This window comes from Qipengyuania citrea, assembly GCF_024171405.1.
In the GTDB taxonomy this organism is placed as follows: domain Bacteria; phylum Pseudomonadota; class Alphaproteobacteria; order Sphingomonadales; family Sphingomonadaceae; genus Qipengyuania; species Qipengyuania profunda.
In genome coordinates, this window is the sequence record NZ_JALJZT010000002.1 from 284,463 (window position 1) to 397,440 (window position 112,978).

A 112,978-nucleotide genomic window follows, 5' to 3' on the forward strand; every position below is an offset into this window, starting at 1 on the left:
TGGCCGGAATCGCTGGTCGGGCCGAGTTTCCAGATGAGCTTTGCGGCGGTCATCGCGATCGTCTCGCTGCATAATGTCCAGGCGGTGCGCGATTTTCTGGCGCCACGCCAGGAGAACGGGCTGCTCCGGTTCCTGCGGCGAACTTCGATCCTGTTCCTGACCGGACTGGTCATCGAGCTCGCGCTGATGCCGATTGTGCTGTTCCACTTCCACCGTGCGGGCGTTTACGGCGCTGCCGCCAATCTGGTTGCTATTCCCTTGGTCACCTTCATCTCGATGCCGCTGGTGGCACTGGCGTTGGCGCTCGACGTCGTCGGCGCGGGCGCGCCCGTGTGGTGGCTGGTCGGGCAGTCGCTCGACCTGTTGCTGGGTATTGCGCATCTGTTTGCCGAGCAGCCGGGGTCGGTAAAGCTGGCCCCGCGGATCGGGATGGGCGCCATCACGCTGTATCTGGTTGGTGCGCTGTGGCTGGCGCTATGGCAGGGCCGGGCGCGTCTGTGGGGGCTTGGGCCGGTCGTGGTCGCTGCGGTGTTCATGCTGCAGGCGCCGGTGCCCGATATCCTGATCACGCGCGACGGGCGCGATATCGGCGTTGCGAACGAGGCCGAACGGCTGCTGGTGCTACGCGATAGCGAGGGTGGATATGCGCAGGAGAACCTGCTCGAACTCGCCGGCACCGATCGGCAACCGCTGGCTATCGCGGAGTGGCCGCGCAGCCGGTGCAGCGCCGAATTCTGTTCGCTGACCGTCACGCGCGAGGGCCGTGCCTGGTCGCTCCTGATCGCGCGTAGCCGGGACCTGGTGGAGGAGCGCGCGCTGGCCGCAGCCTGCCGGAACGCCGACATCGTCATCGCCGATCGCTTCCTGCCCCGCAGTTGCCGCCCGCGATGGCTCAAGGCCGACCGGCGTTTCCTCGAGCGAGAGGGCGGGGTCGCGCTCTATCTGGGCGCACGGCGTATCGACACCGTGGCGCAGGACCAGGGAGAGCATGGCTGGTGGCGCGCGCCGGAGGACAGACGCGCGCCTCGGAATTAGTGATACCGGCGCAGCAGACCGGCCAGCTTGCCTTGCACCTGGACACGGTGCGAATCGTAAACCTGTGGCTCGTAAGAGCCGTTGGCGGGGTCGAGGATGACGCGCCCGGCGTCCTTGCGCAGATATTTGAGCGTCGCTTCCTCATTGTCGACCAGCGCGACCACGATTTCGCCATCGCGGGCGCTGTCGGTGCGCTTCACCAAGGCAAAGTCGCCATCGAAAATGCCCGCTTCGATCATCGAATCGCCCGACACCTCGAGTGCGTAATGTTCACCCGGGCCGAGCAGCGCGGCGGGGACCGGCATGCTCGACTGGCCTTCGATCGCTTCGATCGGCGCGCCTGCGGCAATACGGCCGTGCAGCGGCACATCGATAATGTCATTGGCGGGTGCGGGCGCGACCGGCTTGGGCGTGATCGCCGATACCACGGAGTCGTTCGCAGGGGCGGGCTGTGCCGCGCCCATCACTGCGTTCTCGGGCAGCTTGACCACTTCGAGCGCGCGTGCGCGGTTGGGCAGGCGGCGGATGAAGCCGCGCTCTTCAAGCGCCGAGATCAGGCGATGCACGCCCGACTTGCTCTTGAGGTCGAGCGCTTCCTTCATCTCCTCGAAACTCGGCGAAATGCCGGTCTCTTCCAGGCGCTGCTGGATAAAGCGGATCAATTCGTGCTGCTTGGCGGTCAGCATGGTGCGAACTCCCGTATCGCCTGTTCACAAAGCTGTGAACGAATACGGAACAATTAAGCAACCTGATTCGCCAAGTCAAGCAATCCCGCCATTTTCGAGTGATTTACGCAGGAACACCTGTTCCCGCTTTGCCCCAAAGGTGCTGCGTCAGCGCCCGAGCAAGGCGCGGGTCGCCGCGGTCACATCCGCCTGACGCATCAGGCTTTCACCGACAAGGAAGGTGCGGACGCCCGAACGCGCGAGCCGCACACAATCACCGTGCGTCGTGATGCCGCTTTCGCCGACCAGCAGCGCGCCTTCGGGTGCGAGCGGGGCCAGCATCTCGGTGGTAGCGAGGTCAGTGGTGAAGCTGCGCAGATCGCGGTTGTTCACGCCGATAAGGCGCGATTTAAGGCGTGCGGCGCGCTCCATCTCGGCGCGGTCATGCACTTCGACCAGCACGTCCATTCCGAGGTCCAAGGCGGCCGCTTCGATCTCGGCCATGACGCCGTTTTCGAGCGCCGCGACAATGATCAGGATCGCATCGGCCCCGATCGCCCGTGCTTCGGCAACCTGCCACGGATCAACCATGAAATCCTTGCGCAGTGCGGGCAGATCGCAGGCCGCACGTGCGGCGACGAGGTAATCTTCATGACCTTGGAAATAGGGCGCATCGGTGAGCACCGAAAGGCAGGCAGCTCCGCCCGCAGCATAGGCGCGGGCATGCTCTGCGGGTTGGAAATCTTCGCGAATCAAACCCTTTGAGGGAGAAGCTTTCTTGATTTCCGCAATCAGGCCGAAGCCGTCCTGCTGTGCCCGAGCGAGGGCAGACTGGAACCCACGGGGCGCCGACTGCTCCTTCGCGCGCGCTTCGAGATCGGCGAGCGTGTGATCGCGCTTGCGCGCGGCCACCTCGTCGCGCTTGGTCGCGCAGATTTCTTCCAGCTTGTTCATGTCAGGCGGTCATTGCGATCCAGTTTTCGAGCAGCGCCTTGGCCTTGCCCGAGTCCAGCGCTTCGGCAGCGATCTCCGCGCCCTCGGTCCAGTCGGCGGTACGACCGGCGATAATCAGCGTCGCTGCGGCGTTGAACAGCACAGCATCGCGGTAGGCGCCCGGGCTCCCGCCGAGCAGTGCCTCGAGCGCGCGGGCGTTATACGCCGGATCGCCGCCGCGGATCGCCTCGACCGGGGAATGCGGCAGGTTGGCTTCTACCGCGACCACGCGGCGCATTTCGAAATCATTGCCCTGCACATCGGCCAGTTCATTGCCGCCAGCGAGGCTCAGTTCGTCGAGCCCTTCGTCACCCGAGGCAATGAAGGTGCGCTCGGTTCCCAGCTTGGCCGTGGCTGCGGCATAGATGGGCACATAGGCGGGCCGGGCGATGCCGATCAACTGGCGTCTGACACCGGCGGGGTTCGACAAAGGCCCCATCAGATTGAAGATGGTACGCACGCCGAGCTTTTGCCGGATCGGCTGAATGCGCCCCATTGCAGGATGGTGGTTCTTGGCGAAGAGGAAGCAAATTCCCAATTCGGCCAGAGTCTTCTCCGCGCTTCTTCCCGCGGCTTCCATGTCGAGACCGAGCGCTTCGAGCGTGTCGGCGGCGCCCGCCTTGCTGCTGGCCGCGCGGTTGCCATGCTTGGCCACGGGCACACCGCAGGCGGCGACCACCAGGCTCACTGCAGTGGAGACATTGAGCGTGTGATGGCCATCGCCGCCCGTGCCGCAGCAATCGACCGTCCCCTCGGGGGCAGTGATCGGGATCAACCGTGCCCGCAGCGCGCGCGCCGCGCCGGCGATCTCGTCGGAGGTTTCGCTGCGCGCCGACATGTCGACCAGGAAGCGCGCGATATCCTCGTCGCCGGTCTCACCATCGAGGATCCAGCCGAAGACCTCTTCGGCCTCGGCCTCTCCAAGGTGTTGCCTGGCGTCGGGAAGCGTCTTCATGCGGGGACCTTGGCGGGGATACCGCAGAGGGCGAGGAAATTGGCCAGCAAGGCATGGCCATGTTCGGTCGCGATGCTTTCGGGATGGAACTGTACGCCGTGGATCGGCAGGTCGCGGTGGCGGAAGCCCATCACGCTGGTGCCGTCGAGGCCGGGGGTTTCGCTGGTGGCGTTGATCGCGAGGCAGTCCGGATTGTCCTCGACCACCAGCGAGTGATAGCGGGTCGCGGTGAAGGGCGAGGGCAGCTCGGCAAACACGCCGCTGGAATCGTGAGTGACCGGCGAGGTCTTGCCATGCATGAGCCCGCCGCGCACCACGCGGCCACCGAAATGCTGGCCGATCGCCTGGTGACCGAGGCAGACGCCGAGCAGCGGAGCGCGCGCATCGGCACAGGCTGCCACCAGGTCGAGGCTGACGCCTGCCTCGTTGGGCGTGCACGGACCGGGCGATATGAGATAGCCCGCATGGCCCGCCGCCAGCGCCTCGCGTGCCGAGATGGCGTCGTTGCGCACCACCTCCACGCCTGCACCCAGTTCCATCAGGTAATGGACCAGGTTGAAGGTGAAGCTGTCGTAATTGTCGATTACGAGGATGGAACTGCTGTCGGTCATTCGTGGCGTCAATGGCGGGGTAGCGCGGTGCTTTCAAGCAAGGAAAGCTGCGAGACGCGAAACGTCAACGTGACGTCACGCCGCTTTGCCCGCGAGCTTGTCGGTCGCGCGGACGAGTCCGTCGACGATCCCCGGTTCACTGGCGCTGTGACCGGCATCGTGGACGATCCATAGCTCGGCCTCGGGCCAGGCCTTCTTGAGCGCCCATGCCGCGCCCGGCGGGGTGCAGATGTCGTGACGGCCCTGGACGATGATCCCGGGAATGCCCGCCAGCTTGTCGACATTGGCCAGCAACTCGTTCTCGTCGAGGAAGAAGTCCTCGAGAAAGAACTTGGCGCAGATCCGCGCGAAGGGCACCGCCTTGGCCGGATCGCCGAAGCTTTCGAGCAGGTCCTCGTTCGGCAGCAGCGTGGCGACATGGCCTTCCCACAGCGACCATTCGCGCGCCGCGGCGAGCCGCGTGGCTTCGTCGTCGCTGGTCAGCCGTTCGTAATAGGCGCGAACGAGATCGCCCCGTTCGGCTTGGGGAATAAGGCCGGTGAACTGGTCCCATTGCTCGGCCATGATCTCGCTGGCTCCATAGCCGTAGAGCCACGACTTTTCCTGTTGCCGCGCGAGGAAGACGCCGCGCAGCACCAGTTCGCTCACCCGGTCGGGATACTTCTGCGCGTAGGCCAGCGCGAGAGTCGAACCCCAGCTGCCGCCGAAGGCCTGCCATTTCTCGTGGCCGCACATTTGGCGCAGCCGCTCGATATCCTCGACGATGCGCCAGGTGTCGTTGTGCTCGATCTCGGCGAAGGGCAGCGACCTGCCGCACCCGCGCTGGTCGAACAGCAGCACGTCATAGGCTTCGGGATCCCACTGGCGCCGGTGGTCGGGCGCGATGCCCCCGCCTGGTCCGCCATGGAGGAAAACTGCGGGCTTGGCGCCCGGAGTCCCGACGCGTTCCCAATAGAGCGAATGGCCTTCGCCGACATCGAGCATGCCGGTCTCATAGGGTTCGATCTCGGGATAAAGCTGGCGGCGGGTTTCGGTCATTCGGAGGCTTTCTTGCTGACGACGACAATCGGGCCGATCGGCGCGCCGGTATCGAGCCGCTCGGTCACCGGGTTCCACAGCAGCGAAACGGTATCGTCGAGGAACAGTGCGTTCTTCACTTCGAGCTCGTCCTTGTAGAAGCGGGCGAGTTTGCCGAAGGATATCGGTGCATTGGAAATCACGAAATGCGCGCGGCCTTCGTCATCGACACCCACCGCATTGCGGATCAAGCGCGAGGGGCCGTCCTGCGTGATCTGCGGATGGATACGGCCATCGCTCACCAGCATCGGGCCCGATTGCGTGCCGAATTGCGGCCGTTCGGAGACATTGGCGAGGAACCAGGCGCTGTCGCGGACCATCCATTCGCCCCCGCTGCCGTAGAACACGCCGTTGGGCTTCATGTAGAAATTGCCCGAGCCCGTCCCGGTGTCGAGTTCCTGCAATCGCTGCGAACGCTGGACGAAATAGCCGACCGGCGTGCCGTCACCGTCGAAGATGCCGGCGTTCATCGCGAAAGCGATGGACTCGCTATCGCTGGCGGCGGCGAAATCCTTGAGGCTGCGATACCGTTTGTCACCGTCACCCAGCGCCATCGCAATCGTGTGGCGTGCGGGCACTGCGAGGCAATGGGTCAGCGGGGTGTCTTCGAAAATGATCGAGCGGCACGCGCTTTCGACCTGGCTGGCCAGTGTTTCGCTCGGGCTGGGCGTCGACGTGGGGGCGGCCTGCGCCTTGCCGTCGATCCGTGCGCGGGCGACGGGCTCTCCTTCGGGCTGGGCTTCGCAGGCAGTCAGCGCGAGCAAGGCCAGCGCGGCAAGTATATGTCTCATTGACCGAACCCGGGCTCCTTAGCGAGGCGCACGGCTTCCCTGGCCGCAGCGAGCAGCGCGCTCGCCTTCGCTTCGCATTCTCTCTGTTCATAAGCGGGATCGCTGTCCGCGACTATCCCTGCGCCTGCCTGGACGTGCATGGTGCCGTCCTTCACCACTGCAGTGCGCAGGACGATACAGCTGTCGACCGACCCGTCGGGCGCGAAATAGCCCACACCGCCGGCATAGGGACCACGCGTGGCAGGCTCGAGCTCGGCGATGATTTCGCAGGCCCGCACCTTGGGTGCGCCGCTGACCGTCCCGGCGGGGAAGCCCGCAAACAGCGCATCGATCGCGTCCTTCGAGCTATCGAGCTGGCCGGTAACGTTGCTGACGATGTGCATGACGTGGCTGTAGCGCTCGACGGTGAAACTCTCGGTCACGGTGACGCTGCCCGATTGCGCGACCCGGCCGACATCGTTGCGCCCGAGGTCGAGCAGCATCAGATGTTCGGCGCGTTCCTTGGGATCGGCGAGCAGGGTCTGTTCGGCAAGCCGGTCCTCTGCCGCAGTTGCGCCGCGCGGCCGGGTTCCCGCGATGGGCCGGATCGTCACCTCGCCATCGCGCACCCGGACGAGGATCTCGGGGCTCGATCCGACGATGGCAAAACCGGGCATGTCGAGGAAATAGAGGAAGGGCGAGGGGTTTACCCGCCGCAGCGCGCGATAAAGCGCCATCGGGGGCAGAGTGAAGGGCGAGGTAAAACGCTGCGACAGCACCACCTGGAAGATGTCGCCGGCCTCGATATATTCCTTGGCGCGCAGCACCATGGCTTCGTAATCGGCGGCGGGCATGGTCGGTGCCAGCGCGGGCTCGGGGTGCTGGTCGGCCGAATAGCGTGCGCTGCCTGCCGAATGCGACAGCTTGCGGAGAACTTCGTCGATCCGTTCTTCGGCCTGTGCGATGGATCCGTCCTGCCAGACCGGCGCGATGCAGAACAGGGCATCGCTGAGCCGATCGAGCACCAGCAGCACGGTGGGCCGCACGAAAAGCATGTCGGGGAGGCCGAGTTCGCCCTCGGGCGGGCGGGGGAGTTTTTCGACCAGGCCGATCGTCTCATAGCCGAAATGACCGACCAGACAGGCGAGGGCGGGCGGCAGTTCGGCGGGTACGTCGCAGCGGCAGGATTCGACCAGCGCGCGCAGGCTGGCGAGCGTGCCGTCCTCGCTGGGTTCGAAGGCGCTGTGCGAATGCTGCCATTGCGCGTTGATCTCTGCGCGGTCGCCTGTTGCGCGGAACACCAGGTCGGGGTCCAGCCCGATCAGGCTGTAGCGTCCGCGAACCTCGCCGCCTTCGACCGATTCGAGCAGGAAGTCGCCGCGGCCTTCCTCGAACAGCTTGATGGCGGCGCCAACCGGCGTTTCAGTATCGGCGACCACTTCGCGCCACACCAGCGCGGGCCGTCCCTGCGCCAGCGCCGTGCGTGCCCGGTCGGTACCCTTCAGCGCGGTGCCCAACTGCGCCTCAGCTACCGGTAAGCTGCGTGCGCACGGCCTCGATCGCCGAAGGATTGCGCGATACGCCCAGTTCTTCGCGCATCGCACGGCGGAACTGGTCGGCATATTCCTCGCCCAGCAGCGGGCCCATCTGGCGCTGTGCCTGCGCGATCAGCGGATCGTCGGCAGCGATATCGTCCATCGCGATATCGTTGACCCGGACCACGAAGAAACCGGCATTGCCGCCCGCTTCGAGCTTCTTGGCCGTGCCTTCGGCCATGCTGAAGAGCAGCGCCAAAGGCGGCGGGATGCGGCGCTCGCGCTGGCGGGCGAGGTCTTCGCGGGTCATATCGACCGACTGGGCCGGGGGCACGCGGCGGTCCTCGGCAGCGAGTGCCTCGGCGATCGACTGGCCCTCGCGCAGACGCGCCATGACGCGGTCGGCAGCCGCCTGCGCGGCTTTCATGCCTTCGGTCGCGCGCCAGCGGGCTTCGACCATGTCCTCGATCTCGGCAAAGGGCGCAGCGGCGGCGGTGATGATATCGCCGACTTCGTAGACGAGGTAGGTCTGCCCGCTTTCGACCGGTGCGATCTCGGGCTCTTCCTCATCCATCTGGAAGGCGGTGGCGAGCGCGGGACGCAGGACATCGGGCAGCGTACGCTGCGGCGTATCGTAAAGGCGGCCATCGGCAAGCGCGGGGCCGACCGTGCTGAGGTCGAGGCCGAGGTCTTCGGCGACTTCGGCCAGCGTTGCGCCATCCTCGAGCTGTTCCTCGATCTCGCTGGCGAGGTCGGCCATGCCGCGCACGCGTTTTTCCTCCCGCAGCGTATCGGTCAGTTCACTGCGGACCTGTGCGAGCGTGCGCGCGGGGGTGGTGTCGATCGCATCGATACGCGCGACGTGCCAGCCGAGCGGGCTCCGCGCAGGCGTAGTCATCGCTCCGCGCGCTGCGGCGAAATAGGCCGAGGCTACCGCGGGCGATGCTTGCGCGGACAAGCCTTCGCGCAGGACATCGACGACCGGGGCGGCGCGCAGGCCGGCTTCGCGGGCAACCGTTTCGAACGAGGCACCGCCGGCGACGCGGTCGCGGATCGACTTTGCTGCGGCTTCGGTGGGCACGATCAGCTGCGTGACATCGCGCGTTTCGCTGGCGGCATATTGCGCGGCGTCGCGTTCATAGCGCGCGGCGATTTCGGCATCGGTCGGCTCGATACGGTCGCCGAGCGCGCTCGAATCGAAAGTCGCATACCGGATCGTCCGGCGTTCGGGGCGGACGAAGACATCGCGGTTGTTGTCGTAATAGGCGCGCAGCACCTTGGGGTCGGCCTTGCCGCTGGGGGCATAGGTTGCCGCGGGCAGGAGAGCGATCGAACCGCGACGACGTTCCTTGAACAATTGCGCATAGCGATAGGCGAGCTTGTCGGGCACGCTTGCGCCGAAGCCGGCCGGGATAAGCAATTGCTGCGACAGCAGGCCGGTCCCGAGGTCTTCGCGGACCTGTGCATCGGTCACCCGCTGCTGGGCCAGCGCCTGGCGATAAGTGTCCTCGCTGAAATTGCCATCGGGCCCGCGGAAGGCGGGGATCATGCGGATCTCGCTGTTGATGAGATTGTCGCCCGCGCGGATGCCGTGCTTCTGCGCAAAGCCCATGATAGCCGCGCGATTGATCAGCGCTTCGAGCGATCCGTCCAGCCCGCCTTCGCGCAGGAATGCCTGCATCGTCGCCGTCGGCTGGTCCTGGCGGAACGAGTCGAGCCCGTTATTGGTGGCGCGAACGAGATCGGATGTGGAAATTTTCTCGTCGCCGACCACTGCCACGCGGTCCCCGCCCGCTATTCCCCCGAAAGTTCCGGTGCTCGAAACATCCGCGCTGGCGAAGGCGAGAGCGATCAGGCCGAGGAACGCCAGCGAGATGGCCAGACCGAGCTTGGTCTTGAAGAAGTTACGAAAAAACTGGAACATGGCGTGCGGGCAATCCCGTTAATGGCTGCGATCTTCCGGGGTCACCCGGATGGGTTGGGGCGCTTTATCCCCCATGCGACCGCGCGGCAACAGGTTGCAAAGGGTTTTGACGCGCGAAGAAACCTTCTCTAGCGGAGCGCATCCCAAGCCCCATATAGCGGGCCACCCATTCAGACAATTCGCAGGACCTACCCATGGCCGAACGGCCCTACATCGTCGGAAACTGGAAAATGAACGGCACGCGCGCAATGCTTTCCGAAGCACGCGCCATCGACCGTGCCGCGCAGCGTTACATGAAGGTCGAGGTCGCCGTGGCGCCTCCCTATACGCTGATCCATGCGGTCCATAAGGAAGCCGAGCAGATCGGGGTCGGCGCGCAGGATTGCCACCCGGGTGCCGAAGGCGCGCACACGGGTGACATCAACGCCTCGATGATTGCCGATGCGGGGGCGAAGTTCGTGATCCTCGGCCATAGCGAGCGGCGCCAGGACCATAGCGAGACCAAGGACCTCATCAATGCCAAGATCGAATCGGCGCTCGAAGCCGGGCTGCGAGTGATCCTGTGCTGCGGCGAACCGCTCGAGACGCGCGATGCCGGGAAGGCGGAACGCTATGTCCTCGACCAGCTCAAGGCCGCGCTGCCATTGTTCGAGGATCCCGCCGAGCGCCTGACCATCGCCTATGAGCCGATCTGGGCGATCGGAACCGGACGCACTGCGACCAGCGAGGACATCGCGGCAATGCACGCCGCGATCCGCGCGCTGCTCAACGAGACCTACGGCGAAGAGGCATCGTCGCTGGTGCGCATTCTCTATGGCGGTTCGGTCAAGCCCGACAATGCCCGCGACATCCTCGCCACGCCCGAAGTGGGCGGGGCACTGGTTGGCGGAGCCAGCCTGTCGGCCGAAAGCTTCCTCGGCATCGTGGTCGGCGCGTCGGAGGCCGAAGACGCCTGATCCCGGCACGCTTGCCGTTTGCCCTGCGCGCGCCTAGATGCGCGTGAGCCCAGCAATACCAGTTCCAAGAGTATCCGCATGTTCCTGTTTCTCACTGTCGTCCAGGCGATCGTCGCAGCCGCGCTTGTCGGCGTCATCCTGATGCAGCGCTCCGAAGGGGGCGGCCTCGGCATCGGCGGCAGCCCGTCGGGCATGCTGAGCGCGCGCGGGGCAGCGGACTTCCTCACCCGGTCGACCAAATGGCTGGCGGTCTTGTTCGTCGTCCTGTCGATCGCGCTGGCCGCGGTCGCGGTCGAGACGACCGGCAGCGATGCCATCGAATCGACGCTCGACCGCTCGGTTACCCCGGCCGCGCCCGCCGATCCTCTCGGTCCGGCAACCACCGGCGAAGCCGCGCCAGCCAGCACCGATCCGCTCGGCGACGCGACCGAATAACGAACGATACATCGCAGGACTGTGGATTGCGCCGTGCCAGCGGCGCGATTTGCACGTGTTTGCGCTTGCCCCGACTCACCCCCTCAGCTTAAGGCCCGACACCCATGGCGCGGTATATATTTATCACCGGCGGCGTGGTCTCCTCGCTTGGCAAAGGTCTCATGGCAGCATCGCTTGCCGGCCTGCTCCAGGCGCGTGGCTACAAGGTCCGTATCCGGAAATTCGACCCCTATCTCAACGTCGATCCGGGGACGATGTCCCCTTATCAGCACGGCGAGGTCTATGTGACCGATGACGGGGCCGAAACCGACCTCGACCTCGGCCATTATGAACGCTTCACCGGCGTGTCGGCGCACCAGGGCGACAACATCACCTCGGGCCGGATCTATCAGGACATCATCGCCAAGGAGCGCCGCGGCGACTACCTCGGCGCTACGGTGCAGGTGGTCCCCCACGTCACCGACGAGATCAAGGACTTCGCACTCGCGGGGCAGGACGATCACGATTTCATCCTGTGCGAGATCGGCGGGACGGTCGGCGATATCGAGGGCCTGCCGTTCATGGAGGCGATCCGCCAGCTGCGGAACGAGCTCGAGCCGTGGCAGACGCTCAGCGTCCATGTGACGCTGGTGCCCTATATCGCCGCTGCCGGCGAGCTGAAGACCAAGCCGACCCAGCACTCGGTGCGCGAACTTGCCAGTCTCGGGATCAAGCCCGACGTGCTGCTGTGCCGCGCCGAGCATCCGATCCCCGAATCCGACCGGCGCAAAATCGCCCAGTTCTGTAACGTCCGCGCTGAAGCGGTCATTCCCGCGCTCGATGCGCCGTCGATCTATTCGGTGCCGCTGCAATATCATGGCGAGGGGCTCGATACCGAAGTCCTGCGCGCCTTCGGTATCACCGATGCACCCGATCCCGACCTGTCGCGCTGGTATGATGTGGTCGACCGCCATTCGAACCCCGATGGCGAAGTCACCATCGGCGTGATCGGCAAGTATGTCGGCCTGCAGGACGCTTATAAGTCGCTCAACGAAGCGCTGGTGCACGGGGGCATGGCGCACCGGGTCAAGGTCAACATCAAGTGGATCGATGCCGAAGTGTTCGAGGGCGACGATGCGGATATCGCCGCGCGGCTCGAGCCGATGCATGCGATCCTCGTCCCCGGCGGTTTCGGCGAACGCGGAAGCGAGGGCAAGATCGCCGCGGTGCGCTTTGCGCGCGAACGCAAGGTGCCTTTCTTCGGGATTTGCCTCGGTATGCAGATGGCCTGCATCGAAGCGGCCCGCACGGCAGGACACAGCGCTGCATCATCGACCGAATTCGGGGAAACCGACGAACCGGTGGTGGGGATCATCACCGAATGGATGACCGAAGAGGGCCTGCAGACGCGCGAAGCGGGCGGGGACCTTGGCGGGACCATGCGGCTTGGTGCCTATGAGGCCAAGCTGGCGGCCAACAGCCATGTGTCGAAAATCTATGGCGGTGCGACCAGCATCTCAGAGCGGCATCGTCACCGCTACGAGGTCAATGGCGCCTATATCGAGCCGCTGGAGAAGCAGGGTCTGATCTTCTCGGGCATGTCGCCCGATGGCCTGCTGCCCGAAATCGTCGAACGGCCCGATCATCCGTGGTTCGTCGGGGTCCAGTTCCACCCGGAATTGAAGTCCCGGCCATTCGATCCGCACCCGCTGTTTGCCGGTTTCGTCGGGGCAGCACTCGAGCAGGCCCGCCTCGTCTGAATTACCCAAAACGGAGGTTTCGGGGCAAGTCTCTGAATTCCTTGAACTATGATTTTCAAGCGCTTGTAAAAACGCGACAAAATCATTTCGCCTCCGCGAGGCGGGTTTATCTTTTGATATATTTGCTGCAGAATAACGGTCTTCCGCGCCCTCGGGTGCGGCTCTTCGAGATATGCGCTTCGCTAGCAGGCGATGGGGCTTGCCTCGATGACGGCTGTCTTCTGCGACCCGGACGGTCGATTTCGAGGTAGGGCGGCGTTTACGTCGCGGGGGCGGAACCCAAGTTCCGCCCCCTATACCTTCGTTATGCTAATTGTCGGATCGGGATCAGGCAGCCTTGGTGTCGCCGTCCTCGTCATCCTTGACCACTTCGAGCGGCTTCTGCGCGCCGATCGCGATCTTCTTGGGCTTCATCGCATCGGGCACTTCACGCACGAGGTCGATTACCAGCAGACCATCGGCCAGGTCGGCATTGTCGACACGCACGTAGTCCGCCAGTTCGAAACGCCGTTCGAAGCCGCGGTTGGCAATGCCCAGATGCAGCATCTCGCCCTCGTTCAGCTCGTCGCGCTTCTTTCCGGTCACGACCAGCAGGTTCTGCTGTGCGACGATGTCGAGATCGCCCGAGCGAAAGCCGGCCACGGCCAGCGTGATGCGGTATTCATCGTCGCCGCGGCGCTCGATGTTGAAGGGGGGGTAATTGTCGCCGCCGGCATTGCGTGCCTGGCGTTCCATCAGGTCGAACACGCGGTCGAAGCCGACGGTGGAGCGACGGAAGGGAGTAAGGTCCATACGGTTCATCGAAACAAATCCTCTGTTGAGCGATTCTATGATGGCGGGGCCCGCATTCGGCACCCCGTCGCCGCCCCGGACATCGTGGCGGCCCATTCGAGATAGGCACGCCGATTTGGCTTTCAAGTCTCTCCGGCGCGCGCTAGCTTCGACGCTGAAAACAAGAGGATTTCCATGAGCCAGCCCCAAGTCGACATCTATACCAAATTCGGGTGCGGATATTGCTACCGGGCCAAGCGCCTGCTTGATGAAAAGGGCGTGGATTATGCCGAATTCGACATCACCATGGGCGGACCCAAGCGCGACGAAATGCGCGAGCGCGCGCCCGGCGCGATGACCGTGCCGCAGATTTTCGTCGGCGATACGCATGTCGGCGGCTCCGACGAGCTCGCCGCGCTCGAACGCGAGGGCAAGCTCGACGCTTTGCTAAACGGCTGATGCCGAAGATCGCCCTGTTGCAGATGACCTCGGGGGTGGATCCCGAAGCCAATGCAGCCACGCTCGAGCACGCCGTGACGAAGGCGGCGGCCGAGGGCGCGGAAATGCTGTTCACTCCCGAGATGTCGGGCCTGCTCGATCGCGACCGGAAACGGGCCGCTGAGAGTATCGTAGCGGAACAAGAAACGGCGGCGCTGGCGCGAGTTCGCGATGCAGCAAGCCGCGCGGGCATCTGGGCCTCGCTGGGCTCGCTGGCCGTGGATGTTGGTGGCGGCCGCTGGGCCAATCGCGCTTTCGTGATCGATCCGCAGGGTCAGATCGCAGCGCGCTATGACAAGATCCACATGTTCGATGTCGACCTCGCCAGCGGCGAAAGCTGGCGGGAATCGAACGCGTATCAGGCAGGGAATGGCGTGACGACCATCGGGGACACGCCGGTCGGCCGGCTTGGCCTGACGGTTTGCTACGACATCCGCTTTCCCGCGCTGTTCGATGCATTGGGCCAAGCGCAATGCGACTGCATCGCCATCCCCGCCGCATTCACCGTTCCCACCGGCACCGCGCATTGGCACGTCCTCCAGCGTGCCCGCGCGATCGAAGCGAGCGCCTTCGTGGTCGCCGCGGCACAGGTCGGCGAGCATGCGGACGGGCGGCGGACCTATGGCCACAGCCTGGTGGTCGACCCCTGGGGCGAAGTGCTGCTCGATATGGGCGGCGAGGAGCCGGGACTGGGCTTTGCCGACATCGATCTTGCCCGGATCGCCGAGGTCCGTGCGCAGGTGCCCAGCCTTGCCAACCGCCGTGAAATCGCCAATTAGGCCGCCATCATGATCGTTTTCGACCTTTCCTGCGGCGAAGGCCACCGGTTCGAAGGCTGGTTCGGCTCATCGGACGACTATGCCGCGCAGCAGGCCGAGGGTCTGCTCACCTGCCCGCAATGCGGAAGCGAGGAGATCGGCAAGGCCCCGATGGCCCCCTCGGTTCCGGCAAAGTCCAGCACGCGCGAAGCGGGCGGGGACACCGGCACGCAACTGGCCAAGGGCAACATGCCGGTGGAGGTCAAGAAAGCCTTCGAAACGCTCGCCCGGGCGCAGAGCAAGGCGCTCGAAAGCAGCACCTGGGTGGGCGACCAATTCGCCGAGAAGGCCCGCGAGATGCACTATGGCGAGGCCGACGAGGCGCCGATCCACGGCCGCGCCACGCGCGACGAGGCCGAAGACATGGTCGCCGAGGGCATTTCGGTGGCACCGCTGCTGGTGCCGGTCGCGCCGCCCGACGAACTCAACTGATTGCACCGCGAGTCCGAGCCGCTATACGGGGCCTGGCCGCGCCCGTAGCTCAGTCGGATAGAGCATCAGATTCCTAATCTGGGGGCCACAGGTTCGAATCCTGTCGGGCGCACCACATGAGGCGGTCCGGTGACGGGCCGCCTCATGTGGTTCGGCGCATCGGGAGCGAGCCTCGTTTGGAGTCGGAGCGCAGCGGAGACGGCGCCGCAGGCGCCTATCCTGTCGGGCGCACCAATTTCCCATGGAAGCAAGCTGAGCAGCGACAAACAGATGCCCACGGAGGGCCGACAAATATGGCGAACCCTGTTGGTGACACGGAAAATGCCAGGAACGAAATTGGTAGCTGCCGAGGTAGTCGCGTCGGTAACTCTGGCGCCAATAGTATCTGTTGAACGAGGGTTGAAAAGGTTACCTAATGAGCCCTAAGCGTAGCGACATTTATGAATTTCAACTGGCAAATGGTTATTTTGGCTATTGCCAAGTGATATTTCCCGGGACTGTATTTTATATCGCTGTATTTGATAAAATATTTCAAGACCCTATTGTGTCTATTGAAGGTCTTTCGGGGGTGGGGCCGCTGTTGTGTGGCTGGACCTTGGATGGTCGAATACATCACGGGATGTGGAAGCTACGAGGTAGCAAAGACATTGCGAGTGAAATTCCGAAGCCATGTTACATAATGCCGCGAGATGGCGTTGAAATGGTCACATCTTTCGAGGGTGCGGACCTCCGTCGCGCTACGCGGGAGGATTCCTTAAAGCTCCCACGAAAGACGACAGTCGCACCCATTCGATTCGAGAAGGCTTTGGCTGCGAAATTTGGTCTCGAGCTTTGGGCCTCTCATTATGAAGGCCTGCTCATATCGTCGGCAAGGGCATGGGAAGAATATTGTAACTCAAAGTCGTCCGTCCTGTGATTGAAGGTCAGAATGGGCCGGCGATGGAGATTTCCCAATGATCTGACTGCCTATCTTTATCATGTAGGGCGCACCACTACCTGCCGTAGCGGCGGGTCAGCATTGTCAAACCGGTCAACGCGACCGAGCACAGCCCGAGCAAGGCACAAGTTCCAGCCCAGCCATAGGCGTCATAGGCAACGGTGCCGGCATAGCTGCCCAATCCGCCGCCGATAAACATGATGACGACATAAATCGTGGTCAGCCGCGTGCGGATTGCCGGGTCGAGCGCGAGGAAGGTCATCCTCCCCGTCACATCGATCCCGGGGCCGACGAGATTGGTGACGAACAGCGGCACGAGCAGGCCCCACAAGGTTCCGCCAAGCGGCCACAGCAGCGCGATCCCGCCAAGCTGGATGATGGCGAAGATCATGCGCGCCTTGCGCGGGCCGACCGCGTCCGACCAGCGCCCCAGCCGCGGGGTTGAAAATATGCTCACCGCGGCAAGTCCGGCAAGATAGCCGACCGTATCGGTACCATAGCCCATCGCGGGCGAGGTCAGGTACAGCGCAAGGCCCAGCCAGAGCGCGATGAACTGCGCGAAATTGAGCCCCTGGATCGCGCCGGCGAGCAGGATTTCACGGTGTTTGCCGATCAGCGGGAAAACCGAAAAGAGCAGGCTGGGGTAGGATTGGCGGGAACTGGCGGAGCGTTCGCCGCCCTCCATCAGGCGCGGCAGAGCGACCGTGATGGCCAGCATCAACCCGGTGGCGATCCAGTAGACCGCTCGCCAGCCGAAATGTTCGGCGATCACTCCCGCACCGACCCGCGCCACGAGAATGCCGAGGATGACCCCCGCGGTCAGCTTGGCGGTTACCTGTCCGAGCCGCTCGGGCGCAACCCGCTTGGAGGCGTAAGCGGGCAGCAAATAGGGCGCGATGGTGAAATAGCCGAGCAGGGTTGAGCCGATGACGAACAGGGTGAAATCCTGCGCCAGCGTCATGATTGCCAGACACACCGTCTGGCCTGTCGCGAAGGCGATCGTCAGCCGGCGGTTGGAGATCCGGTCGCCCAGCGGCAGCAGCATGAAGATGCCCACCGCGAGTGCCAGCTGGTTGAGCGCGGGCACGAGCCCGATCCGCGCATGGCTGACACCGAAATGATCGGCGACCAGCGCAATGATCGGATGGATGTAATAGGCGTTCGCCGTCACCACCGCCGCCACAATGGCGAGCGAGGTTTCCTGGGCGCCGGTCAGTCGCGCGGTTTGGTTCAAGCGAGGTGACCCGCTTTGCGCGCCATGTCGATGATCCCTTGTGCCAGTAACTCGGGCTGGTCTTCCTGACAGAAATGGCCGCAGGTCGAAAGCGTGCGGTGGGGCTGGTCCTGCGCGCCCGCGATCCGCTCGATCAGGAACTGCTCGCTGCCCCTGGTGATCGGATCGTCTTCGCCGAACAGGGTCTGGAACGGCTTGTCGTAAGCGGCAAGGGCGGGCCAGGCGCGCTTGTTGTCCTCGACCCCGGGCATGCCGTCCGCGACCGGGACCAGCGCGGGAAAGGCGCGTGCCCCTGCTTTCGAAGGTTCGTCGGGGAAGGGCGCGTCATAGGCGGCAATTTCGGCTTCGCTGCGCGTGGTCGCCGTGGCCCGGTCGAGTAGGGCGCCGATGCGGAAATCGGGTGAGCTGCGGGCAAATTCGCGCCATGCGAGGAAGGCCTCGCTGGCTGTACCGCCCGCGGGAAGGAAAGTGTTGCTGGCGACGACGCAGGCGAACAGGTCGGGGTCGTGCGCAACCATGCGCAGGCCCAGCAGACCACCCCAGTCCTGACAGAACAGCGCCGCCGGGCGCGGTTCGACTGCAGCGCGCCACTGTTTCAGCCAATCGACATGGCGCGCATAGGTGTAGAAGTCGATATCGTCGGGCTTGTCGCTCTTGCCGAAGCCGATGAGGTCGGGCGCGAGCACGCGAAATCCCGCATCCACCAGGATCGGGATCATCTTGCGATAGAGGAACGACCAGCTCGGCTCGCCATGGAACAGCAGCACCGGCGGGGCATCGCGCGGCCCCTCGTCGACATAATGCTGGCGCGCGCTCAGCCCGTCGCCGAGATCGACCTCGAACCAATGCTCGGCGAAGGGATAATCGGGAATGTCGGCAAAGCGTTCGGCGGGCGTGCGCAGGATCTGCATCGGTCTCTCCTCCAGAGGCGACCGATAACCCGGTCTTGATTCGAAACCTTAAGGCGTCTTGCGGCGGGTGTCACCCAAGTGGCTGACCGGCACGGTTTCCTTGAAGGTATGCGTGACATAGGGGAAGGGGATCTCGATCCCCGCCTCATCCAGCGCAGCCTTGATGGCGCGCACGACCTTGTCCTTGCTTTCCCAGCCATCGCGCGGGGTCGAACCCGCCCACCAGCGCACGAGGAAATCGACCGAGCTGGAATTGAATTCCTGCGCGAAGATGTCGACGCCCTTGCTCGCCAGCACGTCCTCGAGCCCCTCGACCGCGCGGCGGATTACGTTTGCGGCATGGTCGAGCTGCGTATCGTAGGAAACGCCGACCACGACCTCGTGCCGACGCTCGTCGCGGTCGGTTATGATTTCCACCGGGTTCTTGAACAGGATCGAGTTGGGAACGACGGTCAGTTCGCCGGACAGCTTGCGGATATGCGTTTCGCGCAGGGTGATATGCTCGACCTTGCCGGTGATGTCCTCGCATTCGATGACATCGCCGATGCGCATTTTCTCGCGCACCATGATGAGCACGCCGGCAAGGAAATTCTCGAAGATGTCCTGGAAGGCGAAGCCGATCGCCACCGCGCCGATCCCCAGCCCGGCGAGCAGGCTGGCGAAGGTCAGGTCGGGCATCACTACGATCGCGGCGATGAACAGGCCAATGATCCAGATGGCCAGCTTGACCAGCGTGTCGATCAGCGTCTTGAGGCTGGTGCGCAGTTCGGTGCGCCCCACGATCACATCGGAAATGCGCGCAGCGAAGCGCGCGATGATCCAGGTGAGAAAGACGATGAAAACCGCGATCGCGAGGGTGGGGAGGGCTTCGACGAAACCCTGACCCATTTCCTGCAGCTGTTCGCGCAGCGTAGCGATGTAATTCACGAAAGCGGAACTCCCTTTGCGCTGCAACGCAATACAAAGGGCGAGGTTCCGGTCTGGCAGGGGTCATCAGCCGACCCCGTGTTCCTTGCGGGCAAGTTCGTGCAGCCAGTCGGCGTGGCGCGGTGCTTTCTTGGTTTGGCTCCACTCGTCGAGCATCATCGGCGCAACGCGCTTGAGCTCGGCATATTGCTCGTCCGTACCGATATCTGTGGCGAGCTCGACGCGGTGCCCGTTCGGGTCGAAGAAATAGATCGACTTGAAGATCCCGTGATGCGTCGGCCCGAGCACTTCGATACCGAGGCTCTCGACATGGGCCTTGGCGGCGAGCAGTTCGGCTTCGCTCCCTACCTTGAACGCAAGGTGCTGGACCCAGGCGGGGGTGTTCTCGTCGCGGCCCATGTCCTGCTGGTTGGGCAGTTCGAAGAAGGCGAGGATGTTGCCGTTGCCCGCGTCGAGGAACACATGCATGTAGGGGTCGTATTCGCCGGTCGAGGGGACGTGGTCTTCGGCAAAGGCGGTGGTGTAGTCCATGCCGAGGACCTTGCCGTACCATTCGACGGTCTCTTTGGCGTCCTTGCAGCGATAGGCGGCGTGATGGACGCCGCCCAGCTTTACGGGGTGTTCGGTGACTTCGCTCATTCGGCCGGCTCCGTCTCGGCGGTCTGCGCCTCGTCCACGCTCAGCACGCCGCGCTTGATCTGGTCACGCTCCATGCTTTCGAAGAGCGCCTTGAAATTGCCTTCGCCAAAGCCTTCGTCACCCTTGCGCTGGATGAATTCGAAGAACACCGGCCCGACCTGGGCCTCGGCAAAGATCTGCAGCAGCAGGCGCGGCTGGCCGCCCTCGGTGGTGCCGTCGAGCAGGATGCCGCGCATCTTGAGCGCATCGACGTCCTCGCCATGATCGGGCAGGCGCTCGGCGAGCATGTCGTAATAGGTTTCGGGCGGCGCGGTCATGAAGGGTACGCCGAGGTCTTTCAGATTGTCCCAGCAGGCGAGCAGATTGTCGCAGATCAGCGCGATATGTTGGATGCCTTCGCCGTTGAACTCGCGCAGGAACTCCTCGATCTGGCCCTTGCCGCCTTCGCCTTCCTCGTTGAGCGGAATGCGGATCTTGCCATCGGGCGCGGTCAGCGCCTTGGAGGTCAGGCCGGTATATTCGCCCTTGATGTCGAAGAAGCGGATCTCGCGGAAATTGAACAGCGTTTCGTAATAGTCCGCCCAATATTTCATGCGGCCGTTGTAGACGTTGTGCGTCAGGTGATCGATCACGTTGAAGCCGGCCCCGACCGGGTGGCGATCGACGCCCTCGAGATAGTCGAAGTCGATGTCGTAGATCGACAGCCCCTCGCCATGCTCGTCTTCGTAGCGGTCGATCAGATAGACGATCGCGCCGCCGATCCCGCGGATCGCAGGGATGCGCAGTTCCATCGCGCCGGTTTCGACCGCAACGGGCTCCGCGCCGCGCGCCAGCAATTCGTCATAGGCCTTCTTCGCATCGCGGACGCGGAAGCCCATTCCGCAGGCGGAGGGGCCGTGCTCGCGGGCAAAGAACCATGCCGCGCTACGAGGTTCGTAATTGAGGATCAGATTGATCCGGCCCTGGCGCCACAAGTGCACATCCTTGGCGCGGTGCGTGGCAATGTGGGTAAAGCCCATCGCTTTGAAAACCGGTTCCACCACACCCTTTTCAGGGGCGCAGAATTCGACGAATTCGAAGCCGTCGAGGCCGATGGGGTTTTCGAAGAGATCGGGCATTGCAATCCTCTGCATTTGCGTTTGGTTTCAATGGAAACTAGTTACGCCTCGATGCAGGTTGAGTCAAGGAACGAACCCACCTGTGCCACGCGCAGTTTCGTAGGTGCGACGAGCGGTTTGCACCCATGCGAATTGCCTTGCGCGCGGCGGTTAACTGTGATTCTGTGAAATTATGCGACGTATGAGTTCCATGGCAGCGATTCAGAAGGCGAAGGTCACGCAGCATGCTGCGCTGGCGGCGCTGCTGGTCATGGGCGGCCTCGCAATCGCCGGTCCGTCGGGCCTGCTGGCGTGGAGCGAAAACCTGCGCCTGCTCGACAAGCGGGAAGCCCAGCTGGCGACCCTGCAGGCAGAGCGGACAGCACTCGAGAATCGTGTTGCGCTGCTGCATCCCGATCATGCCGATCCGGACATGGTCGGCGAATTGCTGCGCAGCCAGCTCAACGTCGTCCACCCCGATGAAGTGGTGATCAAGCTCGACGACTAAGCGAGCGGAAACGCTTGCATTCCGTAAGGGCTACGTATGCATACGCGCTGCCCCGTTGCGCGGGTCGCGTGCCTGTGCCTATAGGCGCAACGATATTCCTCCCCGGAAGAACAAGGATCCGAAGTCTTGGCAAAAGCCCCCCGGAGCAAGAAGAGCGCTACGAAGTCACCCGCAGAGGATGACGAGTTCATTCTCCATTCGCTGCAGGAAGCGCTTGAGGAGAACAAGCATTTCGCGGCGAGCAAGGAGCAGATGCTCCACTTCTACGAGCAGATGCTGCTGATCCGCCGTTTCGAGGAGCGCGCGGGGCAGCTCTATGGCCTCGGCCTCATCGGCGGGTTCTGCCATCTCTACATCGGCCAGGAAGCGGTCGCGATCGGCCTCCAGTCGGCGCTCGACGGCGACAAGGACAGCGTCATCACCGGCTACCGCGACCATGGGCACATGCTCGCCTACGGCCTCGACCCCAAGGTGATCATGGCCGAACTGACCGGCCGCGAAGCGGGCATTTCCAAGGGCAAGGGCGGGTCGATGCACATGTTCTCGACCGAGCATAAATTCTACGGCGGCCACGGCATCGTCGGCGCCCAGGTGGCGCTCGGCGGCGGGTTGGCGCTTGCGCATCAGTACAATGCCGATGGCGGCCTGTGTCTCGCCTATTTCGGCGACGGCGCGGCCAACCAGGGCCAGGTCTACGAGACCATGAACATGGCAGCGCTGTGGAAACTGCCGATCGTGTTCGTGGTCGAGAACAACCAATACGCGATGGGTACGGCTGTCGGGCGCAGCTCGGCCGAGACCGAGTTCCACCGCCGCGGTACCGCCTTCCGCATTCCCGGCATGGAAGTGAACGGCATGGACGTGCTCGAAGTGCGCCAGGCAGCCGAGATCGCCTTCCAGCATGTACGCGAGGGCAAGGGTCCGGTGCTGATGGAATGCAACACCTATCGCTATCGCGGGCATTCGATGTCCGACCCGGCGAAATACCGCACGCGCGAGGAAGTGCAGGACGTGCGCGAGCACAAGGACCCGATCGAGGGGATCAAGAAGCTGCTGCTCGAAAACGGTTCGACCGAGGATGAACTCAAGGCGATCGACAAGGATATCCGCAAAACCGTGACCCAGGCCGCCGATTTTGCCGAAAGCTCGCCCGAACCCGAAGCCGGCGAACTCTACACCGATGTTCTGGTGGGGGAGTATTAAGCCATGGCCATCGAACTCAAAATGCCCGCGCTGTCGCCGACGATGGAAGAAGGAACGCTGGCCAAATGGCTCAAGGCCGAAGGTGACGAAATCGTCGCCGGCGACATCATCGCCGAGATCGAAACCGACAAGGCGACGATGGAATTCGAAGCGGTCGATGAAGGCACGCTCGGCAAGATCCTGATCGAAGAAGGCACCGAAGGCGTGAAGGTCGGCGCGGTTATCGCGATGCTGGCCGTCGAGGGTGAGGACGCAGCCGATGTCGAAGCGCCCGCCGCCAGCGCACCGGTCAACGATACGCCGGGTGAAGGCAAGGACGTCGGCCGCGAGCCGAGCGAGGCGGAGATCACCAAGCCCGTCCGCAAGACCGATGTGAAGGATCCGGAGGTTCCCGAGGGTACCGGCTTTACCTCGACCACCGTGCGCGAAGCGCTGCGCGATGGCATGGCCGAGGAAATGCGTGCCGACGAGCGCGTCTTCGTGATGGGCGAGGAAGTTGCCGAGTACCAGGGGGCCTACAAGGTCACCCAGGGCCTGCTCGACGAATTCGGCCCCAAGCGCGTGATCGACACGCCGATCACCGAATATGGTTTCGCCGGCATCGGCACCGGCGCGGCGATGGGCGGCCTGCGCCCCATCGTCGAGTTCATGACTTTCAACTTCGCCATGCAGGCGATCGACCACATCATCAATTCGGCGGCCAAGACCAATTACATGTCGGGCGGACAGATGCGCTGCCCGGTGGTCTTCCGCGGCCCCAATGGCGCGGCCAGCCGCGTCGGCGCGCAGCACAGCCAGAACTTCGGCCCGTGGTACGCCAGTGTTCCCGGCCTGATCGTGATCGCGCCCTATGATGCCGCCGATGCCAAGGGGCTGATGAAGGCGGCGATCCGCTGCGAAGACCCGGTTGTCTTCCTCGAGAACGAGCTGGTCTACGGCCGCAGCTTCGAGGTGCCCGATCTCGACGATTACGTCCTGCCGATCGGCAAGGCACGGATCATGCGCGAAGGCGCGGATGTCACCATCGTCGCCTATTCGATCGCGGTCGGGCTCGCGCTCGAAGCGGCCGAGCAGCTCGCCGGGGAGGGTATCGACGCCGAGGTCATCGACCTGCGCACGCTGCGCCCGCTCGACAAGGAGGCGGTGCTCGCCTCGCTGGCCAAGACCAATCGCCTGGTCATCGCCGAGGAAGGCTGGCCCACCTGTTCGATCGCATCCGAAGTGATCGCGATCTGCATGGACGAGGGCTTCGACCATCTCGATGCCCCCGTCACCCGTGTGTGCAATGAAGACGTTCCGCTGCCCTATGCGGCCAATCTCGAGAAGCTGGCGCTGATCGATACGCCGCGGATCGTGCAGGCGGTAAAGAAGGTCTGCTATCGCGACTGACGTGAGCAGGCGCTCCACCGGGATGGACGATCTGCAGGAAGAACTGCCGGAGGTGTCGCGGATCGCTTTTGCCAGCACCGGCAGGAACCGCGATCCGTGGCTTGCCGCGCTGGCTCTCGACGGGCGGATCGGGCGCATGGTGCTCGGCGCGAGCGAACCGATGCTCGGGCAGGTCCGGCTCGCGTGGTGGCGTGACCAATTGGGCACGCCAATCGACGATCGGCCACGGGGCGACCCGCTGCTCGACCTGATCGGGCAGCGCTGGCATGGCCGCGAAGCGGCGTTGCTGGCGCTAGTCGATGGCTGGGAAGCACTGCTCGGCGACCGGCCACTTGCCGAAGCGGATATGATGCGCTTCGTCGCGGGGCGGGGGGATCTGGCGAGGGGGCTCGTCGATCAGCTCTCGCACCCGGATCACGCGCTGGAAGCTGCAAGAGCAGGCGAGCTCTGGGCTCTGGCAGACCTTGCGATCCATGCGCAGAGAGAGGAGGAGCGTTCCTATGCGCTCGAGCAGAGCGCCCACCGCGCTAACAAACCTCTCTCTCTACCCCGAAACATGCGACCGCTCGCGGTTATCGGCGGGCTAGCGCGGCGGTCGCTGCGTGCCGATGGCGCCGCGATGCTGGGCGATCGCTTCAGCCCCTTGGTAGCCTTGCGGTTGGGCATGGTTGGACGCTAGGCAGAGGCCAGCGGTCGAAGGAGGTGCGTTTCCATGAGCCGGATGGTCCTCGGAGCCCTGGTGGCGCTGGCCCTTGTCGGGTTGGGCGCGTTCTGGTGGCAGGGCAGGGCGCAGGTCGAACGCGGAGCACCGCCGCCGCAGCCGGTGGAGACATCGGAACCGCTATCCGAGGTCCCGGCGTCCGATCCCGGCGATCTGGTGGGGCCCGCACCACCGGAGTCGACCGAACTGACCAAGGAACAGCGCCGCTTCTTCCGCTATGACCGCAATCGCGACTGGCGGATCACGCGGACCGAAATGCTGTCGAGCCGAACCGATGGATTCCGCAAGCTCGATACCGACGGCAACAACCTACTCGACTTCGAGGAATGGGCAGTGGCCACGGTGACCAAGTTCGAGGGGGCTGATGCCGATGGCGACAACCAGCTGACCCCGGGCGAGTTTGCCACCACCGCACCAAAGCCGACCAAGACACGCCGCTGCGCCTGCTAGGCAGGCACGGTTTCCATCGCGCCGAGCCACTGCCCGAAGTCTTCCTTCGCCCGGTTGGTATAGGCTTCCTTGCGGACCTTCTTGCCGACATCGTGCAGCGGCGGGAACAGCCCGAAATTGACATTCATGGGCTGGAAGGTCGCAGCTTCGGCATCGCCGGTGATATGCGACAGCAGCGCGCCGAATGCCGAGGTTCGCGGCGGAGCGGTCCAGTCACGGCCCGCCAGTTCGGCCGCGGCCATCAATCCCGCCATCAGTCCAACCGCCGAACTTTCGACATACCCTTCGCAGCCGGTGATCTGCCCGGCGAAGCGGATGTGCTCGCCGCCCTTCAGCCGCAGCTGGCGATCGAGCACCAGCGGCGAATTGATGAAGGTGTTGCGGTGCAGCCCGCCCAGCCGCGCAAACTCGGCATTCTCGAGCCCCGGGATCGTGCGGAAAAGCTCGATCTGCGCGCCGTATTTGAGTTTGGTCTGGAAGCCGACCATGTTCCAAAGCGTGCCCAGCTTGTTGTCCTGCCGTAGCTGCACCACCGCATAGGGCCAGCGTCCCTGCGGGTGTTCCTCGCTGGTGTCGTAGGGATTGTCGAGGCCGACGCCCTTCATCGGGCCATAGCGCAGCGTCTCGACACCGCGCGCGGCCATCACCTCGATCGGCATGCAGCCATCGAAATAGGGCGTGTCGGCTTCCCATTGCTTGAATTCGGTCTTGTCGCCGTCGATCAGGCCCTGGTGGAAAGCGAGATACTGCTCCCTGGTCATCGGGCAGTTGATGTAATCGCCGTCCTCGTTGCTGGCCGCCGTGCGCTTGTTCCAGCGCGACTGGATCCAGCATTTGCTCATGTCGATGCTGTCGCGGTGAATGATCGGCGCGATAGCATCGAAAAAGGCGAGGCGGTCCTGGCCGGTTGCGCCAACAATACTTTCTGCCAGCGTCTGCGCGGTCAGCGGCCCTGTGGAGACAATCGTCGGCCCCTCGGCAGGCAGCGCGTCGACCCTTTCGCGCACCACGGTGACATTGGGGTGTTCTTCCAGCGTGCGCTGAACCTCGGCCGAAAAGACATCGCGGTCCACTGCCATCGCCGAACCCGCAGGCACGCGCGCGACTTCGCCCGCCCGCATGACCAAGCTGTCGAGCCGGCGCATCTCGTGATGCAGCAGGCCGACGGCGTTCTTGGTATCGTCGTCCGAGCGGAAGCTGTTCGAGCACACGAGCTCGGCGAGGCCGTCGGTCTGGTGGGCGGGCGTCATCTCGCCGCTGCCGCGCATTTCGGACAGGCGGACGCGGCAGCCGCGGCGTGCGAGCTGCCATGCGGCTTCGCTCCCCGCGAGGCCGCCGCCGATTATGTGGATATCATGGGTCATCGCGCGCGCCCTAATGCTTGCATGGGCGGTTCGACAAGGCCTAGCGTCGCGCCATGCCGCACCGTGCCCTCGTCGATCATCGCCCCTGGTTACTTATCAGCCTGATCGCCGGGATCAGCTATTTCTTCGTGAGCGACGCGCCGATCGGCGGCATCTGGTTGATGCTGTGGAAGGGGGCGGGGGTTGCTTTCCTCGCCGTCTATGCCGCCTTTCGCGGGCGCGGGTCCGACGGGGCGCTGATTGCGGCGGCCCTGGCGTTTGGTGCGATGGGCGACATCGCGCTGGAAACCAGCTTCCTGATCGGCGGCGCGCTGTTCGCGATCGGGCATGCCATCGCGATCGTGCTCTATCTGCGCAACCGGCGCGCCAAGGCCAGTCCGAGCCAGGCGCTTGCGGGGCTGAGCCTGCTGGTGCTGACGCCGCTGATCGCGGCGCTGATGACCTACCCCATCGAGAACTGGCTGGTGGCGACGGGCTATTCGGCGATTGTCGGCGCGATGGCAGCGGCGGCGTGGACCAGCCGCTTCCCGCGCTATCGGGTGGGCCTGGGCGCGGTCATGTTCGTCGTCAGCGACTTGCTGATCTTCGCCCGCGAGGCCGCAGTGCTACCCGATCTGGTCACCGGCTGGCTGATCTGGCCGCTCTATTACGGTGCCCAGTTCCTCATTGCGGTGGGTGTGGTCCAGACGCTCCGGAAGGATCATGACCGCGCAATAGGCTGACCGGCCGAAGCAAACAGCCCGCGCACGGCGCTGGGCCGGACGCGGGCTGGAAGGTGGATCGACACAGGGGCGTGCGACTAGCCGCCCGGTTCCTCGTCGATGTTCTTGTCCGAATGCACAGTGGTGTAGGGCTCGGTCTTGTCGAGCCCGCCGCGGTCGGCGATTTCGTCCGCCACCGCCTCTTCCGCCTCGTTCTCGGGTTCCTCGGTCTCGTCGATGCGCGCGGCGCCGACGATCTGCTCGCCCTTGGCGACGTTGAAGATACGCACGCCCGACGATCCGCGTCCCGAGATCGAATAGCCTTCATGCGTCTCGAAACCGTCTTCGAGCATGTGGCGGAACTGCAGCGGCAGGCGGATCAGTTTCGCCCGGTCGGTCACCAGCATCAACTGCATGCCGTGGCGTACGGGGAAGCTGGCGACGACTGGACCATTGCGATCCGGATTGCTCGTCGGTTCGCCGATATTGGTCAGGCCCTGACCGCCGCGCCCGGTGGTGCGATATTCGTACGCGGTCGAGATCTTGCCATAGCCATTGGCGGTCAGCGTCAGGATGAATTCCTCCGCCTCGGCCATCTCGGCAACCTTCGCCTCGTCGAGCGTCGGGGTGTTCTCGTTGTTCTTCCAGTCGGCGGCGCGGAGATAGGCATCGCGCACATCGGTATCGCGTTCGCCGGTTTCGAGCACCGCCATCGAGACGACCTTCTGGCCATCCTTGAGCTTCATGCCGCGGACGCCGATCCCGGTCCGGCTCTTGGTTTCGCGCGCATCGGTGGCGGAGAAGCGGATCGCCTTGCCGGCATCCGACGCAAGGAAGATTTCCTGGTCTTCCTTGAGCAGCCGCACGCCGATGAGCCGGTCACCGCTGCCTTCGACGAAGCCCATCGCGTATTTGCCATTGCTGGGCACGTTGGTGAAGGCATCCATCGAATTGCGCCGCACCATCCCCTGTTCGGTGGCGAAAACGATGTTGAGCGTGCTCCACTCGCTTTCGTCCTCGGGCAGGGGGAGGACGTTGGTAACGCGTTCCTCGTCGCCCAGTGGCAGCAGATTGACCATCGGACGGCCCTTGGTCTGCGGTCCGCCTTCGGGAAGCTTCCACACCTTCATGCGGTAGACGCGGCCGGTATTGGTGAAGAAAAGCACGGGGTTATGCGTCGAAGTGACGAACATTTCGACGACTGCGTCTTCTTCCTTGGTGGCCATTCCGCTGCGTCCCTTGCCGCCGCGCGCCTGGGCGCGGAAGGCATCGAGCGGGGTGCGCTTGATATAGCCGCCATGCGTGACCGTAACGACCATCTCCTCGCGCTCGATCAGGTCTTCGTCCTCGATCCCGTCCCACGCGGGGGCGATTTCGCTGATCCGAGGCGTGGCATAGGTGTTGCGGATCTCTTCGAGCTCTTCACGCAGCACGGCGTAGAGCTTCACCCGGTCGGCAAGGATCGAGAGGTATTCCTCGATCGCCAAACTGAGATCCTTGAGTTCGTCACCGATCTCGTCGCGGCCCAGTGCGGTCAGGCGATGCAGCCGCAGATCGAGGATCGCCTTCACCTGTCGTTCGGACAGGCGATAGGTCCCGCCCGATTGTTCGTCGGTCGGTTCGATCGCTTCGACCAGCGCGATATACTGCGCGATATCGCCGATCGGCCATTCCTTGACGAGCAGCTTGGCGCGCGCCTCCGCCGGATTGGGCGAACTGCGGATCATCGCCACGACCTCGTCGAGGTTGGACACGGCGACGACCAGGCCAAGCAAGATGTGCGCGCGTTCGCGGGCCTTGTTCAGTTCGAACTTGGTCCGCCGCGTGATGACCTCTTCGCGGAAGGTGATGAAGGCCTGGATGAAGTCGCGAAGCGTCAGCACTTCGGGGCGGCCGCCGCGGATTGCCAGCATATTCGCGGGGAAGCTCGCCTGCGCCGGGGTATAGCGCCAGATCTGGTTGAGCACGACTTCGGGCGAGGCATCGCGCTTGAGGTCGACGACCATCCGCACACCTTCGCGGCTCGATTCGTCGCGGATGTCGGAGACACCTTCGATCCGCTTCTCCTTCGCGGCTTCGGCGATCTTCTCGACCAATGCGTTCTTGCCGACCTGATAGGGGATCGACGTCAGCACGATCGACTGGCGGTTGCCCTTGGTTTCGATCTCGTGGCGGGCACGCTGGAGAATCGACCCGCGACCGGTGGTATAGGCCGAGCGCGCGCCCGATTTGCCGAGGATAAGCGGCGCAGTGGGGAAATCCGGCCCCGGAATGATCTCGAACAGTTCTTCGGAGGTAATCGCGGGGTTCTCGATAAAGGCGAGACAGCCGTCGATCACTTCGCCCAGATTATGCGGCGGGATATTGGTCGCCATGCCGACCGCGATGCCGCCCGCACCATTGACCAGAAGGTTCGGGAAACGCGCCGGGAGCACCGTTGGTTCGCGTCGCGAGCCATCGTAATTGTCGGTGAAATCGACGGTGTCCTTGTCGAGATCGTCGAGCAGCGAGTTGGCGACCCGCGCCAGTCGCGCTTCGGTATAACGCATGCTAGCCGGCGGATCGGGATCCATCGAGCCGAAATTGCCCTGGCCATCGATCAGCGGGACCCGCAGCGACCAGTCTTGCGTCATGCGCGCCAGCGCATCGTAGATCGCGGAATCGCCGTGCGGGTGATAGTTACCCATCACGTCGCCAACGATCTTGGCGCTCTTGCGATAGGCTCGTCCGGCGACGAAGCCGCCTTCCTGGCTCGCAAAAAGAATGCGCCGGTGGACCGGCTTGAGGCCGTCACGCACATCGGGGAGCGCCCGGCTCACGATCACGCTCATCGCGTAATCGAGATAGCTGGTTTTCATTTCATCGACGATGTCGATGCGCGCGTATTCTTCACCGCCGGGAGCGGGAATATCGAGAAGATCGGTATCGTCGGACAAGATGTGTTTCCGTACTGCGAAATGCTTATGTTCTGATGGTTTGGAGCCTAGGCGAAAGGGCGCGCTAGCGCCACTCGCGAGCGGGAACCAAAGCCCGGTTTCGCGCGCTTTTTCCACATATGGGTGGTGCAGTCGCGAATAGTAACCATGAACCGGGGGGCGGAGGCGCATTCAATGCGCGTTCAGCCCCGTTCCGGTAGAAGAATTTGCAATGAGCGCCCGCACGCGGCATGTGCCGCCCAGTCCTTTTCATATCGGCGCCCGGCGCGCTCAGCCCCCTTTTCACTCTTGGGAGTTTACCACATGATTTTCACTCGTCTCGCCCGCAAGAACGGCGCAGCTTCGACCTTCGCTCTGGCCATCGCTCTGGCGACCGGCGGCGTGATCGGCGCCGCGGCAATCGAAACTCCGGCATTCGCGCAGAAGAAGTCGAAGCCGAAATATTCGAAGGCCTTCATCGCGACCTACCAGCCGCTCGAAGTCATCGCGACTACCGAGCCGCTCGACTATCCCGCGCTCAAGGCGGGCTTTCCCGGCCTGATCGCAGCGACCGAGAACAATGACGACCGCTATGCGGCGGGCAGCTTCATCTATTCCAACGCTGCCAAGCAGCAGGACCAGACGGTCGCGCTGCAGGGCATGGAACTGATGCTGCAGAGCGGCAATGTGCCCGAAGAAAACATCGGCCAGTTCAACTTCGTTGCCGGGCAGCTCGCCTATGCGGCGGAGGATTATGCCAAGGCACGGCCCTACTTCCAGGCTTCGGCAGACGCCGGCTATACCGACAATGATCCGCTGATCTTCGTCGCGGAAAGCTACTTCGCGGAAGACCAGGCGCAGCAGGGTCTTACCTATCTGAGCGACCTCATCAACGCCAAGGTCGCTGCCGGTGAACCGGTCGACGAGGCATGGCTGAAGCGCGGTCTGGCGCAGGCTTACAACAACAACCTCAACGCCGAGGCCAACAAGTATTCGAGCTGGTACGTGACCCAGTACCCGGGCGAGGACAGCTGGGGCGATGCGGTCGCCATCCTGCTGAACACCGGTGGTTACGAGAACCCCGAGATCCTCGACCTTCTGCGTCTCGGCAAGCGGGTTGGCGTCCTGCGCGACGGCAAGCTGTATCTCGAATATGTCGACGCCGCCGATTATCGCCGCCTTCCCGCGGAAGTGGTTTCGGTAATCGACGAGGGCTATGAGAAGGGCTTCCTCGACCGGACCGATCCCTATGTCACCGACACCCGCCGCCAGGCCGCCGAGCGCACGGCAGCCGACCGGGCCGATATGGACGGGCTGATTGCCGACGCGAACAAGGCGGGTGCGACTATCAACACCGTTCTCGCTGCGGGCGACACCCTGCTCAGCCACGATCGTCCGGCGGATGCGGAAACCTTCTACACGAAGGCGCTGGCCATTCCGGGTGCCAATACGGCGATGATCATGACCCGCCTTGGGATCGCCCAGTTCGACCAGGGCAAATTCGCCGAAGCCGAAGCGACCTTCAATAAGGTCGAAGGTGCGCGCAAGCCGATCGCTAATCTGTGGGCGATTTACACCGCACAGCAGGCTGCAGATACGATGTAAGAGCGTTTAGCTCGGACCGAATGAGAAGGGCGCGGACTGCGGTTCGCGCCCTTTTTTCGTCAGCGCAACCGCTTGACGAAGCTCTGGCCGTTCCCGCGGCGTTCGACCGAGAAATTGGGGATCGTCTCGATCAGATCAGTGAGCCGCGCAAACCCGTAGTTGCGGGTGTCGAAGCTCGACCGGTTGCCCGCCCGCTGACCGACTTCGGACAAATTGGCGTAACCCTTGTCGTCGCGCTTGCTGGCGGCATAGGCATCGAACAAGAGGTCGAGCAGTTCCTTGTCGAGAACGTTCGATTCCTTGCTCGGTCCGCCTTCCTTGCGGCTGCCTTTTTCGGCCTTGATCAGCGCATTCACGTCGATGAAACGGGTGCAGGCCTGGCGGAATGCTTCGGGGGTCTTCGCGCCGCCGAAACCGTACACCGGCAGGCCGTCCTGCCGGATACGCATGGCAAGCGGCATGAAATCGCTGTCCGAACTCATGATCCCGAAGCCGTGGACGCGGCCGCGATAGAGCAGGTCCATCGCATCGATCGTCATCTTCATGTCGGTGGCGTTCTTGCCCTTGGTCATGTCGAACTGCTGCTGCGGTTCGATGCCATAGCGGTGCATCAGGTCGATCCAGCCCTTGAGGCTGGTCTTGCGCCAATTGCCATAGGCCCGGCGGATATTCACCTGGCCCAGCTCGGCGAGGACGGTCAGGACCGGATCGATCCCCGAGGGGCTCGCATTATCCGAATCGATGAGAAGGGCGATGTTGCGCTGTTCGAATTCCGACATGCCCGCTCCATGACCGCAGTACCCGCGCGGCGCAAGTCACGAGGCGGGCAGGAACTCCCCGCTCGCTTCGTCGAGCAGGTGCAGGATGCCATCCGAAATCGCGAAATAGGCGCCGCGCACGGCGAGCGATCCGTCGGCTTCCTTCTCTCGCACGCAGGGGAAGGTGCGCAGGTTTTCCAGGCTGACCTTGACCGCCGCCAGTTCCATTGCGCGCTCTGCGGCGCGTCCGCTGGTGCCCTGCGTGGCGGCGATCGGTCCGCGTACCGTATCGAGCATGTCGATCCAATGCGCGACGAAGCCACCTTCGCCGAGCTCATTGCCATGCAAGTCCTGCGTCAGCGCGGCCTTGCAGCCGCCGCACATGCCGTGGCCCATAACGACCACTTCGCGCACCTTGAGGAACTGGACGGCAAATTCGAGCGCGGCCGATACGCCGTGACGTCCGGGGGTGGTTTCGAATGGCGGGACCAGCGCCGCGACATTGCGGACGACGAATATCTCGCCCGGATCGACGTCGAAAATCTGCGCCGGATCGACCCGGCTGTCCGAACAGGCGATGACCATGACCTGCGGCGACTGGCCGCCCTTGAGCTGCTCCCAGCGATCGTGCTGGCGCTGCCAGTCGCCTTCGCGGAAACGGCCATATCCTTCAATCATATCGGCAAATGTCTTCATGCGCCCTCCGCTGCCCGGAAACGTGGTGCGACGCAAGTACCGGTGCGACTGGCGGTGGGTTGCCGTGGGCGGGGAGGGGGCCTAGATGGGCGGCGACATGAACGACCTCTCCTCCGCACCCCAGCCCGAGGGCGAACGCCCCAAGATGCAACGCAAGCCCGACTGGATCAGGGTCAAGGCGCCCGTCAGCAAGGGCTATCAGGAAACGCGCAAGCTGATGCGCGAACTCAATTTGCACACGGTGTGCGAGGAAGCGGCCTGTCCGAACATTGGCGAATGCTGGACCAAGAAACACGCCACGGTGATGATCCTTGGCGATACCTGCACGCGCGCCTGCCGGTTCTGCAACATCAAGACGGGCATGCCGATGCCGGTCGATCCGCTCGAGCCCGAGCACACCGCGACCGCTGCGGCGGCGATGGGGCTGGAGCATATCGTGATCACCAGCGTCGACCGCGACGATCTGCCCGATCGCGGTGCGGGACAGTTCGTCAAGGTCATCAACGCGCTGCGCCGCGAAACGCCGAATACGACGATCGAAATCCTCACGCCCGACTTCAAGGGACGGATGAAGGAGTCGATCGCGGAAATCTGCGAAGCTGGACCCGACGTGTTCAACCACAATCTGGAAACCGTCCCGCGGCTCTATCCCACGATCCGCCCGGGTGCGCGCTATTACGCTTCGCTGCGCCTGCTCGAAGAGGCAAAGGCGAACAACCCGCTGATCTTCACCAAATCGGGCATCATGCTCGGCCTTGGGGAGGGGCGGCTCGAAGTGCACCAGGTGATGGACGACATGCGCAGTGCGGGTATCGATTTCATCACCATGGGCCAGTATCTCCAGCCCACGCCCAAGCATGCCAAGGTCGAGGATTTCGTCACGCCCAAGCAGTTCGCTGCCTATGGTTCGATCGCGCGCGCCAAGGGCTTCCTCCAGGTCGCCTCGAGCCCGCTGACCCGGTCGAGCTATCATGCGGGTGACGATTTCGCCGAAATGCGCGCAGCGCGCGAAGCAAAGCTAGCCAAGCAGGGCGCCTGATGCCCGGCATCCGTGAGAAACGGCGGCTGCCCTACAGCCAGGAGCAGATGTTCGACCTCGTCGCCGATGTCGGCAGCTATGGCGAGTTCCTGCCGTGGGTCGTCGCGACCCGCGTGCGCAGCGACAGCGAAACCGAAATGACCGCCGACATGCTGGTCGGGTTCAAGGCAATCCGCGAGAAGTTTACCTCACGCGTCGTCAAGCAGCGGCCCGAGCATCTCGAAGTGTTCTACGTCGATGGGCCGCTCAAGGATCTCGACAACAACTGGACCTTCACGCCCACCGAAGACGGCGGATGCGAGATCGATTTCTGCGTCGATTTCACCTTCCGCAACGCCGTGTTCGAGGCGCTGGCCGGGCAGTATTTCGACCGCGCTTTCCGCAAGATGGTGCAGGCCTTCGAAGACCGCGCCGATGCGCTCTATGGCCGGGAAAACGCCGCCGCCAACCTTTAGGGCAGCAATAGTTCGAGCGCGCAAATCGTCGCGGCGCGGCGGATATCCGCGCGCGAGGTCGGTTCGAAGAGCTTGAGCTCGCCCTCGGGCTCACCCTCATCGCCGCGCACCACGCGCGCAAAGACGACCGTACCCACAGGCTTGAGATCGGTGCCGCCACCGGGGCCGGCAACGCCGCTGATCGCGACCGCGACATCGGCCTTGCTCTTCTCCAGCGCGCCCTTGGCCATCGCCCAGGCACAAGCGATCGACACCGCGCCGAAGGTTTCGATGATCTCGAGCGGGACGCCGAGCGTTTCCATCTTCGATTCGTTGGAATAGGTCACGAAGCCGCGATCGAACATGGCGGACGATCCGGGAATCTCGGTCAAGGCCGCGGCGACCAGGCCACCGGTGCAACTTTCCGCCACGGCGACCTGCCGGCCGGCGGCGGAATTGGCTTCGACGACCGTGCGCGCGAGGTCTTCGATATCCGGCGGGAGAAGGGCGGTGGTCATGGGCGGTCGGGATCGCATACCTGCGGATCCCTCACCTTGGAGACATCCAGCACGAAGGCCAGCAAGCCGCCGAAATTCTCGGGCGGCAGCGGGGCGAGCAATTCCATCGCGCGTTCGATCTTCGCGCAATCGTCGGGTTTGATCTCCTCGCCGATTTTCTGTGCGAGGAAAGCATCCACGAAGGGACGCAGCGCTTCGGGCGGCAGGCTCCTGAACATCTCCGACCGCTCGCTCGCGGCCCCGTCCTCTTGCCCGCTGGTGGCGAAGTTCATGAATACGCGCAGGGTTCCGGGCCAGCTTTCGGTTTGCATCGCGGCATAGGGCGCGACGAACTCCCCGCCGCGGGACGCGAAGAACCCGTCCGATTCGAGATAGGGCGTGCAGGATGCCGCGAAGCCTTCGGCAATTACCGGAACCGCATAAATTCCGGCATCGGTCAGGTCTTCAGGCGCGATGCACTGCTGCGCGAACACCGCTTGCGCGTGCAGCAGCCCAATACTCGCCACTGCTCCTGCAGCGATCTTGCCGTAGTTCGATTTGCTCACCCGTTACTCCCTGATAATCGTTGCGACGGCCTGCGCCGCGATCCCTTCACCGCGTCCGGTAAACCCCAGCCGTTCGGTGGTGGTGGCCTTTACCGATATGGCATGGATGTCAACGCCGAGCAGTTCGGCGATCCGGGTCCGCATGGCTTCACGGTACGGGCCGATCTTGGGTGCCTCGCAGATGATCGTCAGGTCGATATTGCCGATCGCGTAACCGGCATCGCCAACGAGCTGCGCGGCATGGGTCAGGAAACGGTCGCTGCTGGCACCCTTCCATTGCGGGTCGCTGGGCGGGAAATGGCTACCGATGTCGCCATTGCCGATCGCTCCAAGCAGGGCATCGACGATGGCATGCAGGCCGACATCGGCATCGCTGTGCCCCGCCAGCCCCTTGTCATGCTCGATGCGGATACCGCCGAGCCAGAGTTCCTCACCTACGGCAAGGCGGTGGACGTCGTATCCCATCCCGGTCCGTACGGGTGGCAGTCGGGTCATGAAATCCTCCGCGAAAGTCAGTTTGGCCAGACGTTCGTCACCCGTCACATGCGCGACCTCGCCGCCGGCCGCGCGCAAGACCTGTGCATCGTCTCCGGCGGGGGCATCGCCCTGCCAGGCATTGTGAGCGGCGAGGATCGCCGCGAAGCGAAATGCCTGCGGGGTCTGCACCCGGCGCAATTGCTCGCGCGGTGCCGTCCCCGTCATCATACCGCCTGTATCGAGTGACAGGCTGTCGACCACCGGCAGCACGGGGATCGCTCCGGCGTGGTCATCGAGAGCAGCCAGCAGGCGCGCGATGACAGCACGCGGGAGGTCAGGACGCGCTGCGTCATGGATGAGCACGCGTTCGGCCGCGCCTAGGGCTCGCAGCGCGCGGGCGACCGATTGCTGGCGCGTCTCGCCGCCTGTCACCAGCCGAAATCCCTCGAGCCCCGCTAGCGCCGCCTGCGCCGCCTGCTCGCCATTCTCGGGCACGGCGATGACGATGGGGCTGGCACCCGCCGCAATCAGGCTTTCCACCGAGTGTCGCAGCACCGGCTTGCCCCGCCAGTGCGCAAATTGCTTGGGCAGGGGTTGTCCTGCGCGCAGGCCCTGACCGGCCGCGACCACGATCGCGGCGAAGCCGGGGAGGGGAGCTGGATCCTGCATACGAAAGCAGCGCGCTAGCGGCTTGCCGTTTGCGCTGCAACGCACTATGTGCCTGCCCAATATTTAGGCAATGAACCCCGGCATGACCTTGCATCCCCTTCCTTCGGCTCCGCCGCAGCCGATCCTCGTCGGCGACGTGTCGATCGACACGCCGGTCGTGCTCGCGCCGATGACCGGTGTGACTGACCTCCCGTTCCGCCGCCTGGTGCGGCGTTATGGCTCGGGCCTCAACGTGACCGAGATGATCGCGAGCGAGGCGGCCATCCGCGAAACGCGCCAGAGCGTCCAGAAGGCCGCGTGGGATGCGACCGAGGAGCCCGTCTCGATGCAGCTCGTCGGCTGCGACCCGGTGAGTATGGGCGACGCGGCGAAACTCCAGCAGGACAATGGCGCGGCGATCATCGACATCAATTTCGGCTGTCCGGTGCGCAAGGTCGTCGGCCAGCTCGCCGGCTCGGCGCTGATGCGCGAAGTGCCGCTGGCGACGAAGCTGATGGAAGCGACGGTCAAGGCGGTTGATGTGCCGGTGACCGTCAAGATGCGGATGGGCTGGGATCATGCCGATCTCAACGCCCCCGAACTTGCGCGCATTGCCGAGGATCTGGGGGTCAAGATGATCACCGTCCACGGCCGGACGCGCAACCAGATGTATAAGGGCCACGCCGACTGGGCGTTTATCCGCAAGGTGAAGGACGCGGTTTCGATCCCGGTTATCGCCAATGGGGATATTTGCACGATCGCCGATGCCGCGGCCGCGCTTGAACAATCGGGGGCCGACGGGATCATGATCGGGCGCGGGGCTTACGGAAAACCGTGGCTTTTGGGCCAGATCATGCATTGGTGGCGCACCGGTGAAATGCTCGAAACCCCCTCATTCGACGAGCAATACGACGTGCTGGTTGAGCATTACGAGTCGATGCTCGATCATTATGGCGAAGGGGTCGGCACCAAAATCGCGCGCAAGCATCTGGGCTGGTATACCAAGGGCATGCACGGCTCCGCCGAGTTCCGCAATTTCGTCAATTTCATCGACGATCCGCGCAAGGTGCTCGAGGAAATCGAAACCTTCTACGAACCCTTCCTGCGGCGCCGCGCCGCGTGAGCACACTCGCCGGCGCACCCGATGCGCGCGCTCAGCTCGCCGCGCTGATCTTCGCGGTCCTGCTGCTCGACGAGGATGACAATATCGTCGAGGCCAACCACGCGGCCGAGGAAATGCTTGGCCGCAGCGCACGCAAGCTGTGCGAGAAGCGCTTCTGGGACGTCATCGGCATTTCCGACGAGCGCTTGAGCGAGAGGCTGGCGACGGTCGATGCGCAGGTTATCGCGCGCGGCGTCACGATCGCGACCGCTATCGGCGACCGGCGCGTCAACATCAGCAGCTCCCCCATGCATGGCGAGGCGGGGTGGCGGGTGATCACGCTTTCGGATGCGGGACAACCGGCGAATGACGAGGATGAGAACGAGCGCGTGGAATTGCGCGCGCCGGCAGTTCTCGCCCACGAAATCAAGAACCCGTTGTCGGCCATTCGCGGGGCGAGCCAGCTGCTGGCCCGGCGGGTTGCCGGCAAGGACAAGCCGCTGGCGCAGATGATCTCCGCCGAGGTGGACCGGATCGCCCAGCTGATCGACCGAATGCAGCAGCTCGGCGCGAAACCGGTGGAGATCACCGGGCCGTGCAATTTGCACGAGGCGATCCGCAATGCCATGGCCACGGTACGCACCGGGCGCAGCGCCCCCTGCGAACTGGTCGAGGAATTCGATCCCTCGCTGCCCCCCGTGGCTGCCGATCAGGGCGCGCTGGAGCAGGTGCTGATCAATCTGATCGCCAACGCCTGCGACGCGAGCGCGGGCATGGAAAATCCCCGCGTCAGCGTGCGGACGCGTTTCGTCAGCGGGTTGGTGTTCAACACGATCCGGCTGGGCAAGGCGACGCGCCTCCCGATCGAGATCACCGTGACCGATGGCGGTGCGGGGATCGATCCGGCGCTGCGTGACCACGTGTTCGAACCCTTCGTATCGAGCAAGCCGCATGGCCAGGGCCTCGGGCTCGCGCTCGTACGCAAGCTGCTGCGCGACATGGGCGGGCGCATCTCGCATGCGCGTGACGAGCGGGCGGGCGAAACCCATTTCCGCATCAACCTGCCGGTGGCGGGCTAGGGAGAACGATGGCGCATAGTGTTCTGCTGGTCGAGGACGACAAGGGCATCGCGACGGTGATTACCGAGGCGCTGCGCGAGGACGGCTTCGATGTTACTGCCTGCGAGAGCATAGCGCGGCGCGATGCCTTGCTGGCCGACAACCGCTTCGACGTGATGCTCACCGACGTGATGCTGGAAGACGGCGACGGACTGGCATCGATCGACACCGTGCGCAGGCTGGCCCCAGCCATGCCGGTCATCGTATTGTCCGCGCAAAACACGCTCGATACGGCGGTGCGTGCGAGCGACAGCGATGCGTTCGAATATTTCCCCAAGCCCTTCGACCTCGATGAACTGACGCAGGCGGTGGCGCAGGCGGTCGCCAATCGTCCGTCAGGGGAACGCGAGGAGGAGGCCGAGGATAGCGCGCTGCCGCTGATCGGGCGCAGTCCTGCGATGCAGGGCGTCTACCGCATGATCACCCGCGTGCTGCGCAACGATCTTACCGTGCTGATCACCGGCGAAAGCGGGACGGGCAAGGAACTGGTTGCCGAGGCGATCCACCAATTGGGCTCGCGCAAGACCGGACCCTTCGTTGCGGTCAATATGGCGGCGATCCCGCACGATCTGCTCGAAAGCGAGCTGTTCGGGCACGAGCGCGGCGCGTTTACCGGCGCGGTGAGCCAGCAGATCGGCAAGTTCGAGCAGGCCAATGGCGGCACGCTGTTTCTCGACGAGATCGGCGATATGCCCGCCGAAGCGCAGACCCGCTTGCTGCGCGCGCTCCAGTCGGGACGGATCCGGCGGGTTGGCGGACGGCAGGAAATCGGCGTCGATGTGCGCATCGTCGCAGCGACCAATCGCGATCTTGCCCCCATGATTGCCGACGGCCGGTTTCGCGAAGACCTCTATTATCGGCTCAACGTCGTCCCGATCCATTTGCCGCCGCTGCGCGAACGCCCGGAAGACATCGGCGCCCTGGTGCGCCACTTCCTCGGCCAGGCGGCGGGCGAGGGGCTTCCGCTTCGCCAGGCGAGTGCCGATGGGATCGAAGCGCTCAAGGCACGGGCATGGCGCGGCAATGTCCGCGAATTGCGCAATGCGGCATTCCGGCTTGCGCTGATGGCGCGCGACGACACGATCGACCGCGCGGCGGTTGAAGACGTGCTCCCAACCGCCCGGACCGATGCGGACGATAGCAACAAGCATGGTTTCGAGGCCGCGGTCGAGGCGTGGGTCGACGCGGCCCGCCCGGCGGATGGCGCGGTCTATCACGCCGCGCTTGCTGCCTTCGAGAAGCCCTTGTTCGAAATGGCGCTCGAACGGACCGAGGGCAATCAGCTTCGCGCGGCGCGCCTGCTGGGTATCAACCGCAACACCTTGCGCAAGCGACTTTCAGAGCTCGACATCGCGCCGGAAACCTTCACCCGCAGGCGATAGCGTCGACATCCATCCGCTGCCGTCCACAACTGATCGAATTTGCACTTGCAACTTTGCAACAGTCCCGTTGTATGTGCGCCACGATGACGACAAGCATAGCAGGAACAAGGCGGCAGATACCGCGCTGGTGGCGCAGGTTCGTGGTTACCTCGCGGCGGCAGAACCTGTTTGGCTATATCGAAGTCACTGCAGCGGTTGCTTTCCTGATCATGGTGGCCAGCACCTGGGCCACTTTCACCAATGCGCCGCCCGATGGTGCATTGCTGCCATCGCGTCAGGTCGCAGGTCTGCTTATCGGCACGCTTATTCCCGCCATGGCGCTGCTGGTGCTGGCGGGCCGGCGCGTGGCGCTGAAGCGTGCAGCCGGAAGCACGGCGCGGCTGCATGTCAGGCTGGTGTTCTTCTTCTCGCTGATCGCGGCGGTGCCGACGCTGCTGGTCGCGGGCTTCGCTGCCTTCCTGTTCCAGTCGGGGGTGGACTTCTGGTTCTCGGACAATTCGCGCGGGCTGATGGAGAATGCCAACCAACTGGCCGAAGGATATTACGAGGAGAACCAGCTCGATCTCGGCAATGAGACGATCTCGATGGCGATGGACATGCGCGCTATCCTCGGCCGGGTCGAAGTGACCGATCCCAATTTTGCGCTCGTCTATCAATACCAGGCCGAACCGCGCGATGTGATCGAGAGCGCCATCCTGCAGGCGATGCCCGATGGTTCGATGCGCACCGCGGTGGTTTACGGTCTCAATGAAACCAGCGACCCGCGCGCCTTCGCGCAGAACTCGCTGGAGCGGTTGTCGAGCGGCGAACAGGTGGCGGTGCGCGGCAGCGCCGAGCGGATCGAAGCGGTCGCACCGATCGATCGCGCCGCCGGGATCTACCTCTATACTGCGCGCAATGCGGAAGCAGGCTCGTTCCGCAGCTGGCAATCGGCGCGCTCGATCTCGACCGCCTATGACGAACTGACCAAACGGGCGCGCGCGCTGCAGCTGCGGTTCAATCTGGCGCTGTTCTTCGTTTCGCTCGCATTGGTTGGCCTCGCAGTGTGGTTTGCGCTGCGCTTTGCCGACCGCCAGGTCGAGCCACTGACCGAGCTGGTGGCGGCGGCGCACAAGGTGGGGGCGGGCAATTTCGCGCTGCGCGTCGAAGGGCGCACCGGGGCGGATGAAATCGGCCTGCTCAACCGCGCTTTCAACCGCATGACCGCACAGCTCGAGAAGCAGACCGACGCGCTGCTCTCAGCCAATACCGAGTTGGAAGAGCGCCGCAGCTTCATCGAGGCGGTGCTGGAATCGGTCAGTGCCGGAATTATCTCGGTCGATGCCGATCTCAACGTCCTGCTGATGAATGCCGGCGCGCAGGCGATGCTCGGCAACGAGACCGGGGAAGGGCACCTGCCCGAGACCCTCGACGAGCTTGCCCCGCAGATTGGTGCGATGGTCCGTGCGGGGCTCTCGCGAGGGGTCATCTCGCACAGTCGCAATGGCGAACTGCTTACGCTGGCGGTCAAGATCGGCCCCGAAAGCGATGGCCATGTGATCACCTTCGAGGACATCACCCGCCAATTGCTCGACCAGCGTCAGGCCGCCTGGTCCGATGTGGCGCGGCGGATCGCGCATGAGATCAAGAATCCGCTAACGCCGATCCAGCTCGCGACCGAACGCCTAAAGCGGCGCTATCGCAAGCAGATCGAAATCGACGGCGAGCTGTTCGACGAGCTTACCAATACGATCGTGCGGCAGGTCGGCGACCTGCGGAAGATGGTCGACGAGTTTTCCAGCTTCGCGCGGCTACCCAAGCCGACCTTCCGCACTGAGGATGCGATCGACCTTATCCGCCAGTCGCTGTTCCTGCAGGAAGTGGCGCATCAGAACGTGGATTACCGCTTCCACACCACTGCAGCCCCCCCAGTGCGGATCCAGTGTGACCGGCATCAATTGGGGCAAGCGCTGACCAATACGCTCAAGAACGCCTATGAGGCGATCGAGGCGAAGGCGCACACTGCCGATGTCGATTACCGCGGCAAGATCACGGTCGAGGTCGAACCCGGGGACGAGGACGTCACCGTGTCGATCGAGGACAATGGCATCGGCCTGCCGCAGGACCGCGTGAACATCCTCGAACCCTATGTGACGACACGCGAGAAGGGCACCGGCCTCGGGCTCGCGATCGTCAACAAGATCGTCGAGGAACACGGCGGCGAAATGACATTCACCTCGGTCGAAACCGGGGGCACGCGCGTGACCATGCGGTTCGCACGCGATCCGCTCGCCCTCGATGGCGACGCGCAGACAAGCATGAAAAAAGAAGGATAGGGACGCATGGCGCTGGATATTCTCATCGTCGACGACGAACGCGACATCCGCGAACTGGTTGCCGGAGTGCTGAGCGACGAGGGCTATGAATGCCGCACCGCGGGCGACAGCACCTCGGCGCTCGAGGCGATCGACGACAAGCGGCCGAGCCTGGTCCTGCTCGACGTGTGGCTGCACGGCAGCCCGATGGACGGGCTGGAGGTGCTCGACGCGATCAAGGCACGCGAGCCTGACCTGCCGGTGATCATCTTTTCGGGCCACGGCAATATCGACACTGCGGTCAGCGCGGTCAGCCGCGGCGCGGTCGATTTCATCGAGAAGCCGTTCGAGGCCGAGCGCCTCCTGCATCTGGTCGAGCGTGCCACCGAGACCGAACGCCTGCGCCGCGAGAACACGCGCCTGCGCGAGAACCAGGGGCAGGGCGACGAGTTCACCGGCAACTCGGCGGTCATCAACGCCGTGCGCGCCACGCTCAAGCGGGTCGCCAGCACAGGGAGCCGGGTACTGGTGACCGGTCCTGCCGGCGCCGGCAAAGAGGTCGCCGCGCGCCTGCTCCACAGCTGGAGCTCGCGGACGGACAAGGCCTTCGTCATTGTCAATTCTGCGCGGATTACGCCCGAGCGGTTCGAAGAGGAACTGTTCGGCGAGGAAGCCGATGGCAAGCTGGTCCGCCCGGGACTGCTGGAAACCGCGGATGGGGGCACGCTGTATCTCGACGAAGTGGCCGACATGCCGCTGTCGACGCAGGCCCGCATCCTGCGTGTCCTGACCGAGCAGAGTTTCGTCCGTGTCGGCGGGACACGGCAGATCGGCGTCGATGTGCGCGTCGTCTCCTCGACCTCGCGCGATCTGGCGGGTGAAATGGAAGAGAAACGCTTTCGCGAGGATCTGTTCTACCGGCTGAACGTCGTTCCGGTGGAAGTCCCCTCGCTGGCCGCGCGGCGCGACGACATCCCGGCGCTCGCCGACAGCTTTTTTGCCCGCTATGCGACCGAGCAGGGCCTGCGGCCACCCACGATCAGCGAAGAGGCGATGGCCGCACTCCAAGCCTATGACTGGCCTGGAAATGTGCGCCAGCTGCGCAATGTGGTCGAGCGCACGATCATCCTGACCCCGCGCGACAGCCTTGAACGGATCGAGGTCGACATGCTTCCCGAAGAAGTGCTTGGCGGCAAGGCCGGCGGCAGCGGCGGAGTGGGGGCGATGATGGGCGCCCCGCTACGCGAAGCGCGCGAGAATTTCGAACGCGAATATCTGACCGTGCAGATCCGCCGGTTTTCGGGGAATATCTCGAAGACCGCGAACTTCATCGGGATGGAACGCTCGGCGCTGCACCGCAAACTCAAGCTGCTGGGTATGGTCGAGCGCAAGGGACCGGAGCGGAAGAACTGACGCGTCCCGCGAAAGTTGGGCATTGTCTGACAAAACAAGGAATCCGTTGCGCTACTTGGGATTGTCTTCCACAATAGGCGGGTCCGCGAAGATTTGCGGATACACTCGGGCGTGGTGGGCGCCCAGATTGCGGCCTTTCCACGGGCTGCCAAAAACGGGAAAAGTACATGTCCGGCGATCGAACACTTTCGGCACGACCGCGCCCAAAATCGCCCGAAACGGGCCCGGCAAGCCGCCCTGCCAACCTGCAGGACGCCTTCCTCAACCTGCTCCGCAAGAACAAGGCTCCGGTGACCATGTTTCTGGTCAAGGGCGTCAAGCTTCAGGGCATCGTCACGTGGTTCGACAATTTCTCGATCCTGCTGCGCCGCGATGGCCAGTCGCAGCTTGTCTACAAGCATGCGATCAGCACGATCATGCCTTCGCAGCCGGTCGATACCACGCAATTCGCCAGCCAGGGTTCCTCCGCCAAGCAGCGCCTGTTGCAGGACGTTTTCCTCAGCCGGGTGCGCCAGGCCGAAGCCCAGGTGACCATGTTCCTCGTCAATGGGGTCATGCTCCAGGGGCGGATCGCCGCTTACGACCTCTTCTGCATGCTGCTCGAGCGCGACGGCTACGTCCAGCTGGCCTATAAGCACGCCGTGTCGACGATCCAGCCAGCCACTCCGGTCGATCTGACCGAGGAGTGGGAAGAAGACGAAAACTGAGCTTCGACGATGACCTGATGGGCGAGGTTTCGCGCGGGGCGCGGGCACTGGTGGTGTGCCCGGACATCCGCGGGATGGCCTATGATCTCGACGCGCAGTCGCGGCTTGCCGAAGCCGAGGGGCTGGCGCTGGCGATCGGCATTGCCATTGCCGACAGCTTCGTGCTGCCGGTGCGCGAAGTGCGCCCGAACCTGCTGTTCGGGGCGGGGCAGGTCGACAATATCCGCATCGCCTGCGAGCAGAACGAGGCCGAGCTTGTCGTCGTGGACGGGGCGCTGAGCCCGATCCAGCAGCGCAATCTGGAAGAAAAGCTCGCGCGCAAGGTCATCGACCGGACCGGACTAATCCTCGAGATATTCGGCGAGCGTGCGGCGACTGCCGAAGGCCGGTTGCAGGTCGAACTCGCGCATCTCGATTACCAGCAAAGCCGCCTCGTGCGCAGCTGGACCCACCTTGAACGCCAACGCGGTGGCTTCGGCTTCCTCGGCGGTCCGGGTGAAACCCAGATCGAGGCCGATCGCCGGATGATCCGCCAGCGGATGGGGCGGCTGCGCAAGGAGCTCGAACAGGTCCGCAAGACGCGCGGGTTGCATCGCGAGCGGCGCGAACGTGCGCCATGGCCGGTGGTGGCGCTGGTCGGTTATACCAATGCAGGCAAGTCGACGCTGTTCAACCGCCTGACCGGGGCTGCGGTGATGGCGGAAGACCTGCTGTTCGCGACGCTCGACCCGACCATGCGCGCGATCACCCTGCCGGGGGTGGAAAAGGCCATCCTGTCGGATACGGTGGGCTTCATCTCCGATCTCCCGACGCAGCTGGTCGCCGCTTTTCGCGCGACGCTAGAGGAAGTCACCTCGGCCGATGTCATCTGCCACATCCGCGATATTTCCAACCCCTCGACCGCTGCGCAAAAAGCGCAGGTGTTGCAGATCCTGCGCGATCTCGATGTGATCGAGGGGGAAGGGGAGGCATCCTCGATCCCGATCCTCGAAGTGTGGAACAAATGGGACCAGCTTGAGCCTACCCTGGCCGAGGAATTGGCCGCCCAGGCCGAGGCGAATGAGGATATCGTCACCACATCGGCGTTGACCGGCGAGGGGGTGGACCTTCTGCTCGAACGCCTGGGTGAGATGCTGACCCGAAATGCCGCGCTGCGCACCTTCGAAGTTCCGGCGGGCGATGGACGCCGGATCGCCTGGCTCCACGCGCATGGGGAAGTGATCGAGGACATCGAGAGCGAGGACGGCGGTTCGCGGCAGATCACCGTAAGGCTCAACCCCAAGGAACTGGGGCAGTACGAGGCGCTGGCCTAGCCGGTTTCGCGCTTGGCGCGCTGCCAGTATTCTTCCTGCCGATCGAGATCGAGCGCGGTGAAATCCTCACCTTCGTTCTCGGCAAGCTGTTCCATTACCTTGAAACGGCGTTCGAATTTGGCGTTGGAGGCGCGCAAGGCCTGTTCCGGATCGACGCCGTAGCGGCGCACGATATTGACCGCGACGAAGAGGACATCGCCGGCTTCGAGCAGGCGTTCCTCGTCGGTCTGGGCCTGATCAAGTTCCGCCAGTTCTTCTTTCAGTTTTTCGAGCGGGCCCGCGCTATCGGGCCATTCGAACCCGACGCGCGCCGCGCGTTTCTGTAGCTTGTGCGAGCGGAGCAAGGCCGGCAGAGCCTTGGCAACGCCGTCCATGGCGCTGGTCGCACCCGATACTTCACGCTCGGCCGCCTTGAGATCTTCCCAGCGGCTGTCTTCCATGACGCCGCCTTCATTGCCGAAGATATGCGGATGCCGCGCCTCCATCTTGTCGCAGATATCGCGCGCGACATCGGCATAGGTGAAGCTGCTGGCTTCCTCGGCCATGCGCGCGTGGAAGACGACCTGGAACAGCAGGTCGCCAAGCTCTCCGCGCAGATCGTCCATGTCGCCGCGTTCGATCGCATCGGCGACCTCATACGCTTCCTCGATTGTATACGGCGCAATGGTCGCGAAATTCTGCGCCGTGTCCCATTCGCACCCGGTTTGCGGATCGCGCAGGCGTGCCATGATGGCGAGGAGTCGGTCGGTTTGCTTGGACATGGTCAAGACTTACCGCCGAGGGGTAGCAATCGGAAGGGCTCCTCTGGCGGCTTCCACGGCAAGAATGTCAGTGTGATAATACATATTATGTTAAATTAAGGGTAGTCTAGCGGGCCAGATCGATAAACAGGATCACGACCGCGAATATACCCGCCCACGCGCCCGCCATGAAAAACCCCTTCCTCCAGCCGACCTCGTGCGCCCGAAACCCGGCGGCAACCAGGACCAGGAAGCCTGTCAGCGAAATCAGCGAGACAATCTGGTGTTCGTTCACGCGGTCATCACCAGTCCGTCGAAACCGACCGTTACATGATCCGGCACGTCCGCGCACAGGCTGCGGTAATCCATGCTCTTGTCCATATGCGTCAGCACGGTGCGTTTGACCTTCGCCTTGCGCGCGAGATCGATCGCCATGTCGAGATGCGCATGCGTGGGATGCGGCCGCCTGCGGAGGCAATCCACCACGAGGATGTCGGCGCCCGCGAAGCAGCGGACCATCGCAGGCGTTATCTCGCTGAAATCAGTCGCATAAACGATTGACTTGCCGTCCGCGTCGAAGCGAAAACCCGTGCTCGTCACCGGTCCGTGCGGCATTTCGACATGGTCGAAGGAAAAGCCCGCAACCAGTTGAACATCGTTGATATCTTTGAGCGATACCATCGTCGGATAACCGAACTGGCCTTCGAAGACATAATCGAACCGCCGCCGCAGCCGCTCGCAGGTCACGCTGCTGGCGAAACCCGGCAAGGGATTGCTGCGGTCGTAGCGCATGACGCGCAAATCGTCGATTCCATGACAATGGTCGGCATGGTCATGCGTCCAGAACACCGCATCGACCTTCTCGATATTGTTGCCGAGCAATTGCGCACGCAAATCGGTCGAGGTGTCGACGAGGATCTTCTGGCCGGCGTCGTTTTCGACGATCACCGACACGCGCGAGCGCCGGTTGCGCGGTTCGGCGGGATCGCACTCACCCCAGTCATTGCCAATCCGCGGCACCCCGGTGGAGGTGCCAGAGCCGAGCATCAGTACCTTCACGCGGCCGCCTTGCTGAAGAGCGCGTAGAAGTTGCGTGTCGTATAGTCCGCCAGGCTCTCAAGGCTTTCCCCACGCAGATCGGCAAGGAATTGCGCCGTATCGCGGACGAAGCCCGGCTCGCATGGCCTGCCGCGGTGCGGTACGGGCGCGAGGAACGGGCTGTCGGTTTCGACCAGCAGCCGGTCTTGCGGGATATCCTTGGCGAATGCCTGCAAGTCCTTCGCATTCTTGAAGGTCACGATCCCCGAGATCGAGACCGACAGGCCGAGGTCAAGCACCCGCTCGCCGAATTCGGCGGAGGCGGTGAAGCAGTGGATCAGCGCGGGGAAGGCCCCCTTCCCCAGCTCGTCCTCGAGGATCGCCAGCGTATCCTCCTCCGCATCGCGGGTATGGATGATTACGGGAAGCTGCACTTCACGCGCGACGTCGATGTGCAGGCGGAACAGGCGCTGCTGTGCTGCGCGGTCCGAATGGTCGTAATAATAATCGAGCCCGGTCTCGCCGATCCCGATGACGTTGGAATCGCGCGTGGCTTCGAGCAATTCGGTGCGGGTCAGGTCGAGGTGTTCGTCGGCGTTATGGGGATGGATACCCACGCTGGCGAAGACATCCGCCTTTGCCTGCGCGGTCCCGACGACCTGATCCCATTCGGCCCGCTTGGTGGAGATATTGAGAAAGGCCTCGACCCCTGCCCCGCGCGCGCGGTCGAGCGCGGCGGACTGATCTTCGACCAGACCTTCGTATTCGAGATGGCAATGGCTATCGACAAGCATCAGGCTGCCTCCTCTTGCACCAGCTCGAGCCGCGGGAAGACGGGAGTCGGCTTGTCGATCGTGTGGCCCGCAGCCGCGAGCCCTTCGAACCATGCCGTATCGGCGAGATCGGCGTAGTTCCGCCGGTCACCCGCAATTCCCAATTGATCGAGCACTGCACCGGCCTTTTCGGGGACCACTGGCTGGATAGCGATCGCGAGGTCGCGAATGGCGATGAACAGCGTTTGCAGCACGGCTTTCATGCGTTCGGGATCGGTCTTCTTGAGCGCCCAGGGCGCCTGTTCGTCGACATAGGCATTGCAGGCATAAACCGCCTTGAGCCATGCCTCGATCCCGACCGAGAAGTTGAGGCTCTCGAATTCGCGCGGCAGAATCTCGGCGCAGGCTTCGCCGACCTTGGCCAGCAACGTTTTGTCGTCTGCTGCCGGGGCGAAGCTCTCGAGCTTGCCGTCCATGTTCTTGGCGATCATCGAAAGCGTGCGCTGGGCAAGGTTGCCGAAGCTGTTGGCCAGTTCGGCATTCACCTTGTTTACAAGTGCTTCTGCCGAATAGCTGCCATCCTGCCCGAAGGTGACCTCGGCCATGAGGAAGTACCGCAGTGCATCGACGCCGAATGTCTCTGCGAGTTCCATCGGGTCGGTGACATTGCCCGCCGATTTCGATTCCTTCACCCCGCGATTGAGCAGGAAGCCGTGTCCGAACACCTTCTTCGGCAGCGGCAAATCGGCGCTCATCAGGAAGGCGGGCCAGTAGATCGTGTGGAAACGGACGATGTCCTTGCCGATCAGGTGCAAATCGGCGGGCCAGAATTTCTCCCACATCTCACCGCCATCGGGATAGCCGACACCGGTGATGTAATTGGTCAGCGCATCGACCCAGACATACATCACATGCGCGTCGTCGCCCGGAACCTTCACGCCCCAGTCGAAGCTCGTCCGGCTGACCGATAGGTCCTGCAATCCGCGCTCGACGAAGGCGATCATTTCATTGCGGCGGCTCGCCGGCTCGATGAAACCGGGTGTTGCGAGCAATTCGAGCAAGGCCTCTGCATAGTTCGACAGGCGGAAGAACCAGGTTACTTCCTCGGTCCATTCGACCGGCGTGCCCTGCGGCGACAGTTTTTGCCCGCCTTCGCCCTCGACCAGTTCCTTCTCGTCGTAATAGGCTTCGTCGCGGATCGAGTACCACCCCTCATAGCGATCGAGATAGAGATCGCCCTTGGCTTCCATCGCCTGCCAGATCGCCTGGCTCGCGCGGTGGTGATCGGCATCGGTCGTGCGGATGAAGCGATCATAGGAAATGTTCAAAATATCGAACAATTCCCTGAAATGTCCGGACATTTCGTCGGCCAATTCGCGCGGGGTAACGCCCAGGTCGCGCGCCTTCTGCGCCATCTTCAGCCCGTGTTCGTCGGTGCCGGTCTGGAAGCGTACTTCGCGCCCTTGCAGGCGCTGGAAGCGGGCGATTACGTCGGCCGCGATCGTCTCATAGGCATGGCCGATATGCGGCTTGCCATTGGGATAGTGGATCGCGGTCGTCAGATAATAGGGTTCAGCCATCGGCCCGCTCGCTAGCCGTAGCGGCGTTGGCGAGCAAGGTGCCGATTTCCATCGCGAGCAATCCGGCGTCGAAATTATAGGTTGGCTGTTCGCCCGTGAGCCGGACCAGCTCGCTATGCGTATCGATCACCGGACGCGGATCGGCGAGGCTGGGGTCGAGCCGCTGCGCGACTACCGAGCGCGCCAGTTCGAGCACCGCACGGATCCGGTCGCGGTCGGGCCTTGCGCCGATCAGCCCGGCGAGCGTGCCGCGCAGCTGGAAATCTGGATCGCCGCGGTCGAGAATGTTGCGCATTGCCTGTGCGACCTTGCCGAGTTCCATGTCGACGAACTGGAGCGCTGCGCCGAGCGATCCGGCTGCGGCGGCAATGGCCGCCGCGCGTGTCAGATCGTCTGCGTTGGGGGCCAGATCCGCGAGCAGGCGATCCATGTCGATATCGGCAACAGTCGGGAAGCGCAGCACCCGGCAGCGCGAGCGGATCGTCGGGAGCAAGCGTGCGGGACTGTGCGCGACCAGCAGGAAGAACGTGCCCACCGGTGGCTCCTCGAGGCTCTTGAGCAGCGCATTGGCGGCGTTCCGCTCGAGGTCGTCGGCGGGATCGATGATGATCGCGCGGCGCTCGCCCAGGGTCGGGCGGGTGCTGAGGCGGGTCTGCATGGCGCGGATTTGCGCGATACGGATACTGCGCGCCTGCTCAAAAGGCTTGCCATCGGCGCGCTTGCGCTCTTCCTTGTCGTCCTTGGGCCCGTAGGTCAGCGTGTGGATGTCGGGATGGTGCGCTGGATCCCCCTCGCCGGCGCCGACCAGCGCGCGCGCCGCGGCCAGCGCGAAGCTGGCTTTACCAAGCCCCCGGCGACCGGCGAGCAGCCAGGCATGATGCATCCGCTCCCCGCCGAGCGCTTCGCGCCATTCGCGCCAGGCGGTCTCGTGACCGAGCAGCATCAGCAAGCTGTCCCTAAGTGCCGCTTAATGGCACCGAGAACGCGCTGGTGGACCTGATCGACCGTCCCATTGCCATCGACGATCGCGAAGCGTCCGGGTTCGCTGCGCGCAAACTTCAGGAACGCTGAATTGACCGAAGCGTGATAGTCCGCCGCGCGTCCGCCGATCGCATCGCTGGTTGCCCCATCGCGCTGCACAAGACGTGCTGCGACATCTGCCGGCGGGACGTCGATGACGATCGTCAGATCGGGCAGCAGGCCTGCGCTGCCTATTTCGTGCAACGCTGTGACACTGGCGTCTCCGAGCCCCCCGGCCATCCCCTGGTAGGCGCGGCTCGAATCGAGAAAGCGGTCGCACACCACCCAGGCGCCGGCATCGAGCGCAGGGCTGATCCGGCGTGCGACATGGTCGGCGCGAGCAGCGGCGAACAGCAGCGCTTCGGCCTCAAGCGTCCAGCCCTCGCCCGGCGGCGCGAGAAGCAGGGCGCGGATCGCTTCGGCGCCCGGCGTACCGCCCGGTTCGCGCGTCAGTTCGACTTCATGGCCCTGTTCGCGCAGGTGCTCGGCAAGCAGGCGCGCCTGGGTGGATTTGCCCATGCCCTCCCCGCCCTCGAAGGCGATGAATGTCCCGCGGGTCAAGCGACCCAGCTCCGCATGGCATTGAACACGCGCTGGAGCATGGTTGCCTCGAGCACCTCTTCGCTGGCGACGAGCGGGACGCGGTGGTCGGGCATGCCCTCGATCGAGACGATCAGTTCGGCGACTTCCTCGCCCTTGGCGATCGGCGCCTGCAACGGGCCTTCATAGCGCAGCGCCAGCGAAACCTCGGGCTCGGTTCCCTTGGGCACCGATATCCGCACCGGCCCCGCCGCGGTCAGCCCGACTTCGCCCGCCCCGCCCTGTTGCACGCGGGCGCTGGCGATGCGCGCACCATTGGTGAACAGCACACGGCTATCGAAATGCTGGAAACCCCATTCGATGAATTGGCGCGAGGCCGCATTGCGCTCCCGCCCACCCGGGCTGCCCGCGACGACCATGACCAGCCGCCGCCCGTCGCGCTGCGCCGAGCCGAGGAAGCCGAACCCCGCCTGGTTGGTGTAGCCGGTCTTGATCCCGTCCGCTCCCGGCACCACCCCGATGATGGGGTCGTGGTTGCGTTGCTCGATCCCGTTGTATTTGAGGCCCTTCGCACCGACGAAATGGCGGTATTTCGTCGGGTGGCGGGTCACCATGGCCTGCGCCAGTGTCCCCAGATCGCGCGCGGTGACGAAGGTCTTGCCGTCGTCCATCCAGCCATTGGGATTGCCGAAATGGCTATCCGCCATGCCGATATCGCGCGCCTTGGCATTCATCGCGGCAACCCAGTCTTCGACCGATCCGGCAGCGCCTTCGGCAAGAACGACGGCGCCATCATTGGCCGAAACGGTGGTTACGCCGTGGAGCAGATCGTCGACCGTCACCCGCGCATCGGCAGGCAGGAACATGGTCGATCCCTTGCGGTGCCACTTGCGGAAGGTGTCGGGCCGGACGCCATAGACCTGCTGCGGGAACAGCCGCCCCTCTTCCATCCATTCGAAGGCGAGGAAGGTCGTCATGACCTTCGTGATCGAGGCGGGCATGAAGCGGCGGTCGATATCGCGCGCGTAGAGGATCTGCCCGCTCGACGCGTCGAGCAGATAGGCGATCGGCGCATTCTCTGCGGGCGGGATCCGCGCGCCCGGTGCGCTTTGTGCACCGAGCGGTGAAGCGACAAGGGCTGTTGCCAATACAGCCAGCGAATTCAGGCAATTACGCAAGTGTGCTCCCGGCCGGGCGAGAGCCGCGGCGTATCAATCGAGTGAACGTATTTCCGCGTCGCTATAACCGCGCTCGCGCAGCTTGGCGAGCGCCTGCTCCGCCTGTCCACGGGTGGCGAAGGGGCCGACCCGGACAAGCGCGAGATTGCCGCTGGTCTCGACATAGCCCTGGACCTCGCGCGCCAGCCGGTCGGCATTGGCGCGGACCGAAAAGGCCCCGAGTTGGACCGTGTAGGTCCCATCCGCGGTCACCGGGACCATCAGCGGTGCACGCGCTGGGCCGCCCTCGACCGCCATCGGCAGTTCGGGGCGGGTAACCGCGCTATCTTCGGCGGGAGCCGGCGAGCTATCGGGATCGTCCTGGGTCGGGGCCACCGCAGCTTCCTCGTCGGGGTCGAGCGTGGCGATAGCGCCGGGAACCGGCGCGGTGCCACTGACCTGTGCCTGCCTTGCATCCCCCAGCGGCGCCGAACCGCGTTCGGGCAAACGCCGCTTGAGCACTTCGAGCAGGCCCGCAGGCGTATCCATCCTCGGCGGTGCCTCGCCCCCGGCGCGCAGCTGCGCGCGTTGCTCTTCGGGCGGATTGACCCGGCGCATCCGCACCGGCGCACCTTCGCCAATGCCCAGCTGCGCCAAAGCCGCTTCGGAAAGCGAGACGAGGCGGTCGTTGGTCATCGGTCCGCGCCGTTCGATCCGGACGAGCACGGTGCGTCCCGTATCGAGCGCGGTGATCTCGACATAGCTGGGTAGCGGCAATGTGCGGTGCGCGCCCGTGACGCCCGCAGCGCCGGGCTCGTCGACGGTGGCATAGCCCACCTGGTCGTAATTCATCGTGTCGACCGGGGTGTAGGTGACACCGTCCACCGTGAACGGATCGCCGACCACCACCGGATAATCCGCCGCCGGTCCGTTCGCGATCGAACGCTCCACCGGACGGGAAGCAGTCTGCGCAGTGCTGGCGCAGGCGCCGAGGCTGAGCAGCGCGAGACCCGCGACCGAGGCGAACGATATCCTAATTGGCAATCTCATCTGCCAGCAGCCCTACACTCATCGCGTAATAGTTCGAGCAATTATACTCGAGGATCACCCGATAATTCGAGGTTAAGAGCCAGGCCGGTGTTCCCGGACCGTCGGGCTGGAACAGCGTGACGAGTGTATTCTCGTCGAGCGCGCGCTGGGGCTGGACGCCCAATGCACGCCATTCGGCCACGGTCTTGTAGACACTGTGCCGCTCGTGGACCCGCGAACACACCGGCGCGACGATGCGCGTGCGATGCGCAGCGACATCGAAGCCCGAGGGCAGGTAAGCGCGCACACCCCAGGGCTGGCCGGTGCGCCACCCGGCATCGCGGAAGTAGTTCGCGATCGAGGCCAGCGCATCGGCGCCGTTGTTCATGATGTCGGCGCGCCCGTCGCCATTGCCGTCGGCGGCCAGCCGCAGATAGACCGAAGGCAGGAATTGCGGATTGCCGAAGGCGCCCGCCCAGCTGCCCTTGAGTTCGGAGCGTGAATAACCCTTGTCGGCCACTTTCATCAGAGCGACCCACTCGCTCGAGAAGAGCTCGCGGCGGCGCCCTTCCCACGCGAGTGTTGCCAAGGCCTGCGACAGGTCGAACCCGCCCTTTACCGCGCCATAAGCGGTTTCATGCCCCCAGATCGCGACCAGAACCTCGCTGGGGACGCCATATTCGCGCTCTATCGCGCGCAGCGATCCCGACCAGCTTGCGCGCGCGTCACGGCCGCCGCGAATCCGCGCCGCATCGACATGCGAGGCGATGTATGGCGCGAGCGGCGGATAGCCCGTGCTGGTGGGCGCGCCGGGTTGGCCGCGATCGAGTTCGATCACCCGGTAATTGGGCGCGAGCCCCGCGGTCATACGCTGGAGCGTGCCCTCGCCCACCCCTTCGGCCCTGGCCCGCGCCATGAGCAGCTGGAGGTAGGCGTCGAAGCTCAAGCCCTCCTGCGCCTGGGCGGGGATGGCGGGAAGCGAAAGGGCGATGGCCCCGAGGGCAGCGAGCAAGCGTCGGAAAATCATGCGCTGATTGTCGCAGAGCGAAGCTGAACGGCAAGTGTCATTCGTCGTTTACGGGAAACCTCCCGTCCCTGTTCCTGGAAATGCGTGACAAGCCGCGGCGATTTGACTAGCTAGCGCCGCGCTCGCGGAGAGGTGGCAGAGCGGTTGAATGCACCGGTCTTGAAAACCGGCAAGGGTGCAAGCCCTTCGTGGGTTCGAATCCCACCCTCTCCGCCACGATCCCCGGTCAGTCCTTGTCGCCCGGTTTGCGGACCAGCGACTGGGCCTTGCGATCGCCCTTCGGATAGTCCTCCGGATCGATCGATGACTGGTTCTGCAATGCCTTGTGATCCTTGATCGTCTTGCTGTCATCGGCGTCCTGCGCCGCGTCGTCCTGGGCTTGCGGGGTATCGCGTTCGGGAATGGTCATCATGGTCTCCTTTTCCCACCAACGCCCGTCATGCCGACAAGTTGCGTCTAGCGGCCCCGCGCGGCGATCTCGTCCATCGCCTCGCGCAGCTTGGGGTCCCATTCGGCCTTGAGTTCCCTGATCTTGGCGAGCAGTTCCTCGTTCTCGTAGGCAGGGATGTCGAGCCGGTAGGTATCGGCCACCTCGCGCATCGAGGTCCGGTCCATCGTCTCGAAGGCCTCCACCATGGCGATGGCGGACTGGCGATCGAAGCCCAGCGCCTCATAGACCGAGCGGCCCATCCGCAGGCTGCTGTCATAGGTTTCGCGCACGATGTCGCGGCAGCCCATCGCCCACAGGTGATAGACATGGTCGCGGTCCTTCGCGCGCGCGACGACGTGCAATTGCGGGAAGTTGGCGCAGGCATAGCGCACCAGCTTGTCGATCTGCTCGCGCTCGTCGAGCGCTACTACGAGGATACGCGCGCGTTCGATCCCCGCGCTGGCGAGCAGGTCGGGCCGGGTGGCGTCGCCGTAATAGGTCGAGACGCCGAACTTCTTCAGGACCTCGAGATGCTCGCTGTTGTAGTCGATCACCGTGGCGCGGTGGCCCGAGGCATCGAGCATCCGGTCGACGATCCCGCCGACCCGCCCGCGCCCGGCGATGATGATCGGGTTGTCCTCGTCGATCGCATCGGCCTCGCGGTCGCGCTGCCCCGCGTAATAGGCATGTGCGATCAGTTTGTCATAGGCGATGAACAACAGCGGGGTGACGAGCATGGTCAACGCGACGATGAGCAAGAGCTGGGCCGCGAACTCGGGGGCAAAGACCGCATTGGCGACGCCGAAGGCGATCAGCACGAAGGCGAACTCGCCCGCCTGCGGGAGGCTGAGGCAGAACAGCCACAGCGCCTGCCGCCGCAGCCCGTAGAGCCAGCCGACGACCAGCAGCACCGCCATCTTGGCGGCAATGGTGACCGCGGCCCAGAACAGCACCGAATCCCAGATCGTCGCGGCGAGGCCGAAGTCGATCCCCGCCCCCACGGTGATGAAGAACAGGCCCAGCAGCAGCCCCTTGAACGGGTTGATGTCGCTTTCGAGCTCGTGGCGGTACTCGCTGGTCGCAAGCACCACGCCGGCGATGAAGGCGCCGAGCGCGGGCGAGAGGCCGACCAGCGACATCAGCAACGCGATCCCGATCACCACCACCAGCGCGGCGGCGGTGAACAGTTCGCGCAGATTTGCGCGGGCGATGTAGCGGAACAGCGGGCGGATCGCGAAGATGCCGATCGCGATCACCGCCGCAACCGCGCCTACGCGGGTCGCCGCCGCTACCCAGATCGACATGGGCGCGGTGAGGTCGATCCCGCCATGCGCCCCGCCCTCGCCGTGACTTGTGGCCAGTGACGCAAGCTCGGGCAGCGCGAGCAGCGGCACCAGCGCGAGGATCGGGATGACTGCGACATCCTGCACCAGCAGCACCGAGAAGCTGGCCTCGCCGCCCTGTGTGCGCATCAGCCCCTTTTCGGTCAGCGTCTGGACGATGATCGCGGTCGAGCTCAGCGCGAGGACCATGCCGACCGCCAGCGCGGTCTGCCAGGGTTGGTCGGCGAGCAGCGCGATACCGGTCAGCACCAGCGTGGTCAGCACCACCTGCCCGCCGCCGAGTCCGGCGAGCTTGCCGCGCATCGCCCACAGCCGCTTGGGTTCCATTTCGAGCCCGATGATGAACAGCATCATCACCACGCCGAATTCGGCGAACACCTGCAGCGCCTCGACATCGACCGACAGCGCTGCGAGCAGCGGCGCTATCGCCATGCCTGCAAGCAGGTAGCCGAGCACCGAGCCAAGCCCGAGGCGGGTGGCCAGCGGCACCGCGAGGACCCCGGCCAGGAGGATCAGGAAAGCCAGGATCAGGAAACCGGTCACGCTGTCATCCCCCTCGCGCCGCGGCGCGTGTCAGGCCTCAGATATGAAGCGCGCGGCCATAGCTCGCAAGCACGCTCTCATGCATCGATTCGCTGATCGTGGGATGCGGGAACACCGTCTGCATCAGCTCGGCCTCGGTGGTCTCGAGCGTCTTGCCGACGACGAAGCCCTGGATCATCTCGGTGACTTCGGCGCCGATCATATGCGCGCCGAGCAGTTCGCCGGTCTTCGCATCGAACACGGTCTTCACGAAGCCCTCGGCCTCGCCCAGCGCGATCGCCTTGCCGTTGCCGATGAAGGGGAAGGTGCCCGCCTTCACTGCGTGACCCGCTTCCTTCGCCTTCGCCTCGGTCAGTCCGACGCTGGCGATTTGCGGGCGGCAATAGGTGCAGCCCGGGATGTTGGCGCGGTCGAGCGGGTGCGGGTGGACGTCCTTATTGCCCAGCTCCTTGGCGATGGCTTCGGCTGTGGTGACGCCCTCGTGGCTCGCCTTGTGCGCCAGCCACGGGCCCGGCGTGCAGTCGCCGATCGCCCACAGGCCCTTCGATTTGGTGCGGCCGTAATCGTCGATCTGGATGAAGCCGCGGTCCATTTCGGCCAGCTTTTCCAGCCCGACATTCTCGGTGTTGGGCACGATGCCGATCGCGGTGATGCAATGGCTGAACTCGGTCTCGGTTACCTTGCCCTTGCTGTCCTTGATCTTGGCGGTCACGCCCTTGGCGGTGACCTTGAGGTCCTCGACCCCCGCGCCGGTCATGATCGTCATGCCCTGCTTGGTCAGGCTCTTCTCGAGGAAGGCGGAGACGTCCGCGTCCTCGACCGGCACCACGCGGTCGAGCATTTCGACCACGGTCACGTCGACGCCCATGTCGTTGTAGAAGCTGGCGAACTCGATCCCGATTGCGCCGCTGCCGATTACCAGCAACTTTGTGGGCATTTCCTTGGGCGTCATCGCGTGGCGGTAGGTCCATACGCGTTCGCCGTCCGCCGGGGCGAAGGGCAGGTCGCGTGCGCGCGCGCCGGTGGCGACGATCACATGCTTGGCGGTGAGCTTCTCCTCGCCCTTCTCGCCCTTCACGGTCAGGCTGGTGGGGCCGGTCAGCGTGCCCTCGCCCATATGCACCGCGATCTTGTTCTTCTTCATCAGGTGCGTGACGCCCTGGTTGAGCTGCTTCGCCACTCCGCGGCTGCGCTTGACCACCGCCTCGAGATCGGCCTCGATCGCGCCTGCGATCTTGAGCCCGTAATCCTTGGCGTGCTGCGCATAATGCAGGATCTCGGCTGAACGCAGCAGCGCCTTGGTCGGGATGCAGCCCCAGTTGAGGCAGATCCCGCCGAGCAGTTCGCGTTCGACGATGGCGGTCTTGAGCCCCAGCTGCGCGCAGCGGATCGCCGCGACATAGCCGCCCGGGCCGCTGCCGAGCACGATGACGTCGTATTTGGTGTCAGCCATGATTCGTCTCTGTAATCTCTCGTTTGGTCGCAGACATGGACCGGGTATTACACGGTCCAGGCGAAGAAAATCCGTGGCGCGCGGGACCGCGAATTGCGGCGGTCCGGAGCGGGGAATGAGTACGGCTCATGCGGGTGCGTATCGCATGGGCCCGGGCCTGTAGGACAGCGCTCATAGCCCCTCTCCCCTCGCGGGAGAGGGGGTGGGGAGAGGGGGCTCCGACATTCCTATCAAGCCCACCGCTCCGCCACCGCGCGGGGCCGGTCGTTTTCGTCGAGCAGGACGAATTTGAACGTGCCTTGCGCCACTCGGGTTTCGGCCTCGCCATTACGCTCGCGCCCGATCGCTTCGGCAGTGATGGTGAGCGAGGTGGTGCCGGTTGCGGCGATATCGCAATAGACCGACAACTCGTCGCCCACCCGCATCGCGCCGGGAAAGGCGAAATCACTTGCCGAGACGACCACCGCCTTGCCCTTCCCCTCGCGGCTCGCAAGCGACCCTGCGCCGAGCGCCATCTGGCTCATCAGCCACCCGCCGAATACCCCGCCATAGGGGTTGAGGTCAGTCGGCATGGCCGTAATGCGGATTTGGGGGAAGCGGTCAGTCATTTTCGATCTGCTGTCGATCATCAGCATGAAGGACATACCACAGTGCTGCGGACAGAAGCCCAGCTGGCAAACCAAGAAGTGGTCCCATGACCAGAGAAAACAGGTCGGGCGTCGAAAAGAGGAATAGCAGGGATACCGACAGTATCCCTGCTATCGCACCGAGACCAAGAACCTTCCAAATATCCTCGTGCCAGTTCATATTTTTGGCAAGAGTCCACGCCGGCAGACCAAACACGAGCCCCCCAGTGCAGGCCAAAGGAAAAGTGATGCCAAACGCAAGCATGTAAAGCTCGAAAGGAGGGCTTTCGCCGTCGAGTGCCAAGAGGATCAGAAAATAGATCGGCATCACCATCGCTAGTGCCGCCGCTACGAGGAAGAAGCGGCCGATTTTGACCAGAATTTTCAAACCACCAGCCCCATCGGGTTCTCACAAAGCTGCTGGAAGGCTTCCATCAGCCGCGCGCCGTCGGCGCCGTCGATGGCGCGGTGGTCGAAGCTGCCGGTGGCGCTCATCACCGTGGCGACGCCCAATGCGCCGTCGATCACATGCGGGCGCTGTTCGCCTGCGCCGACCGCGAGGATCATCGCCTGCGGCGGGTTGATCACCGCGTCGAACTGCTTGGTGCCGAACATGCCGAGATTGGACAGGCTGGCGGTGCCGCCCTGGTATTCCTGCGGCTGCAGCTTGTTGTCCTTCGCCTTGGTCGCCAGTTCCTTCATCTCGGTGCTGATCTGCGCGAGACCCTTCCTGCCCGCATCGCGGATAATCGGGGTGATCAGGCCCGAGGGCGCGGCGACCGCGACCGAGATATCCTCGCGCGAATACTGGTACAGCTCGTCGCCCTGGAAGCTGACATTACATGCCGGAACGCGCTGGAGCGCGCGAGCGAGCGCCTTGATCAGCAGGTCGTTGACCGAGAGCTTGACGCCATCGGCTTCGAGGCTGGCATTGAGCTGCTTGCGCAGGTCGAGCAGCGCATCGAGCCGCACATCGACAGTGAGATAGATATGCGGGATCGTCTGCTTGGCTTCGGTCAGGCGGCGCGCGATGACCTTGCGGACATTGTTGAGCTTGGTCGCTTCATAAGGCGCATCGAGATCGCCGCCGAGCGTCGCGGGCCTGGGCGGCGCGCTGGCTGCGGGCGCGGACGCTTCGGCCTTGGCGGGGGCCGCCCCGGCTTCGAGCCCTTCGACATCGGCCTTGATGATCCGGCCGCGCGGGCCGGAGCCGGTCACCTCCGCAAGATCGACGCCCTTCTGCTCGGCGATCCGGCGCGCAAGCGGTGAGGCGATGATGCGATCCTTGTCCGTCGCCCCAGCGGAAGCTGGGGTCGCTTTCGGTTGCGCGGAGCTGTCGGCGGTCCCAGCTTTCGCTGGGACGACGTCCGTTTTTTCGGACTTAGCGGGGGTGGCTTCTGTCTCGCTTTCCGCTTCGCTTGCCGTATCCGCCGGCGCGGCAGCGGCCGCTTCGTCGAGATCCTCGCCTTCCTCGGCGAGCATCGCGATCACGGTGCCGACCTTTACGCCCTCGCTGCCTTCCTCGACTGCGATGCTGGCAATCGTGCCTTCATCGACCGCTTCGAATTCCATCGTCGCCTTGTCGGTTTCGATCTCGGCCATGATGTCGCCGGCCTCGACCTTGTCCCCCGGCTTTACCAGCCATTTGGCGAGCGTGCCCTCCTCCATGGTGGGCGACAGGGCGGGCATCTTGATCGGCGTGGGCATGGTCTGACGTTACGTCCTCGCTGGGGAGAGAGTTGTGCCGCGACCTCTGCCGAAGATGCCTCTGCGCTGCAAGGTCCTTGCGCAGAATACGAATTTACGGGTAACCCGCGCGCAAGGATCGGGGAGCAATTATGCGCACATACCTTGTCGTGATGGACGAGACCGAGGAGGCCAAGCAGGCGCTGCGGTTTGCCTCGCTGCGCGCGCAAAAAACCGGCGGATCGGTGCATATCCTCGCGCTCGTGCCGCAGCAGACCTTCAACGCCTTCGGCGGAGTCCAGGCGACGATCGAACAGGAAGCGCGCGAACGCGCCGAGGTGATGGCCAATTCCGCCGCGGGCAACATCTTCGCCGAAAGCGGGAAGATGCCCACTATCGCGGTGCGGCCGGGATCACCCGCCGATGTCATCCGCAAATATATCGACGAGCACGGCAATATCGCCGCGCTGGTGCTGGCGACGCATGCCGAGGGCGGCTCGGGCCCGCTGGTGACGCATTTCGCGGCGCATGCGGGGCAATTGCCCTGCCCGCTCTATCTCGTCCCCGGCGGGCTTAGCCGCGAAGACATCGACCGCCTCGCCTGAGCGATCAGGTCAGTGTGCCGCGGGTGGGATAATCCTTGTCCAGCGTGAAGCTGATACCGCTCAGCAGGTCATCGAGATCGGGCCGCGTGAACGGCGCGTTCTGGACCACGGCGAAATGCAGCGTGCCATCGGGCTTGACCAGGAACAGCCCCGGCTCGGAGAAGATGTCGGGTTCCTCGCTGCCGTCACGCTTTTCGCTGATGTAGAGGCCCCATTCGCGCGCCTTGTCCTCGCTCAGCGAATGCGCCAGCGGGACGTCGCCCGTGTCCCATTCCTCATGGCTGACCGCGGCGCGCTCGGGGCTGTCCATCGACACCGCGAAGACTTTGATGCCCTTGTCGGTGAACTGGTCGAGCTTGCCGCTCAGCTCGGTAAGGTACTTCTTGCAGATCGGGCAATGCTTGCCGCGATAGAACACCAGCATGGTGAACGCTTCGGGCTGCTGCTTCGACAGTTCGAAGCGCGCATCGATGGTGAGCGGCAGGTCGAGATCGGGGACGGTCTGGCCGGGGATAAGCTGGGTCATGAAGGCTCCTTCACCAACCCAATGAGCAGTCCCCCGGCCCGTTCCGTCACTTCTTCTTGCGGCCCTGGTGGCGGATGTTGCCCGGCCGACCGCGCTTGCCCGCGGGATGCGACTGGCGCGGGGCACCCTGCGCCTTCTTCGGGCCCTTGTTCTGGTGCGTCCGTTTCTTTTCCGGGGCGCGGTTGCCGCGCGGTTCGATCCCCGCGCCATCGCTGTCGGGCACTTCGAACTTGAGCGCGCCGGTCAGCGCATTGGCTTCGGCAAGCTTGAGCTTGAGCCGGTCGCCCACCGCATATTCAGTGCCGCTGCGTTCACCGACGAGCTTGCGCGCGCCTTCGTCATAGCTGAAATATTCGCGGCCCAGCGTGCTAACCGGGACCAGCCCGTCGCCGCCGAGCTGCTCGATCGTGGCGAAGAAGCCGAAGCCCTGCACCCCGGTGATGCGCGTGTCGAAAGTCTCGCCCACGCGGCCCGAGAGCCAGGCCGCGACATAGCGGTCGATCGTGTCGCGTTCGGCCTCCATCGCGCGGCGTTCGGTCTGGCTGATCGCGTCGGTGATCTGGTGCAGCGCGGTCTTGTCACGATCGGACAGGCCCGAGCCTTCGGGCAGGTCGACCTTGGGTTTGGGCTGTTCGAGCTTGTAGGCATCGACCAGCGCGCGGTGCACCAGCAGGTCGGCATAGCGCCGGATCGGCGAGGTGAAATGTGCATAGCTGCCGAGCGAGAGGCCGAAGTGGCCCGCATTCTGCGGCCCGTAGAAGGCCTGCGTCTGGCTGCGCAGCACCGCTTCCATGATCAGCGCCTTTTCGGCCGGCTCGGAAATGTCCTTGAGCATGCGATTGAACAGGCCCGGCGTGATCACCTGCCCCAGTGCGAACTTCTTGCCCTGCGTGGCGAGATATTCGCGGAAGGCGAGCAGCTTCTCGCGGCTCGGCTGTTCGTGGACGCGGTAGACCACCGGCGCGGCCTTGGCCTCGAGCGCCTTGGCCGCCGCGACATTGGCAGCGATCATGAAATCCTCGACCACGCGGTGCGCGTCGAGCCGTTCGCGGATTGCGATCTCCTCGATCACGCCCTCGTCATTGAGGCGGACCTGCCGTTCGGGCAGTTCGAGATCGAGCGGGTCGCGTGCCTGCCGCGCCTTGAACAGCAGCTTCCACGCGCCCCACAGGTTCTGCAGATATTCGGGCGCATCGCCCGCATCGATCGCGGCCTGTGCGTCCTCGTAGGCAATGTTCTTCGCCAGCCGGACGATAGCGCGGGTGAAGCGCCAGTCGCTGACCTTGCCGTGCTTGTCGATGCTTATGTGGCAGGCCATCGCGGCGCGGTCGACATCCTGTTTGAGGCTGCAGACATCGGCGCTGAGCACTTCGGGGAGCATCGGCACGACGCGGTCGGGGAAATAGACCGAATTGCCGCGCTTGCGCGCCTCGCGGTCGAGATCGCCGCCGGGGCGGACGTAATAGCTGACATCGGCAATCGCGATGATCGCGCGGTAACCGCCTTTCCCGTTGGGCTCGGCCCAGATCGCATCGTCATGGTCGCGCGCATCGGCGGGATCGATCGCGACGATGGGGACGTCGCGCAAATCCTCGCGATGGTCGGGCGAGAGCGGCAGGTCGACCGCGCGCTCCGCCTCGGCGATGGTTTCGCCCGGGAAAACATGCGGAATGCCGTGCTTGGCGATGGCGATCAGGCTGAACGCCTTGGGCGCCAGCGGATCGCCGATCACCTCGACCACCTTGACCTTCGCGCGGGCGGATTTGCCCATGCGCTCGGCCAGCACCAACTCGCCTGCCTGCGCTTCGCCCAGGTCTCCGATCGGCGCACTTTCGCGCACGCGCTTGTCGACCGGAGCGAGCCAAGGCTTGCCCGCACCATCGAATTCGACGACGCCCATCATGCCTTCGGTGCGCGCGGGAAGCTTCTTCATCGGCGTCGCGCGCCAGCCGTCACCGGTTTCCTCGTTGCGCGCGAGGATCCGGTCGCCGCGCTTCAGCGCCGCCATCTTGGTCGTTTCGCGCACCACCAGCCGCGGCGGCTTTTCCTTGCTGTCGGGGGCCCAATTTTCGGGCTCGGCAATTACTTCGCCATCCTCGATCGCGACGACCTTGAGCACGGTCACCTTGGGCACGCCGCCCATCCTGTGATAGGCAGTGCGCTTGCCGTCGATGAGGCCTTCTTCGGCCATGTCCTTGAGACGCTTTTTCAGCGTGATCTTTTCCTGACCCTTGAGGCCGAAGGCCTTGGCGATTTCGCGCTTGCCCGCGGGCGTGTCGGAGGTCTGGATAAATTCGAGTATCTGTTCTTTCGACGGCATCCCCTGACGCCGCCGGTTCGTGTTCTGTTTTGTCATGCGCGCCATATGGGGACGGCAAGCCCCCATGTCACGGGGTGCCTAATACGCCTTGGCCAGCAGCACGCGTTCCACTGCGGGTTCGCCGGTGAAGATGCAGACGCCATCGACCGCCTCGGCTCCGATCGGCACGTTGCGGATGGTGAGCTTATGCTCCTTCAGCCGCTCGACGACCTTTTCCAGCGACGCGCCCGTGGGCTTGGACCATTGCACCTCGACCCAGCCGGGATAGCGCGAGGCGGAGAAGTGCTTTTCCACCTCGGCGAAATCGGTGACTCCGCGGGTGATGTTCGCATCGCGGCGCTCGGCAGCCTGGGCTAGCAGCACTGCCTGCATGTCGGTGAGGATCGCGGGAATGGCCTCCCCTGCGGCTTCACGCGTCGGGTTCTCGAAGGCGGGCTTGCCGGTTTCGGCATCCCACAAACGGTCGCGGCGCAGCATGCTGACGACGCCATTGTCCATGTCGCGCCCGCCGACTTCGACGATCACCGGCGCGCCCTTGCGGACGTAATCCCAGCGCTTCTGCGCCGCCTTGCCGGGCCGCGTGTCGAGCAGCACGCGGAGCGGTTCGCCAAGCACGCTCTGGCCGGCCAGCGTCGCGCGCAGCGTCTCGCAATAGTCGATCAGCGCCTGGTCTTCGGGCTTGTCGCGCAGCATCGGCAGGATGACGACCTGCTGCGGCGCGATCTTGGGCGGCAGGCGCAGGCCGTCGTCGTCGCCATGCGTCATGATGACGCCGCCGACCATCCGCGTCGAAACGCCCCAGCTGGTGGTATGCGCGAGGCTCTCGCCGCCTTCGCGGTTCTGGTACTTGATCCCCGATGCCTGTGCGAAATTGGTTCCGAGATAGTGGCTGGTGCCCGCCTGCAGCGCCTTGCCGTCCTGCATCATCGCCTCGATCGACCAGGTCTCGACAGCGCCCGGGAAACGCTCGTTCTCGGGCTTTTCACCGGGCACCACCGCCAGCGCGAGGTCCTCGTCGGCAAAGGCGCGGTAAACCTCGAGCATGGTCAGCGTGTGCTCTTTCGCCTCGGCCTCGTCGGCATGCGCGGTATGGCCTTCCTGCCACAGGAATTCGCTCGTGCGCAGGAACATGCGCGTGCGCATTTCCCAGCGTACGACATTGGCCCACTGGTTGAGCTTCAGCGGCAGGTCGCGCCAGCTCTGGATCCAGCGCGCCATGGCATCGCCGATGATCGTTTCCGAGGTCGGGCGCACCACCAGCGGTTCTTCCAGCTTGGCTTCGGGATCGGGGATCAGCCCACCATCCTTGCCCGCGATCAGCCGGTGATGCGTAACCACCGCCATTTCCTTGGCGAAGCCTTCGACATGCTGTGCCTCGCGCTCGAAATTGGAGAGCGGGATGAAGATCGGGAAATAGGCGTTTTCATGCCCGGTCGCCTTGATCCGGTCGTCGAGCAGCCGCTGCATCCGTTCCCAGATGCCGAAGCCCCACGGGCGGATCACCATGCACCCGCGCACGCCCGATTCCTCGGCCATTTCGGCGGAGCTGATGACGTCCTGGTACCAGGCGGCGAAATCATCGTCGCGGCGCGTGTTCAAGGCATGGCGGATCTGGGCCACGGTCAATATCCCGTAATTGCTGGTCGGAGCGGCGCGCGGGCCGATGCCGTCATTTGCTCATCTCGTCCAGCTTCTTCTGCATCGCGGCCATCTGCGCGCGCATTTCGGCAAGGTCGTCGGACTGTTCGGGCTTGGGGGACTTGGACGCGGCGGGGATGAACGCCTCGGCGGCATTCTGCATCATCTTGAAATTGGCCTCGGCCATTTTCGCAAGCGGATTGGCTTCGATGCCCTTGGCGAAGGCCGACTGGATCTGTTCGCGGTTGCGGTGCAAATTCGCCATGCTGGCTTCGAGATAGCTCGGCATCATCGCCTGCATCGAATTGCCATACATGCTGATCAGGTCGCGCAGGAAGCTGACCGGGAGCATGTGCGTGCCGTGGCTTTCTTCCTCGACGATGATCTGCGTCAGGATGGTATGCGTGATATCGTCGCCCGACTTGGCATCGAGGACATTGAAGTCGACATTTTCGCGGACCATCTTGGCCAGATCGTCCAGCGTGATGTAGCTGCTCGTATCGGTGTTGTAGAGCCGCCTGTTGGCGTACTTCTTGATGATGATCGGTTCGCCCTCGGCGGTCCGCTTGGCCATTCTCGCATGCTCCCCAATTGTGCAATGCAAGACGCTTAGCACGTGCACAAAGTGCGACGCAACACAGCGCGCCGATCAGCCGAAGCGGTGGCCGAGGATTGTCAGCAATTCATATTGCGAAAGAGTGGTTTGCCGCGCAGCATCGGGCAGGTGATAGGGCAGCGCGACCCAGTCGCCCTCCCCCACGTCCGGCGCATCGGACAGGTCGAGGACGATCATGTCCATCGACACCTTGCCAAGGATCGGCAGGCTGCGCTCGCCATGCGTGAAATGCGCCCCTGCCCAGCTGCGCAGGATGCCATCGGCATAGCCCAGCGACACCACGCCGATGCGCATGGCGCCGGATGCGGTAAAGGTGGCGTTGTAGCCGACGGTCTCCCCCGCCCCGATCTCGCGGCACTGGATCACCCGCGCTTCGGGATAGGCCACCTGCTGGATATCGGCTGCCAGTTCGCTGCGCGGGATGCCGCCATAGAGCGACAGTCCGGGGCGGGTCAGATCGAAGGCATAGTCGCGGCCCAGTGCGATGCCGGCGCTGTTGGCGAGGCTGGCCTCCTTGTAGCGGACCGCGGAGCGGCAGGTGCGGAAGGCGTCCATCTGGCGCGCATTCATCGCGCTGTCCTCGTCGGCGCAGGCCAAATGGCTCATCAGCACTGCGATCTCGAGCTGCTGGACGGCCGGGTCGGACAGGTCGGCGGGGGATATGCCGAGGCGGTTGATCCCGGTGTCGATCATAAGATTGCACAGGCCGCCACCGCTCTCGAGCCACAGGCGCGCCTGCCGCAGGCTGTCGATGACCGGCCTGACCCCTACCGACCGCGCGTAGGCGGCTTCCCCGGCGTCGATCGGACCATGCAGCACCGCCACCTGCCCGGCCGGGACATGGCGCAGCACGGCGGGCACTTCGCTCCAATGCGCGACGAAGAAATCGCGGCACCCGGCCTCGCGCAGCACCGGCACGCAGGTCTCGACGCCCAGACCATAGCAATCCGCCTTCACCGCCGCGCCGGCGCGCGCGCTGCCCGACAGCGCATCGAGCGCGCGCCAGTTATGAGCGAGGGCATCGCGATCGATACGCAGCCGCAGGGTCGGCGGCGGGAGCGTGGTCATCGGCGGCTCACGGAAGGACGGGAGACGCGGGCGGATCCTGCCCGCTGTCTTCGAAATCGCGCGGCGGGCCCTCGGGCAGGCCCCACCACGCCACGACCAGCCCGAAGCCGACCACCACCATCGTGTACCACAGCCCCGAATAGGCATTGCCGGTCATCGCCACGATATAGCCCGCGATCAACGGCAGGAAGCCGCCGAGATAGCCCGCCCCGATATGATAGGGGATCGACATCGAGCTGTAGCGGATCCGCGCGGGGAACATCTCCGACAAAAGCGCGGCGACCGAGCCATAGGTCAGCGCCGACAACAGGCCGAGCACCAGCAGCAGGCCGATGATCCCGGCGATGCTCGCGAGTGGCGGCGTCTGGCGTTCGAAGGAATAGCCATTGGCTTCTAGCCAGCTCTGGATGATCGCGCGGCGCGTATCCTCGGGCAAGGCCTCGTAGCCATAGGTTGCGTTGCCGATCGCCAGTTCGGTGCGCGTATCTTCGGTAATGGCATAGGGAACGCCAAGCGCGGTCAGGTCCTGCAACGCGCGGCCGCAGGCGCTGGCCTGGACCTCGGCGAAGGGATCGTATTCGCATTCGGCTCCGCTGATGGTGACGGGCGCGGCGCGCGCGCTGTCCTGCAGGCCCGGATTGGCGAGCGCGCCGATCCCCCAGAACACGGGGAACAGCAGCGCAAGCGCGGCGATCGCTCCGATGATGATCGGCTTCTTGCGCCCCACCCTGTCGGACCATTTCCCGACCACGATGTAGAACCCCATCGACAGCGTGCCCGCGATCAGCAGCATCCATTCGACCACGCCTTCATCCACGCGCATCGGTCCGCGCAGGAACGACAGGCCCGAGAAGAAAGCGGTGTACCAGATCGTCGTGAGCACGCCGGTGATGCCGAACAGCGCCACGAAGATGCGCTTGGGATTGCCCGGATAGGTGAGGCTTTCCTTGAACGGATTGGCGCTGGTTTCGCCTGCGGCCTTCATTGCCTGGAACACCGGACTTTCGGACAGCTTGAGCCGCATCCAGAGCGAGATGAACAGCAGCACGATCGACAGCAGGAAGGGAATGCGCCAGCCCCATGCGGCGAAATCGTCGGCCGGGATCAGCGCGCGGCAGGCGATCACCACTGCGATCGACAGCACGAAACCGCCGACCACGCTGGCCTGGATGAAGCTGGTGTAGAAGCCGCGCTTTTCGGGCGGGGCATGCTCGGCGACATAGATCGCTGCGCCGCCATATTCGCCGCCCAGCGCCAGTCCCTGCAGGATGCGCAGGCCGATCACGATCAGCGGCGCGGCGATACCGATGCTTGCCGCGCTCGGGATCAGGCCAACGCCGGCGGTGGCGATCCCCATCAGCGTCACGGTGATGAGGAAAGTGTATTTGCGCCCCAACCGGTCGCCGAGGAAGCCGAACAGGATCGCGCCGAGCGGGCGGAAGCCGAAACCGACCGCGAAACCGGCCCAGACCAGCAGGATTTCCAGCGTCTCGTTATCGCTCGGGAAAAAGGCTGCGCCGATCAGCGCGGCGAGCGTGCCGTAGATGAAGAAATCGTACCATTCGAAGATCGTCCCCGCGCTGCTCGCGGCGATGACCAGGCGGATTTCCTTTTCGGACGGCTCCCTGTGCGGTGTGACGGCACCCTCGGGCATGTCGCGCTCCCTCCCTCGCGATTGTTCTTGGCGTGAACGCGGGTTTAGCGGGGGTCGCGGGGCTTGGAAAGCGCGTCCAGCGCGGCTCTCCACGGCAAGAGAATCGCCTCGTGACGCCCGCGGTGCGGACGGGCCGGTTCCAGCAGCGCGAGCCGGGGGAGAAGCGAGCTTGGCGCCTCGCCCTCGAGCCATTCGGTCAGCGACTGCAGGGTGCGCGCGATCGCCGCTGAATCCATGCCGCGCGCCTCGCGCGCGAAAATCGCCGCGGAGGCCTGGCCCACCGCGCAGGCGGTGACCTTGAGGCCAATGGTTTCGAGCCGGTCACCTTGGCTGGACGACAGGTCGATCACGCTGCCGCAACTGCGCGAGCGGGCAGTGCCGCATGCAATGGCCGCGGGGTCGTAGGGATAGTCGGCTAGTTCCACCGCCAGGGCGAGCAGCTTGGGCGAATAGAGCGCAGGCGCGCGGGCTGCCGCCATCACTCGGGCGCGGCGGCCTGCTCGCGCAGGATGGCGCGGCGATCGGCCAGCACCTCGACCAGCGCGCGCGAGCTGGCATCGACCAGTTCGTAGCTGCGCGCCGTGGTGATCCAGGTGGGCCGCCCCTTGAAGCCCCACACCGTATCGTAGCCCAGCACCAGCAGCGAGAAGGCGATCACCACGATGACCATGCCCTTGAGCGCTCCGAAACCGAAGCCGAGGACGCGGTCGACCGGGCCCAGCACCGAGCCGCGCGAAGCAGTCCCGACATTGTTGGCGATGACTTTCATCGCGGCATAGGGGATCAGCAGCAGCAGGGTGAACGACAGCAGCGAGGTGGTGATATGCGAACCGATGTACTCCTGCAGCGCAGTCGTCAGCGGCGTATGCAGGAACCGGATCGCAAAAGCGGCCAGCACCCACGCGGCGAGCGAAAGCACTTCCTGCATGAATCCACGCAGGAAACCGCCCACGGCGGCGATGCCGACGATCAGCAGGACAATGTAATCGAAACCCGTCATTTCTCTACCATGGACCGGGACTTATGAATTCCCGATTATCCGGTCAACGAGATTGGCCAATTGTCCCAAGCCGTCATAGGTCAGCGCCTCCGACCCGCCCTTCACATCCGCCGGTCCGAAACCGCGGTCGAAGCCGAGCTTGGCGGCTTCGCGCAGGCGCAGTCCGCCATGCGCGACCGGGCGGATTTCCCCGGCGAGCGAGACTTCACCCAGCCACACGCTGCGCGGCGGCAGCGGTTTGTCGGCCATCGCGCTGACCAGCGCCGCGGCCACCGCGAGATCGGCCGCGGGATCGGACAGGCGATAGCCGCCCGCGACATTGAGATAGACCTCGGCCGAAGAGAAATTGAGCCCGCAGCGCGATTCGAGCACGGCGAGCAGCATGGCGAGCCGCCCGCTGTCCCACCCTACCACCGCACGGCGCGGGGTGGCGCCCGATTGCAACCGCACGATCAGCGCCTGGATCTCGACCAGCACCGGGCGCGTGCCCTCGATCGCGGGGAAGACCGCGCTGCCTGCCATCGGCTCGTCGCGGCCCGAGAGGAACAGCATGGAGGGGTTGTCGACTTCCTCCAACCCCTCCCCCGCCATGGCGAAGACGCCGATCTCGTCGACTGCGCCGAAGCGGTTCTTGAGCGCGCGTAGGATGCGGTACTGGTGGCTGCGCTCGCCCTCGAAGCTCATCACCACATCGACCATGTGTTCGAGCACGCGCGGCCCGGCGATGCTGCCATCCTTGGTGACGTGCCCCACCAGTACCAGCGCAACGCCGTTTTCCTTGGCGTAGCGGATCAGTTCGAAGGCGCAGCCGCGCACCTGGCTGACCGTCCCGGGCGCGCCTTCGATCGTGTCCGAATGCATCGTCTGGATCGAATCGATCACCAGCAGCTTGGGCGCGTCCATCGAACCCAGCGTGGTCAGGATATCGCGCACCCCGGTCGCGGCGGCGAGCTTGATCGGCGCGTCCGACAGCCCGAGCCGCGCGGCGCGCATGCGGATTTGCCCGGCAGCTTCCTCGCCGCTGACATAGACGACGCCATGCCCGCCGCGGGCGATCTTGGCCGCGGCTTGAAGCAGTAATGTCGATTTGCCGATGCCCGGATCGCCGCCGAGCAGGATCGCCGATCCCGGGACCAGCCCGCCGCCCAGCGCGCGATCGAATTCGGCAAGGCCGGTGGGCTGGCGCGTCGGCAGGGCGCCGGGCTTGTCGAGCTCGACGAACTCGACCGCGCGCCCCCCGCTCGACAGATCGTGTTTCATCGAGAACACCGTCGCCGGGGCATCCTCCGCCAGCGTGTTCCATTCGGCGCAATCGGGGCATTGCCCCTGCCAGCGATTGGATACGCCGCCACAGGCCTGACAGACATAGCGTTTCTTGGGTTTCGCCATGCGCGCTTGCTAACTGGAACATTTCGCGAACGCAATTGCCTTTGTCGGTTTATCCCGTCATGAGGTCCGGCAATGCGTCAAAAGGAATTGCGGATAGCGCTGGTCTGCTACGGCGGAGTGAGCTTGGCCATCTATATGCATGGCGTGACGCGCGAGCTGTGGCAGCTGGCCCGCGCCAGTCGCGATTTCCATGCGCAGGGGCCCGCGCGCGGCGGAGTGGAAGCGGTCTATCGCGGTCTGCTCGAACGGATCGCCGACGAACACGACCTGCGCTTGCGCGTGCTCCCCGATATCATGAGCGGGGCGAGCGCGGGCGGGATCAATGCCGTGTTCCTCGCGCAGGCGGTCCATTCGGGCCAGTCGCTCGAACCGCTGACCGACCTGTGGCTCGAACTGGCCGATGTCGACGAACTGGTCGACCCCGCGGCCCGCCTCAAATGGCGGTTTTCGAAGATGTGGGCGCAGCCCTTCGCCACCTGGCTGCTCAGCCGGCCCGGCAGCAATCTGGCCGATGCGGTGGCCCCCGAAACGCAGGCCGAGGTCGAGCGCAAGGTGTCGCACCTGATTCGCGGCCGGTGGTTCGAACCGCCGTTCTCGGGCCTCGGCTTCTCGCGCATGCTCGAACGGGCCTTCTCGGCCATGGCCGCGAGCCCGGTGGAAGAGCCGCTGCTGCCGCCCGGCCATCCGCTCGACCTCTATGTCACCGCGACCGATTTTCACGGCTATCTCGAATTGCTGCGACTGCACAGCCCGCCGGTGGTCGAGGACACCGAACACCGCATGCCAATTTCCTTCCGGACGCGCACGCCGATGACAGGCGGCATCGATATCGCCAATCCGCTCGAGCTGGTGTTCGCTGCCCGCGCGACAGCCAGTTTCCCGGGGGCCTTCCCGCCGCTGCGGATCGAGGAAATCGACCAATTGTCCGACCTCACCGAACGCAGGTGGCCGGAGAGGGAGGCGTTTCTCGAACGGATCATGCCGGTGCATGTCGCGCGGGAAACAATTGATAATGTGTCGCTTATCGACGGGTCGGTGCTGGTCAACAAGCCATTCGCCGGGGCCATCGCCGCCTTGCATGAACGCCCCGCGCAGCGCGAGGTCGACCGCCGGTTCCTCTATGTCGATCCGCGCCCCGACCGCTATGGCGATGATGGCGGCAAGCGCGAGCCGGTGGGCTTCTTCTCGGCCATTTTCGGGTCGCTTTCGACGCTCCCGCGCGAACAGCCGATCCGCGACAATCTGGAACAGCTCGAAGAGCAAAGCCGCGAGGCCGAGCGGCTCAGCCGCATGGTCGCCGCGCTGCGCCCCGAAGTCGATGCCGCGGTCGATCGCCTCTTCGGGCGAACGCTGTTTCTCGACCGGCCCACCCCTGCAAGGCTGAAAGCGTGGCGGCAGAAGGCGCAGCAGGCCGCCGCCGAGCGTGCGGGTTATGCCTTTCACGCCTATGCGCAAGCGAAGTTCACCGGTATCGTCGTCCGCCTCGCGCGGTTGGCATTGGCCGCTGCGCCCAAGCTGGGCTTCGACGATCCCGCCCCGATCGAGGCGGTGCTGCGCGAGGAGTTGATCCGGCGCGGCCTGAACACGCTGGCTGCGCCCTCGGGCGGTGCATCGCCCGAAGCGATCGCCTTCTTCCGCGAACACGACATCGGTTTCCGCATTCGCCGGTTGCGTCTGCTCGCGCGGCGGCTCGCGCGCGACTGGGAGGCCGATCCCGACATTTCCGACGAGGCGCTCGAACAGGGCCGCGATACGGTTTACCAGATACTCGCGCTCTATTTCGAACGCGAGGGCGTTGCCGCGCTGGGCGCGGATTTCGTGCCGCTGGCGGAGGGGGTGATGCGCGACCCGGGATCGCTGCTCGACATGATCGAGGCGAAGCGTCTGCTACCCGGGCTCGACGACCGCGCCGAGGAAATGCTCGCTGCCGCGCTCGAGCAGATGCCCAAGAACCTGCGCCGCCGCATGCTGCTGAGCTATCTGGGCTTTCCATTCTACGATGTCGCCACGCTGCCGCTGCTGCGCAATGAAGGACTGACCGAATTCGACCCGGTCAAGGTCGACCGCATCAGCCCCGACGATGCGCGCAGCATCCGCGAAGGCGGTACGCCGGCCACGCTGCGCGGGGTCGAGTTCTATAATTTCGGCGCCTTCTTCAGCCGGGCTTACCGCGAGAACGATTATCTGTGGGGCCGGCTGCACGGGGCGGAGCGGATGATCGACCTGGTCTGTTCGACGCTGGAAAAGCCCTTTGCCGCCGAAACCTGCCGCCACTTCAAGCGCGCGGCCTTCCACGCGATCCTCGACGAAGAACAGATGGCGCAGCGATGTACGCAGCGCCTGATCGACGAGATCCGCGCCGAGCTTGTCGAACGAATGCCCTAGCCCGCGGCGCGGCCGAAGAAGAGCAGCATCACCAGCCGCGCGCTTTCGGCGTCGGTACCGAAGCCCGGGGCGGCATTGTGGAACTGCCAGGGTGAAAACAGCACGAGCCGGTTGAAGCGCATCGGGACGCGCATCACGCGCTCCCATTTGCCCGGCTGCGTGGTGTCCTTGTTGACCACATCGCCCACCAGCGTGTCGAGATCGGCATAACCCGACGCCGCGAGCTCGGCGCCATTGGCGGGCACGCGTTCGAGGCCGGTACGCTTGTGGCGGAAGAAATCGGTCCCGCCGGCCCCCGGTCTGGCGCAATCTTCTGGGCGCGAGAGGTAGAGGATGCCCGAGTAGAAAGCGGGGTCGATATGCACCCCGCTGCGGCCCTTGTCCGCTTTGAGCGTCATCCGGCAATGGCCATGCTCGGTCTTGTCCGCCCCCTTGAGCGCGAGCCCGAGATGCCGCGAGACCGAAGCGTTAATCCCGTCCATCGGCAACGCGCTGGTAGAATCGCGGCCCGGATAATTTCCGCCCGTCCCCGGCGGCGCATAGTCGAGCGCGAGCGCAGCCCGCCGCGCGGCCCAGGGGTCGGACAGGAAATCGTCGATGATCGTCAGCGAAGGCAGCATGGGCCGCGCTTATCGCCAGCGCAGCCCTGCTTGGCAATCACCCGCCGATCACATCCTTGAGCTTGTTGAAGAAGCCGCGGCTTTCAGGGCATTCGTCGCCGGTTTCCAGCTCGCGGAACTGTTCGAGCAGCGCGCGCTGTTCCTTGCTCAGCTTGGTCGGGGTCTCGACCGCGATTTCGACCACCAGGTCACCGCGTCCGCGGCCCTGCAGCACGGGCATGCCCGCGCCCCGATGGCGCAATTGCTTGCCCGACTGGATCCCCGCCGGAATTTCGATCGTCACATCCTCGCCATCGAGGTTGGGAATATCGATCGATCCGCCCAGCGCAGCCGCAGTGAAGCTGATCGGGACGCGCGTGGCGAGCGTGGTGCCTTCGCGCTGGAAGATCGCATGCGGTTTCACATGGAGGAAAATATAGAGATCGCCCGGAGGCGCGCCGCGTGGTCCGGCCTCGCCCTTGCCCGACAGGCGGATGCGCGTGCCGGTATCGACGCCGGGCGGGATTTCGACTTCGAGCGACTGCGCCTTGTCCACACGTCCCTCGCCGCGGCAATCGCGGCATGGCGAGCTGATGACTTCGCCGCTGCCGTGGCAATTGGGGCACGGACGTTCGACGACGAAGAAGCCCTGCTTGGCGCGGACCTGGCCCTGGCCGTGGCACAGGTTGCAGGTGCGTGCGCGCGTTCCGGGCGTTGCGCCCGAGCCGTGGCAGGTTTCGCAATTCTGCGAGACTTCGATCTCGATTTCGGTCGATTTGCCGTGGAAGGCTTCCTCGAGTTCGATCTGCAGATCGTAACGCAGATCGGCACCGCGGCGCGGACGGGCACGCCCACCGCCGCCAAATGCGCTGCCGAAGATGGTCTCGAAAATATCCCCGATATCGCCGAAATCGGCGCCGGGATGGCCGCCGCCACCGGGGCCGCCCTGCTGGAAAGCGGCATGCCCGAAGCGGTCGTAGGCGGCGCGCTTCTGCGGGTCCTTGAGCACTTCATAGGCGGCGCTGAGCGCCTTGAACTTGCCTTCGCTCTCGGTGCAGCCGGGGTTGCGGTCGGGATGGTGCTTCATGGCGAGCTTGCGATAGGCCGACTTGATCGTCGCCCCGTCGGCATCGCGGCTCACTCCGAGCAATTCGTATAGTTCGGTTTCGGTAGTCGACATGGCTTCCCAATGACTAATCGCCACCGGTGCGCTGGGGCACCGGTGGCGATTGGTTTTTCATCGTCCGATCAGTTCTTCGCGTCTTCGTCGACTTCGGAGAACTCGGCGTCGACCACGTCGTCCTCGTCCGCACTATCCGCTGCTTCGGCATCTCCGGCAGGCGCGTCGGCAGCATTGGCCTGCTCCTGCTCGTAGATCGACTGGCCCATCTTCATCGCGCTCTGCGACAGGTCCTGGGCCTTGGCGTTGATGTCGGTAGCGTCATCGCCTTCGAGCGCGGTCTTGAGCGCCGCGACCTTCTCTTCGACTTCGCTCTTCAGCGAAGCGTCGATCTTGTCGCCATGCTCTTCGAGCTGCTTCTCGGTTGCGTGGACGAGGCTGTCGGCCTGGTTGCGGGCCTCGGCGCTTTCGCGGCGCTTCTTGTCCTCGTCGGCGAACTTCTCGGCGTCCTGGACCATCTGGTCGATATCGTCATCGGACAGGCCGCCCGATGCCTGGATGCGGATCTGCTGCTCCTTGCCGGTGCCCTTGTCCTTGGCACTGACGTTGACGATGCCGTTGGCGTCGATGTCGAAAGTGACCTCGATCTGCGGCACGCCGCGCGGGGCAGCCGGGATACCGACCAGGTCGAACTGGCCGAGCATCTTATTGTCCGCGGCCATTTCGCGTTCGCCCTGGAAAACGCGGATCGTCACCGCGTTCTGATTGTCCTCGGCGGTCGAATAGGTCTGCGTCTTCTTGGTCGGGATCGTCGTGTTGCGATCGATCATCTTGGTCATGATGCCGCCAAGGGTCTCGATGCCCAGCGACAGCGGGGTCACGTCGAGCAGCAGCACGTCCTTGACGTCGCCCTGGAGGACGCCGGCCTGGATCGCTGCGCCCATGGCGACGACTTCATCGGGGTTCACACCAGTATGCGGCTTCGAACCGAAGAATTCTTCGACCACTTCACGGACTTTGGGCATGCGGGTCATGCCGCCGACGAGGATGACCTCGTCGATCTCGTCCTTTGAGACACCGGCATCGGCCAGCGCCTTCTTGCACGGTTCGAGCGTACGCTTGATCAGATCGCCGACGAGCTGTTCGAGCTTCGAGCGGCTGAGCGTTTCGACGAGGTGCAGCGGGGTCGAGCTGCCGCCTTCCATACGCGCGGTGATGAAGGGCAGGTTGACTTCGGTCGAGGCCGAGCTCGAGAGTTCGATCTTGGCCTTTTCGGCGGCTTCCTTGAGACGCTGCAGCGCGAGCTTGTCGGTCCGGAGATCCATGTTCTCCTTCTTCTTGAACTCGTCCGCGAGATATTCGACGATCGTGCTGTCGAAATCTTCGCCGCCGAGGAAAGTGTCGCCATTGGTCGACTTCACTTCGAACACGCCGTCACCGATTTCGAGGACCGAAACGTCGAAGGTACCGCCGCCAAGGTCGTAAACGGCGATGGTCTTGCCGTCTTCCTTGTCCATGCCATAGGCGAGCGCCGCGGCGGTCGGTTCGTTGATGATGCGCAGCACTTCGAGACCCGCGATCTGGCCGGCGTCCTTGGTCGCCTGGCGCTGCGCGTCGTTGAAGTATGCGGGAACGGTGATGACCGCCTGGGTGACGGTTTCGCCAAGATAGCTCTCGGCGGTTTCCTTCATCTTCTGCAGGATGAAGGCGGAAACCTGGCTGGGCGAATAGTCTTCGCCGCCGGCTTCGACCCATGCGTCGCCGTTCTTGCCCTTGACGATGTCGTAGGGAACCAGGCCCATGTCCTTCTTGGTCAGCGGGTCATCGAACCGGCGACCGATCAGGCGCTTGATCGCGAACAGCGTGTTGTCGGGATTGGTCACCGCCTGGCGCTTGGCCGGCTGACCGATCAGACGTTCGCTGTCCTTGGTGAAGGCAACGATCGACGGTGTGGTCCGCGCGCCTTCCGAATTCTCAATGACCTTGGGCTTGCCGCCGTCCATCAAGGCGACACAGCTGTTGGTGGTGCCGAGGTCGATACCGATAACTTTGCTCATGGTTTCCCCATCTGTTTCAAGTCGTTGGACACCGCACTTTGGGTTCCCCAAAGCTGGCGGAACCGGTTGGCGGCTCTATCCGGTGGTGTGTTACCCGCGTGATATAGGTGCGGTTTTCCTTGGCACAAGGGAGAGCGCGCGCTAGTTTTTGTGCAGGACGAAGAGGGGATGAAATCCATGAAATTCACGTATTTCGCACCAGCAGCGCTGGCTTTCGCTACGGTTACACTGGCCGCTTGTTCGGGCGGCACCGAGGAAGCGGCGGCACCCGCGGTCGACGAGGTGGCACTGGAACTGAGCGACGCGCGGCTGATGCTGCCGGCGGTGTCGGGCAATCCGGGCGCGATCTATTTCACCGTCGCCAATACCGGCGAGCGCAATTACGCGATCCGCCGCGCCGATGTCGCAGGCGCCGGCCGTGCAGAACTCCACGCATCGATGCAGATGGATGGCGAAATGACCATGGACAGCGTGGGCCAGGTATTGGTCAATGCGGGCGATGAAGAGACTTTCGAACCCGGCGGCTACCACGTCATGGTTTTCGATCTCGACCCGGCAATCGCGGCGGGCGACACGGCCGAGATGACGCTGACCGTGGTGGGCGGCAAGCTGAAGAGCTTCCCGGTCGAAGTCCGCGCCGCGGGTGACGAACGCTGAGCAATGGGGGCGACACGCTGGGGGTTGCTGCCCATGACGAAGCGGTCGCGCCAACCTGCCCCGTAGGAGGGGAACGTCCGCTGACAGCGGGCGAGATTGCGCTCGCCCGATCGGTTTTCGGGCACGCGATCGATTATGCCAGGGTGACGATCCGGCGGCGGAAGTGGTTTCCGTTCCAGCCCCGCCGGATCACCATGGCCCCGCGCGGCCATCTCCATTTCCACCCTCGCGGCGATGCCTATTGCGATGATTTCTCGACCACGCATGTGCTGCGCCAGGGGTTGCTGATCCACGAGCTGGTGCATGTCTGGCAGGTCCAGACCAGGGGCGACTGGTACCTGCTCACCCGGCGGATGCCCTGGGCGCGCTATGATTATGCGCTCAAGCCGGGCTGGCCGCTCGAACGCTACGGGATCGAACAGCAGGCCGAGATCGTGAAACACGCCTTCTGGCTACGCAACGGCGTGAAAGTCGCGGGCATCGCCGATCCCGCAGCATACGACCTGCTGGTCCGCTTCCCGGGGGCCGAGCGCTAGGCCCCGCGGGCAGCCGATGCGAAAAGGGCCGCCCATGCGGGACGGCCCTTGTTCGTTCGGTCGGATGTTCATCCGGCCAGGCGATCAGCGCCAGTAGCGAGCGTAGCGATCGTCATCGCGGCAGTCGTCGTCGACATAGCGGCCATCGCCGTAATAGCCGTCGCAATCGTCGTCCTTGTCGCTGACATAGCCGATCACTCCGCCGATCGCGGCACCGGCTAGCGCGTAGGTTTCGAGGTCTTCACCCAGCAATGCGCTCAGCCCGGCACCGGCAGCCGCACCGGCAGCTGCGCCCTCGACCGCGTAATTCTGCGCGCAGGCGCCCAGACCGAGGCTCGAGGCGAGTAGCGCGGGTGCGAGTAACAACTTGGTGTTCATGGTATCTCTCCGTTTGCGTCCCTGTCGGATCACATACGGACGAGCGGCCTCGCCGTTCCTCAGTCGTAGGTCACGCCGGGCAGTCCCTGCCCGCCATCGGCGATAAAGGCATCGATCCGCGCTTCGAGCGCGGGCAGCGGCACCGAACCGAGCGACAGCACCACATCGTGGAACTTGCGAATATCGAAGCGTTCGCCGAGTTCCTCTTCCGCCTTCGCGCGGACGCGGCGTATCGTCATCTCGCCCAGCTTGTAGGCCAAGGCCTGACCCGGCCAACTGATGTAGCGATCGATCTCGGTGCCCACTTCGCGGTCGGACAGGGCAGTATGGCTCGACAGGTAATCGACCGCCTGTTCGCGGCTCCAGCCATAGTGGTGGATGCCGGTATCGATCACCAGCCGCGCCGCGCGCCACATCTCGTAGGACAGCCGCCCGAACTTCTCATAGGGCGTGCGATAGATCCCCATCTCCTCGCCGAGATATTCGACATAGAGCCCCCACCCCTCACCAAAGCCCGAAAAATAGGTCTGGCGGCGGAACCGCGGGGCTTCCTCCTGTTCGAGCGCGACCGCGCCCTGGAAACTGTGCCCGGGCGCGCATTCGTGCAGCGTCAGCGCGGGGATGTTGTAGAGCGGGCGCGAAGGCAGGTCGTAGGTGTTCATCTGGCACGCATCGAGCCCGCCGCGCCCCGCGGTGTAGAAGGGGGCGATGGCGGGATCGACCGGGCGGATCGTGAACCGGTGACGCGGCAGGAAGCCGAAATAATCGGTAAGTTTCCCATCGACGCGCTTGGCGACATAGGAGGAAAGCCCCATCAGCTCGTCACCGCTGCGCGCCACGAATTGCGGGTCGGTGCGCAGGAAGGTGACGAATTCGGCCAGCGTGCCGTCGAAGCCCGCCTCGTCCTTCACCTTTTCCATTTCGGCGGTGATCCGCGCGACCTCGTCGAGGCCGATCCGGTGGATCTGCTCGGCGGTCAGGTCGAGCGTGGTGTATTGGCGGATCTGCTGCGCGTAATAGGCCGCGCCATCGGGGAGCTCGCTCGCGCCAAGGGTCGTGCGCGTATTGGGCAGATATTCCTCGCGGAAGAAGGCGAGCCATTGGGCATAGGCGGGCGTCACCTGCTCAGCGATTGCCGCGCGCCCGGCTTCGCGCAGGCGCTTCTGCTCGTCGGCAGGAATGCTGCGCGGCATATCGGCGAAGGGCGCCCAGAAGGGGCTCTGCTTGGGATCGTCGACGACATAGGATGCGATCGACACATCGCGCCCTTCCAGCGTCACCCGCGGAACCGAAAACCCGCGCGCCAGCCCGGCCCGCGCATTGGCGGTCTGCTCGGAAAAGTAGCGCGGGATATCGCGCATCCGGCCGATGTAGTTCCAATATTCTTCGGCCGTGGTGAAGCCGCCACGCGGGGCCAGGTAGGACCAGAAATTGCTGTCGCTGTCGAAGGGCATTTCCCATTCGGCAAAGCGCGCATCGCCGATATCGGCCTCGAGCAGCGTGTGAAGGACCAGCGCATTGGTCCGCCCCTTGGCACCCAGCGCCGTCCGGTCGATGGCCTCCAGCTCACTAAGGTATTCTACGTAGCGTGCCGCCCGTGCCCGCTGCGCTTCGGGCGTGACCGACCATAGCGTCGCGCCCCGGTCGGTGCTGCCATTGGCGTTTTCGGTCAGCCCGAATTGCTCGAGCTGGTAATCGTAATAGCTGTCCGCCAGCTCCGCGAGCCGCGCATCGGCCGCCTCTTCGGCAGCGAGCGGGGATGCGGAAACGACGGCAAGGGCGCATGCGGCCGCCCCAAAAATCCAATGCATTATCAACCCTCCGTTCTTGTCCCGCCAGTGGCCGTGCCATCAAGGAACGGAATCATTGCTTGGATTAATGAGCCGCCCTCTTCTACGAAACCCGACTGCGGGTAAAACTCGCTCACGCGGTAGTCGAGCCCAATCCCGATGGGCGTGATATGCTCGCGCTTCTCGATCTCAGACATGGCCTCAACCATATCTTTGAACAAGAAACTGTTCCCGTTCGCTGCGAGCGTGGCGTCATCCACTGGCGCCCCATCCGACAGAACGACAAGCATCTTGTTGGGTGTTCGCTCCTGAACCAATCGGTCCGCCGCCCATCGAAGCGCTTCGCCATCGACGTTCTCCCGAAGAATATCCGTCCTGAGCAGCGCATCCCAGTCATCGTCGCCACCGGGCGAACCGAAATCGGAAACAACAATATGAACTAGGGCGCACAATCGCCCGGGGTATTCGGGCGATCCATCTGCAAGCCATTTTTTCCGTACCGGACCGCCCCGCCAGCCGCGGGTTGTGAAACCATACACCGCTACGTTCGACTCATGCTTCGTGAGCCATTCCGAAATTGCCCTGACTTCTCCTAGCACTTCCGGTAGCCGCTTTGCCATCGATCCAGACAGATCAATCAGAAGGCAAACCGACGCCGGTGGCTTGGGAGGGCGAAACTCGACCAAACGAGAAATACCGTGCGCACGCGCTGCAAGGTATGCTTCCCTTCGCCTATCGATATCCCGCTCGAAATCACCGCTGGGGCTCTCACCAGCAGTCCCATCGGCGTCGAGCAGAGCGGGAAGGTCTCGTGCCCTTATCTCGAGATCAAATTCCTCAGTATATGACGAGTATGCCTGCTCAGGCCAGTCCGCGACCGCCGAGACAGGGCGCGCCGGAGCCCGCCTCCCAAGCCACCATAGGAACAAGATGACGGCGCCCCAAAAAATGCCGGTCAGGGCGCCGTTCAGCACAGGCTATCAGTCCGGCTTTTTCGCGACGCCGACCATGGCCGGGCGCAGCAAGCGGTCCTTGATCATGTAGCCGGCCTGCATTTCCTGCACGATCGTGCCCGGTTCTACTTCGTCGCTCGGCACTTCCATCATCGCCTGATGCTGGTTGGGATCGAGCGGCATGCCCTTGGCGGCGATACGCGTGATGCCATTGCCGGCAAACACCTTCTCGAGCTCGCGCTGGGTGGCTTCGATGCCCGAAATGAAGTTCTTGGCCTTCTCGAGCTCGCGCAATTCGTCGGGCACATGGTCGAGTGCGCGCGCCAGATTGTCCGCGACGCTGAGGATATCGCGCGCGAAGTTGGTCGCAGCATAATTGCGCGCGTCCTGGACGTCCTTTTCGAGGCGGCGGCGCACGTTCTGCGTCTCGGCGCGCGCGTAGAGCACGTCCTGCATGGCGGTTTCGAGATCGCCCTTGAGCTTGCCGAGTGCATCATCGAGCGAGCTTTCCTCGCTGTCCTCATCGGTATCGCCACGCAGGTGCTCGGGCACGCCTTCCATTTCGCGTAGCACTTCGTCGTCGACCGCCTTTTTCTGCGGTTCGTTGTTGTTTTCGTCGGTCACGTAATAACCCTGTCAGCCTATGCGTTTGCCCAATGATCGGGCGGTGAAATCAACCATGGGGACGACCCGCGCGTAATTCAACCGCGTCGGGCCGATCACCCCCAGCACGCCGACCACCCTGCCCTCGCGGTCGCGATAGGGCGAGGCGATGACCGACGAGCCCGAAAGCGAGAACAGCCGGTTCTCGGCGCCGATAAATATCCGCATCGCTTCGGCGCGGCGTGCGCGCTCGAGCAGGCTGGCGACCGACTGCTTGCTTTCGAGATCGTCGAGCAGCGAGCGGACGCGTTCGATATCGCCCAGCGCGGCTTCGTCGAGCAAATTGGCCTGCCCGCGGACGATCATGACCGGGCGCTTGGCCGCATCCTCGCTCCATGTCGCGAGCCCGCGGCGCACCAGGTCGCTGCTGGCTTCGTCGAGCGCGGACTTCCCGCTGGCGATCTCTGCTTCGACCGTGCTGGCCGCCTCCGCCAGGGTGCGACCGGAACTGCGTGCGGTGAGGTAATTGCTCGCCTGTTCGAGCGAGGTGCCGAGTGCTTCGGCGGGAAGCGTGATGATACGGTTTTCGATCTGGCCATCTTCGCCGACCAGCACCGCCAGCACGCGGTGTGTGTCGAGTGCGGTCAGCGAGACCTGCGCCAGACGCGGCTCGCGCGTCGGGACCATGACCATGCCCGCTGCCCCCGAAAGGTCGGACAGCAGCGCGCTGGTTTCCTCGAGTGCGCGTTCGATCGGACCGGGTTCGCCCAATCGCTGCTCGATCGCGTCGCGTTCCTCGCGCGTCGGTTCGGCCACCTGCATCATCGCGTCGACGAACAGCCGCAATCCGGTATCGGTCGGCATCCGCCCCGCGCTCGTATGCGGCGCCGCCAGCAGCCCGCGCGCCTCGAGATCGGCCAGCACGTTGCGGATCGAAGCGGGGGAGAGATTGACCTGCCCGCCGCCCGCCAGCGCTTTCGATCCTACCGGCGAGCCGCTGTCGAGATAGCCTTCGACCACGAGGCGGAAGATCTCGCGAGCGCGGTCGGACAGATCGTTGAGCGGCGGAGAATTCATGCCCCCTATCTAACCACTCCCCTTGCGGCCTCAAGGGGCTTGCGCCACAGGCAGTCGCGAGATTCGACTGCAATGGAGAACCCCATGCGACCTTCCGGCCGGGCGCCCGACGAAATGCGCGCCATCACTATCGAAACCGGTTACACCAAGCACGCCGAAGGTAGCTGCCTGATCAGCTTCGGCGAAACCCGCGTATTGTGCACCGCCAGCGTCGAAGAACGCATCCCGCCGTGGCTGCGCGGCAAGGGCGAAGGCTGGGTCACCGGCGAATATTCGATGCTCCCGCGCGCCACGCATACGCGCGGCCAGCGCGAGGCGGCCAAGGGCAAGCAGAGCGGCCGGACGCAGGAAATCCAGCGACTTATCGGGCGCAGCTTGCGCGCGGTGGTCGATCACAAGAAGCTCGGCGAACGGCAGATCACGCTCGATTGCGACGTGATCCAGGCCGACGGCGGCACGCGCACGGCTTCGATCTCCGGCGCCTGGGTCGCACTGCGCCTCGCGGTCGACGGCCTGATGAAGTCGGGCGACATCACGCAGGACCCGATCACCGCGAAGGTCGCGGCGGTTTCCTGTGGGGTCTACCAGGGCACGCCCGTGCTCGACCTCGACTACCCCGAAGACAGCAATGCCGATGCCGATGCCAATTTCGTGCTGATCGAAGGCGGCAAGATCGCTGAAGCGCAGGCGACCGCCGAAGGCGCGCCCTATGACGAGGAAGCCTTCCTCCGCCTGCTGCGACTGGCGCAAATGGGCTGCGCGCAGATCTTCAAGGCGCAGGACGAGGCCACGCGTAAATGACGCGCCGGCTCGGTTCGGGCTCGCTCGTGATTGCCACGCATAACGCCGGCAAGCTGAAAGAGATTTCCGCGCTGCTCGAACCGCATGGCATGAAATGCCTGTCGGCCGGGTCGCTGGGTCTGCCCGAACCGGCCGAAACCGGCACCACCTTCGTCCAGAACGCGCTGCTCAAGGCGCGGGCTGCGGCGGAGGCGTCGGGCATCGTCGCGCTCGCCGACGACAGCGGCCTGTCGGTCGCCGCCCTCGGCGGGCGGCCGGGCGTCTATACCGCCGACTGGGCCGAGCGGCAGTGGTTCGAAGGCGATCCGGGCCGCGACTGGTACATGGCGATGGGCAAGGTCGAGGGGCTGTTGCAGGAACAGGGCGCGGACGTTGACCGGTCCTGCGCGTTCCACTGCGTGCTGGCACTGGCATGGCCCGATGGCGAGCACGCGGTCTACGAAGGCACCGCTCCCGGCAGCCTGACCTGGCCGCCGCGTGGCGAAATGGGTTTCGGTTACGATCCGGTGTTCGTGCCCGAAGGCAGCGAGCAGACCTTTGCCGAGATCGAACCGGCGCAGAAACACGCGATCAGTCACCGCGCCGATGCGTTTGCGAAGCTGGTCTCCGAACAGTTCGGCTAAGCGTCAGTAGGCTTTCTGGCCCCAGACATTTCCGGCGGGCCAATAGCGGCAGACCAGCACATCGTTGCCCGCGGCGGTGGCCACCGCGCAGCCGACTTCCTGCGTGTCGCGCCAGACCACCTGCGCGTAATGCCCGACGTCGGCCCAGTTCCCCGTTTTCGAAATGTCGGGGAAATGCGCGTGGCGGTAATGCTTTTTCTCGGCAATGAACATGCCGACCATGGTTTCGACCTGCCAGTGTCCGGCGGTGCCCATCCAGAGGTTTTCGCCCGTCTGGTTGCGGCCCTTCTGGCTGGCGTGCTGCAACATGCCCTTGCGCGACAAGTGACGCGCCCAGTCCTGTGCTTCTCGCTCGAGATGGGTGTTCCACTTGAGGGGTTGCAGACGCAGGCGCAGGCGCTCGTCATTGTGCGGCCGCAGGATGCGTGCGGCCAGATGGACGTCCGAGCTTCCCCGGCCATCGATCGACCGCGATGCGGGAATCGGCTTGTCCTGCGAAAGCCAGCTTGACGATCCGCTTGCGGCCACGGCAGTCCCCGTGGCACAGAGTAGAGCAACAGCGCCCATCAGCGGCGCGATCCAGTTCTTCGTCCCATTCATGGGTCCGGCTCTTCAGCCGATATAGTTAAGAATGATTGAAGGCACTTTTGGCCCGCGCACTCTACATCCATTGGCCCTATTGCATCGCCAAATGCCCCTATTGCGATTTCAACAGCCATGTCCGCAAAACCGCCGATATGGCGGAATGGAAGACAGCGCTGCTGGCGGATATGCGCCACGAATTCTACGCGACCGGGTCTGAGGAACGCCTCGCAAGTATCTTTTTCGGCGGCGGAACTCCGTCGCTGATGCCGCCGTCTCTGGTGGCAGATTTGCTGCGCGAGGCGGAGCGTTTGTGGGGCTTCGATCGGGCGATCGAGATCACGCTGGAGGCCAATCCGAGCAGCGTCGAGGCTGCGAAATTCGCCGATCTGGCGGCGGTCGGGGTCAATCGCGTGTCGCTGGGCGTGCAAAGCCTGCGCGATGAAGCGTTGCGTTTTCTCGGTCGGTTGCATGGGGTCGAGGAGGCACTGACCGCGCTCGAGCTGGCGCAGAGCCACTTTCAGCGCGTGTCGCTCGACCTGATCTATGCCCGACCCGGACAGAGCATGGCCGATTGGCGCACCGAGCTTGGCGAAGCACTGGCGCTCGGCACCGATCACATGTCGCTCTACCAGCTGACCATCGAACCCGCGACGCGCTTCGCGACCGATGTCCGCCGCGGGATGTTCGAACCGCTCGACGACGACAATGCCGCCGACCTGTTCGCGCTGACCCGCGAGATGACCGTCGCCGCGGGCCTGCCCGCCTACGAGATCAGCAACCATGCCCGCCCCGGCGAGGAAAGCCGCCACAATCTGACCTATTGGCGCTACCAGGACTATATCGGGATCGGCCCTGGCGCGCATGGACGGCGCGGCGACGTGGCCACGACGCGGCACCGCAAGCCCGAGAACTATATTGCCGCGGTGGCCGAGACGGGTCACGGGATCGCCGAAACGCGCCCGCTCGACCGGAGCGAACAGGCAAGCGAAGCGCTGCTGATGGGTCTGCGTCTGGCCGAAGGGGTCGATTTGGCCGCCCTCGCCCGCCGGTTCGCTGTCCCGCCCGCCGGATTGATCGACCCTGCCAAGCTTGCGCTTTACCGCGACCTTGGACTGGTGCGTACGGATGACGGATGGATCGGCGTCACACCGCAGGGCATGCCGCTGCTCGATGCGCTGCTGGGCGAGCTGGTCCAGGCCGATCTCGTCGCCTCATGAGCCGGGCGGAACTGCTCGAAGCGTGGCATGGCCATCTCGCGCTCGGGCTGCGGCGTTCGCCGCATACGGTGCGCGCCTATGGGAAGGCGGCCGAACGGCTGCTGACCCGGCTGGACCTGGCGGAATGGGACGATGTCGCCGAGCTATCGACCGCGGCGCTGCGCACCCATCTGGCGTCACGCCGCGCCGACGGCCTGTCGAACGCTTCGACCGCACGCGAACTCTCCGCGCTCAAGGGGTTCATCGGTTTTGCGCGGACGCAGGCGGGACACGCGGTATCCGACCCCCCGCGCCTGCGCGGCCCGCGGATCAAGAAAGGCCTCCCGCGCCCGGTCACCCCCGACGATGCCATCGGTCTTGCGGATACGGTGGAAGCGCTCGCCGCCGACGACTGGATCGGGGCGCGTGACCGCGCGGTGCTGCTGCTGCTCTATGGCGCGGGCATGCGGATTGCCGAGGCGCTGTCGCTGACCGCATCCGCGCTGCCGCTGGGCGAGCGGCTGACCGTGACCGGCAAGGGCGGCAAGCAGCGCGTCGTTCCCCTCATTCCCATCGTGCGCGAGGCGGTGGCGGACTATGCCGCGCGCTGTCCCTGGCCCTTGCCCCCGCAGGAGCCGCTGTTTCGCGGCGCGAAGGGTGGGCCGCTCGTACAGGGGGTCGTGCAGCGGACCACCGCGCGCGCGCGCAAGGCGCTGGGCCTGCCCGACAGCGCCACGCCGCATGCGCTGCGGCACAGCTTCGCCACGCATCTGCTGGGTGCGGGCGCAGATTTGCGCAGCCTGCAGGAATTGCTTGGCCATGCCAGCCTCGGGTCGACGCAGATCTATACCAAGGTCGATGCGGCCAGCCTGCTCGAAACTTATCGCAACGCCCATCCGCGTGAACGGGACTAGCGCTCGGCGCGCGGTTTCCAGCTGACGACCCGCCACAAATAGCCGGCGAGCGTCAGCCCGAGCAGGCCGAGCGTGATCCAGCCGAGCACCTCCTGCGATTCGGCGAGCCATACCGCCAGCCGCCGACCGCTTTCGACCAGCAACAGGTTCCAGATGAACGCCCCGGCAAAGGTGAAGCCGAGGAACCGCCACAGGCCCATATGCGCGAGCCCTGCGGGGAGCGAGATCATCGTGCGGAAGACCGGGGTGAAGCGGAACACGAAGACCACCCAGGGGCCATGCCGCTGGAAGAAGCGCTGTGCGCGTTCGACGTCTTCCCATTCCATCGTCAGCCAGCGCGCCCAGCGGTTCACGAAGGGTTCGAGCCGGGTCCGCCCCCAATGGTCGCCGAGCCAGTACCAGACGTAATTGCCCGCGGTCGATCCAATGGTGCCGACGATCATCAGCGGCCAGAAATCGATCGTGCCGCGCGACACCGCGACCCCGCCCAGCCCCATGATCACTTCGGACGGGATCGGCGGAAAGATGTTCTCGACCGCCATGAGCAGGAAAATGCCCAGCAGCCCGCCCTGCTCGATCGCGCGGATAATGAGTTCGTGCATGAAACCGTAACCAGCGGGCCCGCGAAGCGGTCCTAGAGCTCCGCGTGGCGGCGCTTGATCGCATCCCAGATCAGCCCGGCGGTGTCGGTGCCGTTGAACTTGTCGATCGCGACGATGCCCGTCGGCGAGGTGACGTTGATCTCGGTCAGCCACTTGCCGCCGATCACGTCAATTCCAACGAATACCAGCCCGCGGCGCTTCAATTCGGGGCCCATCGCGGCGCAGATCTCTTCCTCACGCGCGGTCAGCGTCGTCGCTTCGGCATGGCCGCCCTGCGCAAGGTTCGAACGGAACTCACCTTCACCCGGGAAGCGATTGATCGCCCCGGCAAATTCGCCGTCGACCAGCACGATACGCTTGTCGCCCTCGCTCACCTCGGGGAGGAAGGGCTGGACCATATGCGGTTCGGGCCAGGTCTGGTCGAAGACTTCCGACAGCGCCGACAGATTGGTCCCGTGCTTGTCGATACGGAAAATCGCCTTGCCGCCATTGCCGTGCAGCGGTTTGACCACGACCGAGCCGTGCTTCTTCTGAAAATCGCGCAGATCGTCGAGATGCCGCGCGACCAGCGTCGGCGGCATGTATTGCGCATAGTCGAGCACGAACATCTTTTCCGGCGCGTTGACCACTTCGCGCGGATCGTTGGCCACCAGCGTGGTGCCCTTGAGCCGGTCGAGCAGCAGAGCAGAGCTGATATAGCCGAGGTGGAACGGCGGATCCTGCCGCATCAGCACCACGTCGATATCGCGCGCAAGGTCGATCCGGCGGCGGTCGCCGGCGTGGAAATGGTCGCCCTCGACCCGCTGGACGGTAACCGGCGCGGCATGCGCGGTGATGCGCCCATGCGGGGTGCCGTCGCTTTCATAGGCGAGGGTCGCGACGTCGTAATGCCACACTTCGAACCCGCGTGCCTGCGCCGACAGCATCAGCGCAAAAGAGCTGTCACCCGCGATATTGATGTTTTCGAGCGGGTCCATCTGGACGGCGACGCGTAGGGACATTCCTATTCCTCGTAGTCAGGCGAGCGGCGGGAAGAAGCGAAGATTACGGCTGCCAGGCATTGGGGATGTGGCGAGGGAAGCTGCCCGGCGCAAGCAGGATCACGTCGATCCGGATATCCTCGCCGTTTTCGGCATAGCGATGCGCCACCGCTTCCGCCGCCGCCGCGACGCGCGAAAGCCGGTGTTCGTCGATCGCATGGTCGAGATCGGCGCGCTTGCGGCGCCATTTCACTTCGACGAACGCGACCACCCCGCCCCGCCTGGCGACCAGGTCGATCTCACCCGCGGGCGTCCTGACCCGCCGGTCGAGCACTTGCCAGCCCTTGGCGCGCAACCACACTGCTGCGCGTGTCTCGCCTTCGCGGCCGCTTTTCTCGGCCAGCTGGCGGGTCATTCGGAGCGCAGCGCCATGGCCCGCGCGTAGAGCGTCTTGCGGTCCATCCCGGTGGCCTTGGCGACCTGCCCCGCAGCCTGCGAGGCTTTCATCGTGCGCAGGGCGGCGACCAGCATGATCTCCGCCTCTTCCTCGCTCGCCACGCTTTCGGGCGGCGGGCCGATCAGCAGGACGATTTCGCCGCGCGGGGGATTGGCATCGAAATAGGCGCGCACGCCCGCGGGCAGGCCGCGGCGCATTTCTTCGTGCAGCTTGGTCAATTCGCGCGCCACCGCCACTTCGCGTTCGGGAAGAACCTCCTCGATCGCTGCCAGCGATTTCGCCAGACGCGGCGCGGTCTCGTAGAAGATCAGCGTGCTAACGACCCCGGCCAGTTCTGCGAGCGTTTCGCGGCGGGCCTTGTCCTTGCTGGGCAGGAAACCGGCGAAGAGGAAGCGGTCATTGGGCAGGCCCGACAAGGCCAGCCCGGTCACGGCCGCGCAGGCCCCGGGCAGCGCGGTAACGGGGATGCCCTCTGCCCGGCAATCATTGACTAGCCGGTAACCGGGGTCGGAGACCATCGGGGTGCCCGCATCGCTGACCAGCGCCACCGCCCGGTCGCGCATGGATTCGACCAACCGGGTGCGGTCGCGATGTTCGCTGTGATCGTCATAGCGCCACATCGGCTTCGAGATGCCGAGATGCTTGAGCAGCTTGCCGGTGACCCGCGTATCCTCGCAGGCGATCCCGTCGCAGCGGCGCAACACATCGACCGCGCGCAGTGTGATATCCCCAAGGTTGCCGATCGGGGTGGCGACGATATAGAGCCCCGGTGTAAGGGAATCTTCGGAAGGGGTCGCATCAGTCACCCTTCCCCCATGAACCAATATTGAGGGACGCGGCAAGATGAAGCGCTGGACTTTCGACCGTCGGGCAATGGTAACCCTCGGGCTGGCAGCCCTGCTGGGCGCCTGCTCGGTCATTCCCAAGGCCCCCGAACGCGCGGGGCCGGTGGCGCCGACGCCTTCCGCCGAACCGACGCAGAGCCTGCCGACCGACGAGACGCGGCACCGGATCGCGCTGCTGGTCCCGATGTCGGGCCGCAACGGGCCGGTCGGCCAGTCGATCGCCAATGCCACCACCATGGCGCTGCTCGACACCAATGCCGGCAATCTGCGGATCACCACTTACGACACCGCCAAGGGTCCCGAAGCCGCGGCGCGCCAAGCGATCGCGGAAGGCAACAAGCTGATCCTCGGCCCATTGCTCGGATCGAACATCCCTTCGGTCACCGCCCCGGCGCGTGCGGCGGATGTGCCGGTGATTTCCTTCTCCAACGATACCGGCGCCGCGGGCCCCGATGTGTTCATCATGGGGCACATCCCCGAACAGTCGATCACGCGCACTGTCCAGTATGCCCGCAGCCAGGGCGCGCAGAATTTCGCCATTATCGCCCCCGACGGGGAATATGGTTCGCGCGCGGAAGACGCGGTGCGGCGCGCGGTGGCAGCCTATGGCGGCGAGGTCGTGTGGACCGAACGTTTCGCCCGCGGCAACACTTCGATCGTTAGCGCGGCAGAGCGGCTGAAGGCGCATGGCGGCTATGACACCGTGCTCGTCGCCGATGGCGCGCGCCTTGCGGCGCAGGCCGCGGGCGTGCTCAACCCGGGCGGCGCCATGACCACCCGGCTGCTGGGTACCGAATTGTGGAGCGGCGAAGGCTCGGTCACGCGCGCATCTGCTCTGACGGGGGCATGGTTCTCCGCCGTGTCGGACGATCGCTACAAGCGCTTTACCGACAGCTATGAGGCACGCTTCGGCAGCCAGCCCTATCGCATAGCGACGCTGGGTTATGACGCGGTTCTGCTGACCTTGCGCGTGGCGCGCGACTGGCGTCCGGGCCGCGATTTCCCCGCTGGCGCATTGCGCAGCGAAGACGGCTTCCTCGGCCTCGACGGGGCTTTTCGCTTCGGGCGCAACGGGCTGGTCGAACGCGCCTTCGAAGTGCGCGAAGTGCGTGATGGTGCGGTTGTCGTGGTGGAGAATGCACCCAGCCGCTTCTGAGCAGGGCGGATAACCCCGCCGGCGCGCTTGTAGCGGCGGGAAACCGCACGATATAGCAGCTGCATGTCCGACGATCTGTTCGAAAACACGCCGACCTCCAGCGGCGACTATGACGCTTCCTCGATCGAGGTCCTCGAAGGCCTCGAACCGGTGCGGCGCCGCCCCGGCATGTATATCGGCGGCACCGACGATCGCGCGCTGCATCACCTCGTTGCCGAAGTGCTCGACAACTCGATGGACGAGGCCGTGGCCGGCCATGCCACGCGGATCGAGGTGCGGCTCGAGGAAGGCAATCGCATCACTATCGCGGATAACGGCCGCGGCATGCCGGTGGACGAGCATCCCAAGTTCCCGGGCAAGTCCACGCTCGAGGTGATCCTCTCCACGCTGCACTCGGGCGGCAAGTTCTCGGGCAAGGCCTACGCCACCAGCGGCGGCCTGCACGGTGTCGGCATCTCGGTGGTGAACGCCCTGTCGAGCGATACGCGGGTCGAAGTGGCGCGCGACAAGCAGCTGTTCGCGCAGAGCTTTGCCAAGGGGCAGACGCTCGGCCCGCTCGAGCAGCTCGGCCCGACGCCCAATCGCCGCGGCACCACGGTCAGCTTCGTCCCCGACACCGAGATTTTCGGCGACCGCCAGTTTAGCCCCAAGCGGTTGTTCAAACTGGCGCGGTCGAAGGCCTATCTCTTCGCCGGTGTCGAAATCCGCTGGAAATGCGCGGACAGCCTCGCGAGCGATGATGTCCCCACCGAAGCGGTGTTCAAATTCCCCGGCGGCCTTGCCGATCATCTGGCCGAGCAGATCGGGTCGCGCGAATGCGTCACTGCCGAGCCTTTTGCGGGCAGCCAGGATTTTCCCGAGGAGGCCGGCCGCGTCGAATGGGCGATTGCCTGGCCGCTCTATTCGGACGGTTCGACCAGCTGGTATTGCAACACCGTGCCCACGCCCGATGGCGGCACGCATGAGCAGGGCCTGCGCGCGGCACTGACCAAGGGCCTGCGCGCCTTCGCCGAGCTGACGGGAGTGAAAAAGGCCAAGGAGCTGACTGCCGACGACGTGATGGTCGGCGCCGAGGTCATGCTCAGCGTCTTCATCCGCGATCCGCAGTTCCAGTCGCAGACCAAGGACCGGCTGACCTCGCCCGAAGCCGCGCGGCTCGTCGAGAATGCGGTGCGTGACCATTTCGACCATTTCCTCGCCGACAATATGGACCGCGGCAAGGCGCTGCTCGGCCAGGTGATGGAGCGGATGGACGAGCGACTCCGGCGCAAGCAGGAACGCGAGATCAAGCGCAAGACCGCGACCAATGCCAAGAAGCTGCGCCTGCCGGGTAAGCTCACCGATTGTTCGGGCGAAGGCGAGGCGGAAACCGAACTGTTCATCGTCGAAGGCGATTCGGCGGGCGGCAGCGCCAAGCAGGCGCGCGCGCGCAAGAGCCAGGCGATCCTGCCGATCCGCGGCAAGATCCTCAACGTCGCCAGTGCCACCGCCGACAAGATCCGCGCGAATAGCGAAATTGCCGACCTCACGCTTGCGATGGGCTGCGGCACGCGCAAGGACTGCGACCCCGAGAACCTGCGCTACGACCGCATCATCATCATGACCGATGCCGATGTCGACGGCGCGCATATCGCGACGCTGCTGATGACGTTCTTCTTCCAGGAGATGACCGAGGTGGTGCGCGGCGGGCACCTCTACCTCGCGCAGCCCCCGCTCTACCGCCTGACCGCAGGCAAGGAGAGCCGCTATGCCCGCGACGACGCGCACCGTGCCGAGCTGGAAGCCACCGTGTTCAAGGGCAAGAAGGTCGATGTCGGCCGCTTCAAGGGCCTTGGCGAGATGAACCCCGCGCAGCTGCGCGAGACCACGATGAACCCGGCTACCCGCAGCCTCATCCGGATCACGCTCCCGCCCGAGTTCGAGGACCGCGCGAAGGTCAAGGAACTGGTCGACCAGCTGATGGGCCGCAATCCCGAACACCGGTTCAACTTCATCCAGAACAATGCCGGCGACGTGGACCGCGAGATGATCGACGCGTGACGGCTGTGCCGAACGCCTTGGATCGATAGCGGTTGGGTTGTAGTGTCCCCCTGCACCGCGGGAGACAGCCGATGAACAGGATCGCCTTGGGACTGCTGACCGCGGCCGCCGGCTTGCTCGGTGCTTGCAGCCTCCCCTCGCCCAGCCTGTCGCTACTGGCGAGCGATTGCGGGGGCCAGTTCGGCGCACCGGGGGACGTCGCGCCAGGCGATGTCTTCTTCATGGCCAGCAATATGGCCGACTGCCGTGAGGATTCGCTCCAATTCGCCATCTTCCGCTCGGACGAGCTGTCCTACGGCTTCGTCAAACCGGCCGATCACGGTGAAGAGCCATCGGACGCGCACCGCGCCAAGCTGCTTGCCGAAGACCAATGGCTGGCGGCGCTGACCGACCAGATCGAGCAACCCGGGAACGAGAACCGCGTGCTGCTCTATATCCACGGCTACCGCAGCGATTTCGACGATGCGCTCGACCGCACGGTCACGGTGCGCAACCTCAATGCCTATTCGGTCCCGACCGTGTCGGTGGTGTGGCCCTCTCGCAAACGCTATCTCAGCTATCTCTACGATGCCTCGAGCATCGCCTGGTCGCAGGGCTATATCGACAGCCTGCTGCTGTCACTGGTCGAGAAGAGTAACAACATCACGCTGGTGGCCCACAGCATGGGAGGGCGCGCGCTGGTCGGGGCGATCAGGCGGCTCAACCTCGCCAAGCCCGACAAGGCAGCGCATGTGCACCGGCTGATCCTCGTGTCACCCGATATCGACCGCCACCAGGTCCTGCGCGACAATGGTTCGATCTCCGAACTGCTGAAGGGCGGGCGTTCGGTGACGATCTATTCCTCACAGGAAGACCTCGCGCTGCGAACCTCGCGCTCGCTCCACGGCTACAGCCGGCTCGGCAGCTCGGATTGCAGCTATTCGGTCGACTATGCGGAGCGCAGCCTGGGCCGTGACGGCAATTGCCACCTCGGCCCGGACCTGCCGGGATTGAGCATGGTGGATACTTCGGCCGCGGTAGCCGAGGGCGGGCTGCGGCACGCCGACGTGTTCGATACCTGCGTCGGCCGTGCCGATCTGGCGGCGGTACTGAATGGCGAGCCCACCCCGTGGCGCGAAACGGTGGCGCCGCGTGGGGGCCGCACGGGCTACCGCCTCACCCACGAATCCTACACCGCGCAGCGGGACGACTGCCCCGCCTAGACCCCGGTGGTATGCACGTGGAGATCGCTTTCCAGCGTCCGATGCACCGGGCACTTGTCGGCGATGGCGATGATCCGGCTCCGCTGGTCGTCGGTGAGCTTGTCGCCATGCAGTTCGATCCGGCGAACCAGCGCCTGCATCGGCCGCCCTTCCTCCATCGCCTCGACATGATCGCACTCGTCCTGGTGCTTGCGTTCATGCGTCACTTCGACCGTCGCCCCCTCGAGCGGCCAGCCCTTGCCATCTGCATACATCTTCATCGTCATCGCGGTGCAAGTGCCCAGCGCGGCGTTGAGCAAATCGTAAGGCGTCGGCCCGCTGTCGTCGCCGCCATAACTCTTGGGCTCGTCGGCGATGAAGCGATGAGTGCGGGTGTGGACCTCGGTGCCGAACTTGCCATGGCCGGTTTTCACCACGACGCCCTTGGCGGGCATCGGCCAGTCGTCGCGAAGCGGCAGATAGCGGCTTGCCCAGGCGGCGATCATGCTGGCGGCGAAGCGCGCATCGGCCTCGTCGAGCAGCAGATGGTCCGCGCCTTCGAGGCTGACGAAGCTCTTCGGATGTTTGGCCGCGCCGAACAACGCGCTGGCGTTCTCGATCCCGACGATCGCATCGGTGGGGGAATGGAGGAACAGCAGCGGACGTTTGAGTCGCCCGACCTCTTCGAGCAGGTCGATATTCTCGACCCGTTCGAGGAAATCGCGGCTGAGCGCAAAATCGCGACCGCCGATCGTGACCTCGCCCTCGCCTTCCTTGCGGATCGCCTCGAGATCGCCGTCGATCCGCTGGAGCACATGCGGCACATCGCTGGGCGCGCCGATGGTGGCGATCGCGGCGACCTTGTCGAAGCCCAGATCATCCGCCGCCGCCAGCACCGCCGCACCGCCAAGGCTGTGTCCGACTAGCAGGATCGGCTGCGCGAAACGCACCAGCAGCTCTTCCGCTGCCGCAACCAGATCGGCGACATCGGTAGCGAAACCCGCGCGCCCGAATTCGCCATCGCTCCCGCCCAGCCCGGTAAAGTCGAACCGCAGGCAGGCGATGCCTTCCTGCGCCAGCGCACGCGCCACGCTGACCGCCGCGCGGCTCTGCTTGGTGCATGTGAAGCAATGCGCGAACAGCGCCGCCCCGCGCACCAGCCCGGTGGGCAGTTCGAGCGAACCGGTCAGTTCGTGGCCGGCATCGGTGGCGATAGTAATCTTTTCGGTCGGCATGATTTCTTCCTCGCCTCTGAAGCCATAACGCCCCCTTGCACGAGCGGTGCCCGGTCCCTAACGCTAACGTAAAGTTGCAAGGGAAAACCGATGACAGAACCGACCCGTTTTGAAGGCACGCAGGCCTATATCGCCACCGAAGACCTGAAGGTCGCAGTCAATGCAGCGGTGACGCTGCGGCGTCCGCTGCTGGTCAAGGGCGAACCGGGCACGGGCAAGACGGTTCTGGCGCACGAGATTTCCAAGGCGCTCGACGCGCCGCTGATCGAGTGGAACGTCAAATCGACCACCAAGGCGCAGCAGGGCCTGTATGAATATGACGCGGTCGCCCGCCTGCGCGACGGCCAGCTCGGCGACGAGCGCGTCCATGACATCTCGAACTACATCCGGCGCGGCAAATTGTGGGAAGCGTTCACCGCCGAACAACTGCCCGTGCTGCTGATCGACGAGATCGACAAGGCCGACATCGAGTTTCCCAACGACCTGTTGCAGGAACTCGATCGCATGAGTTTCGATGTCTATGAAACGCATGAGCGGATCGAGGCGAAGGAACGCCCGATCGTGGTCATCACCTCGAACAACGAGAAGGAACTGCCCGACGCCTTCCTGCGCCGCTGCTTCTTCCACTATATCAAGTTCCCCGACACCGAGACGATGCGCGAGATCATCGAGGTCCACTTCCCCGGCATCCAGAAGACGCTCGTCACCAAGGCGATGGAAATCTTCTACGAAATCCGCGACGTGCCGGGCCTGAAGAAGAAGCCCTCGACCAGCGAGCTGCTCGACTGGCTCAAGCTGCTGCTCAACGAGGACATGCCGATCGAAGTGCTGCAGGATGCCAATCCCAACGCCGCGATCCCGCCGCTGCATGGCGCCTTGCTCAAGAACGAGCAGGACGTGATGATGTTCGAACGCCTTGCCTTCATGGCGCGCCGGCAGAGCTGACACCTACCTGCTGAAAGCAACAATAAAGGGGCGCGGACCATATTCGGTTCGCGCCCCTTTTTCATTATCCGCTCGCGGATCAGTCCAGGCTGTAGGCCAGTTCGAAATCGCCCCAGCGGCGGCCGTTTATGACCAGCGGCACATAGACATTGCGCACGACGAGATAGTTCTTGCCGTCGCCTTCCTGGCGATAGACCGCCATCATATAGGGTTCGGTCTGCGTCTTGGCGGTCTTGTCGATCGCGTAGAGCATGATGCGGCCATTGCGGCAGTGCTGCGTGTCATGCGCCAGATCGCCGGTCGGCGGGCGCGAATGTTCGCTGACATGCGTCGGCAGGAACCCGTTGGTGTCCGATTGCGAACACATGATCACCGGGCGGCCTTCGCTGCTCACCGCGTCGTTGATCGGGCGCCAATTGGCATCGGCCCAATCGCTCAGCTCGGTACGATAGAGCTGCGGGTTGGTGCCTGGTACCTCGCGGTAGTCGCGGTCGAACAATTGCTCCATCGTCAGCTCGCCCGCGGCGATCGCGGCTTCGGCCGCCGCGACGACCTGTGCGGCATGACCCTGCGCCTTCTCCACCATGACGCTGTCCTGCGGAGACAGGCCGGCCTTGACCAGCTTGTCGAACATGTCGCTGGCGATTAGCTCTAGCCCTTCCATCCGGTCATGCGCGGTCGCCAGCTTGTTCTCATTGTCGCTGACGGCGCCGTCGAAATCGCCGAGCACGTCCTGCACGCGGTGGACATGGTCCGAAATCTTGGCGGTGTTGCGCGCGATCAGATCCTGCTGGCCGTCGACCTCGGTCAACAGCTCGGTGACGCTGCGCATCGTGTCCTCGATCGAGCCGACCGAATCCTTCGCATGGACGCTTGCCTGGGCGCCGCTTTCGATCTTTTCGATCACCTGTTCGGCTTCATTGCCGAGCGTGTCGATGGTGCGGCCGATTTCCTCGGTCGCCTTGCGCGTTTCGCTGGCGAGCGTCTTCACTTCATTGGCGACGACCGCAAAGGTGCGGCCCTGCTCGCCCGCACGCATCGCCTCGATCGTCGCATTGAGTGCAAGGATATTGGTGGTCTCGGCAATCTGGTCGATTTCCTGGCTCGACCGGCGCACCTGGTCCATCGCCGCAGCGAAACCGGTGACGTGCTGCGACAGCGTTTCGACGAGGCTGAGGAGGTTGCCGATTTCGTTCAGCGAATTGCTGATCAGCATCGACCCGTCGTTGAGCCGCTCGATCGCGCGTTCGGACAGCAGCCGGGCCTCGTCGCTGGCTTCGAGGACCTTGCGCTGGTCTTCATCGAGCGCGGTGACCGTGCCCTGCAGCTCGACATATTCGCTGCGCAGGTGGCCGAAGGAATCGATCACTCCCTGGACGATCCCCGCCACGTCCGAACAGCCCACGGTTACCTTGCCGCAAGCTGCCGGTATCTGGTCCAGAGCCGACGCCCCCCTGGCATCGATCGCGCTGAGTTCCATTGCCTGTGTGACCCCCTTTTTGGTCTTGTTCTGCGTAGCTTACGCCGCGTTGGTTAGTGGGCAGTTAAAAAATACGCGCGATAAGTAACTGGTGCGGCGCAAAGGCACGCGCTAGGCTACGGGCCATGTTCTTCAATTTCGTCGACGAGCTTCGCTCTGCGGGCATTTCCGCAAGCTTCAAGGAACACCTCACGCTGATCGAGGCGCTCGACCGCGACGTGATCGAGCAATCGCCCGAGGCGTTCTATTATCTCAGCCGGGCGACCTTCGTGAAAGACGAAGGCCTGCTCGACCGGTTCGACCAGGTATTCCAGAAGGTCTTCAAGGGCATACTGATCGATTACGGCCAGAACCCGGTGGAGATTCCCGAGGACTGGCTGAAGTCGGTGGCGGAGAAATTCCTCTCCGAAGAGGAGATGGAAAAGATCAAGGGCCTGGGCGACTGGGACGAGATCATGGAGACGCTCAAGAAGCGCCTCGAGGAGCAGGAAAAGCGCCACCAGGGCGGCAACAAATGGATCGGCACCGGGGGCACATCGCCCTTCGGCAATTCGGGCTACAACCCCGAAGGCGTGCGGATCGGCGGCGAAAGCAAGCACAAGCGTGCGGTGAAGGTGTGGGACAAGCGCGAGTTCAAGAATCTCGACAACACCAAGGAACTGGGCACGCGCAACATCAAGATGGCGCTGCGCCGCCTGCGCCGGTTTGCCCGCGAAGGCGCTGCCGACGAGCTCGACCTCGATGCAACGATCGACGGCACCGCCAAGCAGGGCTGGCTCGACATCCGGATGCGGCCCGAACGGCACAATGCGGTCAAGCTGCTGCTGTTCCTCGATGTTGGCGGGTCGATGGATCCGTTCATCAAGGTGACCGAGGAACTGTTCAGTGCGGCCACGGCCGAGTTCAAGAACCTGGAATTCTTCTATTTCCACAACTGCCTTTACGAAGGCGTGTGGAAGGACAACCGCCGCCGCTGGCAGGAACGCACCAAGACCTGGGACGTGCTTCACAAATACGGGCATGACTACAAGATCGTGTTCGTCGGCGACGCCGCGATGAGCCCTTACGAGATCACCCATCCGGGCGGCAGCGTCGAACATATGAACGAGGAAGCGGGCGCAACCTGGATGCAGCGCGTGACCAATACCTATCCCGCCACCGTCTGGCTCAATCCGGTGCCCGAAAAGCAGTGGTCCTATTCGCAATCGACCAAGGTGATGAAGCAGCTGGTCAACGACCGGATGTATCCGCTGACGCTCGACGGGCTCGACGATGCGATGCGCGAGCTGAGCCGCAAGACCGGGGCCTGATTTGCGCCATTCGCGGTTCGCCGCGGTTCGCGCGCGGCTCGAAAGCTTCGATCCGGGTCGCGGTTGGCGGCTGTGGCTGTACGAATTCCTGCTGTTCGGTTTCAAACAGGCATGGGCGTGCCTGTTCGGCGGCCTGCTGCTCGCGCTGCTGCTGGGGACGCATTTCTTCTATCCCGAAGATGCGCTGCTACATCGCTATGATTTCCTGACGCTGGCGGCGCTGGCGATCCAGGGGGCGATGCTGGCCTTCCGGCTCGAGACCTGGGCGGAGGCCAAGGTCATCCTGATCTTCCATGTCGTCGGCACGGTGATGGAGTTGTTCAAGACCGCCGCGGGGTCGTGGATCTATCCCGAGGCAAGCGTGCTCCATATCGGCGCGGTCCCGCTGTTTTCGGGGTTCATGTACGCTGCGGTCGGTAGCTATATCGCGCGCGTCTGGCGGATCTTCGACTTTCGCTACAGCGCCTATCCGCCGCGCTGGGCGACATGGGTGCTGGCGGGCGCGATCTACGTCAATTTCTTCGCGCATCACTGGTTGCCGGACATCCGCCTGGTGCTGTTCGCGGCAACCATCCTGCTGTTCGCACGCACGCGCGTCCACTTCCGCAACTGGCGTGTGCATCGCTGGATGCCGCTGCTGGTGGGCTTCGGGCTGGTGGCGATGTTCATCTGGGGGGCGGAGAATATCGGCACCTTCGCGCAGGCATGGACCTATCCCGGGCAGGAGCATGGCTGGCGCATGGTCAGCCCCGCCAAGCTTGGCAGCTGGTTCCTGCTGATGCTGATCAGCTTCGTGTTGGTCGAACTGGTCGCCCCGGTGCGCGAACCCGACTAGTCCTTCTGGTCGAGCTCCTCGTTGAGGCGTAGCGAACAGCGCCAGAAGAAGAACGCCGGCAGCAGCCCGAGGAACGTCGCGCCATAGAGCACGTAACGGACGCTCTCTTCGCCATAGGCGGGTTGCAGCAGGTCGGACATCATCCCGAAGAACAGCGGCCCGAGGCCAAGCCCGATGAGGTTCTGGAAGAACAGCAGCACCGCGGCCGCGATCGCGCGGGCGCGCAGTGGCACCAGCCCCTGCACGCTCGAATAGGTCGGGCCGTAATAGAGCGAATTGCAGATCGTCGGCACGATCAGCAGGAACAGCGCCATCAGCCAGTTGTCGCTCATGAAGGCAAGCAAGGCGAAGGGAATGGTGATGACCATGCCCACCGCGGGGGCAGTGAGCACATGGCGGCGGTTCTTGGACCCCCAGCGATCGGCGATATAGCCGCCCAGCACCGTTCCGGCGATGCCTGCCCCGCCATTGACGAGGCCAAACCACAGCCCGGTTTCACCCGGGGTCAGCCCGTGGGTGCGCTGGAAGAAGATGGTGATCCAGGTCACCTTGCCATAGGCGAGGAAGGCGGCTGCCGATCCTGCCGCGACCAGCAGGACGAAGGCGCGCGAACTGAACATGGCCTTGAGCGCGGTTTTCATCGGCATCTGTTCGGTCGACTGCTGCGACCCGGCCTGCATCATGCCGGTGCGGCGCGGGTCCTTCAGAAACATGAAAACGACCACCGCGAGCGCCAGCCCAGGCAGGCCCACGATCAGGAAGGCGTTGCGCCAGCCCACCGAATCGGCGAGCAGCCCGCCGATCAGCATCCCCAACAGCGTACCGATAGGAATGCCAAGCGCGTAGAAGGCGAGCGCGGAGGATCGCTTGGCGGGTTCGACCATATCCGCAATCAGCGAATGCGCGGGCGGCGTACAGCCGGCCTCCCCCACCCCCACGCCGATCCGCGCGAGCAGCAGCTGGACGAAGTTCTGCGCCAGGCCGCAGAGCGCGGTCATGGCCGACCAGATCGCCAGCGCGCCGCCGATCAGCCACGGCCGATTGGTCGTGGACCGGTCGGAGAAGCGCGCAATCGGCAGGCCGAGCACGGTATAGAACAAGGCGAAGGCCAGCCCCGTCATCAGGCCGATCTGGGTATCGCTCAGCCCCAGCTCCATCCGGATCGGTTCGGCAAGGATATTGACGATCTGCCGATCGATGAAATTGAAAATGTAGACAATCAGCAGGATCCACAGGGTTACCCTGACCGATCCGCCTGTTTGCCGTGCTGCCACAGTCGCCATTCAAACCTCTCCCGAAGCGCGGGTATGCCCGTCACTTTGGGCCAAGCTCCCTTTCTTGGCTTAGTTCGTCAAGGCCATTGGTCGAAAATCGAACAGACGGTTGGGGACTTGTCCGGTCAGCCCGCGCTATCCACGGCGGCGAACAGCGCGGCGATCTGCGCGTGTTCGATCGGCTCGAGTTCGGGACGCCAGACATCGAACAGCAGGACGAGCCGGTCTTCGCCCGAATTGTTCCACGCCTCGTGCTCGATCGTATCGTCGAACGCGATGAGTTCTCCCTTGCGCCATTCGCGCTTTTGCGAACCCAGACGCAGTGCACCATCGCCTGGGACGATTAGCGGCAGGTGGCAGATATAGCGCGGGTTGAGCATGCCGTGATGCGGCGGGATTTTCTTGCCCGCCTTGAGCAGCGAGAGCAGCAGCGTCGGCGCGCGATTGGGGATGGTGCAAACAGGCACTTCCCGAGTGATCGTCTGGTAGGCCACGGGGGCATGGGCGATATGTTCGGCAACCGGCTCGCCCTTCTCGATCAGGTCGAGCGAACTCCAGTCGTCATTGCCGAGCATGCCGTGCATATCGCCCTGCGGCCGGTCGGCCTCGGCCTCGACATAGGGCTTGAACGTGCCCGATCCTGCCAGCAGTTCGCGCGCTTCCTCGGCGATGTCCTCGGTGCGCTCCTCGACCGCCTCGCGCCAGTCGAACTGGTGCGTATCGGCGAATTCAACATGCGGCAGTCCGGGATAGTAATAGACACTGGGCATCGCCGGAAAGGAGCGCGATTCCGGCGCGCGCTGGGCTGCACCCACCATCATCGCCAGCGAGTTGGCGAAGCGTGGGTGCCAGTCCTGCTGCGGGTGCCCCGCCTCAGCCAGAGAGGCGACGAGATGCCGCACGAATTGCTGCTGGATGTCCTGCATCGCCTGCGCCGCACGCGCTGCTTCGCGTCCGTCCGCCGGACGCCCGCTCTGCGCGACCGAGACCGCCATTCCGTAGAACGAACCCGCCGCGCGCAGTTCTCCGCGGGCGTAATGATGGTCGCCCTTCGCCATGAGCGCGGCAAAGTCGTAATTATCCTTCGCCAGCCGAATATCGGCTTGTGCGGGGGACATCGTCGGAGGCTGCATCACCGGCATAGTCGGTCCCACATGGTTCGGAGGCCGAACTCTCACCCAGCGGGACGCGAACGTCAAGCGCGGTTCGGCTCTCCGAAAACAGCGATCAGCCTATCCAGATGGCCGGCGTAATTGCGCCAGCGGTTGCACGATCTCGTGTAGAGCGGCTCGCGCACCTGCCACGCGCTTGCGGTGCGGACCTGGGCGGTGCCGCGGTGTGGCGTCAGGCAGGCATCCTCCCACTCCAGATCGAGGAACGAGAGCAGCCCGGCAATTTCGGCTTCGGGATCGCTGATCAGCGCATCGTAATCCGCGACACGGACATCATCGGGGTAGAGCTGCAGCCAGTGCGCCGCCAGACGCTCATATTGCCGATACCAATGCGCGGCGCTGTCGAGGGCGGCGGCATAGGTCAGCGCCGGATCGAGATGCGCGAAGTAGATCGACAGGCAATTGTCGAGCGGGTTGCGCCGGGTGAGCACAATTTTGGCATTCGGGAAAATGCGTTTGATCAGGCCGACATGGAGGAAATTGTCGGGTCGCTTGTCGGTGAGGCCAGCGGTGGGCAAATCCATCTCGCTCAGCCCCTTCAGATAGAGTTGCCGCAAGCGGGTGTAGAAATCGGCGTCGCGGCCAACCAGCGATTCGGGATAGGGCTGCAACTGCTCGCGCACGATACGCGGCAGGATCGGCAGTTCGCCGCCCGCGGTCACCCGGCTGTGTGATGCCAGAATGCGCTCCACCAGCGTCGACCCCGAACGAAACATGCCGCAGATGAAAACGGGCGCAGGTTCCGGCCCCGCTTCCGTTCCCGCCGCGTCGGGAAAGGCCGCTATCAGCCGGTCGATAAAGGCCTCTGCCCCTTGTGGATCGTAGGGATGCGCCGCGAGCGCCCGGCTGCCTTGATTGGCGGTGCGATAAGCGGCGAACGCCTCGTCGTAACGCTTGCACTGATCGAGCGCGCGCCCCAGCGCGTACCCCAGGTCGGCCCGTTCCAGCGGGCCAAGATCGGTGCGGGCGACTGCGCCCCGAAGTCGCCCGATCAGCGGGTGTGCGGGATCATCGAACACGGTCACTTCGGCGAGGCGCATCAGCGCAAGCGCGCTCCCGGGTTCGAGCTCGAGCGCCTGCGCGTAAACCGTGCGAGCCTGGTCGCGGTCACCCGCATCCTCGTGAAGATTGCCGAGATTGAGCAAGGCCGGGACATAGCCAGGCCGGATCGCGAGCGCCGCTTCGAGCGCCGCCTGCGCTGCGGCGGGATCGCCGAGGTCATCGGCGAGAACGACCGCACGGTTGAGATGGACCTCTTCGGGCCCGGTTACCTTGCGTTTCAGGGCACTGTCATAGGCGGCCAGCGCTTCGCGAAAGACCCCCTGCCGCTTGAGCAGCAGGCCGAAGTTAACCCAGTCATCGGGTCGATCCGGATCAAGTGCGAGCAGGTGCCGATAGGCTTCGCGCGCCTCATCATAGCGCGCCGAGCGATACAGCGCGGCCGCCTTGCGGGCGAACGCATCGGCCATGTCTGCCATCAGCTGTAGATCAGATGCGGCGCAATCGTTTCGCGCCAGGCCGTTTCGTCCGCGCCGGCCAGTTCGTCGAGATCGTCGGGCACGGCCTCGCTGTCGTCGACCCACTCGCGCAGGGCCGGGCCGCCGTTGATGACATCGATCGCCAGCCGGTCGAGCTCGTATTCATAGGGGAAGTCGCGCCATAGCGGATAGTCGGGGTAGAGCTTGCGGATCGCCTTGAACGCCAGCGCCTGCAAACGCCATGGCTGGAAGGCGTAATGATCGTAGAACTTGCCTTCGGCATGGATCATCAAGCCGTTGCACAGCGTGCCGACATGCTTGTGGAAGGTGGGTTCGAACCAGCATTCGCGGATCGCACAGCCGCGCATCCAGACCGGGGCGAGTGCGTGCATTTCGGCGAGCACTGCCTTGGCATCGACATCGGGGGCGCCGAACAGCACTTCGAGCGGGCGGGTGGTCCCCCTGCCCTCGCTCAGCGTGGTTCCTTCAAGCATCACCGTGCCGGCATAGGCGCGCGCCATGTTGAGGCTGGCGGCATTGGGGCTGGGATTGATCCATACGCGTTCGTCCGACCAGCCATAGCCGGGGGCCTTGCCGGGCTTCCACCCGCTCATCTCGATCACCTGGAGATCGACGTCGAGCTTGAAATGCGCGACGAACCAGCGCGCCATTTCGCCCATGGTGAGGCCGTGGCGCATGACCATCGGGCCCGCCCCGACAAAGCTTTCTTGGCCGGGCTGCAGCAAGGTGCCTTCCACCGGTCCGCCTGCGGGATTGGGCCGGTCGAGCACCCACACGCTCTTGCCCGCCTTGGCCGCTTCCTCGAGCAGGTAGAGCAGCGTGGTGACGAAGGTGTAGATGCGGCAGCCAAGGTCCTGCAGATCGAACAGGAAGATGTCCGCGCTGGCCATCATCTCCGCGGTCGGGCGGCGCACTTCGCCATAGAGGCTGAAGATCGGGATACCGTAATGCGGGTCGATCTCGTCGCGTGTCTCGACCATATTGTCCTGCTTGTCGCCCTTCAGCCCGTGCTGCGGCCCAAAGGCGGACGAGGCGCTGATCCCGCGGCCGATCAGCGCATCGAGCGAATGATCGAGGCTGGCGGTAACCGAAGCCGGATGCGCGACCAGCGCCACACGTTGCCCTTCGAGCGGGGCGCGCAACCCCTCTTCGGTGATGAGACGATCGATGCCGAATTTCATGCGCCGCTCGGTGCCGCAAGCCGCGCGGTGAAGCAAGCCGGATCGTGGAAATCGGGCTGCTCGCCGCGATGCTCCAGCGCCCAGAAGCTCTTGTGCCCCCCGGCCTCCTCGATCACGCAGGTGAGACCCATCGCGCAATCGGTATCCGGCAAGGTGGCGGCAGGCAGTGCGGCATCGAAGATCGCGAAACTGCTACCCATGCGCATGGTGCATCCCGGTTCGCGCGGTATCGGGCGCTCCGCCATCCCGTCGCGGCGCGCCGCAAAGTCGTAGGCGTTCCAGCGTTCGGATGGAGACAGGTTGAATTCGCAATAGGCGGTCCCGCCATCGGGGCGCAGGAACAGCTCGAAGCATGTCGTCTCCCACAGCCCGTCCGCCCGCCCCTTGCCGGCGAATTTGGGCACCACCAACTCACCGCTGCCCTCGATCCGCCAGCGCAGGCGCAGCCAGTTGTCATCGCGCCCGATGATGCGGGCTTCGACCCCTGATACCGCGCGCGGCGGATGCCCCGAATGGGGCTGCAATCGATACGTTTCCATGCCGCCCCTTACCTGCTAGCGCGCGCTTCGTCATGAGCAACTACACCTCCGATCTCCTGCGCGTGCTCGACGAGCGCGGCTATATCCACCAGGTCACCGACGCCGAGGGCCTCGATGCGCTCGCCGCCAAGCAGATCGTGCCGGGCTACATCGGTTTCGATGCCACGGCGCCTTCGCTCCATATCGGCAGCCTCGTCCAGATCATGATGCTGCGGCGGTTGCAGCAGGCGGGCCACAAGCCGATCGTGCTGATGGGCGGCGGGACCACGCGGATCGGTGACCCCACGGGGCGCGACGAAAGCCGCAAGATGCTGACCGATGCGGCGATCGACGAGAATATCGCCGGGATCCGGACGGTGTTCGAGCGCCTGCTCGTTTTCGGCGACGGGCCGACCGATGCGGTGATGGTCAACAATCACGACTGGCTGAGCGGGCTTGGCTATATCGAGATGCTGCAGAAGGTCGGGACGCATTTCACCGTCAACCGGATGCTGACCTTCGATTCCGTGCGCCTGCGGCTCGAGCGCGAGCAGCCGATGACCTTCCTCGAATTCAACTACATGATCCTGCAGGGCTACGATTTCCGCCATCTGGCGCAGGAAATGGGTGTCCGGTTGCAGATGGGCGGCAGCGACCAGTGGGGCAATATCGTCAACGGCATGGAGCTGGGCCGCCGGATGGACGGGAGCGAGCTGTTCGGCCTCACGACCCCGCTGCTGACCACCGCCGATGGCGGCAAGATGGGCAAGACCGCGGCCGGCGCGGTGTGGCTCAACGAGGCCCAGCTGCCGAATTACGACTTCTGGCAATATTGGCGCAATGTCGATGATCGCGATGTCGGGCGGTTCCTGCGGCTGTTCACCGATCTGCCGCTGGAGGAGATCGCCCGGCTCGAAGCGCTCGGCGGGTCCGACATCAACGAAGCGAAGACAGTTCTTGCCAATCAGGTAACCACACTCGTTCGGGGTGAAGAAGCGGCCAGACTGGCTGCGCAAACGGCTGCGGAAACCTTCGCCGGCGGTGGTGCCGGCGCGGACCTTCCGACGCTCGATGTAGGCCCTGACGGCATGCGCATCGGAGCGGTGCTGACAGCGCTCGGATTCACGGCTTCCAACGGGGAGGCCAAGCGCAAACTGGCCGAAGGCGCAGTCAAGCTCGATGGCGAGACGGTCACCGATCCGGGCTATCTGGTGAGCGTTGCGGCGGGCACCGAAGCCAAGCTCAGCCTCGGCAAGAAGAAGCACGCGGTTATTCGCTGTTAACCAGCGACGAAGCGCCCTTTTTTACCGTCGAAGCACCGGGCCGGTTTACCAATTGGCAGGCTTTGGCCGCCATAAGGAGCTTTGATGTCCGATACCCCCACTCCCCCCAACCCCAACCGCAAAGGGATCGCCAGCATGTCTGCCGGAGCACAACTGAGCGTCACCGACCAGCGGCGCATGACCCGCCACCCGGTCGACCATCCCGTCATTGCCGAACATTTCGGCAAGGGCGACGTGCGGCTGCATATTGCGAATATCTCCGCCAACGGCTTCATGGTCGACAATGGCGACGGCATCGGCCGCGGCGAACGCGTGATCGTGCGCCTGCCGGTTATCGGCCGGATCGAAGCCTATTGCATCTGGACGCGCGACAACCGTGCGGGCTTCCAGTTCGAACGCATCATCCGCGTCGACGACTTCCTCGCCATGATCGATACGCTGCAGCCCAACCCGCGGCTGCGCAAGCTGCGCTAAGCCGCAACAGCTTCTACTAGAACAAAAAGCAGGCCCGTCTTCACAACCGAAGGCGGGCCTGCCATGCGTCCGGCGTGAGTGAAACCGCCGCGCCCTCCCCCGACAGTTCGCCGCTCCGGATAGCGAATTTCCGCGCCTATTGGTTCAGCCGCCTATCGATGACGCTCGCGCAATATGCGATGATGCTGATTATCGGTTGGCAGACCTATAACATTGCGCGCGACAGCGGGCTGGGGATCGCCGCCGCATCGGGCCAGTTGGCGCTGATCGGGCTGCTGCAATTCGTGCCCCTGTTCTTGCTGACGCCCTTTTCGGGCTGGGCGGCGGATCATTTCGACCGGCGCAATCTGGCGCGGCTGACCGTTATCGCACAGCTGGGCTGTGCGGGCGCGCTGGCGTGGCTGACCTGGAGCGGAAGTCTTACCTTGCCCGCGCTGTTCGGGGTGGCGATCGTGCTCGGTGTGGTGCGGTCGTTCAACGGCCCGGCACTGTCCGCGCTCGCACCCAATCTCGTGCCCAGGGCGATCCTGCCGAACGCCATCGCCCTGTCGAGCATCGCTTGGCAGGTGGGCATGATCGTGGGGCCCGCGATCGGCGGCTATACCTATGCGATCCTGCCGGCGCTGCCCTATTTCGTGGCCTGCGGGCTGTTCGCCGCAGCGCTCGTCGCGCTGTCTTTCATCGGCAAGGTACCGCAGCCCCCGCGCGCGGCCAACAAGCGCCCCATCCACCAGATGGTCGAGGGCCTGCGCTACGTGGTGCGCAACAAGATGGTGCTCGGCGCGATCACGCTCGACCTGTTCGCGGTCTTCCTTGCCGGGGCAACCGCGCTCTTTCCTGTTTATGCGCGCGATATCCTGCAGGTTGGCGAGACCGGCCTCGCGCAGCTCGCCATGGCCCCAGCGGTCGGCGCGGCGCTTACCGCGCTATGGTTCAGCTTCCGCCCGCTCAAGACCAATGTCGGTCCCAAGATGCTATGGGCAGTGGCGATCTTCGGTCTCGCCACCATGGTGTTCGGCCTCTCGCGCTGGATGCCGCTCAGCCTGGCGATGCTCTTCATCATCGGCGCGGCGGACATGTTCAGTGTCTATATCCGCCAGTCGCTGATCCAGTTGCACACGCCCGACGACAAGCGCGGACGGGTGTCATCGGTCAGCCTGCTGACCATCAGCGCCTCGAACGAATTCGGCGATTTTTTCTCCGGCAGCCTCGCCTACCTTGTCGGTCCCGCACTGGCGGTGGTCGGCGGCGGGGCCGGCGCGATCGTGACCGTCGCCGTCTGGGCGCGTATTTTTCCCGTCTTGCGGACCACGCGGACCTTTGACCCGCCCGATGAATTGTTAGACACTCCCCCCGAAGAGAAATTGCAGGAGCAGATGCCATGAAAGCCGACTCCGTCCTCGCCACGATCGGCGATACCGCCCACATTCGCCTGTCGCGCCTGTTCCCCGACCACGAGGTCTGGGTGAAGAACGAGCGCGCCAATCCCGGTGGTTCGATCAAGGACCGCATCGGTCTCGCCATGATCGAGGATGCGGAGGCAGCGGGCCTGCTCAAGCCCGGCGGCACGATCGTCGAACCCACCAGCGGCAATACCGGAATCGGCCTCGCCATGACCGCCGCGGTCAAAGGCTACAAGCTTGTGCTGGTCATGCCCGAAAGCATGAGCGTCGAGCGGCGCCGGCTGATGCTCGCCTATGGCGCCAGTTTCGACCTGACCCCCAAGGAAAAAGGCATGAACGGCGCAATCGAGCGCGCGCAGGAACTGGTCGCACAGACCCCGGGCGCATGGATGCCGAGCCAGTTCGACAATGCCAGCAACTGGAAGGTCCATGCGCGCACCACCGCGAAGGAAATCCTCGACGATTTCGCCGACACACCGATCGACGCGCTGATCACCGGCGTCGGCACCGGCGGCCACCTCACTGGCTGTGCCGAAGTGCTGAAACAGAGCTGGAGCGGCATGAAGGCCTATGCGGTCGAACCCACGCTTTCGCCCGTCATCAGCGGCGGCCAGCCCGGGCCGCACCCGATCCAGGGCATCGGTGCAGGCTTCGTGCCGCAGAACCTGCACACGCAGGCGATCGATGGCGCAATCCAGGTCGCTCCCGAGGACGCCAAGGAAATGGCGCGCCAGTGCGCGGCCAAGGAAGGCCTGCTGGTGGGTATCTCCAGCGGCGCAACGCTCGCCGCGATCAAGCAGAAGCTGGCCGATATGCCGGCAGATTCGCGCATTCTCGGCTTCAATTACGATACCGGCGAGCGGTATCTTTCCGTGCCCGACTTTCTGCCCGAGTGATGGAGTTCGAGCAGGTCGGATATCGCGACGGCGCGGTCGAACTGGCCGGTCTCCACGCGCGGCCCGCGGGCAAGCCCCCCGCCGCGGTGGCGATCTATCCGACCTTCATGAACACGACGGCGGTCGTCGAGGCCAAGGCCGCAGCGCTCGTCGAAGCCGGCTATGCCGTCCTGATCGGGGACTTCTATGGTCCGGAGACGCCCGCAGACGGTGATGCTGCCTTTGCCGCAATGAGCCGGTTACGCAGCGATCCAGCATCCATGCGCCAGCGGCTGCGCGCCACGCTCGACCTCCTGCGCAAGCTGGAAACCGACCTCCCGCATCTCGCGATCGGCTTTTGCCTCGGCGGGATGGCGGTGCTGGAAATGGCGCGCGACGGGCAGGACCTCGCAGCAGTCGTCAGCTTTCATGGTTTGCTTGAAACCGCCCTGCCCGCCGATAGGCCGATCACACCGCGTATCCTCGTCTGCCACGGCGATGCCGACGCGCTTGTGCCGCGTAGCCAGGTGGCCGCGTTCTGGGAGGAAATGGACGCGGTGAAGGCCGACTGGCACTTCCACAGCTATGCAGGGGTCGAGCATGGCTTCACTGCCGCGCAGCGGCCCACCGGGGCGGTTAATCCCGCCTATGATGCGAGTGCCGACCGGCAGAGCTGGGCGGCGATGCACAGCCTCTTCGACGAAGTGCTCGGCGGATAGCAAAAAGGCCCGGACGCAGCGACCGGGCCTTTTCGTTTTCCTATCGCAGAATGATCAGGCAGCGGTGGCGAAAGCCTCCTCGCCCAGCGCCATCGTGCTGTCGCTGCCTGCCTCGAGCTTGCGGCGCAGCGCGCCGGCATCGGGCAGGTACCGATCCATGTAATAGCGCGCCGTCGCGAGCTTGGCTTCGTAGAACGCCTTGTCCTCGGTGCCCGCGGCCAGCGCCGCCTGCGCGACCTTGGCCATCCGCAGCCACATCCAGCCCAGCGTCACGATGCCCATCATGTGCATGTAGTGATGCGCGCCCGCACCGAGGTGGTTGGGGTTCTGCATGGCATTGTTCATGAACCACATGGTCGCCGCCTGCTGCTGACTGAGCGCCTTTTCGAGCGCTTCGGCAAGCGGGCCGAGATCGTCGTCGCCCTTCGCGGCAGCGATATCGTCGCCGACCATCTTGAAGAAGGCCTGGATTGCCGCGCCGCCCTTCTGCGCGAGCTTGCGGCCGCACAGATCCATCGCCTGCACGCCATTGGTGCCTTCGTAGATCTGCGCGATCCGGGCATCGCGGACGAACTGGCTCATGCCCCATTCCTCGATGTAGCCATGGCCGCCGAAGACCTGCTGCATGTTGGTGGCGACTTCATAGCCCTTGTCGGTGCCATAGCCCTTGATGACCGGGGTCAGCAGCCCGATCAGCATGTCGGCCTGCTCGCGCTCTTCCTCGGTCTTGGCCTTGTGAGTCAGGTCGACCTGCAGCGCGCCCCACAGGCACAGTGCACGCATGCCTTCGGTAAAGGCCTTGGCGTCCATCAGCATGCGGCGCACGTCGGGATGCACGAAGATCGGATCGGCCTGTTCGTCGGGCTCGGCCGGACCGGTCAGCGCGCGGCCCTGGCGTCGGTCGAGCGCATAGGCAACCGCGTTCTGATAGGCGACTTCGGCCTGGCTGAGACCCTGGATACCGACGCCGAGACGCGCAGCGTTCATCATGATGAACATGGCGGCGAGGCCCTTGTTCTCCTCGCCGACGAGCCAGCCCTTGGCACCATCGTAATTGAGCACGCAGGTCGCGTTGCCATGGATGCCCATCTTGTGTTCGATCGAGCCGCAAGCGACGCCATTGCGCTCGCCGGGCGTGCCGTCTTCATTGACGATGAACTTGGGCACGACGAACAGCGAG

General features: G+C 64.5%; 109 protein-coding genes and 2 tRNA genes (2 of these 111 only partly in view). 44 read left to right on the plus strand and 67 right to left on the minus strand.

Going from position 1 to position 112,978, the window contains the following annotated elements:
• Window positions 1–1,035 carry the 3' end of a ComEC/Rec2 family competence protein gene (locus tag J2S32_RS02235; RefSeq protein ID WP_253515536.1) on the plus strand. Its footprint begins 1,167 nt before the window's first position, so only the last 1,035 of its 2,202 coding nucleotides appear in the window; its start codon lies beyond the left edge, outside the window; it ends in the stop codon at window positions 1,033–1,035.
• Here the strand turns inward: J2S32_RS02235 and lexA are convergent.
• The 8 genes from lexA to J2S32_RS02275 form a co-directional block, all read right to left on the minus strand.
• The gene (gene lexA / locus J2S32_RS02240) at window positions 1,032–1,721 is read right to left on the minus strand and encodes a transcriptional repressor LexA (RefSeq protein WP_253515538.1); all 690 of its coding nucleotides are present in this window, start codon (window positions 1,719–1,721) and stop codon (window positions 1,032–1,034) included. The genes J2S32_RS02235 and lexA overlap by 4 nt on opposite strands.
• Window positions 1,722–1,868: 147 nt before the next feature.
• On the minus strand, window positions 1,869–2,654 hold the full coding sequence (trpC, locus tag J2S32_RS02245; protein WP_253515539.1) for an indole-3-glycerol phosphate synthase TrpC: 786 nt from the start codon (window positions 2,652–2,654) through the stop codon (window positions 1,869–1,871).
• Between the two features lies 1 nt (window position 2,655).
• On the minus strand, window positions 2,656–3,648 hold the full coding sequence (trpD, locus tag J2S32_RS02250; protein ID WP_253515540.1) for an anthranilate phosphoribosyltransferase: 993 nt from the start codon (window positions 3,646–3,648) through the stop codon (window positions 2,656–2,658).
• Complete coding sequence (locus J2S32_RS02255; RefSeq protein WP_253515541.1) at window positions 3,645–4,259, minus strand: anthranilate synthase component II; 615 nt, start codon at window positions 4,257–4,259, stop codon at window positions 3,645–3,647. The genes trpD and J2S32_RS02255 overlap by 4 nt, the downstream gene beginning before the upstream one ends.
• 75 nt (window positions 4,260–4,334) lie before the next feature.
• On the minus strand, window positions 4,335–5,297 hold the full coding sequence (gene pip / locus J2S32_RS02260; RefSeq protein ID WP_253515542.1) for a prolyl aminopeptidase: 963 nt from the start codon (window positions 5,295–5,297) through the stop codon (window positions 4,335–4,337).
• Window positions 5,294–6,127 carry a phosphodiester glycosidase family protein gene (locus tag J2S32_RS02265; RefSeq protein WP_253515543.1) on the minus strand — a complete coding sequence of 278 codons (834 nt, stop codon included), beginning with the start codon at window positions 6,125–6,127 and terminating at the stop codon, window positions 5,294–5,296. Before J2S32_RS02265 ends, pip begins: the two co-directional genes overlap by 4 nt.
• On the minus strand, window positions 6,124–7,623 hold the full coding sequence (trpE, locus tag J2S32_RS02270; RefSeq protein ID WP_253515544.1) for an anthranilate synthase component I: 1,500 nt from the start codon (window positions 7,621–7,623) through the stop codon (window positions 6,124–6,126). Before trpE ends, J2S32_RS02265 begins: the two co-directional genes overlap by 4 nt.
• A 7-nt stretch (window positions 7,624–7,630) precedes the next feature.
• Entirely contained in the window at window positions 7,631–9,565 is a 1,935-nt protein-coding gene (locus J2S32_RS02275) for a peptidylprolyl isomerase (RefSeq protein ID WP_253515546.1), read from the minus strand.
• Between the two features lie 194 nt (window positions 9,566–9,759).
• Here J2S32_RS02275 and tpiA point away from each other — a divergent pair, with 194 nt between their 5' ends.
• The 3 genes from tpiA to J2S32_RS02290 all read left to right on the plus strand — a co-directional run bounded on the left by tpiA (window position 9,760) and on the right by J2S32_RS02290 (window position 12,695).
• On the plus strand, window positions 9,760–10,521 hold the full coding sequence (gene tpiA, locus J2S32_RS02280; protein WP_253515547.1) for a triose-phosphate isomerase: 762 nt from the start codon (window positions 9,760–9,762) through the stop codon (window positions 10,519–10,521).
• A 78-nt stretch (window positions 10,522–10,599) separates the two neighbouring features.
• On the plus strand, window positions 10,600–10,956 hold the full coding sequence (secG, locus tag J2S32_RS02285; RefSeq protein ID WP_253515548.1) for a preprotein translocase subunit SecG: 357 nt from the start codon (window positions 10,600–10,602) through the stop codon (window positions 10,954–10,956).
• A 104-nt stretch (window positions 10,957–11,060) separates the two neighbouring features.
• Window positions 11,061–12,695 carry a CTP synthase gene (locus J2S32_RS02290; protein WP_253515549.1) on the plus strand — a complete coding sequence of 545 codons (1,635 nt, stop codon included), beginning with the start codon at window positions 11,061–11,063 and terminating at the stop codon, window positions 12,693–12,695.
• A gap of 327 nt (window positions 12,696–13,022) precedes the next feature.
• Here J2S32_RS02290 and J2S32_RS02295 read toward each other — a convergent pair whose 3' ends face one another.
• On the minus strand, window positions 13,023–13,496 hold the full coding sequence (locus J2S32_RS02295; protein ID WP_253515550.1) for an Hsp20 family protein: 474 nt from the start codon (window positions 13,494–13,496) through the stop codon (window positions 13,023–13,025).
• A gap of 165 nt (window positions 13,497–13,661) precedes the next feature.
• Between J2S32_RS02295 and grxC the strand changes: the two genes are divergently transcribed.
• The 4 genes from grxC to J2S32_RS02315 all read left to right on the plus strand — a co-directional run bounded on the left by grxC (window position 13,662) and on the right by J2S32_RS02315 (window position 15,329).
• Window positions 13,662–13,925 (plus strand): glutaredoxin 3, encoded by a 264-nt coding sequence (gene grxC, locus J2S32_RS02300; protein WP_253515551.1) that lies wholly within the window; start codon window positions 13,662–13,664, stop codon window positions 13,923–13,925.
• Window positions 13,925–14,743 (plus strand): carbon-nitrogen hydrolase family protein, encoded by an 819-nt coding sequence (locus tag J2S32_RS02305; protein WP_253515552.1) that lies wholly within the window; start codon window positions 13,925–13,927, stop codon window positions 14,741–14,743. The genes grxC and J2S32_RS02305 overlap by 1 nt, the downstream gene beginning before the upstream one ends.
• Window positions 14,744–14,752: 9 nt before the next feature.
• Window positions 14,753–15,214 carry a DUF1178 family protein gene (locus tag J2S32_RS02310; RefSeq protein WP_253515553.1) on the plus strand — a complete coding sequence of 154 codons (462 nt, stop codon included), beginning with the start codon at window positions 14,753–14,755 and terminating at the stop codon, window positions 15,212–15,214.
• Between the two features lie 38 nt (window positions 15,215–15,252).
• Window positions 15,253–15,329, plus strand: a tRNA-Arg gene (locus J2S32_RS02315).
• Between the two features lie 877 nt (window positions 15,330–16,206).
• On the opposite strand, the gene J2S32_RS02320 is transcribed toward J2S32_RS02315, so the two are convergent.
• The 5 genes from J2S32_RS02320 to hppD all read right to left on the minus strand — a co-directional run bounded on the left by J2S32_RS02320 (window position 16,207) and on the right by hppD (window position 20,980).
• Complete coding sequence (locus J2S32_RS02320; RefSeq protein ID WP_253515554.1) at window positions 16,207–17,385, minus strand: MFS transporter; 1,179 nt, start codon at window positions 17,383–17,385, stop codon at window positions 16,207–16,209.
• Window positions 17,382–18,296, minus strand: coding sequence for a haloalkane dehalogenase (locus J2S32_RS02325; protein ID WP_253515556.1), 915 nt, complete (start codon window positions 18,294–18,296; stop codon window positions 17,382–17,384). The genes J2S32_RS02320 and J2S32_RS02325 overlap by 4 nt, the downstream gene beginning before the upstream one ends.
• A 48-nt stretch (window positions 18,297–18,344) precedes the next feature.
• Window positions 18,345–19,223 carry a mechanosensitive ion channel family protein gene (locus J2S32_RS02330; protein ID WP_253515559.1) on the minus strand — a complete coding sequence of 293 codons (879 nt, stop codon included), beginning with the start codon at window positions 19,221–19,223 and terminating at the stop codon, window positions 18,345–18,347.
• A 66-nt stretch (window positions 19,224–19,289) separates the two neighbouring features.
• Complete coding sequence (locus tag J2S32_RS02335; protein ID WP_253515560.1) at window positions 19,290–19,862, minus strand: VOC family protein; 573 nt, start codon at window positions 19,860–19,862, stop codon at window positions 19,290–19,292.
• Window positions 19,859–20,980, minus strand: a complete 1,122-nt coding sequence (gene hppD / locus J2S32_RS02340) for a 4-hydroxyphenylpyruvate dioxygenase (RefSeq protein ID WP_253515561.1) — start codon at window positions 20,978–20,980, stop codon at window positions 19,859–19,861. The genes J2S32_RS02335 and hppD overlap by 4 nt, the downstream gene beginning before the upstream one ends.
• 190 nt (window positions 20,981–21,170) lie before the next feature.
• On the opposite strand from hppD, the gene J2S32_RS02345 reads away from it, so the two are divergent.
• The 5 genes from J2S32_RS02345 (at window position 21,171) to J2S32_RS02365 (ending at window position 25,230) form a co-directional block, all read left to right on the plus strand.
• Complete coding sequence (locus J2S32_RS02345) at window positions 21,171–21,467, plus strand: FtsB family cell division protein (RefSeq protein ID WP_253515562.1); 297 nt, start codon at window positions 21,171–21,173, stop codon at window positions 21,465–21,467.
• A gap of 126 nt (window positions 21,468–21,593) precedes the next feature.
• Window positions 21,594–22,670: a pyruvate dehydrogenase (acetyl-transferring) E1 component subunit alpha gene (gene pdhA / locus J2S32_RS02350; protein ID WP_253515563.1), complete on the plus strand. Its 1,077-nt coding sequence runs from the start codon at window positions 21,594–21,596 to the stop codon at window positions 22,668–22,670.
• Between the two features lie 3 nt (window positions 22,671–22,673).
• Window positions 22,674–24,059, plus strand: a complete 1,386-nt coding sequence (locus J2S32_RS02355) for a pyruvate dehydrogenase complex E1 component subunit beta (RefSeq protein WP_253515564.1) — start codon at window positions 22,674–22,676, stop codon at window positions 24,057–24,059.
• 1 nt (window position 24,060) lies between these two features.
• Window positions 24,061–24,738 carry a hypothetical protein gene (locus J2S32_RS02360; RefSeq protein ID WP_253515565.1) on the plus strand — a complete coding sequence of 226 codons (678 nt, stop codon included), beginning with the start codon at window positions 24,061–24,063 and terminating at the stop codon, window positions 24,736–24,738.
• 33 nt (window positions 24,739–24,771) lie between these two features.
• The gene (locus J2S32_RS02365; RefSeq protein WP_253515567.1) at window positions 24,772–25,230 is read left to right on the plus strand and encodes an EF-hand domain-containing protein; all 459 of its coding nucleotides are present in this window, start codon (window positions 24,772–24,774) and stop codon (window positions 25,228–25,230) included.
• Here J2S32_RS02365 and trmFO read toward each other — a convergent pair.
• A complete protein-coding gene (gene trmFO, locus J2S32_RS02370; RefSeq protein ID WP_253515569.1) occupies window positions 25,227–26,594 on the minus strand; it encodes a methylenetetrahydrofolate--tRNA-(uracil(54)-C(5))-methyltransferase (FADH(2)-oxidizing) TrmFO in 1,368 nt (455 codons plus the stop codon). The two genes, J2S32_RS02365 and trmFO, sit on opposite strands and share 4 nt — an antisense overlap.
• A 53-nt stretch (window positions 26,595–26,647) precedes the next feature.
• On the opposite strand from trmFO, the gene J2S32_RS02375 reads away from it, so the two are divergent.
• Window positions 26,648–27,316, plus strand: a complete 669-nt coding sequence (locus J2S32_RS02375; protein ID WP_253515571.1) for a lysoplasmalogenase — start codon at window positions 26,648–26,650, stop codon at window positions 27,314–27,316.
• A gap of 77 nt (window positions 27,317–27,393) precedes the next feature.
• Here the strand turns inward: J2S32_RS02375 and gyrA are convergent, their stop codons facing one another.
• The gene (gene gyrA / locus J2S32_RS02380; protein WP_253515574.1) at window positions 27,394–30,231 is read right to left on the minus strand and encodes a DNA gyrase subunit A; all 2,838 of its coding nucleotides are present in this window, start codon (window positions 30,229–30,231) and stop codon (window positions 27,394–27,396) included.
• A gap of 303 nt (window positions 30,232–30,534) precedes the next feature.
• On the opposite strand from gyrA, the gene J2S32_RS02385 reads away from it, so the two are divergent.
• Entirely contained in the window at window positions 30,535–31,815 is a 1,281-nt protein-coding gene (locus tag J2S32_RS02385; protein WP_253515576.1) for a hypothetical protein, read from the plus strand.
• A 59-nt stretch (window positions 31,816–31,874) separates the two neighbouring features.
• Here the strand turns inward: J2S32_RS02385 and J2S32_RS02390 are convergent, their stop codons facing one another.
• Both J2S32_RS02390 and J2S32_RS02395 read right to left on the minus strand, forming a co-directional pair.
• A complete protein-coding gene (locus J2S32_RS02390; RefSeq protein WP_253515577.1) occupies window positions 31,875–32,594 on the minus strand; it encodes an NYN domain-containing protein in 720 nt (239 codons plus the stop codon).
• A gap of 36 nt (window positions 32,595–32,630) precedes the next feature.
• Window positions 32,631–33,269 carry a carbonic anhydrase gene (locus J2S32_RS02395; protein ID WP_253515578.1) on the minus strand — a complete coding sequence of 213 codons (639 nt, stop codon included), beginning with the start codon at window positions 33,267–33,269 and terminating at the stop codon, window positions 32,631–32,633.
• A 97-nt stretch (window positions 33,270–33,366) separates the two neighbouring features.
• Here J2S32_RS02395 and lipA point away from each other — a divergent pair, with 97 nt between their 5' ends.
• The gene (gene lipA / locus J2S32_RS02400) at window positions 33,367–34,308 is read left to right on the plus strand and encodes a lipoyl synthase (RefSeq protein WP_253515579.1); all 942 of its coding nucleotides are present in this window, start codon (window positions 33,367–33,369) and stop codon (window positions 34,306–34,308) included.
• Entirely contained in the window at window positions 34,308–34,763 is a 456-nt protein-coding gene (locus tag J2S32_RS02405) for a type II toxin-antitoxin system RatA family toxin (protein WP_253515580.1), read from the plus strand. The genes lipA and J2S32_RS02405 overlap by 1 nt, the downstream gene beginning before the upstream one ends.
• Here the strand turns inward: J2S32_RS02405 and J2S32_RS02410 are convergent.
• The 3 genes from J2S32_RS02410 to J2S32_RS02420 are packed head-to-tail and all read right to left on the minus strand — an operon-like array spanning window position 34,760 to window position 36,951.
• Complete coding sequence (locus tag J2S32_RS02410) at window positions 34,760–35,260, minus strand: CinA family protein (protein WP_253515581.1); 501 nt, start codon at window positions 35,258–35,260, stop codon at window positions 34,760–34,762. The two genes, J2S32_RS02405 and J2S32_RS02410, sit on opposite strands and share 4 nt — an antisense overlap.
• Window positions 35,257–35,805, minus strand: a complete 549-nt coding sequence (locus tag J2S32_RS02415) for a hypothetical protein (RefSeq protein ID WP_253515583.1) — start codon at window positions 35,803–35,805, stop codon at window positions 35,257–35,259. The genes J2S32_RS02410 and J2S32_RS02415 overlap by 4 nt, the downstream gene beginning before the upstream one ends.
• Window positions 35,806–35,808: 3 nt before the next feature.
• The gene (locus tag J2S32_RS02420; RefSeq protein WP_253515585.1) at window positions 35,809–36,951 is read right to left on the minus strand and encodes a bifunctional 2-C-methyl-D-erythritol 4-phosphate cytidylyltransferase/2-C-methyl-D-erythritol 2,4-cyclodiphosphate synthase; all 1,143 of its coding nucleotides are present in this window, start codon (window positions 36,949–36,951) and stop codon (window positions 35,809–35,811) included.
• Window positions 36,952–37,033: 82 nt separating this feature from the next.
• Between J2S32_RS02420 and dusB the strand changes: the two genes are divergently transcribed.
• The 7 genes from dusB to hflX all read left to right on the plus strand — a co-directional run bounded on the left by dusB (window position 37,034) and on the right by hflX (window position 46,259).
• Complete coding sequence (gene dusB, locus J2S32_RS02425; protein ID WP_253515589.1) at window positions 37,034–38,053, plus strand: tRNA dihydrouridine synthase DusB; 1,020 nt, start codon at window positions 37,034–37,036, stop codon at window positions 38,051–38,053.
• Window positions 38,050–39,111, plus strand: a complete 1,062-nt coding sequence (locus J2S32_RS15810) for a two-component system sensor histidine kinase NtrB (RefSeq protein WP_253515590.1) — start codon at window positions 38,050–38,052, stop codon at window positions 39,109–39,111. The genes dusB and J2S32_RS15810 overlap by 4 nt, the downstream gene beginning before the upstream one ends.
• Window positions 39,112–39,119: 8 nt before the next feature.
• Window positions 39,120–40,532: a nitrogen regulation protein NR(I) gene (ntrC, locus tag J2S32_RS02435; protein WP_253515591.1), complete on the plus strand. Its 1,413-nt coding sequence runs from the start codon at window positions 39,120–39,122 to the stop codon at window positions 40,530–40,532.
• An 83-nt stretch (window positions 40,533–40,615) separates the two neighbouring features.
• Window positions 40,616–42,847, plus strand: a complete 2,232-nt coding sequence (locus J2S32_RS02440; RefSeq protein ID WP_253515592.1) for a sensor histidine kinase — start codon at window positions 40,616–40,618, stop codon at window positions 42,845–42,847.
• 6 nt (window positions 42,848–42,853) lie between these two features.
• Window positions 42,854–44,239 (plus strand): nitrogen assimilation response regulator NtrX, encoded by a 1,386-nt coding sequence (gene ntrX / locus J2S32_RS02445; RefSeq protein WP_253515593.1) that lies wholly within the window; start codon window positions 42,854–42,856, stop codon window positions 44,237–44,239.
• Between the two features lie 167 nt (window positions 44,240–44,406).
• On the plus strand, window positions 44,407–44,946 hold the full coding sequence (gene hfq / locus J2S32_RS02450; RefSeq protein WP_253515594.1) for an RNA chaperone Hfq: 540 nt from the start codon (window positions 44,407–44,409) through the stop codon (window positions 44,944–44,946).
• Window positions 44,947–44,963: 17 nt separating this feature from the next.
• Window positions 44,964–46,259, plus strand: a complete 1,296-nt coding sequence (gene hflX, locus J2S32_RS02455; protein ID WP_253522881.1) for a GTPase HflX — start codon at window positions 44,964–44,966, stop codon at window positions 46,257–46,259.
• Here hflX and mazG read toward each other — a convergent pair.
• The 10 genes from mazG to J2S32_RS02505 all read right to left on the minus strand — a co-directional run bounded on the left by mazG (window position 46,256) and on the right by J2S32_RS02505 (window position 55,163).
• Window positions 46,256–47,020, minus strand: coding sequence for a nucleoside triphosphate pyrophosphohydrolase (gene mazG, locus J2S32_RS02460; protein ID WP_253515597.1), 765 nt, complete (start codon window positions 47,018–47,020; stop codon window positions 46,256–46,258). The two genes, hflX and mazG, sit on opposite strands and share 4 nt — an antisense overlap.
• 106 nt (window positions 47,021–47,126) lie before the next feature.
• Complete coding sequence (locus tag J2S32_RS02465; RefSeq protein ID WP_253515599.1) at window positions 47,127–47,294, minus strand: hypothetical protein; 168 nt, start codon at window positions 47,292–47,294, stop codon at window positions 47,127–47,129.
• Complete coding sequence (locus J2S32_RS02470; RefSeq protein WP_253515600.1) at window positions 47,291–48,058, minus strand: MBL fold metallo-hydrolase; 768 nt, start codon at window positions 48,056–48,058, stop codon at window positions 47,291–47,293. Before J2S32_RS02470 ends, J2S32_RS02465 begins: the two co-directional genes overlap by 4 nt.
• On the minus strand, window positions 48,055–48,831 hold the full coding sequence (locus tag J2S32_RS02475; protein ID WP_253515601.1) for a TatD family hydrolase: 777 nt from the start codon (window positions 48,829–48,831) through the stop codon (window positions 48,055–48,057). The genes J2S32_RS02470 and J2S32_RS02475 overlap by 4 nt, the downstream gene beginning before the upstream one ends.
• Window positions 48,831–50,390 (minus strand): methionine--tRNA ligase, encoded by a 1,560-nt coding sequence (gene metG / locus J2S32_RS02480; protein WP_253515602.1) that lies wholly within the window; start codon window positions 50,388–50,390, stop codon window positions 48,831–48,833. Before metG ends, J2S32_RS02475 begins: the two co-directional genes overlap by 1 nt.
• On the minus strand, window positions 50,383–51,333 hold the full coding sequence (locus J2S32_RS02485; protein ID WP_253515603.1) for a DNA polymerase III subunit delta': 951 nt from the start codon (window positions 51,331–51,333) through the stop codon (window positions 50,383–50,385). Before J2S32_RS02485 ends, metG begins: the two co-directional genes overlap by 8 nt.
• On the minus strand, window positions 51,333–51,971 hold the full coding sequence (gene tmk, locus J2S32_RS02490; RefSeq protein WP_253515604.1) for a dTMP kinase: 639 nt from the start codon (window positions 51,969–51,971) through the stop codon (window positions 51,333–51,335). The genes J2S32_RS02485 and tmk overlap by 1 nt, the downstream gene beginning before the upstream one ends.
• Window positions 51,968–53,098 carry a D-alanyl-D-alanine carboxypeptidase family protein gene (locus J2S32_RS02495; protein WP_253515605.1) on the minus strand — a complete coding sequence of 377 codons (1,131 nt, stop codon included), beginning with the start codon at window positions 53,096–53,098 and terminating at the stop codon, window positions 51,968–51,970. The genes tmk and J2S32_RS02495 overlap by 4 nt, the downstream gene beginning before the upstream one ends.
• Window positions 53,099–53,161: 63 nt before the next feature.
• Window positions 53,162–54,157 carry an SPOR domain-containing protein gene (locus J2S32_RS02500; RefSeq protein WP_253515607.1) on the minus strand — a complete coding sequence of 332 codons (996 nt, stop codon included), beginning with the start codon at window positions 54,155–54,157 and terminating at the stop codon, window positions 53,162–53,164.
• Complete coding sequence (locus J2S32_RS02505; RefSeq protein ID WP_253515609.1) at window positions 54,141–55,163, minus strand: lytic murein transglycosylase; 1,023 nt, start codon at window positions 55,161–55,163, stop codon at window positions 54,141–54,143. The genes J2S32_RS02500 and J2S32_RS02505 overlap by 17 nt, the downstream gene beginning before the upstream one ends.
• Window positions 55,164–55,289: 126 nt before the next feature.
• On the opposite strand from J2S32_RS02505, the gene J2S32_RS02510 reads away from it, so the two are divergent.
• Window positions 55,290–55,379 (plus strand) — tRNA-Ser (locus J2S32_RS02510).
• Window positions 55,380–55,389: 10 nt separating this feature from the next.
• Here J2S32_RS02510 and J2S32_RS02515 read toward each other — a convergent pair.
• The 6 genes from J2S32_RS02515 to J2S32_RS02540 form a co-directional block, all read right to left on the minus strand.
• On the minus strand, window positions 55,390–55,575 hold the full coding sequence (locus J2S32_RS02515; protein WP_253515611.1) for a hypothetical protein: 186 nt from the start codon (window positions 55,573–55,575) through the stop codon (window positions 55,390–55,392).
• A gap of 44 nt (window positions 55,576–55,619) precedes the next feature.
• Entirely contained in the window at window positions 55,620–57,479 is a 1,860-nt protein-coding gene (locus J2S32_RS02520; protein WP_253515612.1) for a cation:proton antiporter domain-containing protein, read from the minus strand.
• 37 nt (window positions 57,480–57,516) lie between these two features.
• Window positions 57,517–58,932 carry a dihydrolipoyl dehydrogenase gene (lpdA, locus tag J2S32_RS02525; RefSeq protein WP_253515613.1) on the minus strand — a complete coding sequence of 472 codons (1,416 nt, stop codon included), beginning with the start codon at window positions 58,930–58,932 and terminating at the stop codon, window positions 57,517–57,519.
• A gap of 230 nt (window positions 58,933–59,162) precedes the next feature.
• Window positions 59,163–59,540 (minus strand): acyl-CoA thioesterase, encoded by a 378-nt coding sequence (locus J2S32_RS02530; protein ID WP_253515614.1) that lies wholly within the window; start codon window positions 59,538–59,540, stop codon window positions 59,163–59,165.
• Window positions 59,533–59,946 (minus strand): hypothetical protein, encoded by a 414-nt coding sequence (locus tag J2S32_RS02535; protein WP_253515615.1) that lies wholly within the window; start codon window positions 59,944–59,946, stop codon window positions 59,533–59,535. Before J2S32_RS02535 ends, J2S32_RS02530 begins: the two co-directional genes overlap by 8 nt.
• Window positions 59,943–61,265 carry a pyruvate dehydrogenase complex dihydrolipoamide acetyltransferase gene (locus J2S32_RS02540; protein WP_253515616.1) on the minus strand — a complete coding sequence of 441 codons (1,323 nt, stop codon included), beginning with the start codon at window positions 61,263–61,265 and terminating at the stop codon, window positions 59,943–59,945. The genes J2S32_RS02535 and J2S32_RS02540 overlap by 4 nt, the downstream gene beginning before the upstream one ends.
• A 131-nt stretch (window positions 61,266–61,396) precedes the next feature.
• Here J2S32_RS02540 and J2S32_RS02545 point away from each other — a divergent pair, with 131 nt between their 5' ends.
• A complete protein-coding gene (locus tag J2S32_RS02545) occupies window positions 61,397–61,849 on the plus strand; it encodes a universal stress protein (RefSeq protein ID WP_253515617.1) in 453 nt (150 codons plus the stop codon).
• A 4-nt stretch (window positions 61,850–61,853) separates the two neighbouring features.
• Here J2S32_RS02545 and J2S32_RS02550 read toward each other — a convergent pair whose 3' ends face one another.
• From J2S32_RS02550 to radA, 9 genes are all read right to left on the minus strand, one after another.
• On the minus strand, window positions 61,854–62,375 hold the full coding sequence (locus tag J2S32_RS02550; protein WP_253515618.1) for a peroxiredoxin-like family protein: 522 nt from the start codon (window positions 62,373–62,375) through the stop codon (window positions 61,854–61,856).
• Window positions 62,376–62,421: 46 nt separating this feature from the next.
• Window positions 62,422–64,740 (minus strand): ribonuclease R, encoded by a 2,319-nt coding sequence (rnr, locus tag J2S32_RS02555; RefSeq protein WP_253515619.1) that lies wholly within the window; start codon window positions 64,738–64,740, stop codon window positions 62,422–62,424.
• Between the two features lie 33 nt (window positions 64,741–64,773).
• Complete coding sequence (proS, locus tag J2S32_RS02560) at window positions 64,774–66,315, minus strand: proline--tRNA ligase (RefSeq protein WP_253515620.1); 1,542 nt, start codon at window positions 66,313–66,315, stop codon at window positions 64,774–64,776.
• Between the two features lie 49 nt (window positions 66,316–66,364).
• Entirely contained in the window at window positions 66,365–66,907 is a 543-nt protein-coding gene (gene phaR, locus J2S32_RS02565; RefSeq protein ID WP_253515621.1) for a polyhydroxyalkanoate synthesis repressor PhaR, read from the minus strand.
• A 75-nt stretch (window positions 66,908–66,982) separates the two neighbouring features.
• A complete protein-coding gene (locus tag J2S32_RS02570; protein ID WP_253515622.1) occupies window positions 66,983–68,017 on the minus strand; it encodes an alanine racemase in 1,035 nt (344 codons plus the stop codon).
• Between the two features lie 7 nt (window positions 68,018–68,024).
• A complete protein-coding gene (locus tag J2S32_RS02575) occupies window positions 68,025–69,671 on the minus strand; it encodes an MFS transporter (protein ID WP_253515623.1) in 1,647 nt (548 codons plus the stop codon).
• Window positions 69,672–69,715: 44 nt separating this feature from the next.
• Window positions 69,716–70,150 (minus strand): iron-sulfur cluster assembly scaffold protein, encoded by a 435-nt coding sequence (locus J2S32_RS02580; protein WP_253515624.1) that lies wholly within the window; start codon window positions 70,148–70,150, stop codon window positions 69,716–69,718.
• Window positions 70,150–70,671 (minus strand): CvpA family protein, encoded by a 522-nt coding sequence (locus J2S32_RS02585; RefSeq protein WP_253515627.1) that lies wholly within the window; start codon window positions 70,669–70,671, stop codon window positions 70,150–70,152. The genes J2S32_RS02580 and J2S32_RS02585 overlap by 1 nt, the downstream gene beginning before the upstream one ends.
• 21 nt (window positions 70,672–70,692) lie before the next feature.
• Entirely contained in the window at window positions 70,693–72,060 is a 1,368-nt protein-coding gene (gene radA, locus J2S32_RS02590) for a DNA repair protein RadA (RefSeq protein WP_253515629.1), read from the minus strand.
• A gap of 72 nt (window positions 72,061–72,132) precedes the next feature.
• Here radA and J2S32_RS02595 point away from each other — a divergent pair, with 72 nt between their 5' ends.
• Window positions 72,133–74,445 carry a patatin-like protein gene (locus J2S32_RS02595; protein WP_253515631.1) on the plus strand — a complete coding sequence of 771 codons (2,313 nt, stop codon included), beginning with the start codon at window positions 72,133–72,135 and terminating at the stop codon, window positions 74,443–74,445.
• Here the strand turns inward: J2S32_RS02595 and J2S32_RS02600 are convergent.
• The 3 genes from J2S32_RS02600 to dnaK all read right to left on the minus strand — a co-directional run bounded on the left by J2S32_RS02600 (window position 74,442) and on the right by dnaK (window position 78,221).
• Complete coding sequence (locus tag J2S32_RS02600; protein ID WP_253515633.1) at window positions 74,442–75,065, minus strand: DUF6445 family protein; 624 nt, start codon at window positions 75,063–75,065, stop codon at window positions 74,442–74,444. The two genes, J2S32_RS02595 and J2S32_RS02600, sit on opposite strands and share 4 nt — an antisense overlap.
• Window positions 75,066–75,102: 37 nt before the next feature.
• A complete protein-coding gene (gene dnaJ / locus J2S32_RS02605) occupies window positions 75,103–76,224 on the minus strand; it encodes a molecular chaperone DnaJ (RefSeq protein WP_253515635.1) in 1,122 nt (373 codons plus the stop codon).
• A gap of 68 nt (window positions 76,225–76,292) precedes the next feature.
• Window positions 76,293–78,221 (minus strand): molecular chaperone DnaK, encoded by a 1,929-nt coding sequence (dnaK, locus tag J2S32_RS02610; protein WP_253515637.1) that lies wholly within the window; start codon window positions 78,219–78,221, stop codon window positions 76,293–76,295.
• Window positions 78,222–78,398: 177 nt separating this feature from the next.
• On the opposite strand from dnaK, the gene J2S32_RS02615 reads away from it, so the two are divergent.
• Complete coding sequence (locus tag J2S32_RS02615; protein WP_253515639.1) at window positions 78,399–78,878, plus strand: copper chaperone PCu(A)C; 480 nt, start codon at window positions 78,399–78,401, stop codon at window positions 78,876–78,878.
• Between the two features lie 17 nt (window positions 78,879–78,895).
• Window positions 78,896–79,414 carry a vgr related protein gene (locus J2S32_RS02620; RefSeq protein ID WP_253522882.1) on the plus strand — a complete coding sequence of 173 codons (519 nt, stop codon included), beginning with the start codon at window positions 78,896–78,898 and terminating at the stop codon, window positions 79,412–79,414.
• Window positions 79,415–79,498: 84 nt separating this feature from the next.
• Here J2S32_RS02620 and J2S32_RS02625 read toward each other — a convergent pair whose 3' ends face one another.
• Genes J2S32_RS02625 through hrcA form a run of 5 tightly spaced genes read right to left on the minus strand, consistent with a single transcriptional unit; the run spans window position 79,499 to window position 84,215 of the window.
• Entirely contained in the window at window positions 79,499–79,792 is a 294-nt protein-coding gene (locus J2S32_RS02625) for a YMGG-like glycine zipper-containing protein (protein ID WP_050600536.1), read from the minus strand.
• Between the two features lie 59 nt (window positions 79,793–79,851).
• The gene (locus J2S32_RS02630) at window positions 79,852–81,603 is read right to left on the minus strand and encodes a DUF885 domain-containing protein (protein ID WP_253515641.1); all 1,752 of its coding nucleotides are present in this window, start codon (window positions 81,601–81,603) and stop codon (window positions 79,852–79,854) included.
• Between the two features lie 2 nt (window positions 81,604–81,605).
• Complete coding sequence (locus tag J2S32_RS02635; protein WP_253515643.1) at window positions 81,606–82,556, minus strand: cobaltochelatase CobT-related protein; 951 nt, start codon at window positions 82,554–82,556, stop codon at window positions 81,606–81,608.
• Between the two features lie 6 nt (window positions 82,557–82,562).
• A complete protein-coding gene (grpE, locus tag J2S32_RS02640; protein WP_253515645.1) occupies window positions 82,563–83,159 on the minus strand; it encodes a nucleotide exchange factor GrpE in 597 nt (198 codons plus the stop codon).
• A 12-nt stretch (window positions 83,160–83,171) separates the two neighbouring features.
• A complete protein-coding gene (hrcA, locus tag J2S32_RS02645; RefSeq protein WP_253515650.1) occupies window positions 83,172–84,215 on the minus strand; it encodes a heat-inducible transcriptional repressor HrcA in 1,044 nt (347 codons plus the stop codon).
• 84 nt (window positions 84,216–84,299) lie between these two features.
• Between hrcA and rph the strand changes: the two genes are divergently transcribed.
• Together rph and rdgB are read left to right on the plus strand one after the other, a co-directional pair.
• The gene (gene rph, locus J2S32_RS02650) at window positions 84,300–85,016 is read left to right on the plus strand and encodes a ribonuclease PH (RefSeq protein WP_067466735.1); all 717 of its coding nucleotides are present in this window, start codon (window positions 84,300–84,302) and stop codon (window positions 85,014–85,016) included.
• A complete protein-coding gene (rdgB, locus tag J2S32_RS02655) occupies window positions 85,013–85,639 on the plus strand; it encodes an RdgB/HAM1 family non-canonical purine NTP pyrophosphatase (RefSeq protein ID WP_253515652.1) in 627 nt (208 codons plus the stop codon). Before rph ends, rdgB begins: the two co-directional genes overlap by 4 nt.
• 3 nt (window positions 85,640–85,642) lie before the next feature.
• Here rdgB and J2S32_RS02660 read toward each other — a convergent pair whose 3' ends face one another.
• Window positions 85,643–86,239, minus strand: coding sequence for a CAP domain-containing protein (locus J2S32_RS02660; protein ID WP_253515654.1), 597 nt, complete (start codon window positions 86,237–86,239; stop codon window positions 85,643–85,645).
• 47 nt (window positions 86,240–86,286) lie between these two features.
• On the opposite strand from J2S32_RS02660, the gene hemW reads away from it, so the two are divergent.
• Both hemW and J2S32_RS02670 read left to right on the plus strand, forming a co-directional pair.
• Window positions 86,287–87,441, plus strand: a complete 1,155-nt coding sequence (gene hemW / locus J2S32_RS02665; RefSeq protein ID WP_253522885.1) for a radical SAM family heme chaperone HemW — start codon at window positions 86,287–86,289, stop codon at window positions 87,439–87,441.
• The gene (locus J2S32_RS02670; RefSeq protein WP_253515656.1) at window positions 87,438–88,334 is read left to right on the plus strand and encodes a tyrosine recombinase XerC; all 897 of its coding nucleotides are present in this window, start codon (window positions 87,438–87,440) and stop codon (window positions 88,332–88,334) included. The genes hemW and J2S32_RS02670 overlap by 4 nt, the downstream gene beginning before the upstream one ends.
• On the opposite strand, the gene J2S32_RS02675 is transcribed toward J2S32_RS02670, so the two are convergent.
• From J2S32_RS02675 to rsmI, 4 genes are read right to left on the minus strand one after another with little or no spacing between them, the layout of a single operon-like run.
• A complete protein-coding gene (locus tag J2S32_RS02675) occupies window positions 88,331–88,936 on the minus strand; it encodes a DedA family protein (RefSeq protein WP_253515658.1) in 606 nt (201 codons plus the stop codon). The two genes, J2S32_RS02670 and J2S32_RS02675, sit on opposite strands and share 4 nt — an antisense overlap.
• A 32-nt stretch (window positions 88,937–88,968) precedes the next feature.
• Window positions 88,969–89,937, minus strand: a complete 969-nt coding sequence (gshB, locus tag J2S32_RS02680) for a glutathione synthase (RefSeq protein WP_253515661.1) — start codon at window positions 89,935–89,937, stop codon at window positions 88,969–88,971.
• A gap of 43 nt (window positions 89,938–89,980) precedes the next feature.
• Entirely contained in the window at window positions 89,981–90,331 is a 351-nt protein-coding gene (locus tag J2S32_RS02685; RefSeq protein WP_253515662.1) for a YraN family protein, read from the minus strand.
• A complete protein-coding gene (gene rsmI, locus J2S32_RS02690; RefSeq protein ID WP_253515666.1) occupies window positions 90,328–91,179 on the minus strand; it encodes a 16S rRNA (cytidine(1402)-2'-O)-methyltransferase in 852 nt (283 codons plus the stop codon). Before rsmI ends, J2S32_RS02685 begins: the two co-directional genes overlap by 4 nt.
• Before the next feature lie 37 nt (window positions 91,180–91,216).
• Here rsmI and J2S32_RS02695 point away from each other — a divergent pair, with 37 nt between their 5' ends.
• The 3 genes from J2S32_RS02695 (at window position 91,217) to J2S32_RS02705 (ending at window position 95,616) form a co-directional block, all read left to right on the plus strand.
• The gene (locus J2S32_RS02695) at window positions 91,217–92,374 is read left to right on the plus strand and encodes a penicillin-binding protein activator (protein WP_253515668.1); all 1,158 of its coding nucleotides are present in this window, start codon (window positions 91,217–91,219) and stop codon (window positions 92,372–92,374) included.
• A gap of 63 nt (window positions 92,375–92,437) precedes the next feature.
• Window positions 92,438–94,414 (plus strand): DNA topoisomerase IV subunit B, encoded by a 1,977-nt coding sequence (gene parE, locus J2S32_RS02700; protein ID WP_253515671.1) that lies wholly within the window; start codon window positions 92,438–92,440, stop codon window positions 94,412–94,414.
• A gap of 71 nt (window positions 94,415–94,485) precedes the next feature.
• A complete protein-coding gene (locus J2S32_RS02705; protein ID WP_253515673.1) occupies window positions 94,486–95,616 on the plus strand; it encodes an alpha/beta hydrolase in 1,131 nt (376 codons plus the stop codon).
• Here the strand turns inward: J2S32_RS02705 and J2S32_RS02710 are convergent.
• On the minus strand, window positions 95,613–96,830 hold the full coding sequence (locus J2S32_RS02710; RefSeq protein WP_253515676.1) for a bifunctional alpha/beta hydrolase/OsmC family protein: 1,218 nt from the start codon (window positions 96,828–96,830) through the stop codon (window positions 95,613–95,615). The genes J2S32_RS02705 and J2S32_RS02710 overlap by 4 nt on opposite strands.
• 90 nt (window positions 96,831–96,920) lie before the next feature.
• On the opposite strand from J2S32_RS02710, the gene J2S32_RS02715 reads away from it, so the two are divergent.
• A complete protein-coding gene (locus tag J2S32_RS02715) occupies window positions 96,921–97,775 on the plus strand; it encodes an AAA family ATPase (protein ID WP_253515678.1) in 855 nt (284 codons plus the stop codon).
• Window positions 97,776–97,854: 79 nt separating this feature from the next.
• On the opposite strand, the gene J2S32_RS02720 is transcribed toward J2S32_RS02715, so the two are convergent.
• Window positions 97,855–99,255 carry a methyl-accepting chemotaxis protein gene (locus J2S32_RS02720; protein WP_253515681.1) on the minus strand — a complete coding sequence of 467 codons (1,401 nt, stop codon included), beginning with the start codon at window positions 99,253–99,255 and terminating at the stop codon, window positions 97,855–97,857.
• 125 nt (window positions 99,256–99,380) lie between these two features.
• Here J2S32_RS02720 and J2S32_RS02725 point away from each other — a divergent pair, with 125 nt between their 5' ends.
• Both J2S32_RS02725 and J2S32_RS02730 read left to right on the plus strand, forming a co-directional pair.
• Window positions 99,381–100,565: a vWA domain-containing protein gene (locus J2S32_RS02725; RefSeq protein ID WP_253515689.1), complete on the plus strand. Its 1,185-nt coding sequence runs from the start codon at window positions 99,381–99,383 to the stop codon at window positions 100,563–100,565.
• A gap of 1 nt (window position 100,566) precedes the next feature.
• Window positions 100,567–101,400, plus strand: a complete 834-nt coding sequence (locus J2S32_RS02730; protein WP_253515691.1) for a DUF817 domain-containing protein — start codon at window positions 100,567–100,569, stop codon at window positions 101,398–101,400.
• Here the strand turns inward: J2S32_RS02730 and J2S32_RS02735 are convergent.
• From J2S32_RS02735 to J2S32_RS02755, 5 genes are all read right to left on the minus strand, one after another.
• Window positions 101,397–102,683, minus strand: coding sequence for a spinster family MFS transporter (locus J2S32_RS02735; RefSeq protein WP_253515693.1), 1,287 nt, complete (start codon window positions 102,681–102,683; stop codon window positions 101,397–101,399). The two genes, J2S32_RS02730 and J2S32_RS02735, sit on opposite strands and share 4 nt — an antisense overlap.
• Before the next feature lie 116 nt (window positions 102,684–102,799).
• Window positions 102,800–103,792, minus strand: coding sequence for an aspartyl/asparaginyl beta-hydroxylase domain-containing protein (locus tag J2S32_RS02740; protein WP_253515696.1), 993 nt, complete (start codon window positions 103,790–103,792; stop codon window positions 102,800–102,802).
• Between the two features lie 77 nt (window positions 103,793–103,869).
• The gene (locus J2S32_RS02745; protein ID WP_253515698.1) at window positions 103,870–105,315 is read right to left on the minus strand and encodes a tetratricopeptide repeat-containing sulfotransferase family protein; all 1,446 of its coding nucleotides are present in this window, start codon (window positions 105,313–105,315) and stop codon (window positions 103,870–103,872) included.
• An 8-nt stretch (window positions 105,316–105,323) separates the two neighbouring features.
• Entirely contained in the window at window positions 105,324–106,526 is a 1,203-nt protein-coding gene (locus J2S32_RS02750) for an exo-beta-N-acetylmuramidase NamZ family protein (protein WP_253515700.1), read from the minus strand.
• The gene (locus J2S32_RS02755) at window positions 106,523–107,065 is read right to left on the minus strand and encodes a DOMON-like domain-containing protein (protein ID WP_253515702.1); all 543 of its coding nucleotides are present in this window, start codon (window positions 107,063–107,065) and stop codon (window positions 106,523–106,525) included. The genes J2S32_RS02750 and J2S32_RS02755 overlap by 4 nt, the downstream gene beginning before the upstream one ends.
• A 32-nt stretch (window positions 107,066–107,097) precedes the next feature.
• Here J2S32_RS02755 and tyrS point away from each other — a divergent pair, with 32 nt between their 5' ends.
• The 5 genes from tyrS (at window position 107,098) to J2S32_RS02780 (ending at window position 111,798) form a co-directional block, all read left to right on the plus strand.
• Entirely contained in the window at window positions 107,098–108,327 is a 1,230-nt protein-coding gene (tyrS, locus tag J2S32_RS02760; protein ID WP_253515705.1) for a tyrosine--tRNA ligase, read from the plus strand.
• Between the two features lie 135 nt (window positions 108,328–108,462).
• Window positions 108,463–108,801 (plus strand): PilZ domain-containing protein, encoded by a 339-nt coding sequence (locus J2S32_RS02765; protein ID WP_253522889.1) that lies wholly within the window; start codon window positions 108,463–108,465, stop codon window positions 108,799–108,801.
• Between the two features lie 74 nt (window positions 108,802–108,875).
• The gene (locus tag J2S32_RS02770) at window positions 108,876–110,186 is read left to right on the plus strand and encodes an MFS transporter (protein WP_320180260.1); all 1,311 of its coding nucleotides are present in this window, start codon (window positions 108,876–108,878) and stop codon (window positions 110,184–110,186) included.
• The gene (gene cysK, locus J2S32_RS02775; RefSeq protein WP_253515707.1) at window positions 110,183–111,100 is read left to right on the plus strand and encodes a cysteine synthase A; all 918 of its coding nucleotides are present in this window, start codon (window positions 110,183–110,185) and stop codon (window positions 111,098–111,100) included. Before J2S32_RS02770 ends, cysK begins: the two co-directional genes overlap by 4 nt.
• Entirely contained in the window at window positions 111,100–111,798 is a 699-nt protein-coding gene (locus J2S32_RS02780) for a dienelactone hydrolase family protein (RefSeq protein ID WP_253515709.1), read from the plus strand. The genes cysK and J2S32_RS02780 overlap by 1 nt, the downstream gene beginning before the upstream one ends.
• Before the next feature lie 54 nt (window positions 111,799–111,852).
• On the opposite strand, the gene J2S32_RS02785 is transcribed toward J2S32_RS02780, so the two are convergent.
• Window positions 111,853–112,978, minus strand: the 3' portion of a protein-coding gene (locus tag J2S32_RS02785; protein ID WP_253515712.1) for an acyl-CoA dehydrogenase C-terminal domain-containing protein. 680 nt of this gene lie beyond the right edge of the window; 1,126 of the gene's 1,806 nt are visible here — the last part of the coding sequence; its start codon lies beyond the right edge, outside the window — the gene reads right to left on this strand; the stop codon is at window positions 111,853–111,855.

Coding starts and splice junctions, on each gene's coding strand:
- lexA (WP_253515538.1), bottom strand. CDS start 1,721: ATGCTGACCGCCAAGCAGCACGAATTGATCCGCTTTATCCAGCAGCGC.
- trpC (WP_253515539.1), bottom strand. CDS start 2,654: ATGAACAAGCTGGAAGAAATCTGCGCGACCAAGCGCGACGAGGTGGCC.
- trpD (WP_253515540.1), bottom strand. CDS start 3,648: ATGAAGACGCTTCCCGACGCCAGGCAACACCTTGGAGAGGCCGAGGCC.
- J2S32_RS02255 (WP_253515541.1), bottom strand. CDS start 4,259: ATGACCGACAGCAGTTCCATCCTCGTAATCGACAATTACGACAGCTTC.
- pip (WP_253515542.1), bottom strand. CDS start 5,297: ATGACCGAAACCCGCCGCCAGCTTTATCCCGAGATCGAACCCTATGAG.
- J2S32_RS02265 (WP_253515543.1), bottom strand. CDS start 6,127: ATGAGACATATACTTGCCGCGCTGGCCTTGCTCGCGCTGACTGCCTGC.
- J2S32_RS02275 (WP_253515546.1), bottom strand. CDS start 9,565: ATGTTCCAGTTTTTTCGTAACTTCTTCAAGACCAAGCTCGGTCTGGCC.
- tpiA (WP_253515547.1), top strand. CDS start 9,760: ATGGCCGAACGGCCCTACATCGTCGGAAACTGGAAAATGAACGGCACG.
- secG (WP_253515548.1), top strand. CDS start 10,600: ATGTTCCTGTTTCTCACTGTCGTCCAGGCGATCGTCGCAGCCGCGCTT.
- J2S32_RS02290 (WP_253515549.1), top strand. CDS start 11,061: ATGGCGCGGTATATATTTATCACCGGCGGCGTGGTCTCCTCGCTTGGC.
- J2S32_RS02295 (WP_253515550.1), bottom strand. CDS start 13,496: ATGAACCGTATGGACCTTACTCCCTTCCGTCGCTCCACCGTCGGCTTC.
- grxC (WP_253515551.1), top strand. CDS start 13,662: ATGAGCCAGCCCCAAGTCGACATCTATACCAAATTCGGGTGCGGATAT.
- J2S32_RS02305 (WP_253515552.1), top strand. CDS start 13,925: ATGCCGAAGATCGCCCTGTTGCAGATGACCTCGGGGGTGGATCCCGAA.
- J2S32_RS02310 (WP_253515553.1), top strand. CDS start 14,753: ATGATCGTTTTCGACCTTTCCTGCGGCGAAGGCCACCGGTTCGAAGGC.
- J2S32_RS02325 (WP_253515556.1), bottom strand. CDS start 18,296: ATGCAGATCCTGCGCACGCCCGCCGAACGCTTTGCCGACATTCCCGAT.
- J2S32_RS02335 (WP_253515560.1), bottom strand. CDS start 19,862: ATGAGCGAAGTCACCGAACACCCCGTAAAGCTGGGCGGCGTCCATCAC.
- hppD (WP_253515561.1), bottom strand. CDS start 20,980: ATGCCCGATCTCTTCGAAAACCCCATCGGCCTCGACGGCTTCGAATTC.
- J2S32_RS02345 (WP_253515562.1), top strand. CDS start 21,171: ATGGCAGCGATTCAGAAGGCGAAGGTCACGCAGCATGCTGCGCTGGCG.
- J2S32_RS02355 (WP_253515564.1), top strand. CDS start 22,674: ATGGCCATCGAACTCAAAATGCCCGCGCTGTCGCCGACGATGGAAGAA.
- J2S32_RS02365 (WP_253515567.1), top strand. CDS start 24,772: ATGAGCCGGATGGTCCTCGGAGCCCTGGTGGCGCTGGCCCTTGTCGGG.
- trmFO (WP_253515569.1), bottom strand. CDS start 26,594: ATGACCCATGATATCCACATAATCGGCGGCGGCCTCGCGGGGAGCGAA.
- J2S32_RS02375 (WP_253515571.1), top strand. CDS start 26,648: ATGCCGCACCGTGCCCTCGTCGATCATCGCCCCTGGTTACTTATCAGC.
- J2S32_RS02385 (WP_253515576.1), top strand. CDS start 30,535: ATGATTTTCACTCGTCTCGCCCGCAAGAACGGCGCAGCTTCGACCTTC.
- J2S32_RS02390 (WP_253515577.1), bottom strand. CDS start 32,594: ATGTCGGAATTCGAACAGCGCAACATCGCCCTTCTCATCGATTCGGAT.
- J2S32_RS02395 (WP_253515578.1), bottom strand. CDS start 33,269: ATGAAGACATTTGCCGATATGATTGAAGGATATGGCCGTTTCCGCGAA.
- lipA (WP_253515579.1), top strand. CDS start 33,367: ATGAACGACCTCTCCTCCGCACCCCAGCCCGAGGGCGAACGCCCCAAG.
- J2S32_RS02405 (WP_253515580.1), top strand. CDS start 34,308: ATGCCCGGCATCCGTGAGAAACGGCGGCTGCCCTACAGCCAGGAGCAG.
- J2S32_RS02410 (WP_253515581.1), bottom strand. CDS start 35,260: ATGACCACCGCCCTTCTCCCGCCGGATATCGAAGACCTCGCGCGCACG.
- J2S32_RS02420 (WP_253515585.1), bottom strand. CDS start 36,951: ATGCAGGATCCAGCTCCCCTCCCCGGCTTCGCCGCGATCGTGGTCGCG.
- dusB (WP_253515589.1), top strand. CDS start 37,034: ATGACCTTGCATCCCCTTCCTTCGGCTCCGCCGCAGCCGATCCTCGTC.
- ntrC (WP_253515591.1), top strand. CDS start 39,120: ATGGCGCATAGTGTTCTGCTGGTCGAGGACGACAAGGGCATCGCGACG.
- J2S32_RS02440 (WP_253515592.1), top strand. CDS start 40,616: ATGACGACAAGCATAGCAGGAACAAGGCGGCAGATACCGCGCTGGTGG.
- ntrX (WP_253515593.1), top strand. CDS start 42,854: ATGGCGCTGGATATTCTCATCGTCGACGACGAACGCGACATCCGCGAA.
- hfq (WP_253515594.1), top strand. CDS start 44,407: ATGTCCGGCGATCGAACACTTTCGGCACGACCGCGCCCAAAATCGCCC.
- hflX (WP_253522881.1), top strand. CDS start 44,964: ATGGGCGAGGTTTCGCGCGGGGCGCGGGCACTGGTGGTGTGCCCGGAC.
- mazG (WP_253515597.1), bottom strand. CDS start 47,020: ATGTCCAAGCAAACCGACCGACTCCTCGCCATCATGGCACGCCTGCGC.
- J2S32_RS02475 (WP_253515601.1), bottom strand. CDS start 48,831: ATGCTTGTCGATAGCCATTGCCATCTCGAATACGAAGGTCTGGTCGAA.
- metG (WP_253515602.1), bottom strand. CDS start 50,390: ATGGCTGAACCCTATTATCTGACGACCGCGATCCACTATCCCAATGGC.
- J2S32_RS02485 (WP_253515603.1), bottom strand. CDS start 51,333: ATGCTGCTCGGTCACGAGACCGCCTGGCGCGAATGGCGCGAAGCGCTC.
- J2S32_RS02500 (WP_253515607.1), bottom strand. CDS start 54,157: ATGAGATTGCCAATTAGGATATCGTTCGCCTCGGTCGCGGGTCTCGCG.
- J2S32_RS02505 (WP_253515609.1), bottom strand. CDS start 55,163: ATGATTTTCCGACGCTTGCTCGCTGCCCTCGGGGCCATCGCCCTTTCG.
- J2S32_RS02515 (WP_253515611.1), bottom strand. CDS start 55,575: ATGATGACCATTCCCGAACGCGATACCCCGCAAGCCCAGGACGACGCG.
- lpdA (WP_253515613.1), bottom strand. CDS start 58,932: ATGGCTGACACCAAATACGACGTCATCGTGCTCGGCAGCGGCCCGGGC.
- J2S32_RS02530 (WP_253515614.1), bottom strand. CDS start 59,540: ATGACTGACCGCTTCCCCCAAATCCGCATTACGGCCATGCCGACTGAC.
- J2S32_RS02540 (WP_253515616.1), bottom strand. CDS start 61,265: ATGCCCACGCCGATCAAGATGCCCGCCCTGTCGCCCACCATGGAGGAG.
- J2S32_RS02545 (WP_253515617.1), top strand. CDS start 61,397: ATGCGCACATACCTTGTCGTGATGGACGAGACCGAGGAGGCCAAGCAG.
- J2S32_RS02550 (WP_253515618.1), bottom strand. CDS start 62,375: ATGACCCAGCTTATCCCCGGCCAGACCGTCCCCGATCTCGACCTGCCG.
- rnr (WP_253515619.1), bottom strand. CDS start 64,740: ATGGCGCGCATGACAAAACAGAACACGAACCGGCGGCGTCAGGGGATG.
- phaR (WP_253515621.1), bottom strand. CDS start 66,907: ATGGCCAAGCGGACCGCCGAGGGCGAACCGATCATCATCAAGAAGTAC.
- J2S32_RS02570 (WP_253515622.1), bottom strand. CDS start 68,017: ATGACCACGCTCCCGCCGCCGACCCTGCGGCTGCGTATCGATCGCGAT.
- J2S32_RS02575 (WP_253515623.1), bottom strand. CDS start 69,671: ATGCCCGAGGGTGCCGTCACACCGCACAGGGAGCCGTCCGAAAAGGAA.
- J2S32_RS02580 (WP_253515624.1), bottom strand. CDS start 70,150: ATGGCGGCAGCCCGCGCGCCTGCGCTCTATTCGCCCAAGCTGCTCGCC.
- J2S32_RS02585 (WP_253515627.1), bottom strand. CDS start 70,671: ATGACGGGTTTCGATTACATTGTCCTGCTGATCGTCGGCATCGCCGCC.
- radA (WP_253515629.1), bottom strand. CDS start 72,060: ATGGCGAAACCCAAGAAACGCTATGTCTGTCAGGCCTGTGGCGGCGTA.
- J2S32_RS02595 (WP_253515631.1), top strand. CDS start 72,133: ATGCGTCAAAAGGAATTGCGGATAGCGCTGGTCTGCTACGGCGGAGTG.
- J2S32_RS02600 (WP_253515633.1), bottom strand. CDS start 75,065: ATGCTGCCTTCGCTGACGATCATCGACGATTTCCTGTCCGACCCCTGG.
- dnaJ (WP_253515635.1), bottom strand. CDS start 76,224: ATGTCGACTACCGAAACCGAACTATACGAATTGCTCGGAGTGAGCCGC.
- dnaK (WP_253515637.1), bottom strand. CDS start 78,221: ATGAGCAAAGTTATCGGTATCGACCTCGGCACCACCAACAGCTGTGTC.
- J2S32_RS02615 (WP_253515639.1), top strand. CDS start 78,399: ATGAAATTCACGTATTTCGCACCAGCAGCGCTGGCTTTCGCTACGGTT.
- J2S32_RS02625 (WP_050600536.1), bottom strand. CDS start 79,792: ATGAACACCAAGTTGTTACTCGCACCCGCGCTACTCGCCTCGAGCCTC.
- J2S32_RS02630 (WP_253515641.1), bottom strand. CDS start 81,603: ATGCATTGGATTTTTGGGGCGGCCGCATGCGCCCTTGCCGTCGTTTCC.
- hrcA (WP_253515650.1), bottom strand. CDS start 84,215: ATGAATTCTCCGCCGCTCAACGATCTGTCCGACCGCGCTCGCGAGATC.
- rph (WP_067466735.1), top strand. CDS start 84,300: ATGCGACCTTCCGGCCGGGCGCCCGACGAAATGCGCGCCATCACTATC.
- rdgB (WP_253515652.1), top strand. CDS start 85,013: ATGACGCGCCGGCTCGGTTCGGGCTCGCTCGTGATTGCCACGCATAAC.
- J2S32_RS02660 (WP_253515654.1), bottom strand. CDS start 86,239: ATGAATGGGACGAAGAACTGGATCGCGCCGCTGATGGGCGCTGTTGCT.
- J2S32_RS02670 (WP_253515656.1), top strand. CDS start 87,438: ATGAGCCGGGCGGAACTGCTCGAAGCGTGGCATGGCCATCTCGCGCTC.
- J2S32_RS02675 (WP_253515658.1), bottom strand. CDS start 88,936: ATGCACGAACTCATTATCCGCGCGATCGAGCAGGGCGGGCTGCTGGGC.
- gshB (WP_253515661.1), bottom strand. CDS start 89,937: ATGTCCCTACGCGTCGCCGTCCAGATGGACCCGCTCGAAAACATCAAT.
- J2S32_RS02685 (WP_253515662.1), bottom strand. CDS start 90,331: ATGACCCGCCAGCTGGCCGAGAAAAGCGGCCGCGAAGGCGAGACACGC.
- J2S32_RS02695 (WP_253515668.1), top strand. CDS start 91,217: ATGAAGCGCTGGACTTTCGACCGTCGGGCAATGGTAACCCTCGGGCTG.
- parE (WP_253515671.1), top strand. CDS start 92,438: ATGTCCGACGATCTGTTCGAAAACACGCCGACCTCCAGCGGCGACTAT.
- J2S32_RS02705 (WP_253515673.1), top strand. CDS start 94,486: ATGAACAGGATCGCCTTGGGACTGCTGACCGCGGCCGCCGGCTTGCTC.
- J2S32_RS02710 (WP_253515676.1), bottom strand. CDS start 96,830: ATGCCGACCGAAAAGATTACTATCGCCACCGATGCCGGCCACGAACTG.
- J2S32_RS02715 (WP_253515678.1), top strand. CDS start 96,921: ATGACAGAACCGACCCGTTTTGAAGGCACGCAGGCCTATATCGCCACC.
- J2S32_RS02720 (WP_253515681.1), bottom strand. CDS start 99,255: ATGGAACTCAGCGCGATCGATGCCAGGGGGGCGTCGGCTCTGGACCAG.
- J2S32_RS02725 (WP_253515689.1), top strand. CDS start 99,381: ATGTTCTTCAATTTCGTCGACGAGCTTCGCTCTGCGGGCATTTCCGCA.
- J2S32_RS02735 (WP_253515693.1), bottom strand. CDS start 102,683: ATGGCGACTGTGGCAGCACGGCAAACAGGCGGATCGGTCAGGGTAACC.
- J2S32_RS02740 (WP_253515696.1), bottom strand. CDS start 103,792: ATGTCCCCCGCACAAGCCGATATTCGGCTGGCGAAGGATAATTACGAC.
- J2S32_RS02745 (WP_253515698.1), bottom strand. CDS start 105,315: ATGGCCGATGCGTTCGCCCGCAAGGCGGCCGCGCTGTATCGCTCGGCG.
- J2S32_RS02750 (WP_253515700.1), bottom strand. CDS start 106,526: ATGAAATTCGGCATCGATCGTCTCATCACCGAAGAGGGGTTGCGCGCC.
- J2S32_RS02755 (WP_253515702.1), bottom strand. CDS start 107,065: ATGGAAACGTATCGATTGCAGCCCCATTCGGGGCATCCGCCGCGCGCG.
- tyrS (WP_253515705.1), top strand. CDS start 107,098: ATGAGCAACTACACCTCCGATCTCCTGCGCGTGCTCGACGAGCGCGGC.
- J2S32_RS02765 (WP_253522889.1), top strand. CDS start 108,463: ATGTCTGCCGGAGCACAACTGAGCGTCACCGACCAGCGGCGCATGACC.
- cysK (WP_253515707.1), top strand. CDS start 110,183: ATGAAAGCCGACTCCGTCCTCGCCACGATCGGCGATACCGCCCACATT.
- J2S32_RS02780 (WP_253515709.1), top strand. CDS start 111,100: ATGGAGTTCGAGCAGGTCGGATATCGCGACGGCGCGGTCGAACTGGCC.